The organism is Pseudomonas sp. BMS12, from assembly GCF_001592875.1.
Classification (GTDB): Bacteria; Pseudomonadota; Gammaproteobacteria; order Pseudomonadales; family Pseudomonadaceae; genus Aquipseudomonas.
The window spans coordinates 1-112,892 of sequence record NZ_LSOF01000007.1 but is presented as its reverse complement, the minus strand read 5'-3'; the positions used below and the strand labels follow the sequence as shown (position 1 = coordinate 112,892).

106 protein-coding genes and 3 tRNA genes (1 of these 109 running past the window's edge) are annotated in these 112,892 nt (G+C 64.1%); 56 read left to right on the top strand and 53 right to left on the bottom strand.

What is annotated here, in order from left to right; translation table 11 throughout:
* The 11 genes from AYB31_RS07985 to AYB31_RS07935 all read right to left on the bottom strand — a co-directional run.
* On the bottom strand, positions 1-237 hold the beginning of the coding sequence (locus AYB31_RS07985; RefSeq protein WP_068827484.1) for an ATP-binding protein. The gene continues 1,572 nt to the left of window position 1, outside the view; the window shows 237 of its 1,809 coding nt (coding positions 1-237); its start codon is at positions 235-237; its stop codon lies off the left edge, out of view.
* Positions 238-282: 45 nt separating this feature from the next.
* Positions 283-1,152, bottom strand: a complete 870-nt coding sequence (gene rfbD / locus AYB31_RS07980) for a dTDP-4-dehydrorhamnose reductase (RefSeq protein ID WP_068827483.1) — start codon at positions 1,150-1,152, stop codon at positions 283-285.
* Positions 1,149-1,694 (bottom strand): dTDP-4-dehydrorhamnose 3,5-epimerase, encoded by a 546-nt coding sequence (rfbC, locus tag AYB31_RS07975; protein ID WP_068827481.1) that lies wholly within the window; start codon positions 1,692-1,694, stop codon positions 1,149-1,151. The genes rfbD and rfbC overlap by 4 nt, the downstream gene beginning before the upstream one ends.
* Positions 1,691-2,563, bottom strand: coding sequence for a glucose-1-phosphate thymidylyltransferase RfbA (gene rfbA / locus AYB31_RS07970; RefSeq protein WP_068827480.1), 873 nt, complete (start codon positions 2,561-2,563; stop codon positions 1,691-1,693). The genes rfbC and rfbA overlap by 4 nt, the downstream gene beginning before the upstream one ends.
* Positions 2,560-3,624: a dTDP-glucose 4,6-dehydratase gene (gene rfbB, locus AYB31_RS07965; RefSeq protein WP_068827478.1), complete on the bottom strand. Its 1,065-nt coding sequence runs from the start codon at positions 3,622-3,624 to the stop codon at positions 2,560-2,562. Before rfbB ends, rfbA begins: the two co-directional genes overlap by 4 nt.
* 198 nt (positions 3,625-3,822) lie before the next feature.
* Positions 3,823-3,898: transfer RNA gene (locus AYB31_RS07960), tRNA-Thr, on the bottom strand.
* 290 nt (positions 3,899-4,188) lie between these two features.
* A complete protein-coding gene (locus AYB31_RS07955; protein WP_068827477.1) occupies positions 4,189-5,394 on the bottom strand; it encodes a methyltransferase in 1,206 nt (401 codons plus the stop codon).
* A gap of 62 nt (positions 5,395-5,456) precedes the next feature.
* The gene (locus AYB31_RS07950; RefSeq protein ID WP_068827475.1) at positions 5,457-6,146 is read right to left on the bottom strand and encodes an ABC transporter permease; all 690 of its coding nucleotides are present in this window, start codon (positions 6,144-6,146) and stop codon (positions 5,457-5,459) included.
* Entirely contained in the window at positions 6,146-6,838 is a 693-nt protein-coding gene (locus tag AYB31_RS07945) for an ABC transporter permease (protein ID WP_068827473.1), read from the bottom strand. The genes AYB31_RS07950 and AYB31_RS07945 overlap by 1 nt, the downstream gene beginning before the upstream one ends.
* 58 nt (positions 6,839-6,896) lie before the next feature.
* Positions 6,897-7,649, bottom strand: coding sequence for an ABC transporter substrate-binding protein (locus AYB31_RS07940; protein WP_068827471.1), 753 nt, complete (start codon positions 7,647-7,649; stop codon positions 6,897-6,899).
* Between the two features lie 18 nt (positions 7,650-7,667).
* The gene (locus AYB31_RS07935; protein WP_068827469.1) at positions 7,668-8,441 is read right to left on the bottom strand and encodes an ABC transporter ATP-binding protein; all 774 of its coding nucleotides are present in this window, start codon (positions 8,439-8,441) and stop codon (positions 7,668-7,670) included.
* Between the two features lie 408 nt (positions 8,442-8,849).
* Here AYB31_RS07935 and AYB31_RS07930 point away from each other — a divergent pair, with 408 nt between their 5' ends.
* Genes AYB31_RS07930 through AYB31_RS07920 form a run of 3 tightly spaced genes read left to right on the top strand, consistent with a single transcriptional unit; the run spans position 8,850 to position 12,092 of the window.
* Positions 8,850-10,691, top strand: a complete 1,842-nt coding sequence (locus AYB31_RS07930) for a CHASE2 domain-containing protein (protein WP_068827467.1) — start codon at positions 8,850-8,852, stop codon at positions 10,689-10,691.
* Positions 10,688-11,188, top strand: a complete 501-nt coding sequence (locus AYB31_RS07925; protein WP_068827465.1) for an SH3 domain-containing protein — start codon at positions 10,688-10,690, stop codon at positions 11,186-11,188. The genes AYB31_RS07930 and AYB31_RS07925 overlap by 4 nt, the downstream gene beginning before the upstream one ends.
* Positions 11,189-11,204: 16 nt before the next feature.
* The gene (locus AYB31_RS07920) at positions 11,205-12,092 is read left to right on the top strand and encodes a M48 family metalloprotease (RefSeq protein WP_068827463.1); all 888 of its coding nucleotides are present in this window, start codon (positions 11,205-11,207) and stop codon (positions 12,090-12,092) included.
* Positions 12,093-12,095: 3 nt separating this feature from the next.
* On the opposite strand, the gene AYB31_RS07915 is transcribed toward AYB31_RS07920, so the two are convergent.
* From AYB31_RS07915 to AYB31_RS07885, 7 genes are all read right to left on the bottom strand, one after another.
* Positions 12,096-14,045 carry an HD domain-containing phosphohydrolase gene (locus AYB31_RS07915; RefSeq protein WP_068827461.1) on the bottom strand — a complete coding sequence of 650 codons (1,950 nt, stop codon included), beginning with the start codon at positions 14,043-14,045 and terminating at the stop codon, positions 12,096-12,098.
* Between the two features lie 170 nt (positions 14,046-14,215).
* Positions 14,216-14,291 (bottom strand) — tRNA-Phe (locus AYB31_RS07910).
* Positions 14,292-14,505: 214 nt separating this feature from the next.
* Positions 14,506-14,778 (bottom strand): oxidative damage protection protein, encoded by a 273-nt coding sequence (locus AYB31_RS07905; RefSeq protein ID WP_068827459.1) that lies wholly within the window; start codon positions 14,776-14,778, stop codon positions 14,506-14,508.
* Complete coding sequence (gene mutY, locus AYB31_RS07900) at positions 14,775-15,842, bottom strand: A/G-specific adenine glycosylase (protein WP_068827457.1); 1,068 nt, start codon at positions 15,840-15,842, stop codon at positions 14,775-14,777. The genes AYB31_RS07905 and mutY overlap by 4 nt, the downstream gene beginning before the upstream one ends.
* A complete protein-coding gene (locus tag AYB31_RS07895) occupies positions 15,839-18,061 on the bottom strand; it encodes an AsmA family protein (RefSeq protein WP_068827455.1) in 2,223 nt (740 codons plus the stop codon). Before AYB31_RS07895 ends, mutY begins: the two co-directional genes overlap by 4 nt.
* Before the next feature lie 71 nt (positions 18,062-18,132).
* A complete protein-coding gene (locus AYB31_RS07890) occupies positions 18,133-19,242 on the bottom strand; it encodes an NAD(P)/FAD-dependent oxidoreductase (protein WP_068827453.1) in 1,110 nt (369 codons plus the stop codon).
* Positions 19,243-19,333: 91 nt separating this feature from the next.
* Positions 19,334-19,732 (bottom strand): acetyl-CoA sensor PanZ family protein, encoded by a 399-nt coding sequence (locus tag AYB31_RS07885; protein WP_068827451.1) that lies wholly within the window; start codon positions 19,730-19,732, stop codon positions 19,334-19,336.
* A 145-nt stretch (positions 19,733-19,877) separates the two neighbouring features.
* On the opposite strand from AYB31_RS07885, the gene hisB reads away from it, so the two are divergent.
* The 8 genes from hisB (at position 19,878) to AYB31_RS07845 (ending at position 25,892) form a co-directional block, all read left to right on the top strand.
* A complete protein-coding gene (gene hisB / locus AYB31_RS07880; RefSeq protein ID WP_068827449.1) occupies positions 19,878-20,471 on the top strand; it encodes an imidazoleglycerol-phosphate dehydratase HisB in 594 nt (197 codons plus the stop codon).
* Positions 20,472-21,110: an imidazole glycerol phosphate synthase subunit HisH gene (gene hisH, locus AYB31_RS07875; protein ID WP_068827447.1), complete on the top strand. Its 639-nt coding sequence runs from the start codon at positions 20,472-20,474 to the stop codon at positions 21,108-21,110.
* Positions 21,111-21,368 (top strand): DUF2164 domain-containing protein, encoded by a 258-nt coding sequence (locus tag AYB31_RS07870; RefSeq protein WP_068827445.1) that lies wholly within the window; start codon positions 21,111-21,113, stop codon positions 21,366-21,368.
* Positions 21,369-21,405: 37 nt separating this feature from the next.
* Positions 21,406-22,143 carry a 1-(5-phosphoribosyl)-5-[(5-phosphoribosylamino)methylideneamino]imidazole-4-carboxamide isomerase gene (hisA, locus tag AYB31_RS07865; protein WP_068827444.1) on the top strand — a complete coding sequence of 246 codons (738 nt, stop codon included), beginning with the start codon at positions 21,406-21,408 and terminating at the stop codon, positions 22,141-22,143.
* A 116-nt stretch (positions 22,144-22,259) separates the two neighbouring features.
* The gene (gene hisF, locus AYB31_RS07860; RefSeq protein WP_068827441.1) at positions 22,260-23,030 is read left to right on the top strand and encodes an imidazole glycerol phosphate synthase subunit HisF; all 771 of its coding nucleotides are present in this window, start codon (positions 22,260-22,262) and stop codon (positions 23,028-23,030) included.
* 127 nt (positions 23,031-23,157) lie between these two features.
* Positions 23,158-23,889 carry a substrate-binding periplasmic protein gene (locus tag AYB31_RS07855; RefSeq protein ID WP_068827439.1) on the top strand — a complete coding sequence of 244 codons (732 nt, stop codon included), beginning with the start codon at positions 23,158-23,160 and terminating at the stop codon, positions 23,887-23,889.
* 222 nt (positions 23,890-24,111) lie between these two features.
* A complete protein-coding gene (locus tag AYB31_RS07850) occupies positions 24,112-24,867 on the top strand; it encodes a substrate-binding periplasmic protein (RefSeq protein ID WP_068827437.1) in 756 nt (251 codons plus the stop codon).
* A 266-nt stretch (positions 24,868-25,133) separates the two neighbouring features.
* Complete coding sequence (locus AYB31_RS07845) at positions 25,134-25,892, top strand: substrate-binding periplasmic protein (RefSeq protein ID WP_068827675.1); 759 nt, start codon at positions 25,134-25,136, stop codon at positions 25,890-25,892.
* A gap of 60 nt (positions 25,893-25,952) precedes the next feature.
* Here the strand turns inward: AYB31_RS07845 and AYB31_RS07840 are convergent, their stop codons facing one another.
* The 3 genes from AYB31_RS07840 to gpmI all read right to left on the bottom strand — a co-directional run bounded on the left by AYB31_RS07840 (position 25,953) and on the right by gpmI (position 30,187).
* Positions 25,953-27,257, bottom strand: coding sequence for a S41 family peptidase (locus tag AYB31_RS07840; RefSeq protein ID WP_068827435.1), 1,305 nt, complete (start codon positions 27,255-27,257; stop codon positions 25,953-25,955).
* Positions 27,258-27,300: 43 nt separating this feature from the next.
* Positions 27,301-28,545, bottom strand: a complete 1,245-nt coding sequence (locus AYB31_RS07835; protein WP_068827433.1) for a murein hydrolase activator EnvC family protein — start codon at positions 28,543-28,545, stop codon at positions 27,301-27,303.
* Between the two features lie 106 nt (positions 28,546-28,651).
* A complete protein-coding gene (gene gpmI / locus AYB31_RS07830; protein ID WP_068827431.1) occupies positions 28,652-30,187 on the bottom strand; it encodes a 2,3-bisphosphoglycerate-independent phosphoglycerate mutase in 1,536 nt (511 codons plus the stop codon).
* Positions 30,188-30,326: 139 nt separating this feature from the next.
* Between gpmI and AYB31_RS07825 the strand changes: the two genes are divergently transcribed.
* The 3 genes from AYB31_RS07825 to secB are packed head-to-tail and all read left to right on the top strand — an operon-like array spanning position 30,327 to position 31,507.
* A complete protein-coding gene (locus AYB31_RS07825; RefSeq protein WP_068827429.1) occupies positions 30,327-30,740 on the top strand; it encodes a rhodanese-like domain-containing protein in 414 nt (137 codons plus the stop codon).
* A 1-nt stretch (position 30,741) separates the two neighbouring features.
* Positions 30,742-30,996 (top strand): glutaredoxin 3, encoded by a 255-nt coding sequence (grxC, locus tag AYB31_RS07820; protein WP_068827427.1) that lies wholly within the window; start codon positions 30,742-30,744, stop codon positions 30,994-30,996.
* Between the two features lie 34 nt (positions 30,997-31,030).
* Positions 31,031-31,507, top strand: coding sequence for a protein-export chaperone SecB (secB, locus tag AYB31_RS07815; RefSeq protein ID WP_068827425.1), 477 nt, complete (start codon positions 31,031-31,033; stop codon positions 31,505-31,507).
* Between the two features lie 45 nt (positions 31,508-31,552).
* Here secB and trmL read toward each other — a convergent pair whose 3' ends face one another.
* A complete protein-coding gene (gene trmL, locus AYB31_RS07810) occupies positions 31,553-32,014 on the bottom strand; it encodes a tRNA (uridine(34)/cytosine(34)/5-carboxymethylaminomethyluridine(34)-2'-O)-methyltransferase TrmL (RefSeq protein ID WP_068827423.1) in 462 nt (153 codons plus the stop codon).
* Between the two features lie 175 nt (positions 32,015-32,189).
* Here trmL and AYB31_RS07805 point away from each other — a divergent pair, with 175 nt between their 5' ends.
* The 18 genes from AYB31_RS07805 to AYB31_RS07720 all read left to right on the top strand — a co-directional run bounded on the left by AYB31_RS07805 (position 32,190) and on the right by AYB31_RS07720 (position 50,671).
* Positions 32,190-33,032 carry an MSHA biogenesis protein MshI gene (locus AYB31_RS07805; protein ID WP_236715519.1) on the top strand — a complete coding sequence of 281 codons (843 nt, stop codon included), beginning with the start codon at positions 32,190-32,192 and terminating at the stop codon, positions 33,030-33,032.
* A complete protein-coding gene (locus AYB31_RS07800; RefSeq protein WP_068827419.1) occupies positions 33,032-33,640 on the top strand; it encodes a PilN domain-containing protein in 609 nt (202 codons plus the stop codon). Before AYB31_RS07805 ends, AYB31_RS07800 begins: the two co-directional genes overlap by 1 nt.
* Positions 33,633-34,295, top strand: coding sequence for a type II secretion system protein GspM (locus AYB31_RS07795; RefSeq protein ID WP_068827417.1), 663 nt, complete (start codon positions 33,633-33,635; stop codon positions 34,293-34,295). Before AYB31_RS07800 ends, AYB31_RS07795 begins: the two co-directional genes overlap by 8 nt.
* Positions 34,288-34,599, top strand: a complete 312-nt coding sequence (locus AYB31_RS07790) for a hypothetical protein (protein WP_068827415.1) — start codon at positions 34,288-34,290, stop codon at positions 34,597-34,599. The genes AYB31_RS07795 and AYB31_RS07790 overlap by 8 nt, the downstream gene beginning before the upstream one ends.
* A gap of 5 nt (positions 34,600-34,604) precedes the next feature.
* Complete coding sequence (locus AYB31_RS07785; RefSeq protein WP_068827674.1) at positions 34,605-36,203, top strand: pilus (MSHA type) biogenesis protein MshL; 1,599 nt, start codon at positions 34,605-34,607, stop codon at positions 36,201-36,203.
* A 4-nt stretch (positions 36,204-36,207) separates the two neighbouring features.
* Positions 36,208-37,140 (top strand): ExeA family protein, encoded by a 933-nt coding sequence (locus AYB31_RS07780; protein WP_068827413.1) that lies wholly within the window; start codon positions 36,208-36,210, stop codon positions 37,138-37,140.
* Positions 37,137-38,492 carry a tetratricopeptide repeat protein gene (locus tag AYB31_RS07775; protein WP_068827411.1) on the top strand — a complete coding sequence of 452 codons (1,356 nt, stop codon included), beginning with the start codon at positions 37,137-37,139 and terminating at the stop codon, positions 38,490-38,492. Before AYB31_RS07780 ends, AYB31_RS07775 begins: the two co-directional genes overlap by 4 nt.
* On the top strand, positions 38,489-40,210 hold the full coding sequence (locus AYB31_RS07770; RefSeq protein ID WP_068827409.1) for a GspE/PulE family protein: 1,722 nt from the start codon (positions 38,489-38,491) through the stop codon (positions 40,208-40,210). The genes AYB31_RS07775 and AYB31_RS07770 overlap by 4 nt, the downstream gene beginning before the upstream one ends.
* Positions 40,207-41,442 carry a type II secretion system F family protein gene (locus AYB31_RS07765; RefSeq protein WP_068827407.1) on the top strand — a complete coding sequence of 412 codons (1,236 nt, stop codon included), beginning with the start codon at positions 40,207-40,209 and terminating at the stop codon, positions 41,440-41,442. The genes AYB31_RS07770 and AYB31_RS07765 overlap by 4 nt, the downstream gene beginning before the upstream one ends.
* Positions 41,439-41,957 (top strand): hypothetical protein, encoded by a 519-nt coding sequence (locus tag AYB31_RS07760; protein WP_068827405.1) that lies wholly within the window; start codon positions 41,439-41,441, stop codon positions 41,955-41,957. Before AYB31_RS07765 ends, AYB31_RS07760 begins: the two co-directional genes overlap by 4 nt.
* Positions 41,958-41,974: 17 nt before the next feature.
* Positions 41,975-42,487, top strand: a complete 513-nt coding sequence (locus tag AYB31_RS22160) for a type II secretion system protein (protein ID WP_068827403.1) — start codon at positions 41,975-41,977, stop codon at positions 42,485-42,487.
* Between the two features lie 21 nt (positions 42,488-42,508).
* Complete coding sequence (locus tag AYB31_RS22155) at positions 42,509-42,979, top strand: pilin (protein ID WP_068827401.1); 471 nt, start codon at positions 42,509-42,511, stop codon at positions 42,977-42,979.
* A 4-nt stretch (positions 42,980-42,983) separates the two neighbouring features.
* Complete coding sequence (locus tag AYB31_RS07745; protein ID WP_068827399.1) at positions 42,984-43,415, top strand: type II secretion system protein; 432 nt, start codon at positions 42,984-42,986, stop codon at positions 43,413-43,415.
* A complete protein-coding gene (locus tag AYB31_RS07740) occupies positions 43,412-43,867 on the top strand; it encodes a type IV pilus modification PilV family protein (RefSeq protein ID WP_082805244.1) in 456 nt (151 codons plus the stop codon). The genes AYB31_RS07745 and AYB31_RS07740 overlap by 4 nt, the downstream gene beginning before the upstream one ends.
* Entirely contained in the window at positions 43,867-44,802 is a 936-nt protein-coding gene (locus AYB31_RS07735; protein WP_153020667.1) for a PulJ/GspJ family protein, read from the top strand. The genes AYB31_RS07740 and AYB31_RS07735 overlap by 1 nt, the downstream gene beginning before the upstream one ends.
* A complete protein-coding gene (locus AYB31_RS07730; RefSeq protein ID WP_068827396.1) occupies positions 44,792-45,208 on the top strand; it encodes a hypothetical protein in 417 nt (138 codons plus the stop codon). The genes AYB31_RS07735 and AYB31_RS07730 overlap by 11 nt, the downstream gene beginning before the upstream one ends.
* A complete protein-coding gene (locus AYB31_RS07725) occupies positions 45,208-49,665 on the top strand; it encodes a DUF6701 domain-containing protein (RefSeq protein ID WP_082805243.1) in 4,458 nt (1,485 codons plus the stop codon). Before AYB31_RS07730 ends, AYB31_RS07725 begins: the two co-directional genes overlap by 1 nt.
* A gap of 271 nt (positions 49,666-49,936) precedes the next feature.
* Entirely contained in the window at positions 49,937-50,671 is a 735-nt protein-coding gene (locus AYB31_RS07720; protein WP_068827392.1) for a substrate-binding periplasmic protein, read from the top strand.
* Here AYB31_RS07720 and AYB31_RS07715 read toward each other — a convergent pair.
* The gene (locus tag AYB31_RS07715; protein ID WP_068827391.1) at positions 50,652-51,905 is read right to left on the bottom strand and encodes a diguanylate cyclase; all 1,254 of its coding nucleotides are present in this window, start codon (positions 51,903-51,905) and stop codon (positions 50,652-50,654) included. The genes AYB31_RS07720 and AYB31_RS07715 overlap by 20 nt on opposite strands.
* A gap of 14 nt (positions 51,906-51,919) precedes the next feature.
* Entirely contained in the window at positions 51,920-53,293 is a 1,374-nt protein-coding gene (dbpA, locus tag AYB31_RS07710) for an ATP-dependent RNA helicase DbpA (protein ID WP_082805242.1), read from the bottom strand.
* Between the two features lie 101 nt (positions 53,294-53,394).
* On the opposite strand from dbpA, the gene torT reads away from it, so the two are divergent.
* Complete coding sequence (torT, locus tag AYB31_RS07705; protein WP_068827389.1) at positions 53,395-54,441, top strand: TMAO reductase system periplasmic protein TorT; 1,047 nt, start codon at positions 53,395-53,397, stop codon at positions 54,439-54,441.
* A gap of 40 nt (positions 54,442-54,481) precedes the next feature.
* Here torT and AYB31_RS07700 read toward each other — a convergent pair whose 3' ends face one another.
* A complete protein-coding gene (locus AYB31_RS07700; RefSeq protein WP_068827388.1) occupies positions 54,482-55,369 on the bottom strand; it encodes an acyltransferase in 888 nt (295 codons plus the stop codon).
* A 157-nt stretch (positions 55,370-55,526) separates the two neighbouring features.
* Between AYB31_RS07700 and AYB31_RS07695 the strand changes: the two genes are divergently transcribed.
* From AYB31_RS07695 to AYB31_RS07660, 8 genes are all read left to right on the top strand, one after another.
* Positions 55,527-56,774 (top strand): HD-GYP domain-containing protein, encoded by a 1,248-nt coding sequence (locus tag AYB31_RS07695; protein ID WP_068827386.1) that lies wholly within the window; start codon positions 55,527-55,529, stop codon positions 56,772-56,774.
* Positions 56,775-56,846: 72 nt separating this feature from the next.
* Positions 56,847-57,530: a two-component system response regulator CreB gene (creB, locus tag AYB31_RS07690; RefSeq protein WP_068827384.1), complete on the top strand. Its 684-nt coding sequence runs from the start codon at positions 56,847-56,849 to the stop codon at positions 57,528-57,530.
* On the top strand, positions 57,530-58,954 hold the full coding sequence (gene creC, locus AYB31_RS07685) for a two-component system sensor histidine kinase CreC (protein WP_068827382.1): 1,425 nt from the start codon (positions 57,530-57,532) through the stop codon (positions 58,952-58,954). The genes creB and creC overlap by 1 nt, the downstream gene beginning before the upstream one ends.
* Before the next feature lie 122 nt (positions 58,955-59,076).
* Positions 59,077-59,517 carry a CBS domain-containing protein gene (locus AYB31_RS07680; protein ID WP_068827380.1) on the top strand — a complete coding sequence of 147 codons (441 nt, stop codon included), beginning with the start codon at positions 59,077-59,079 and terminating at the stop codon, positions 59,515-59,517.
* A 199-nt stretch (positions 59,518-59,716) separates the two neighbouring features.
* On the top strand, positions 59,717-61,054 hold the full coding sequence (creD, locus tag AYB31_RS07675; RefSeq protein WP_068827378.1) for a cell envelope integrity protein CreD: 1,338 nt from the start codon (positions 59,717-59,719) through the stop codon (positions 61,052-61,054).
* A 44-nt stretch (positions 61,055-61,098) separates the two neighbouring features.
* The gene (locus AYB31_RS07670; RefSeq protein WP_068827668.1) at positions 61,099-61,404 is read left to right on the top strand and encodes a hypothetical protein; all 306 of its coding nucleotides are present in this window, start codon (positions 61,099-61,101) and stop codon (positions 61,402-61,404) included.
* Positions 61,405-61,522: 118 nt separating this feature from the next.
* Positions 61,523-61,801, top strand: a complete 279-nt coding sequence (locus AYB31_RS07665; protein ID WP_068827376.1) for a hypothetical protein — start codon at positions 61,523-61,525, stop codon at positions 61,799-61,801.
* A gap of 5 nt (positions 61,802-61,806) precedes the next feature.
* On the top strand, positions 61,807-62,313 hold the full coding sequence (locus AYB31_RS07660) for a hypothetical protein (RefSeq protein ID WP_153020666.1): 507 nt from the start codon (positions 61,807-61,809) through the stop codon (positions 62,311-62,313).
* Here the strand turns inward: AYB31_RS07660 and AYB31_RS07655 are convergent.
* Positions 62,301-62,921, bottom strand: a complete 621-nt coding sequence (locus AYB31_RS07655; RefSeq protein WP_068827372.1) for a glutathione S-transferase family protein — start codon at positions 62,919-62,921, stop codon at positions 62,301-62,303. The genes AYB31_RS07660 and AYB31_RS07655 overlap by 13 nt on opposite strands.
* A gap of 261 nt (positions 62,922-63,182) precedes the next feature.
* On the opposite strand from AYB31_RS07655, the gene AYB31_RS07650 reads away from it, so the two are divergent.
* Positions 63,183-63,449: a DUF4212 domain-containing protein gene (locus AYB31_RS07650; protein WP_068827370.1), complete on the top strand. Its 267-nt coding sequence runs from the start codon at positions 63,183-63,185 to the stop codon at positions 63,447-63,449.
* A 10-nt stretch (positions 63,450-63,459) separates the two neighbouring features.
* Positions 63,460-65,226, top strand: a complete 1,767-nt coding sequence (locus tag AYB31_RS07645) for a sodium:solute symporter family protein (protein WP_068827366.1) — start codon at positions 63,460-63,462, stop codon at positions 65,224-65,226.
* Positions 65,227-65,275: 49 nt separating this feature from the next.
* Here AYB31_RS07645 and AYB31_RS07640 read toward each other — a convergent pair whose 3' ends face one another.
* Together AYB31_RS07640 and AYB31_RS07635 are read right to left on the bottom strand one after the other, a co-directional pair.
* Complete coding sequence (locus tag AYB31_RS07640) at positions 65,276-66,205, bottom strand: ion channel (RefSeq protein WP_068827365.1); 930 nt, start codon at positions 66,203-66,205, stop codon at positions 65,276-65,278.
* A gap of 16 nt (positions 66,206-66,221) precedes the next feature.
* Positions 66,222-66,782 (bottom strand): NADPH-dependent FMN reductase, encoded by a 561-nt coding sequence (locus AYB31_RS07635; protein WP_068827364.1) that lies wholly within the window; start codon positions 66,780-66,782, stop codon positions 66,222-66,224.
* 237 nt (positions 66,783-67,019) lie between these two features.
* On the opposite strand from AYB31_RS07635, the gene AYB31_RS07630 reads away from it, so the two are divergent.
* Positions 67,020-67,217: a hypothetical protein gene (locus tag AYB31_RS07630; RefSeq protein WP_068827363.1), complete on the top strand. Its 198-nt coding sequence runs from the start codon at positions 67,020-67,022 to the stop codon at positions 67,215-67,217.
* Here the strand turns inward: AYB31_RS07630 and AYB31_RS07625 are convergent.
* Complete coding sequence (locus AYB31_RS07625; RefSeq protein ID WP_068827667.1) at positions 67,214-68,110, bottom strand: LysR family transcriptional regulator; 897 nt, start codon at positions 68,108-68,110, stop codon at positions 67,214-67,216. The genes AYB31_RS07630 and AYB31_RS07625 overlap by 4 nt on opposite strands.
* A gap of 141 nt (positions 68,111-68,251) precedes the next feature.
* On the opposite strand from AYB31_RS07625, the gene AYB31_RS07620 reads away from it, so the two are divergent.
* A complete protein-coding gene (locus AYB31_RS07620; RefSeq protein ID WP_068827362.1) occupies positions 68,252-69,325 on the top strand; it encodes an extracellular solute-binding protein in 1,074 nt (357 codons plus the stop codon).
* A 53-nt stretch (positions 69,326-69,378) separates the two neighbouring features.
* Entirely contained in the window at positions 69,379-70,332 is a 954-nt protein-coding gene (gene speB, locus AYB31_RS07615) for an agmatinase (protein WP_068827360.1), read from the top strand.
* Positions 70,333-70,560: 228 nt separating this feature from the next.
* Here the strand turns inward: speB and AYB31_RS07610 are convergent, their stop codons facing one another.
* A complete protein-coding gene (locus AYB31_RS07610) occupies positions 70,561-71,484 on the bottom strand; it encodes a LysR family transcriptional regulator (protein ID WP_068827358.1) in 924 nt (307 codons plus the stop codon).
* Positions 71,485-71,577: 93 nt separating this feature from the next.
* Here AYB31_RS07610 and AYB31_RS07605 point away from each other — a divergent pair, with 93 nt between their 5' ends.
* From AYB31_RS07605 to AYB31_RS07590, 4 genes are all read left to right on the top strand, one after another.
* A complete protein-coding gene (locus AYB31_RS07605) occupies positions 71,578-73,365 on the top strand; it encodes an alkyl/aryl-sulfatase (protein WP_068827357.1) in 1,788 nt (595 codons plus the stop codon).
* A 24-nt stretch (positions 73,366-73,389) separates the two neighbouring features.
* The gene (locus AYB31_RS07600; protein WP_068827356.1) at positions 73,390-75,105 is read left to right on the top strand and encodes a sulfatase-like hydrolase/transferase; all 1,716 of its coding nucleotides are present in this window, start codon (positions 73,390-73,392) and stop codon (positions 75,103-75,105) included.
* Between the two features lie 11 nt (positions 75,106-75,116).
* Entirely contained in the window at positions 75,117-75,353 is a 237-nt protein-coding gene (locus AYB31_RS07595) for a DUF1145 domain-containing protein (RefSeq protein ID WP_068827355.1), read from the top strand.
* A gap of 108 nt (positions 75,354-75,461) precedes the next feature.
* Positions 75,462-76,766, top strand: coding sequence for a diguanylate cyclase domain-containing protein (locus AYB31_RS07590; RefSeq protein ID WP_068827354.1), 1,305 nt, complete (start codon positions 75,462-75,464; stop codon positions 76,764-76,766).
* Positions 76,767-77,533: 767 nt separating this feature from the next.
* Here the strand turns inward: AYB31_RS07590 and drt3b are convergent.
* The 10 genes from drt3b to rpsU all read right to left on the bottom strand — a co-directional run bounded on the left by drt3b (position 77,534) and on the right by rpsU (position 92,156).
* Positions 77,534-79,552, bottom strand: a complete 2,019-nt coding sequence (drt3b, locus tag AYB31_RS07585; protein ID WP_068827353.1) for an antiviral reverse transcriptase Drt3b — start codon at positions 79,550-79,552, stop codon at positions 77,534-77,536.
* Positions 79,549-80,826: an antiviral reverse transcriptase Drt3a gene (gene drt3a / locus AYB31_RS21095; RefSeq protein ID WP_082805241.1), complete on the bottom strand. Its 1,278-nt coding sequence runs from the start codon at positions 80,824-80,826 to the stop codon at positions 79,549-79,551. The genes drt3b and drt3a overlap by 4 nt, the downstream gene beginning before the upstream one ends.
* Entirely contained in the window at positions 80,826-81,749 is a 924-nt protein-coding gene (locus AYB31_RS07580; protein ID WP_068827352.1) for a restriction endonuclease, read from the bottom strand. Before AYB31_RS07580 ends, drt3a begins: the two co-directional genes overlap by 1 nt.
* 38 nt (positions 81,750-81,787) lie before the next feature.
* Positions 81,788-82,558, bottom strand: coding sequence for a nuclease-related domain-containing protein (locus tag AYB31_RS07575; protein ID WP_068827351.1), 771 nt, complete (start codon positions 82,556-82,558; stop codon positions 81,788-81,790).
* A 105-nt stretch (positions 82,559-82,663) separates the two neighbouring features.
* Positions 82,664-83,803, bottom strand: coding sequence for a Fic family protein (locus AYB31_RS07570; protein ID WP_068827349.1), 1,140 nt, complete (start codon positions 83,801-83,803; stop codon positions 82,664-82,666).
* 166 nt (positions 83,804-83,969) lie between these two features.
* A tRNA-Ile gene (locus tag AYB31_RS07565) sits at positions 83,970-84,046 on the bottom strand.
* Between the two features lie 16 nt (positions 84,047-84,062).
* A complete protein-coding gene (locus AYB31_RS07560) occupies positions 84,063-87,797 on the bottom strand; it encodes a bifunctional diguanylate cyclase/phosphodiesterase (protein ID WP_068827348.1) in 3,735 nt (1,244 codons plus the stop codon).
* 85 nt (positions 87,798-87,882) lie between these two features.
* Positions 87,883-89,727 carry an RNA polymerase sigma factor RpoD gene (gene rpoD / locus AYB31_RS07555; protein WP_068827346.1) on the bottom strand — a complete coding sequence of 615 codons (1,845 nt, stop codon included), beginning with the start codon at positions 89,725-89,727 and terminating at the stop codon, positions 87,883-87,885.
* Positions 89,728-89,794: 67 nt separating this feature from the next.
* Positions 89,795-91,789 carry a DNA primase gene (dnaG, locus tag AYB31_RS07550; RefSeq protein ID WP_068827344.1) on the bottom strand — a complete coding sequence of 665 codons (1,995 nt, stop codon included), beginning with the start codon at positions 91,787-91,789 and terminating at the stop codon, positions 89,795-89,797.
* Positions 91,790-91,940: 151 nt separating this feature from the next.
* Entirely contained in the window at positions 91,941-92,156 is a 216-nt protein-coding gene (gene rpsU, locus AYB31_RS07545) for a 30S ribosomal protein S21 (RefSeq protein ID WP_021702507.1), read from the bottom strand.
* 202 nt (positions 92,157-92,358) lie between these two features.
* Here rpsU and tsaD point away from each other — a divergent pair, with 202 nt between their 5' ends.
* Entirely contained in the window at positions 92,359-93,384 is a 1,026-nt protein-coding gene (gene tsaD, locus AYB31_RS07540) for a tRNA (adenosine(37)-N6)-threonylcarbamoyltransferase complex transferase subunit TsaD (protein WP_068827343.1), read from the top strand.
* Between the two features lie 19 nt (positions 93,385-93,403).
* Here tsaD and plsY read toward each other — a convergent pair whose 3' ends face one another.
* Positions 93,404-93,973 carry a glycerol-3-phosphate 1-O-acyltransferase PlsY gene (gene plsY / locus AYB31_RS07535; protein WP_068827665.1) on the bottom strand — a complete coding sequence of 190 codons (570 nt, stop codon included), beginning with the start codon at positions 93,971-93,973 and terminating at the stop codon, positions 93,404-93,406.
* Positions 93,974-94,034: 61 nt separating this feature from the next.
* Here plsY and folB point away from each other — a divergent pair, with 61 nt between their 5' ends.
* Positions 94,035-94,388 carry a dihydroneopterin aldolase gene (gene folB, locus AYB31_RS07530; RefSeq protein ID WP_068827341.1) on the top strand — a complete coding sequence of 118 codons (354 nt, stop codon included), beginning with the start codon at positions 94,035-94,037 and terminating at the stop codon, positions 94,386-94,388.
* On the top strand, positions 94,385-94,918 hold the full coding sequence (gene folK / locus AYB31_RS07525) for a 2-amino-4-hydroxy-6-hydroxymethyldihydropteridine diphosphokinase (RefSeq protein WP_068827340.1): 534 nt from the start codon (positions 94,385-94,387) through the stop codon (positions 94,916-94,918). Before folB ends, folK begins: the two co-directional genes overlap by 4 nt.
* Positions 94,919-94,960: 42 nt before the next feature.
* Here folK and AYB31_RS07520 read toward each other — a convergent pair whose 3' ends face one another.
* The 11 genes from AYB31_RS07520 to AYB31_RS07470 all read right to left on the bottom strand — a co-directional run bounded on the left by AYB31_RS07520 (position 94,961) and on the right by AYB31_RS07470 (position 109,044).
* A complete protein-coding gene (locus AYB31_RS07520; protein WP_068827338.1) occupies positions 94,961-96,193 on the bottom strand; it encodes a multifunctional CCA addition/repair protein in 1,233 nt (410 codons plus the stop codon).
* A gap of 82 nt (positions 96,194-96,275) precedes the next feature.
* Complete coding sequence (locus tag AYB31_RS07515; RefSeq protein WP_068827337.1) at positions 96,276-97,841, bottom strand: SpoVR family protein; 1,566 nt, start codon at positions 97,839-97,841, stop codon at positions 96,276-96,278.
* Between the two features lie 10 nt (positions 97,842-97,851).
* Positions 97,852-99,123: a YeaH/YhbH family protein gene (locus AYB31_RS07510; protein WP_068827335.1), complete on the bottom strand. Its 1,272-nt coding sequence runs from the start codon at positions 99,121-99,123 to the stop codon at positions 97,852-97,854.
* Between the two features lie 97 nt (positions 99,124-99,220).
* Entirely contained in the window at positions 99,221-101,143 is a 1,923-nt protein-coding gene (locus AYB31_RS07505) for a PrkA family serine protein kinase (protein WP_068827333.1), read from the bottom strand.
* 278 nt (positions 101,144-101,421) lie between these two features.
* Positions 101,422-101,751 carry a thiosulfate sulfurtransferase GlpE gene (gene glpE / locus AYB31_RS07500; RefSeq protein WP_068827331.1) on the bottom strand — a complete coding sequence of 110 codons (330 nt, stop codon included), beginning with the start codon at positions 101,749-101,751 and terminating at the stop codon, positions 101,422-101,424.
* Positions 101,748-102,572 (bottom strand): symmetrical bis(5'-nucleosyl)-tetraphosphatase, encoded by an 825-nt coding sequence (locus tag AYB31_RS07495; RefSeq protein WP_068827330.1) that lies wholly within the window; start codon positions 102,570-102,572, stop codon positions 101,748-101,750. The genes glpE and AYB31_RS07495 overlap by 4 nt, the downstream gene beginning before the upstream one ends.
* Entirely contained in the window at positions 102,572-102,952 is a 381-nt protein-coding gene (apaG, locus tag AYB31_RS07490; RefSeq protein ID WP_068827329.1) for a Co2+/Mg2+ efflux protein ApaG, read from the bottom strand. The genes AYB31_RS07495 and apaG overlap by 1 nt, the downstream gene beginning before the upstream one ends.
* A 31-nt stretch (positions 102,953-102,983) precedes the next feature.
* Positions 102,984-103,790 (bottom strand): 16S rRNA (adenine(1518)-N(6)/adenine(1519)-N(6))-dimethyltransferase RsmA, encoded by an 807-nt coding sequence (gene rsmA / locus AYB31_RS07485; RefSeq protein ID WP_068827328.1) that lies wholly within the window; start codon positions 103,788-103,790, stop codon positions 102,984-102,986.
* 140 nt (positions 103,791-103,930) lie between these two features.
* A complete protein-coding gene (pdxA, locus tag AYB31_RS07480) occupies positions 103,931-104,923 on the bottom strand; it encodes a 4-hydroxythreonine-4-phosphate dehydrogenase PdxA (RefSeq protein ID WP_068827327.1) in 993 nt (330 codons plus the stop codon).
* Between the two features lie 88 nt (positions 104,924-105,011).
* On the bottom strand, positions 105,012-106,310 hold the full coding sequence (locus AYB31_RS07475; RefSeq protein WP_068827326.1) for a peptidylprolyl isomerase: 1,299 nt from the start codon (positions 106,308-106,310) through the stop codon (positions 105,012-105,014).
* The gene (locus tag AYB31_RS07470; protein WP_068827325.1) at positions 106,285-109,044 is read right to left on the bottom strand and encodes an LPS-assembly protein LptD; all 2,760 of its coding nucleotides are present in this window, start codon (positions 109,042-109,044) and stop codon (positions 106,285-106,287) included. The genes AYB31_RS07475 and AYB31_RS07470 overlap by 26 nt, the downstream gene beginning before the upstream one ends.
* A 128-nt stretch (positions 109,045-109,172) precedes the next feature.
* Between AYB31_RS07470 and AYB31_RS07465 the strand changes: the two genes are divergently transcribed.
* The 3 genes from AYB31_RS07465 to AYB31_RS07455 are packed head-to-tail and all read left to right on the top strand — an operon-like array spanning position 109,173 to position 111,638.
* Positions 109,173-110,198 (top strand): aminoglycoside phosphotransferase family protein, encoded by a 1,026-nt coding sequence (locus AYB31_RS07465; protein ID WP_068827324.1) that lies wholly within the window; start codon positions 109,173-109,175, stop codon positions 110,196-110,198.
* Entirely contained in the window at positions 110,195-110,866 is a 672-nt protein-coding gene (gene murU / locus AYB31_RS07460; RefSeq protein ID WP_068827322.1) for an N-acetylmuramate alpha-1-phosphate uridylyltransferase MurU, read from the top strand. Before AYB31_RS07465 ends, murU begins: the two co-directional genes overlap by 4 nt.
* Before the next feature lies 1 nt (position 110,867).
* Positions 110,868-111,638, top strand: coding sequence for a TerB family tellurite resistance protein (locus AYB31_RS07455; RefSeq protein WP_068827320.1), 771 nt, complete (start codon positions 110,868-110,870; stop codon positions 111,636-111,638).
* A 97-nt stretch (positions 111,639-111,735) separates the two neighbouring features.
* Here the strand turns inward: AYB31_RS07455 and AYB31_RS07450 are convergent, their stop codons facing one another.
* Positions 111,736-112,677: an alpha/beta hydrolase family protein gene (locus AYB31_RS07450; RefSeq protein ID WP_068827318.1), complete on the bottom strand. Its 942-nt coding sequence runs from the start codon at positions 112,675-112,677 to the stop codon at positions 111,736-111,738.
* Positions 112,678-112,892: the final 215 nt, after the last annotated feature.

The window sequence follows — 112,892 nt, the reverse complement described above, 5'->3', positions numbered from 1 at the left end:
CATGCCGCGCAGGTCCGGCAGGTCGCCGAGGATAGGCGGCAGCACCTCGAAACGGCGCAGGGTGCCGAGCAGGTTGGCGACATAAAGGTCGAGGGTCTGGCGGTTCTGCTCGGCCAGCTCGCTGCGGTAGTAACGCTCGGCCAGATGCTGCAGCGGCCATAGCAACGGCGCCAGCAGCAGGGCCAGCAGGGCCAGGCTGCGCCAGCGCGGACGGTGTAGGGATTGAGTAGCGGTCATGTCGCAATGCGCCTGGGAGACAGGCGCATTATGCACGGGCGAAGGTCAGCTCGGGCTGGCCAGGCACTCCAGCAGGGCCGCGTGCCAGTCGGGCAGGCGAATATTCCAGTCCCGCTGCAGGCGTGAGCAGTCCAAGCGCGAGTTGAGCGGGCGTTGTGCCGGAGTCGGGTAGGCGCTGCTGGGGATGGCTGCGAGCCTTGCGCAGGGCTTGCCCTGCAGGCGCAACTGCGCGGCGATTGCTTCGGCGAAGCCGAACCAGGAGGTCTCGCCTTGACCGCTCAGATGGTAGGTGCCCCAGGGGCCGGGCCGGCCAGCGCGCCAGTGCTCGATCAGCTTGGCGGTGGCTTGGGCAATAGTGCCGGCCCAGGTCGGCGCGCCGATCTGGTCGGCGACCACGCGCAGTTCCTCGCGCTCCTGCAGCAGGCGCTGCATGGTCAGCAGGAAGTTCTTGCCGTGCAGCGAATAGACCCAGCTGGTGCGCAGGATCAGGTGCTGGCCGCCGACCGCGCAGATGGCCTCTTCGCCGGCCAGCTTGCTCTGGCCGTAGACGCCGAGCGGTGCGGTTTGGTCGGCCTCGTTGTAGGGCTCGCCTTTACTGCCATCGAACACATAGTCGGTGGAGTAGTGGATCAGCGGCACGGCCAGCTGCGCGGCGGCCTCGGCCAGCAGGCCGGGCGCGCGGGCATTGATTGCGAATGCCAGCTCTGGCTCGCTTTCGGCCTGGTCCACGGCGGTATGGGCGGCGGCGTTGATAATCAGATCAGGGCGCAGGGCTTCAACCTGTTTTCGGATATTGGCGCTATCGGCCAGATCCAGCTGTTCCTGGCCCAGCACTAGCAACTCGGCGCTACTCGCCAGGGCCAGCTGCAGCTCGCGGGAGACCTGGCCGTGGCGGCCGGTGATCAGGATCTTCATGGGAACAGCTCAGCCTCGCTCAGGAGCAGGCCGCTCTGATCCTTGGCCGACAGCTGTGGTTCGCCCTCGAACTGCCAGTCGATAGCCAGCTGCGGGTCGTCCCAGCGAATGCACCGCTCGTGGGCGGGGGCGTAATAGTCGGTGGTCTTGTAGAGGAACTCGGCGTACTCACTGAGCACCACGAAGCCGTGAGCGAAGCCTTCCGGAACCCACATCTGGCGCTTGTTCTCTGCGGACAGGCGTGCACCAACCCATTGGCCGAAGGTTGGCGAGCCGCGCCGAATGTCCACCGCAACATCCAGCACTTCGCCAGCGCACACCCGCACCAGCTTGCCCTGGGCTTGCTGTACCTGGTAGTGCAGGCCACGCAACACACCGCGCGCCGAGCGCGAGTGATTGTCCTGAACGAACTCGCGGTGCAGGCCGGTGGCTTCGGCGAACGTGCGGGCGTTGAAGCTCTCGTAGAAGAAGCCCCGCTCGTCACCGAATACCTTGGGTTCGAGGATCAGTACCTCGGGAATGGTGGTGGCGACGACGTTCACAACTGCTCTCCGGCAAGCTGGTAGAGGTACTGGCCGTAACCGGTCTTGCCGAAAGCCTTGGCCTGGACGAGTAGTTGCTCGCGACTGATCCAGCCCTGCTGGTAGGCGATCTCCTCCAGGCAGGCGACCTTCAGGCCCTGGCGATGCTCAATGGTCTGCACGTACTGCGAGGCCTCCAACAGGCTTTCATGGGTGCCGGTGTCGAGCCAGGCGAAGCCGCGGCCGAAGCGCTCCACGCGCAAGGCGCCGCGCTGCAGGTAGGCATTGTTCACATCGGTGATCTCCAGCTCGCCGCGCGGCGAGGGCTTGACCGCCTTGGCGATCTTGACCACGTCGTTGTCGTAGAAATACAGGCCGGTAACCGCATAGCTGGATTTCGGTTGCTTGGGTTTCTCCTCGATGGAGATGGCGCGGCCCTCGGCATCGAACTCGACCACCCCGAAACGTTCCGGATCCTTCACCCAGTAACCGAATACGCTTGCACCCTTTGTCTGCTGGGCGGCGCGCTTGAGCATCTCGGTGAAGGACTGGCCGTGGAAGATGTTGTCGCCGAGGATCAGGCACACCGAGTCATCGCCAATAAAATCCTCGCCGATCAGGAAGGCCTGGGCCAGGCCGTCCGGGGAGGGCTGCTCGGCATAGCTGAAACGCACGCCGAACTGGCTGCCATCACCCAGCATCTTCTCGAACTGCGGCAGATCGTGGGGCGTGGAAATGATCAGGATGTCGCGGATGCCGGCCAGCATCAGCACCGAGATCGGGTAGTAGATCATCGGCTTGTCGTAGATCGGCAGCAGCTGCTTGGACACTCCGAGGGTGATCGGATGCAGACGGGTGCCGGAGCCGCCGGCGAGGATGATTCCTTTCATGCGTCTGCTCCCAGGCGTTCGCGTTGATAGCTGCCGTCCTGCACATGGCGGCACCATTCTAGGTTGTCTAGATACCACTGCACCGTCTTGCGCAGGCCGCTGGCGAAGGTTTCCTGCGGTAGCCAGCCCAGCTCGCGCTCAATCTTGCCTGCGTCGATGGCGTAGCGCTGATCGTGGCCGGGACGATCCTTGACGAAGGTGATCAGGTCTTCATAGCGGGCCAGTCCCGTCGGTTTGCGCGGTGCCAGTTCCTCCAGCAGGGCGCAGATGGCGCGTACCACCTCGATGTTCTTCTGCTCGTTGTGGCCGCCGATGTTGTAGGTCTCGCCGATCTTGCCCTCGCTCACCACCTTGAACAGGGCGCGGGCGTGATCCTCGACGAACAGCCAGTCGCGCACCTGCAGGCCATCGCCATACACCGGCAGTGGTTTTCCCTCCAGGGCATTGAGGATCACCAGCGGAATCAGCTTCTCGGGGAAGTGATAAGGGCCGTAGTTGTTCGAGCAGTTGGTGATCAGCACCGGCAACCCATAGGTGCGCTGCCAGGCGCGCACCAGATGATCCGAGGCGGCCTTGCTCGCCGAGTAGGGCGAGCTGGGGGCGTAGGGCGTGGTCTCGGTGAACCGATCGTTCACGCCGTGCAGATCGCCGTACACCTCGTCGGTAGAGATGTGATGGAAGCGGAAGGCCTGCTTGCGCTCCGGCGTCAGGCTCATCCAGTAGGCGCGCGTAGCCTCCAGCAGGGCATAGGTACCGACGATATTGGTCTGGATAAAGGCGGCGGGGCCGTCGATGGATCGATCGACATGCGACTCTGCAGCCAGGTGCATGATGGCGTCTGGCTGGAACTGCGCCAGCGCAAGGCTCACCGCCTGACTGTCGGCTATATCGGCCTGCAGGAACTGGTAGCGTGGGTGGCTCTCGATGCTGGCCAGGGATTCCAGATTGCCGGCATAGGTGAGCTTGTCGAGGTTGAGTACTTCATGAGTCGTATCCTGCAACAGATGCCTGACCAGGGCTGAGCCGATAAAACCGGCACCGCCGGTGATGAGAATGCGCATGTGGATACAGGTCTCCGACAGTGTCTAGCGGTTAAGACGTGATCCTACCCAGTTTCCGGGGTGGAAGGCAGGCGCCGAGATGAGTTTCATCCGTTTACCTATCAAGTCAGCGCCGGATATTTTCGCAGCATGATTGCTTTCTAGGGCGGCAGAAACGCAAAAGGCCCACCCTGGGGTGAGCCTTTTGCGTTCTTTATATGGTGCCGGCACCAGGAGTCGAACCCGGGACCTACTGATTACAAGTCAGTTGCTCTACCAGCTGAGCTATACCGGCGAAGGCGCGCATTATAACCATTGGCGCGTCGGAGTAAACCCGTTGCGGAGCAGAAGGGATGGGGGCTGGCTATCAAAGCGATAATGCTTATGCACAATCCAAAGGCAGTGCGTGGGCTGCTGCCTGGTTTTTGTGCAGACATCAGGTTGAATACCTAACTATCTGTTTTAAAAGAAATTTTAGAACTGTATAAAAATCGGCCAGTCTTCAGTAGGCCTTGCTGTATCTGTGCTGCAGGGTTTTCTTCAGAATTTGCGCACAGAGTTATCCACAGCTTCTGTGGATGAGCGTCAGACTCGTTCGGCCAGTAGCAGCAGGTTGCGTGGGGTCAGGTTGTAGGTGCAGAAAGTGCCCAGGCGTACGGCGTAGCCTTGCTCCTGCAGGTACAGGGCGCGGTCGATCAGCAGCCAGAGTTCCAGGGGGCGGCGGAACAGGTTGCGCAGCAGTTCCAGGTTGCGCACTTCGGCCAGGCGTTGCCAGCCGGCCGCTTCCAGGGCTGGCCAGTCTGGCGTGATGCTCAGTGGCAGACCTTTCAGTGCCGCCAGGTCGCGGCAATAGTCGGCAAAGTCCTTGGCCAGCCAGCTGACCGGCAGAGAGGGGGTGGGCAGATAGTCGTCGCTGCCGCGCTGCTCGCGTTGCAACAGGTCGAAGGCCAGGCGCCGGGCCATGGACTGGTCGCGCTGCTGGCGCTGGCGCAGGCCGGCGGTGACGGTTTCGCTGAGCGGCAGGCCGAGATCGCTGCGCGACAGCTGCAAGGGCGATTGCCGGGCCGGCTGCGAGAGTGGCTGGTAGTGTTCGGCGGCGATGCGGTTGTAGCAGCAGGGCGCCACGGCCAGTTGCCGGCAGCCGGCGGCGCTGGCCAGTTGCAGCAGGCGCACGTGGAGGTCGCCGCAGGCATGCAGTGCTACAGGCGTGTGGCTGCTGCTGAGGCGCCCGGCGGCGTCGGCGGCCATGACGTCCTGTTGCAGGTGACTGGCAGTGAGGTGCAGGCGGTCGCTCATTTGTTGGCCGGTTTCGACCAGGGCCGGGTCGTATTCCAGGCAGGTCAGTGCCTGTCCGTGGCGGGCCAGCAGGCGGCCGAGGTGGCCTTTGCCGGCGCACCAGTCCAGCCAGTGTGTAGCCGGTTGGCGAAAGCTCAGGCTGCTGGCGAAGGCTTCTATCTGCTGCCACTTGCGGCCGGGCACGTCGACGCTCAGGCGGCTGTTCAGCGTCTCCATGGGGTGCGCGGGTAGCTCATCCAGCTCGCTCAGGAGCTGTGCGGTAGCTGCCAGCTGAGGAAAAGGCGCGGGGGCCGCCAGCAGGTGCGGCCGGTTGTGGCTGTGCTCGGCCTGTTCCAGGCTGCGGCTGCGCAGCCAGCGAGCCAGTTCAGGATGATCCTGTTCCCAGGGCAGCGCCAGGCTGGTGAAGGGCCTGGGGCGCCACAGGTGCTGGTGACGGACGAGAAAGTCGTCCAGGGCGCGGAAGCGCTCATGCAGGGCGGGGCCAGTCAGGATCATGATTGGAAAGTTCCCTCACCCTGCATGGGGCGCCGCGCCACTCTCCCGAAGAGGAGGAGTGGTTAGCGGCCCTGGCAGGCGTCGACCCGCAGCTTGCGTTCGAGCAGGCGGAAGGCGCGTACCAGCACGAAGGCGATGACTAGGTAGAACACCCCGGCAGCGAAGAAGATCTCCACCGGCAGGTAGGTGCGGGCGATGATGGTGCGCGACATGCCGGTCAGCTCCAGCAGGGTCACGGTGCTGGCCAGGGCGCTGGCCTTGAGCATCAGGATCACTTCGTTGCTGTAGGCCGGCAAGCCGATGCGCGCGGCGCGCGGCAGGATGATGTAGAGCATCGTCTGCGCGCGCGACATGCCCAGTGCGCGTGCGGCTTCGACTTCGCCGGGCGGCACGGCCTGAATGGCACCGCGCAGGATCTCGGCGATATAGGCTGCCGTGTGCATGGTCATGGTGATGACAGTGCACCAGTACGGATCACGCAGGTAGGGCCACAGCGGGCCCTGGCGCACGGCGTCGAACTGGGCCAGGCCGTAGTAGACCAGGAACAGCTGCACCAGCAGCGGTGTGCCGCGGAAGAAGAAGATGTAGCCATAGGGCAGGGCGCGCACGTACCAGTGGCGCGAGGCGCGGGCGATGCCCATGGGCAGGGCGAGGATCAGCCCGGCCACTACGGCGAAGGCCACCAGCTCGATGGTCAGCGCGGCGCCTTCGAGCAGCTTGGGTAGGTATTTGAAGATCACTTCCCAGTTCATCAGGCGCTCCGGACGAAGCCGCGGCTGGCGCGCTTCTCGAGGAAGTGCATGCCGATCATGGCGATAACGGTCAGGCCGAGGTAGATGAAGGCCGCGACCATGTAGAAGGTGAAGGCCTGCTTGCTGGAGGTCACGGCGATCTGCGAGCGACGCATGATTTCTTCCAGGCCGATGACCGAAACCAGGGCGGTGTCTTTCATCAGGATCATGAACAGGTTGCCCAGGCCGGGCAGAGCGATACGCCACATCTGCGGCAGGATCAGCTTCCAGAGGATGCGACCCTTGGACATGCCGAGGGCCATGCCGGCTTCACGGTGGCCTTTGGGGATGGCCAGGATGGCGCCACGGAACACCTCGGTGGCATAGGCGCCGAAGCACAGGCCGAGGGCGATGGTGCCGGCGGCGAAGGGGTTCAGCTCGAGGCTGCCGACGCCAAGGAACTCGCCCAGTGCGGCGAGGCCCTGGACGGTGCCGAAATAGATCAGCAGGACCCAGAGCAGTTCGGGTACGCCGCGGACGATGGTCGAATAGGTGCCGCCAAGCCATTGCAGGGGCTTGTACGGAGAAGTCTTGGCCAGGGCGCCGAGCAGTCCGAGCACCAGGCCGAAGCACAGGGCGGACAGGGCCAGCTGGATGGTCACCAGCGTGCCGGCGGCGAGGGCGGGGCCGAAGCCGTGTAGGTCTAGGGTCATCTGGGGGCTACTGCAGAAGGACCATAGCCGCCCGGGTGGGCGGCCATGCTCGGTTGCATCAGTAGATGCTGAACGGGAAGTACTTGTCGTTGATCTTCTTGTAGGTACCGTCTTCGACGATGGCCTTCAGCGCGGTGTTCAGCTTCTCGCGCAGCGGGTCGCCCTTGCGCACGGCGATGGCGATCTTGTCGTTGTCGAATACCGGATCACCCTTGAACTCGAAGTCCTTGCCGGCGTCGCTCTTCAGCCATTCCCAGTTGACGAACTTGTCGGCCAGTACGCCGTCCAGACGGCCGGAGGACAGGTCGAGGTAGGCGTTTTCCTGGGTGTCGTACAGCTTGATCTCGACGGTGTCGGCCAGGTTGTCTTCCAGCCAGGTGCCGGCGATGGTGGCGCGCTGGGCACCGATCACCTTGCCTTTCAGGCTGGCCTTGTCGGCTTTCAGGTCGCTGCTTTTCGGGGCGATGAATTGCAGTTTGTTGGTGTAGTAGGCGTCGGTGAAGTCGACGGCCTGCTTGCGCTCTTCGGTGATCGACATGGAGGCGGCCAGGAAGTCGAACTTCTTGGCGTTCAGGGCCGGGATGATGCCGTCCCAGTCGGAAGTGACCACTTCGCACTCGGCACCCATCTTGGCGCACAGGGCCTGGGCGATTTCCACGTCGAAGCCACCGACCTGGCCGCTGGCGTCGATCAGGTTGAAGGGCGGGTAGGCGCCTTCGGTACCGATCTTCAGTTTGTCTGCGGCGATCGCCTGGGCGCCGAAGGCCAGGGTGGCGGCCGCGGCCAGCAGGATCTTCTTATAGTTGTGCATGCGTGATTGCTCCGTTTTTCAGTGATTGCTGGACATGAATTGTTTACAGCGAGCCGATTGCGGGTTGGTGAAGACTTGTTCGGGCGAGCCCTGCTCTTCGACCAGGCCCTGATGGAGGAACACCACTTCGCTGGATACCTGACGGGCGAAATTCATCTCGTGGGTGACCAGCAGCATGGTGCGGCCCTCGTCGGCCAGCGCGCGGATCACATTAAGCACTTCCTGTACCATTTCCGGGTCGAGGGCCGAAGTTGGCTCGTCGAACAGGATCACCTTGGGCTGCATGGCCAGGGTGCGGGCGATGGCGGCGCGCTGCTGCTGGCCGCCGGAAAGCTGGTTGGGGAATACGTGGCGCTTGTCGGCGATGCCGACCTTGGCCAGCAGCGCCTCGGCCACCTCGATGGCTTCGGCCTTGCTCTGGCCGAGCACGCGACGCGGTGCCTCGATGATGTTGTCGAGCACGCTCATGTGCGGCCACAGATTGAAATTCTGGAAAACGAAGCCGATCTCGCTGCGCAGGCGATTGATCTGCTTGTTGTCGGCAGCCACCAGGTCGCCGTTCTTCGCCGCCTTCAGCTTGAGCTCTTCGCCGGCCACCAGGATCTGGCCCTGGTGCGGGTTCTCCAGCAGGTTGATGCAGCGCAGGAAGGTGGACTTGCCGGAGCCGGAGGAGCCGAGGATGGAGATCACGTCGCCGTCGCGGGCGGTCAGCGAAATGCCCTTGAGCACTTCAAGGTCGCCGTAGCGTTTGTGCAGGTTGCGGATTTCCAGCGCGGGCGTTGCCTCGGCCATGGGGGTTCCTCTTCTTATGCGGATGCGCTCCGGCGGCTGGGGTCTTCCTGACGTGCCGGTGAACCTAGCATAGCGCCAGCAGCAGCGCCAAGCAGATGGCTGCCGCTCCGGGCTTTGGCCGTGGGGTGGTGTCGCATCGTGACAGTTGGGTGTCGCGCCCAAACAAAAAATGCCGGGAGCAGTTGCTTGACGTCGCTTGCGACGGCCCGAAGGGTCTCCGCCTGGGGTGGTGGAGACCAATCGCCCGAGGCCTGGCTCGGGTCTGGGCGGAGGCAGCCTGGGCTGCGAGCGGCGCGCAGTGTACTGAAGACGAGGCGATGGGTGAAGTGGCGCAATTGGCCACTATTCTGCTACTAGTCAATAGAGCTCCCTGGGACAACGGGTCGAGCTTTCGCTCAGGAGTCGGTCATGTCCGAGGCCCGGCAATCAACCAAGGCTTTTCGCAACGTACTCTGGCTGGCTGTCGGGCTGGTCATTGCGTTGCTGTTGCTGGTGCAGTGCTGGGGGCCGCTGCAGGGCTGGGGCAACGCGCATGGCGATTGGCTGATTCGTCAGCGTGCCGCTCAGCAGGGCCCGGATCCCCGCCTGGTGGTGATTGATATCGACGACACCAGTCTGCAAGCCCTGGCCGGTGAGGCGGGCAAGTGGCCCTGGCCGCGCTCGCTGCATGCCGAGTTGCTGGAGTATCTGCTGAAACAGAAGGCCGAGGCGGTGGTGTTCGACGTGTTGTTCAGCGAGCCTGACCGTTTCCATCCCGATGCCGATGCCTATTTCAACGAAGTGCTGGCGCTCGGCTCCCGGGTCTATCTGGCGGCCCTGCAGCAGCGCCCCGCGACGGCGGCGAGCGCGCCGCTGTTGACCAGCTACCCGCCGCAAACCGGACTGCAGCCCGGAGGGCAACAGCAACGTGGGTTGCTGCTGCTGCCCTGGGCGGTGGCTGCGCAGCACTGGAAGACCGGTACCATCAACTTCACCCCGGATGCCGATGGCGTTGGTCGGCGTTACGACATTCGTCGCCACATCGGCGACTGGCGCTTGCCTTCGTTGCCGGCGCGGGTGGCCCAGGATCAGGGCGTGACTCTGCCGGTGGCCGACAGCTTTCTGCTCGATTGGCGCAGCGCCGAGCGCGTGCCCTATCCGCGTATTCCGTTCGCCGAGGTGCTGGCCCGGGCCCGTGGTGAGCCGGGCCAGCTGGCGGACGACTACTTCGCCGGCAAGGTGGTGGTGATAGGTACCACCGCCACCGGGCTCTACGATCTGCGGCGTACCCCGTTGGACGATCTGTACCCGGCGGTGTTCATCCTCGCCACCGCTATCGACAACCTGCTCAACGGCCAGCGGCTGCAGACCGTGCCGGGCTGGGTCATGGCGCTGGTCGGTGCCGCTTTGTTGCTGGCGCTGCAGTTGTGCCTGCTGCACGAGCGCCTGCTGGCCGCCAGCCTGCTGACCCTGGGCGCCAGCCTGGCACTGTTTCTGGGGGCTTATGTGCTGATGCTGCAGGAGGCTGTGCTGGCCAAGGTGCTGCCCAGCCTGTTGGCGCTGTGGTTGCTGCTGGCGCTGGCGTTGGCGGTGTTCTATTGGCGCCGGCGCCGTCAGTTGAGTAACACCATCAGCCTGTTCAGCCGTTTTCTCGACCCGCAGGTGGTGGCGCAACTGGTGGCCCGCGAGGATCCTCAGGCGCTGCTGGCCAGTCGCGAGTGCCAGCTCACCGTGCTGTTTTCCGATATCCGCAATTTCACCACGCTGTCCGAGCAGCGCAGTGCGGCGGAGATCATGCAGATTCTGGAGAACTACTTCGCCGGCCAGGTGGATGTGCTGTTCAAGCACCGGGCGACCCTCGACAAGTTCATCGGCGACGCGATCATGGCCTTCTGGGGCGCGCCGCAGGCCAACCCGGGCCAGGCCCTGGATGCGGTCAACGCGGCGCTGGAGATGATCGACAACGTCGAGCGCTACCGCCGCGATTTCGCGCACCCGGATTTCGATATCGGCATCGGCCTGCACACCGGCCCGGCGGTGGTCGGCATGGTCGGGACCAGCAAACGCTACGACTACACTGCCATAGGTGACACGGTGAATCTCGCCAGCCGTATCGAGGGCCTGACCAAGGGGCGCGCGCGCCTGCTGGTGTCGGCCGCGACCATGCGGGCCTGCGGCGATGCGTTCGACTTCGTGCCTCATGGCGATTTCCAGGTCAAAGGCCGCATCGAGCCGGTGACCCTGTTCGAGCCGAGGAGAAAACAACCATGAACAAAACCTTTGCCGCCGCCCTCCTGGTGCTGGCGGGTTGGCTGGTCAGTGCCATGGCGCTGGCCGAAGTGCTCGGTGGCATCACGGTCCAGGCCACGGCCTTGCGAGAGGCCCCCGGCGCCAGCGCCGCGACCTTGCAGCAACTGCCGGCGCAGACGCGCTTGCAGATCCTGCAGCGTCAGGGTGGCTGGTATCAGGTGCAGACGGGTGGCGGTACCCAGGGTTGGGTGGCGCTGCTGGCGGTGCGCTTCGACAAATCCGCCACGGCCAAGGGGGGCAATGTCTCCGACCTGCTCAAGGGCAGTACGGCGGTGGAGCCCGCCAGTGGTGTCGCGACCGGTGTCCGCGGCGTGACCGACGATCGCCTGGAGGGTGGCGGCGGCTCCGGCGCCGCGGCGTTGCAGCAGCTGGACGGTTACGCGGTGACCCCGAGCAATGCCCGTGGTTTCGCCCAGGATGGTGGGCTGCGCAGCCAGTCCATCGCCTACCAGCGTTGAAACAGGAGTAGCCAGCATGATCAGGTTCATTCGGTATGCCGTCTCGCTGCTCCTGCTCGCCGCGCTGGCGGGTTGCGAGTCGCTGGAGGGAGTCAGTATTCAGGGCGTCGACCTGTCCCCGCTGGCCAGTGCCGGCCGCCATCTCGGCAACCTGGGCGACAAGAGCCAGGACGAGGAAATGCTCATCGGCGCCAGTACCGCCGAGCTGTTGCTCAGGCAGGCACCGCTGTTGAACAGCCCGGCGCTGCAGGGCTACGTCAATCGGGTCGGGCGCTGGGTGGCGCTGAACAGCGAGCGACCCGAGCTACCCTGGCGTTTCGGTGTGATCGACAGCCGCGTGGTCGGGGCCTATGCCGCACCGGGTGGCTATGTGTTCATTACCACGGGCATGCTGGCGCGGATGGACAGTGAAGCCGAGCTGGCCGGTGTCCTGGCGCATGAAGTGGCGCACGTGGTGCAGCGTCATCACTTGCAGGCAATCAAGCAGCAGGCCGGCGCCGGCCTGCTGGGCGACCTGTCGCGACTCGCCCTGCAGGCCAGTTCGGCCAGCTCCAGTCACCCGGCCAGTAGCAGCATCGTGACCGAGCAGAAATTCGATCAGCTGGTCACCAACCTCTATACCCGCGGGCTCGATCGTGGCGACGAGTTCGAGGCGGATCGCATGGGGGCGGTGCTCGCCGCCCGTGCCGGCTACGATGCCTATGGCCTGGCCACAGTGCTGCAGGGCCTGGCCACCCTGAAGCAGGACGATGCCACGCTGGTGACCTTCCTCAAGGTGCATCCGAACATCGGTGATCGCCTGACCCGCCTCGCGGCAACCTATGCCTATCTGGACTCGGTTGCTGCCTCGGGCAGCCAGTTGACCCTGCAGGAGCGCTATCGCCAGGCCCTGTTGCGCCGATAGGCGTCAATGCGAGTGCTTGGCGCTCGGCTCGAAGTCGCAGACGTGGTGGGCGTATGGCGTCGTGGTGGCTGGCGCGGGTGTCGCCGGCAACAGGAGCTGGCTCTGGCCGGGGTCGAGGTAGCAGCGTGAATCGATGAAGACCTTGACCAGGTCGCCATCGAGCAGGCCGCTCTTCACTTCGGCCTGGAGTATGTCCAGCGCATGCTCCACCGGCACTGCCGGCTTGTAGGGGCGGTCGGCGGCGGTCAGTGCGTCGTAGATGTCGCAGATGGTCATGATCCGCGAGGCGCAGGGAATTGCATCGCCAGCCAGGCCCTTGGGGTAGCCGCTGCCATCGAGCTTCTCGTGGTGCGCCGCGGCGATCTCGGGGATGCGGTGCAGCGCCGGGGTCCAGGGGATCAGCTTGAGGAAGTCGCGGGTGTGTACCACGTGGCGTTCGATTTCGGCGCGCTCCTCCTGGGTCAGGCTGCCGCGGCGAATGGCCAGGGCGCAGAACTCGTGTTCCGAGAGTAGGCCGATCAAGCCGTCGTCGTGGCTTTTCACCACATGCCCCTGGATTTCCTGCAGGTGGTTGAAGTCGCCCTCGGTCAGCACGCTCGGCTCGTTGGCCTTGAGAATATCGCGCAGGTACTGGTCCAGACGCTCGCACTCCAGCGCCAGCTCGGTCTCCCATTGCTGTCGTAACGGCTCGTCCAGCACGCCGTGTTGCCGGTAGGCCTGGAGCATGCGGCGCAGGGTCTGGTTGTGCAGGCTCTCCTTGGCCAGGGCCACCCGATAGCGCAGGTTTTCGACCACGGCTTCCGGCAGCTTCTTGGCCTTGGTCAGTACGTGCTCGCGTACCCCGACCTTGCCGAAATCGTGCAGCAGGGCGGCGTAGCGCAGCTCGCGCAGCCCCTCGTCGTTCAACGCCTGCTGGCGCAGGTGGCTCATGGGCGCCTGGGGCAGCTGGCGGGCAAGGGCGATGCACAGGTCGGCAACGCGGAACGAATGGCCGGCCGAGGTGGGGTCGCGTTGTTCGATGGCGAACACCGAGGCTTGCACGAAGCCGTCGAACAGCTGGCTGATGTCATCCAGCAACTGGCGATTCTCGATGGCCACGGCGGCCTGGCTGGCCAGCGCGCGCAACGAGGCGGCCATCACCTCGTCGAAGGCGATGGCCTGGCCGTTATCGTCCTGACAGTTGATGAACTCCAGCACCCCGACCACCTCATGGCGATGGTTGAGCATGGGAATGGCCAGCAGTGACAGGGTGCGGTAGCCCACCTGCATGTCGAACGAGCGATTGAAGCGGTAGGGTGCATCCGGCGGAATGGCATAGGCGTCGGCGATATTCAGCTCGGTACTGGTGAGGGCCACATAGCCGGCGATGGACGCCTTGGTCAGCGGCATGCGCTGTTCCTGGAAGCGGGTCGGCATCGAGCTGTTCTGCGTCAGCTTGAACAGCAGTTGCGGCTGCTCGCCCTTGTTGTCCACCAGGAACAACGAGGCGGCATCGCTGTTGGACAGGCGGCGCCCCTCGGTAAGAATCTTGCTCAGGAGGCGATCCAGGTCCTTTTCGGCGGATAGCGCCAGGCCAACATCCACCAGTTTCTGCAGGTCGCCGTCCTTTTCCTGCAGGGCAGCAGCCAGTTGCCCGGTCTTCTGCCGGAGATGGAACTGTTCGGCGGCGAAGCCGAGCAGGGCCACCAGCTCGTCCTCGCTGGCCGTATTCGGCAGTGGCAGGGCCCCGTCCATTGTCGCGAAGGCTACCAGGCTGGCGCCGCAGCCCTGCCAGATCGACAGCGGCTGGGCCCGCAACAGGCTGTCATCGAGCAGCAGCACCTCCAGCTCGCCACTTGCCGGCAGGGTAGTTGTGTCCAGCTCGCGCAGCCTGATCCCCCTGCGGGTCAGTTGGGTATGCAGGGTGGATGCGGCAAAGAGTGGGCTGTGCCCCACCGTGAAGCTGGCTGTCATCGCTGAAACCCTCGGCGGTGCAGGGGAGTAACGCTCCTTGAGTATTGCACCGGCTCTGCGGGGCTTCCATGTCAGCCGGTCGAATCGGCACGTGCTGCGTACGAGGGGAGAAATCGCGGGCAATAAAAAACCCCAAGGAAAAGGCTTCGCTTGGGGTTTCTCGGTATTAGTGGTGCCCAGGGACGGAATCGAACCGCCGACACGGGGATTTTCAATCCCCTGCTCTACCGACTGAGCTACCTGGGCAACGGGGCGCCATTAAACGGATTTGGCTTTGCAGTGTCAAGCAGGGCCAAGAAAATTTTTTGAGTGTGGACGGGCGGTTACGAATGTTCCTGGTCTGCGGCCGGGGGATTTCTGTGTTGCTGGTGCCCTGGGTTCGAGCTGCGGACGTGCTGTGGGAGCGGGCTTGGCTGCGGGTGTGAGCTTCGGTCGCGGCCAAGGCCTCTCCTGCAGGTGGTTATGCGCTGGGTGGCACGTAGCCGTCGGCCTGGGCGTAGTCCTGGCCGGAGAGGAACTTGTCCATCTCGGCCTGGAGGAACTTGCGGTCCTCGGCGTTCATCATGTTCAGGCGGCGTTCGTTGATCAGCATGGTCTGGTGTGCCTGCCATTCGTCCCAGGCCTTCTTCGACACGTTGTCAAAGATGTCCTGGCCCTTGGCGCCCGGGTAGGGCGGGCGGTCGAGGCCGGGCAGGTCCTCGTTGTACTTGCGGCAGTGAACGGTACGGCTCATGACTCTTCTCCTGCATTCAGTTCTTGCGCGGCTCGCTTGAGGAGCTTCTTCACCGGGGCGGCCAGGCCCAGGCGCGGCGGGCTGGCGAGGTTATACCAGAGCCAGTCGCCCTCGGCCACGGCGGGTGCGGCCTGCTCGACGCGCACCAGCCAGGGTTCGATGGCGAGCTGGAAGTGGCTGAAGGTGTGGGTCAGCCCGGCCAGCGAGTGACGTTCGCCGAGGCTCAGGGAGTGCTGGCTGGCGAGGGGTTCGAGGGCGGCCAGGTCGTCCAGTTCCGGCAGGCTCCACAGGCCGCCCCAGAGGCCGCTGGAGGGGCGGCGGTAGAGCAGGATGGCGCCGTCGCGGTTGGCCAGCAGTGGCATCAGCGTGCGTTTCTGCGGCAGCGCCTTGCGCGGCTTGGGCTCGGGGAAGTCGCTCTCGCGGCCGAGCAGGTGGGCGCGGCAGCCGTCGCGCACCGGGCACAGCAGACAGCTCGGTTTGCTGCGGGTACAGAGGGTGGCGCCGAGGTCCATCATCGCCTGGGTGTAGTGGTTCACCCGTTCATGCGGGGTCAGCTGGTCGGCCAGTTGCCACAGTTGCTCGGCCACCTTGGGCTCGCCCGGGTAGCCATGCTGGGCCTTGTAGCGGGCCAGCACGCGCTTGACATTGCCGTCGAGGATCGGTGCGCGCAGGCCCATGCTCAGGCTGGCGATGGCGCCGGCTGTGGAGCGGCCGATGCCGGGCAGCTCGGCCAATTGCTCGGCCGAGCGGGGGAACTCGCCGCCATGCCGCTCGACCACCATCTGCGCGGCTTTGTGCAGGTTGCGCGCGCGGGTGTAATAGCCGAGGCCGGTCCACAGGTGCAGGACCTCGTCCTCCGGTGCCGCGGCCAGTGCCTGCACGGTCGGCAGCGCCTCCATGAAGCGGTCGAAGTAGCCGAGCACGGTGCTGACCTGGGTCTGCTGCAGCATGATTTCCGAGACCCACACCCGATACGGGGTGATGCCCTGTTGCCAGGGCAGGTCCTTGCGCCCGTGCTGGTCATACCAGGCCAGCACGGCGCCGTTGAACTGCTCGGGGCTCATCGGTTGAACAGGCCCTTGAGTGCGTCCTTGAGTTCCGGGCTGACCTTGTCGCCGAGCTTCTCTTCGATCTTCTCGCTGAGCTTGGCGCCGGCCAGCTTGCTGGCGACCTTGGCCAGGCCATCCTTGTCCAGGCGGCAGGCCTTGGCGCCCAGCTCCAGCGGGCCGCGGCAGCGCAGCGGCCACTCGATGCCGACATAGCGCTCGTTGACCTGGCAGGCCGGGTCCGGCATGGCGGTCTTGTCGCCTTCGATGACGATGCCGACGCGGTAGTCCAGGCCCAGCACGCGCAGGTCGACATCGCCGTGGCCGTTGACCGTCAGGCCCGGGATACGCGCCTTGAGGTCGGGGTTGCTGGCCACGCCGTTGGTGAACTTCAGGCTGCCGTGCAGCTCCTCGAAGGGCGTGTCCTTGCTGCGCGGCTCGCCGGACAGCGACTTGCGGTTGAGGGTGGCGATGCCCTGGCACAGTTGCTGTTCGACGTTGGCGTCTACCAGCACGCCGTCGTTCAGACTGAAGTCGGCGGTGCCGTTGAGGGCGTCGACCCAGGCCTTCTGGCTGTTGCCCTGGGTGCGGATGTCGGCACTCAGGTCGAGCTTGCCGCGCACGGGCGCCTTCTCGCCCTGGGCTTCGAGCAGCTTCTCCACAGGAATGCGCTTGAGCTGTTTACGCGCCGTTAGCACGGGAATGGCCGGGCGGGCGTCGAGCTGCGAGGTGGCGCTGAATTCGCCGCCGTACAACTCGCCGCGCGCCTCCTGCAGGCTGAGCAGGCCGCCCTTGGCGGTTGCCTTGAAGTTGGCGTTGTCGATGGGCAGCTTGCTGACGATCAGCTGGCCGATGCCGAGGCTGGCCTGTACGTCCAGCTTGCGCAGCTGCTCCAGCGGCAGCAGTTGGGCGCTGCTCCAGGCCTGCTGGGTCGGTGCGTCCGGCAGCGGCGTGGTGCCGCTCTTGCCGGCGGCGGCGACGGTCTGCTTGACCTCGTTCTTGCGCGCGGCGCCGGCGCTGGCGTCCTTGTCTTGCGGCGGCAGATAACGGTCGAGGTCGAGCTTGTCGCCCTTGAGCTGCAGGCGCAGCGCCTGCTTGGCGAAGTCGTTGACGGCCAGCTTGCCGCTGAAGCTGCTGTCGTCGAGCTTCAGCGCCAGGTCGTCGAAGGCCACGCTGCTCGGCGTGCCGCTCAGGCGGGTGGACAGCTCAAAGCGGCCCAGGGTGCCCTGGTCGCGCATGGCCGGCAGTGCCACGCCGATGCCGTCGAGGAACTCGCGCAGGTTGACCTGGGCCACGGACAGGCTGCCCTCCAGCTTGGCGCTCTTGTCCAGATCACGCAGCTTCACTTCGCCGAGGGCGCGCAGCTGGTTGGCGGAAAGCTTGATGCCGGTCCACTCGGCGACCTGGGCGGACTGGTCGAGCAACAGCTGGCCCTGGCTGGAGAAGGTCAGGGTCTTGCCGTTCAAAGGCTCACCCGAGGCTTCGCCGGCCAGCTTGAGGTCCTGCAGCTGGTAACGCTTGAGGCTGCGGTCGAAGCGCAGCAGGCCTTCCAGTTCGGTCTTGGCGCGCAGCACCGGCTGGTTGGTGCCGAGGAAGGCCAGTAGCTTGACCGGGATGTCCGCGCCTTCGCGGATGGCGCCGGTGCTCAGTTCGATGCCTTCGGCGCTGAACTGCTGGCCGCTCTGCTCGTCGTGGTAGTCGACGCGCGAATTGCTCACGGTGAGGCTGTCGATATCCAGCTTGAGCGGCTGGCCGCCTTCTTCCGCGGGTTGCTGGTTATTGTCGGTGGGCGCCGGCGCGCTGCCTGGTTCGGCGGCGCTGGTAGTCGGCTTGGCCGGCTGGCCGACGTCTTCCCAGTTGCCGTGGCCCTGCTTGTCGCGCTGCAGCGTCAGGTTGAGGCCATCGACGCGGATGTCGCTCATCTGTACTTCCTTGCGCAGCAGCGGAAGCACGCGCACGGACAGGCCGATCTGGCGCAGGTCGGCGAAGGGCTTGTCCGGGCTGCTGGCGCTGGCCAGGGTGGCGTCGGTCAGCTCCAGGCCGAGCCAGGGGAACAGGCTCCAGCCGATGTCGCCCTTGAGCTGCAGTTCCAGGTTGGCTTTGTCGCGGGCCAGTTGCTGGATCTCGTCCTTGTAGTCGTTGGGATCGAACAGGTGGGTCAGGGCGAAGCCGAGACCGATGATGATCAGCAACAGGCCGAGCAGTAGCAGACCCAGGATCTTGCCGAAGGCTTTCATGGACCAGTCCTTGTAGTGAGAGTTCTTCTGGTAAGGGCGCGAGTATAACGCCGGCTCGCCCACTGGCACCTTCAGTCGGCCGGCAGTGCGGCAGCGACCCGCTCGGCGATGGCCAGGCTGGCGGTGAGGCCAGGTGATTCGATGCCGAACAGGTTGACCAGCCCCGCCAGGCCGTGGGCGGCAGGGGTTTGGATGACGAAGTCGGCGGCCGGTTCCCCGGCGCCGGCCAGCTTGGGCCGTATGCCGCAGTAGGCGGGCTGCAGGCGTGCCGGGTCGAGCGCAGGGAAATAGCGGGCGATGGCGGTGGCGAAGGGCTGGCGCAGGCGTTCGTCGACGCCGTAGTCCAGGGCTGGCACGTAGTGCATGTCCGGGCCGAAGCGCAGCTGGCCGCCGAGGTCGAGGGTGGCGTGGATGCCGAGCCCGGCGGTGTTGGCCTCCGGCATCGGGTAGATCAGGTGCGTCAAGGGACTGCGTCCGCTGTAGCTGAAGTAGCGGCCCTGGCACAGGTGCAGCGGTGGCACTTCGCCCAGGCCCTGGGTGTGCCTGGCGAGCTGCTGAGCAAAGGCGCCGCCGGCATTGACCACCCGTTGCGCGTGCAGGGTGAAGGGCTGCCCGGCGCTGACGCCCTCGACCTGCCAGCCGCGCGGGTCGGTTTGCAGGCTGTCGATTCGGGTGTGCAGCACCAGTTGCGCGCCACGGCTCTGCGCGACGGCAAGCAGCGATTGCAAGTAGGCGTGGCTGTCGATGATGCCGGTGCTGGGCGAGAGCAGGGCGCTGACGCCGCGTACGGCCGGCTCCAGTCGGGCCAGCTGTTGGGCGTCCAGGGTTTGCAGGTCGTCCACGCCACAGGCGCGGGCATTGGCTTGCAGGCTTTCCAGGCGGCCGACTTCGTTTTCCTCCACGGCCACCAGCAGCTTGCCGAGGCGCCGGTGTGCCACGCCATGCTGCTCGCACCAGGCATACAGGCGCTCACGGCCCTCCAGGCACAGTTCGGCCTTGAGCGAGCCCGGGGGATAGTAGAGGCCGGCGTGGATCACCTCGGAGTTGCGGCTGGAGGCATGGCTGCCGATCAGCGCTTCGCTTTCGACGATCAGGCAGCTGCGTCCGGGCTCGGCCAGCCGCGCAGCGCAGGCCAGGCCGAGGGCTCCGGCGCCGATGATCAGTAGGTCGACGGAGTCCATGAGGCGTCCAGGGCGGGTGATCGGGTGGGGCCGCAAGGCTGGTGCTGGGCGGTGATGTTGGCTGGGTTGGGCATGTTCGCGTCGTGTCCGCTTACAGGTTATCCAGCGGCAGCCCGCTGCGCGCGGCCAGGGCCTGACTTTCCAGATGATCCCTCGGCGCGGCCAGGTGCAGCGGTTTGCCGGCCTGGGTGGCCAGGCGCCGTGCCTCGTCGAGGATGCGCCGGGCCACGCCGCGCTTGCGGCTGAGCTTGCGTACGCACAGGTGCGACAGGCGCCAGCAGTCCTCGCCACGGGTCAGCAGGGCGGCGCCGAGCAGGCGGTCGTTGCTGCGCCCGGCGATCAGTTTGCCGCTGCCGATGCCGTCGGCCAGCAGCGCATCGACGCTGGCGTAGGGCGTCAGCAGCCAGTCCGGGGCGTCGGCGTAGACCTTGTCCAGGTCGGTGTGGTCCTGGGCGGACGGGCGGCTGACGATTTCGACCAGAACGGGCATGGCGACTTCCTCGGGGGCAGGCTGCGCAGTGTAGGACGCGATCGATGACATCGATAGTCGCGGCCCGACCACCGCCGGTAGCCGCCCGCGGCGCGCCCCGCCTATAATGGCGGCCTTTTCCCGTCAGTAGCCTGTGGAGCTGGAGATGGCCGAACGTACGGCATCCGTCGAGCGCAACACCCTGGAGACCCAGATCAAGGTCTCGATCAACCTGGATGGCACCGGCAAGGCCAAGTTCGATATTGGCGTGCCCTTCCTCGAGCACATGCTCGACCAGATCGCCCGTCACGGCCTGATCGACCTGGATATTTACTGCAAGGGCGACCTGCACATCGACGACCACCACACCGTGGAAGACGTCGGCATCACCCTCGGCCAGGCCTTCGCCAAGGCCGTCGGCGACAAGAAGGGCATGACCCGCTACGGCCACTCCTACGTCCCGCTGGACGAGGCGCTGTCGCGCGTGGTGATCGACTTCTCCGGTCGTCCGGGCCTGCAGATGCACGTGCCGTTCACCCGCGCGGTGGTCGGCGGCTTCGACGTCGACCTGTTCCAGGAATTCTTCCAGGGCTTCGTCAACCACGCCCTGATCAGCCTGCACATCGACAACCTGCGCGGGACCAACACCCACCACCAGATCGAGACGGTGTTCAAGGCCTTCGGCCGCGCCCTGCGCATGGCCGTGGAGCTGGACCCACGCATGGCCGGACAGATGCCATCGACCAAGGGCTGCCTGTAAATGCAGACAGTTGCAGTAATCGACTACGGCATGGGCAACCTGCATTCGGTGGCCAAGGCCCTGGAGCACGTCGGCGCTGGCCGAGTGCTGGTCACCAGCGATGCCAATGTGATCCGCGAGGCCGATCGCGTGGTGTTCCCCGGCGTCGGCGCGATCCGCGACTGCATGGCCGAGATCAAGCGCCTGGGCTTCGACAGCCTGGTGCGCGAGGTCAGCCAGGATCGCCCGTTTCTCGGTATCTGCGTCGGCATGCAGGCCCTGCTGGAGCGCAGCGAGGAGAACGGCGGGGTCGACTGCATCGGCCTGTTTCCCGGTCAGGTGCGCTTCTTCGGCAAGGATCTGCATGAGGATGGCGAGCACCTGAAGGTGCCGCACATGGGCTGGAACGAAGTCGCGCAGACCGTCCGGCACCCGCTGTGGCACGAGATTCCGGACCGTGGTCGCTTCTATTTCGTGCACAGCTACTACATCGAGGCCGGCAATCCGACCCAGGTGGTCGGTCGTGGTCACTACGGCAAGGACTTCGCCGCGGCGCTGGCCGAGGGCTCGAAGTTCGCTGTGCAGTTCCACCCGGAGAAGAGTCATACCCATGGCCTGCAGTTGCTGCAGAACTTCGTTGCCTGGGATGGCCGCTGGTAAATGAGCCGGGGCAGGAAGGCCGCCGTGCTGGAGCTCGAAGGTGCTCCGCAGCAGGCCGCCTTGCAGGTACTGCAGCGCTTTCTGGAAGACCGCTTCGAGCTGGAACTCGGCTCGTTCGAGGTGCAGGAAGTGCTCGACCTGATCTCCCGCGAGATCGCCCCGCACTACTACAACAAGGCGATTGCCGACACCCAGGCGCTGTTGGTCGATCGCTTCGCCAGTTTGGAGAGCGACCTGTGGGCGCTCGAGAAAAGCTGACGCCATACCGTATTCACGACTTGAGCAGGTTCAACCGATGCTGATTATCCCCGCTATCGATCTGAAGGACGGCGCCTGCGTGCGTCTGCGCCAGGGCCGCATGGAAGACTCCACGGTGTTTTCCGATGACCCGGTGAGCATGGCCGCCAAGTGGGTGGAGGGCGGTTGCCGTCGCCTGCACCTGGTCGACCTCAACGGCGCCTTCGAAGGCATGCCGGTCAATGGCGAGGTGGTCACCGCCATCGCCAAGCGCTACCCGAACCTGCCGATCCAGATCGGCGGCGGCATCCGTACCCTGGAAACCATCGAGCACTATGTGCGCGCCGGCGTCAGCTACGTGATCATCGGCACCAAGGCCGTTAAAGAACCCGAGTTCGTCACCGAGGCGTGCAAGGCCTTCCCGGGCAAGGTCATCGTCGGTCTGGATGCCAAGGACGGTTTCGTCGCCACCGACGGTTGGGCCGAGGTGTCCAGCGTGCAGGCCACCGACCTGGCCAAGCGTTTCGAGGCCGACGGCGTCTCCGCCATCGTTTATACCGATATCGCCAAAGACGGCATGATGCAGGGCTGCAACGTCGAGGCCACCGCGGCCCTGGCCGCTGCCAGCAAGATCCCGGTGATCGCCTCCGGCGGCATCCACAACCTGGGCGATGTCGAGAAGCTGTTGCTGGCGCGCTCGCCCGGCATCATCGGCGCCATCACCGGCCGTGCGATCTACGAAGGCACTCTGGATGTCGCCGAGGCGCAGGCCTTCTGCGATAGCTTCAAGGGCTGATCAAAGTGTAGGGTGGGGTAGTCGCATCGCGGCGCAACCCACCGAACTGCGTTGCATGTAAACCTGCTTTGGCGGGTTACGGCCTGCGGCCTAACCCGTCCTACGAGAGCACCGATATGGCACTGGCTAAGAGAATCATCCCCTGCCTGGACGTGGACAATGGCCGCGTGGTCAAGGGCGTCAAGTTCGAGAACATCCGCGACGCCGGTGATCCGGTCGAGATCGCCCGCCGTTACGACGAGCAGGGTGCGGACGAGATTACCTTTCTCGACATCACCGCCAGCGTCGACGGCCGCGACACCACCCTGCACACGGTGGAGCGCATGGCCAGTCAGGTATTTATCCCGCTGACCGTCGGTGGCGGCGTGCGCACCGTGCAGGACATCCGCAACCTGCTCAATGCGGGTGCGGACAAGGTCTCGATCAACACTGCCGCGGTCTTCACCCCGGAGTTCGTCGGCGAGGCGGCCGATCGTTTCGGCTCGCAGTGCATCGTGGTCGCCATCGATGCCAAGCGAGTGTCCGCGCCGGGCGAGCCGGGTCGCTGGGAGATTTTCACCCACGGCGGGCGCAAGCCGACCGGCCTGGATGCCGTGCTGTGGGCGAAGAAGATGGAAGACCTCGGCGCCGGCGAGATTCTGCTGACCAGCATGGATCAGGACGGTGTGAAGAGCGGTTACGATCTCGGCGTTACCCGCGCCATCAGTGAGGCGGTGGGTATCCCGGTGATCGCCTCGGGCGGTGTCGGCAACCTCGAGCACCTGGCTGCCGGCATTCTCGAAGGCAAGGCGGATGCGGTGCTGGCGGCGAGCATCTTCCACTTCGGCGAATACAGCGTGCCGGAGGCCAAGGCCTACCTGGCCAGCCGCGGTATCGTGGTGCGCTGAGTGGTGCACCACGGCGGCGCGCGTGTGCGCGAGTCGCCAGCGTATCTGGGGGCGCACGGCTAAACTTGCACCCCTTGGCTCGCCGGCGGCGAGCCCACTCTTTCAAGCGACAAGGAGTTCCACCCCCATGCTTTTGCCCAGATTGCTGGCAGCGTTGCTGCTGGCAGGTATTTCTATTGCCCGTGCCGACTCGCTGGTGCTGCTCACCGAGAACCTGCCGCCGTTCAACATGGCACTCAACGGCGGCAACTTCGCCCGCGACGAAGGCGTTGGCGGTATCAGCTCGGACAGCCTGCGCCTGGTTTGCCAGCGTGCCGGCGTGGAGTGCCAGCAGATCCTGCGCTTCCCCTGGCAGCGGGTCTACGATCAGGCGCTTGCCGAGCCCGGTTACGGGCTGTTCTCGGTGGCGCGTACCGTCGAGCGCGAGGGTCTGTTCAAGTGGGTAGGGCCGATTGCCAGCGAGGACTGGGTGTTGCTGGCGCGGGCCGACTCGCCGCTGGTGCTGGCCAGCCTGGAGGATGCCCGCAAGTACCGCCTGGGTGGCTATCAGGGCGATGCGCCCAGCCAGAAACTGGTAGATGGCGGCCTGGAAGTGCAGCTTTCGCTGTACGACAGGGAGAATCCGGAGCGCCTGGCCAAGGGCCAGATCGACCTGTGGGTGACCTCTGCCGTGGCAGGCCAGTACCTGGCTCGACAGCAAGGCTACAAGGACTTTCGCGTCGCCCTGACCTTCGGCCGCGGCGATCTCTACCTGGCGCTCAACAAGGAAACCCCGGATGCGCTGGTCGAGCGCCTGCGCCAGGCGCTGGAGCAGCTGCGTAGCGAAGGTGCGCTGGAGGCTGTCGCGCAGAAGTACTGATTCGTCGCCTGGCGTGGTTCGCTTTTTGCGTATTTATTGCCGCGAACGACTTCCCCGTTGCGCGGCGTGGCGGCGGCTGTGACGGGATTCACGGCGACCGGTCTGGCGCGTGGCACTATGCGCGCTCAATGCGCTGCCGGTCGCGGCGTTGGTCGGCGGCCGCGACGCTGGCCATTTGCAGAGAAGTCGCCCCTATAACCACAATTCTGGAGCTGTACTGCGATGCTGAAGTATTTGCGCAAGGCGCTGTTTGTCGGACTGGTCTGCTTGGCCGGTGGGGCGCACGCCGAAATCCCCGAAGACTACAAGGTGGTACTGCTGACGGAGAACTTCCCGCCATTCAACATGGCCATCGACGAGAAGAACTTCGCCCGCGACGAGAACATCGACGGCATCAGCGCCGATTTGGTGCGTGAGGTCTTCAAGCGTGCCGGTATCGGCTACACCCTCAGCCTGCGTTTCCCCTGGGACCGCATCTATCGCCTGACCCTGGACAAGCCCAGCTATGGCCTGTTCTCCACCACCTTCACCGAAGAGCGCAAGCCGCTGTTCAAGTGGGTCGGGCCGTTGGCCAAGAGCGAGTGGGTACTGCTGGCGGCGCCGGGCAGCACGATCAAGGTCAACAGCCTGGAGGAGGCGCGTAAATACACCATCGGCGCCTACAAGAACGACGCTGTCAGTCAGCATCTGGAGAGCAAGGGGCTGACACCGATCAACTCCCTGCGCGACCAGGAAAACGTGGCCAAGCTGATGAGCGGCAAGATCGACCTGTGGGCCACCACCGATCCGGTCGGCCGCTACATTGCCCGTCAGGAAGGTGCCAGCGGCCTGCAGGTGGTGTTGCGCTTCAATGCCGCCGAGCTGTACCTGGCGCTGAACAAGGAGACCCCGGACGAAGTGGTCCAGCGCCTGCAGCAGGCCCTGGATGCGCTGCGCAGCGAGGGCTATGTCGACGAGATTACCAACAGCTACCTCTGAGAACCTGTCCAAACTCTGCTGCGCGTCGGCACTGCTGCGTTAAAAACAGGCTCGGAATGCTCATTTACAACTCGTAAACTCCGCTTCCTCGCCTGTTTTTGCCTTGCATTGCTCTAGCTCGCGAGACTTTGAAAGGGTTCTGGATATCGGGTCCGCCAGGCTATTCTCTTGAGAACACGTCCCCGGGGCGCTTCGTGCTACCCTTCAGCCGCCCCGGGGACGGCTAGCCGTTTCGTTGTGGCCTGACTTTCAAGGAATCCCATATGCTGTTGAAGCGACTGACTACGCTGCTGCTGGGTGCCGGCCTGCTGTTCTCTGCCGCCGCCCGCGCCGAATTGCCCGCCGACTACAAGGTAGTGCTGCAAACCGAGAACTTCCCGCCCTACAACATGGCCACCAATGGCAAGAATTTCGCTCGCGAGGAGAACCTCGCCGGAATTGCCGTGGACATCGTGCGCGAGACCTTCAAGGCTGCCGGTATCTCCTACACCATGACCCTGCGTTTCCCCTGGGCGCGGGTCTACAAGATGGCCCTGGAAACACCGAACAACGGTGCCTTCGTGATGGCCAAGCTGCCCGAGCGGGAAAAGCTGTTCAAGTGGGTCGGTCCCATCGGGCCGGATGACTGGGTGATGCTGGCGCGTGCCGACAGCACCATCAATCTGATCAGCCTGGAGCAGGCCAAGTCCTACAAGGTCGGTGCCTACAAGGGTGATGCCATCGAGGAGCATCTGCTCAACGCCGGACTGCAACCGATCAGCTCGCTGCGTGACCAGGAAAACGCGCACAAGCTGCAGGAGGGCAAGATCGACCTGTGGGCCACCGGCGACCCCGCCGGTCGTTACCTGGCCAAGCAGGAAGGTGTCACTGGCCTGAAGACCGTGCTGCGCTTCGACAGCGCCCAGCTGTTCCTGGCGCTCAATCCGGAGACCCCGGACGAAGTGATCGAGCGTCTGCAGAAGGCCCTCGATGGGCTGCGTGCCAGCGGCGAAGTGGACAAGATTTTCCAGAAGTACGTCGAGTAAGCCATTCGCTGGCAAAGAAAAACCCGGGCTTGCCCGGGTTTTTCATGTCTGCGCTGCGGCTCAGTTGCTGCGGGTGACGTTCAGGCCCTTGAGCAGGTTGAGGGCCTGGCTCAGCTGGTAGTCGTCGTCTTGCGGGCGAGGCGCCTTGGCTGTCTTCTTGCCGCTGGGGCGATCCGCGCCACCGTTGCCGTTACCCAGGTGGCCGGCCAGGTCGGCTTCCTTGATGGTCTCGTCACCCTGTTCGCGGGTCACCTTGGCGCGGGTCACCTCGATGTCCGGGATGATGCCCTGGGCCTGGATCGAGCGGCCGTTGGGGGTGAAGTACAGGGCGGTGGTGAGCTTCAGGGCGCGGTCGTTGTTCAGCGGCAGCACGGTCTGCACCGAACCTTTGCCGAAGCTGTCGGTGCCCATCAGGATGGCGCGCTTGTGGTCCTGCAGGGCGCCGGCGACGATCTCCGAGGCCGAGGCGCTGCCGCCGTTGATCAGCACCACCAGCGGCACGCCCTCGCTGGCGTCGGCCGGGTCGGCGTTGAAGCGCAGCTCGGAATTGGCGATGCGGCCCTCGGTGTAGACGATCAGACCCTTCTTCAGGAAGTGGTCGGAAACCTCGACCGCGGCCTGCAGCACGCCGCCGGGGTTGTTGCGCAGGTCCAGCACCAGGCCGCTGAGCTTCTTGCCGTTGTCCTTGCGCAGCTTGGCCAGGGCCTTGCCGACTTCCTCACCGGTGTTGACCTGGAACTGGCTGATGCGAATCAGGCCGTAGCCCTCGTCGAGCAGCTGGCTCCTGACGCTCTTGACCTTGATCACCGCGCGGGTCAGTTGCACATCGAACGGGCGGCCGCCCTCGCGCACCAGGGTCAGGTTGATCTTGCTGCCGGCTTTGCCGCGCATCTTGTCCACGGCTTCCATCAGCGACAGGCCCTTGGTCGGCTGGCCGTCGATCTTGACGATCAGGTCGCCCGGCTGGATGCCGGCCTTGGAAGCGGGGGTGTCATCGATCGGCGAGACCACCTTGACGAAGCCATCCTCGACGCCGACCTCGATGCCCAGGCCGCCGAACTCGCCGCTGGTGCTTTCCTGCAGTTCGGCGAAGGCTTCCGGTTCCAGGTAGGCGGAGTGCGGGTCGAGATTGCTGAGCATGCCCTTGATGGCATTCTCCAGCAGGGTCTTGTCATCGACCGGCTCGACGTAGGCCGACTTGATGCGGTCCATGACCTCGGCAAAGGTGCGCAGTTCGTCCAGCGGCAGAGGTGCCTTACCGCTGGCGCTCGGCGCCTCGACGATTTCGCTGGCCGCCAGGGCCGGGCCGCCGAGCAGCAGGCCGATGGCGAGGGCGAGGGGGGTGAGGCGACGGAATTGCTGCATGTGAACTCCCAAAAGTGATCAAGCGCCGACAGCTATGCGGCTGTCATCCTTGCGCGCGGCACCATTGCGCCGGGTCGCTCGGGCGGCCCTGCTGACGGATGGCGAAATACAGCGCCGGGGTTTCCTGGCCGCCGCTGGTGCCGACCGTGGCGATGGCCTCGCCGGCCTCCACCAGGTCGCCGGCATCCTTGAGCAGACTCTGATTGTGGCCGTACAGGCTCAGGTAGCCGTTGCCATGGTCGAGAATGACCAGAAGCCCGGCGCCACGCAACCAGTCGGCGAATACCACGCGTCCGCCATGTACGGCGTGTACCTGGCTGCCGGCGCTGGCGCCGATCAGTACGCCGTCCCACTTGGCGCGGGCATCGCCGGCGCGCGGGCTGCCGAAGCGGGCGACCAGGCGGCCGTTGACCGGCCAGGGCAGTTTGCCCTTGGCTTTGGCAAACGGCCCGCCGAAGGCTGCGCCGTCGCTCGATACGCTCGGGCCCAGCGGCAGCGGGCGGCTGTTCGGGTCGCGTGCCTGCTGTGCGGCGAGGGCGGCCAGGCGGCGTGCCTCCTCGGCTTCGCGGGCCTGGCGGGCGAGGGTTTCCTCGATGGTCTTGAGTACCTGGGCCAGTTCGGCCTGCTCGCGCTGGCGCGCCTTGAGTTTGCGGTCACCGGCGCCGTACTGCTGGTTCAGCTTGGCCAGTGCCTGCTGGCGCTCCTTGCGCACGGCGGCGAGTTTTTCCCGGCGCCCGTCCAGCTCGCTTTTCTGCGCCTGCAACTGGGCCTGCTGGCTGGTGATCTCGGCTTCCACATTGCTCAGCTGGCGTAGCGTCTCATTGAAGGCTTCGAGCTGTTCGAGGCGGGCACGGCCGAGGTAGTCGTAATAGGTGAGGGTGCGCGAGAACTGTTCCGGCTGCTGCTGATTGAGCAGCAGGCGCAGCGGTTCCTGCTGGCCGCTCTGGTAAGCGGCGCGGGCCTGCAGGGCTATCAGGTGCTGCTGCTCAAGGCGCGATTGCTGGAGTTTTTTTTTCTCCTGATCGAGGCGTTGCAGCTCTTCCTCGCTTTTCTGCAGTTCGCCTTCGAGGCTCTTGACCTCTTTCTGCAACTGGCCCATCTCGGTCTCGCTGCGCTGCAGCTCCTTCTGCACGCCGGATTTCTCGCGCTGCAGTTTTTCCAGCAGCTTCTTCAGCTCGGCCACGTCGGCGCGAGCGGCATCGAGCTGCTTCTGGGCGTCGGCCTTTTCATCGGCAAAGGCCGGGGCGGTCAGACAGACAAGAAAGGCGAGGGCAAGGGCGCGAAACATGGTGATGCGGCACCGGGTGCGGGGGACGGCCTAGTATGCCCGTGGCGTGGCGCAAAAAAAACGCCCGCCGGCATGAGCCGGCGAGCGCTTCACGGATTGCTCCGTCTTATTGCAGTTCGACTATGGTCTTGCCGGTCATTTCCGCCGGCACCGGCAGGCCCATCAGGGTCAGCAGGGTCGGCGCCACGTCGGCCAGTACGCCGCCCTGGCGAATGGCTGCCGGGCGTTTGCCAACATAGATGAAGGGCACCGGTTCGCAGGTGTGGGCGGTGTGCGCCTGGCCGGTGCACTCGTCTTCCATCTGCTCGACGTTGCCGTGGTCGGCGGTGATCAGCGCTTCGCCGCCGACCTTGTCCAGCGCGGCGACGATGCGGCCGACGCAGGCGTCCAGGCATTCCACAGCGGCCACGGCGGCGGAGAACACGCCGGTGTGGCCGACCATGTCGCCGTTGGCGTAGTTGACGATGATCACGTCATAACGCTGGTTTTCGATGGCATCGACGATCTTGTCGGTGACTTCCGGCGCGCTCATCTGCGGCTGCAGGTCGTAGGTGGCGACGTTCGGTGAGGGGATCAGGATGCGCTCTTCGCCGGCGAAGGGCTCTTCGCGGCCGCCGGAGAAGAAGAAGGTGACATGGGCGTACTTCTCGGTTTCGGCGATGCGCAGCTGGGTCTTGCCGTTGTTGGCCAGGTACTCGCCGAGCACGTTGGTCAGGGCTTCCGGCTTGTAGGCGCTGGGCGTCGGGATGCTTGCCGCGTACTGGGTGAGCATGACGAAACCGGCCAGTTGCGGCACGCGCTTGCGTTCGAACTCCTTGAAGCCGGGCTCGACGAAGGCGCGGGTCAGCTCGCGGGCGCGGTCGGCGCGGAAATTCATGAAGACGATGGCGTCGCCGTCCTCCACCTTGACTGGCGCGCCGATGGTGGTGGCCTTGACGAACTCGTCGCTCTCGCCGCGCTGGTAGGCGGCACTCAGGCCTTCCACGGCACTGGCGGCGTTGAATTCGCCCTGGCCGTCGACGATCAGGTCGTAGGCCTGCTCAACGCGATCCCAGCGGTTGTCGCGATCCATGGCGAAATAGCGGCCGGTGAGGCTGGCGATGCGGCCCTTGCCGAGTTTGGCGAAGGTGGCATCGAGCAGCTCGATGGAGGGCTGGGCGCTCTTCGGCGGAGTGTCGCGGCCGTCGAGGAAGGCGTGCAGGTAGATCCTCTCGGCGCCACGCTGGGCGGCCAGCTCGGCCATGGCAACGATGTGGTCCTGGTGGCTGTGCACGCCGCCGTCGGAGAGCAGGCCGAGAATATGTACGGCCTTGCCGGCGCCGACTGCTTTATCGACCGCCTTGGTGATCTCGGCGTTGTCGAAAAACTCGCCGTCGCGGATCGCCTTGGTCACGCGGGTGAAGTCCTGGTACACCACGCGGCCTGCACCGAGGTTCATGTGGCCCACCTCGGAGTTGCCCATCTGCCCATCCGGCAGGCCGACGTCCATGCCGCTACCGGAGATCAGGCCGTGCGGGAAGCTGGCGCGCAGGTGGTCGTAGACCGGTGTGCTGGCGGCGTGGATGGCGTTGTATTCGGGGTTGTCGCTGTGGCCGAAGCCGTCGAGGATGATCAGGACCAGGGGTTTGGGCGTGGCGCTCATGCAGGCTCGCTCGCTGTGGTGATCAAAAAAGGTCGCGCATTTTACGGCCATAAGCCCGCGGCGTCACCGCCGGGCGGGGCTTGGCCGACCTGCGGGGCTGTGTATACTGGCCGCCATTTTAAGGCTTTGGAACCCCGCGATGTTGGCCCACCTGATTGAATTTGCCACTAACCACTATGCATTGGCCGGCACTTTTGCCGTACTGCTGGTGCTGCTGATCGTCACCGAGCTGCGCAAGGGTGGTCAGAGTCTGTCCAGCCGCGAGCTGACCGCGCTGGTCAACGCCGATCAGGGCCTGGTGCTGGATGTGCGCAGCAACAAGGACTTCGCCAGCGGCCATATCGTCGATGCGCTGAACATTCCTTACGAGAAACTGGCCAACCGCATGGTCGAGCTGGAGAAGCACAAGGCCAAGACCATTATCGTGGTCGACGCTCTGGGGCAGCATGCCGGCGGCGTCGCTCGTGACCTGCAGAAGGCCGGCTTCACTGCAGCCAAGCTCGGCGGTGGCATCGCCACCTGGCGCGGCGACAACCTGCCTGTGGTCAAGTGACATGCCCGAGGTGGTTGTCTACTCCAGCGCCTGGTGCCCCTACTGCATTCGCGCCAAGCAGCTGTTGAGCAGCAAGGGCGTGGCCTTTCGCGAAGTCAGCGTGGATGGCAAGTCGGATGTGCGCGCCGAGATGACCCGCAAGGCTGGCGCCACGTCGGTGCCGCAGATCTGGATCGGCAGCACCCATGTCGGGGGCTGCGACGATCTCTATGCCCTGGAGCGCGCCGGCCGGCTCGACGCGCTGCTCGGCGCCTGAACCCTCTCAGAAACCCGCAATAAGAAGAATCGACATGACCGAACAAGCAAGCAACGGTGCAGCTCAGGCCGAACAAGGCGCGCAATTCTCCCTGCAGCGCATCTATGTGAAGGATCTGTCCTTCGAAGCGCCGAAGAGCCCTGAGATCTTCCGTCTGGAGTGGGCGCCGAGCGTTGCGCTGGACCTCAACACCAAGCAGAAGAGCCTGGAAGGTGACTTCCACGAAGTGGTGCTGACCCTGTCGGTGACCGTCAAGACCGGCGAAGAGATCGCCTTTATCGCCGAAGTGCAGCAGGCCGGTATCTTCCTGATCAAGGGTCTGGACGCCGCCTCGATGAGCCACACCCTCGGCGCCTTCTGCCCGAACATCCTGTTCCCCTACGCCCGCGAGGCGCTGGACAGCCTGGTGACTCGTGGCTCCTTCCCGGCGCTGATGCTGTCGCCGGTGAACTTCGATGCCCTGTACGCCCAGGAACTGCAGCGTCAGCAGGCTGGCGAGCAGCAGGCCTGATTGGCTGTAGCTGTGAGAGAGCCGCCGCGAGGCGGCTTTTTCGTTTCAGGAGCCGGTGAAATCCAGCTGGCGCCAAGCTTCGTAGACCACCACCGCCACCGCGTTGGAGAGATTGAGGCTGCGGCTTTGCGGGCGCATGGGCATGCGCAGGCGCTGCTCGTCGGGAATCTGCGCGAGGACCTCGGCGGGCAGGCCGCGACTTTCCGGGCCAAATAGCAACATATCGCCGGCGCGGTATTCCATCTGCGCGTAGCTATGACTAGCCTTGGTGGTGAACGCCAAGATCCTGGCGGGCGAAACTTGTGTGATACAGTCGGCCAATGAATGGTGGCGTTTTAGTGTCGCGTATTCGTGGTAGTCCAGACCGGCACGCCGCAGGCGTTTGTCGTCCAGCTCGAAGCCCAGCGGCTCGATCAGGTGCAGATGGCAGCCGGTATTGGCACACAGGCGGATGATGTTGCCGGTATTCGGAGGAATCTCCGGCTGGAACAGGACGACATGGAACATTGATCGGGCTCAGGCTGGTCAATGGGCGACATTCTACAATGCTCCGTAGCCGACCCGCCCATCGAAGGCGAGGCGCTATGGAGTCGCAGGGGGAAGACCGTTGGTGTGGTTCGCGAGAAAAAGAACAACAGCGAGTGGCTTGCTGGGTATCGAGACCGGCCCAGAAGGCATCGCCTTGGCGCGTGTCCAGCGAACCCCCGGTGAAGCACCGCGACTGCTCGACTGCCTGTTCCGCAAGGCTTCCCCGGCCGAGCAACCCGCTGTCCTGAAAAGTCTGGTGGCCGAGCGCGACCTGGCCGGTGTGCCGGTCAATCTGGTGCTGCACCCCGCGACCTATCAGATGCACCTGCTCGATGCCCCCGACGTGCCCGCCGAAGAGCTGCGTGATGCCATGCGCTGGCGGGTCAAGGACCTGATCGCCGAACCCCTGGAACAGGTTGTGGTGGATGCCTTCATACTGCCCGAAGACGCCTACCGCGGACGCTCGCGCATGGCCTATTGCGCCGTGCTGGGCAAGGCGCGCATGCAGGCGTTCGGTGATCTGTTCGAACAGGCCGGATTGCGCCTGCAGAGCATCGATATCACCGCGTTGGCGTTTCGCAACCTTGGCCTGCTGGCCGGTGCCGAGAACATGAACATCGCCCTGCTGCGCCTGCGCTCCAGCGAGGGGCTGATCAGCGTGCAGAACGGCGCCGACCTTTATATGGTGCGGCGCATCGAGCAGGGGCTGGAGCATGCCAGCGGTGACTATGCTGCCGTGACCCTGGAGATCCAGCGTTCGCTGGACTATTTCGAGAGCCAGTTGGGCAAGGGCTACATCAATCGACTGCTGTTGCTGCCGGCCAAGCGGGACGGCGCCGCTGCGCTGCAGGCGCTGGGCTCCGGCCTGGCGGTGAAGCTGCAGGCGCTGGACCTGCGCGAGCTGTTCCCCGGGCAGGCCAGTGCCGAGCTGGATGAGGCCGAGCAGGCCTACTGCATGGCGGCGGTCGGTGCGGCCCTGCGTCAGGAGGCGCCCTGATGCAGAACGTCAATCTCTATCAGGTCGAGCGCCAGCGCCGCGCCGGCCCGCAGCCCCAGCAGATGCTCGGCGGCCTGTGCCTGCTGCTGGCGTTATGCCTGTTGCACGGTGCCTGGCAGGGCTGGCAGCTGCATCGCACTGGCCAGCATCTGGCCCAGGCCGAACTGACGGCGCAAGAGCAGGAAACCCGCCTGGCGGCGCTCAAGGCCGGTTTCGTCGAGCCGCAACTGGACGAGCGTCTGCCGGCAGAGCTGGCGGCGCGCGAGGCAGAGAACCGCCAGTTGCAGCGTTTGCTGGCCTACCTCCAAACACTGGCCAGCCAGCAGGGTGCTGGCTTCGTCGCACCGCTGACGGCGCTGGCCGAGCAACATCCTCAGGGGCGCCTGTGGCTGAAAGGTATTCACCTGGCCGAAGGTGGCACGCAGCTGCGCCTGCAGGGGCGTAGCCAGGATCGCGAGCTGTTGCCGCAGTACCTGGACGCGCTGGGCCGCAGCCCGGTGTTCAAGGGGCGTGAGTTCGCGCGCCTGGATGTGCAGCGTGGCGAGGACAAACTGCTCGACTTCGACCTGTCGTCACGCCCCGCCGACCAGGAGAAGGCCGATGAATAAGTGGCTGCAACGCTGGCTGGGTCTGGCACCGCGCGAACAGTGGCTGACTTATGGGGTTGGCCTGGCGCTGCTCGGCATGCTCTATCTGCTGCTGGTTGGTGATCCGCTGGCGGCCAAGGTGGCGCGCCAGGAAGCGGCCGTGCGCTTGGCCGAGGCCCGTGCTGCGGAGGCTTCCGCCGGTCTGGCGGATCTGCAGGCACGGCTCGCCGCCGATCCCAATATCCCTTATCGCAGTGCCTTGCTGGCGAGCTCCGCCAATCGCGAGGAACTGATTCGCCAGATCGATAACGGCACCGCCGAACTGGTTACCCCGGAAAAGATGAAGGCGGTGCTGCAGAGTCTGCTGCAGGCCCAGCAAGGCCTGGGCCTGGTGGCCATGCAGAGTTTCAGCGAGCCGGTGCAGTTGCCCGACCCGGAGGCCAAGGAGGACAAGGCCGCCGTGGCGCCGGTCACCCTCTACCGGCATGGCCTGGTGCTGCAGCTGGAGGGCGGTTACTTCGACCTGCTGAACTACCTGCAGGCGGTGCAGAGCAGCGGCTGGAAGCTGAACTGGGACAGCCTCGACTATCGCGTCGGCGAAGCCGGGCCGGGCCGCGCGCAGATCAGCCTGAAACTCTTTACCTTGAGCCGCAAGGCGGGATGGGTCGGTGTCTAGAGTCCTGTTATTCAGCCTGCTGCTGGCCAGCCTGGGTGCCCAGGCCGCAGTCGACCCCACTCAGCCGCCAGCCGACTTGCGTCCGGCCAGCAGCGCAGCCGCGCCGGCCGCCCTTAACCTGCAGGCCATCCTGCGCGGCGCCCAGGGCAGCCGCGCGGTGATCGATGGTCGCACCCTGCGCGTCGGCGATAGCCATGCAGGCCTGCGGGTGCTGGCCATCCATGCGCATTCCGTCCTGATCGAGCGCCAGGGGCGGCAGCAGTTGCTGCGCCTGGCCGAACCCGTGGTGAAACCGAGCCGATGAAGCCCATGATTCCCAATTTGTCGAAACCCGGCCTGCTGCTGGGCCTGGCCTGCCTGTTGAGCGCCTGCCAGACCTTCACCGACGGCGACAAGCAACTCTACGAACAGAGCAACAAGCTGCTCGACGAGAGCCTGGCGCAGGCCCAGGCCAGTGCCAAGGTGGCGCCGCCGCCCTCGGTGCAGGCCGCCTTGCTGCCGCCGCTGACCGGCAGCGCCGCCTATGCTGGCGGCCCGCGCTTCGACGTGTCGGCCAAGGACATGCCGGCCCGCGACTTCTTCCTCAGCCTGATGGACGGTGCCGGGCAGAACCTCGTGGTACACCCCGAAGTCAGCGGCAACATCACCTTCAGCCTGCGCCGGGTGACCCTGGAGGAGGTGCTGGCGGCGGTGCGCGACAGCTATGGCTACGACTACCGCCGTACCAGCTACGGCTACCAGATCCTGCCGAACAAGGTCGTCACCCGCAGCTACGACCTCAACTACCTCAACCTGCAGCGCGAAGGCGAGTCGGATACCCGGGTCAGCTCCGGCCAGGTGGAAACCAGCGACAGCTCCAACAGCTCGTCGAACAACGGCAGTACCAGCAGTGATCGCTCGGTGACCACCCTCAACGCGAGCAAGGTCGTCACCACCAGCAAGGTCGACTTCTGGCGCGAGGTCGAAGGCGTGGTCAAGGCCATCGTCGGCGACGAGCAGGGCAACAGCGTGGTGGTCAACCCGCAGGCCAGCCTGCTGGTGGTGCGGGCCAACAGCGCCGACCAGGAGAATGTCGCGCGCTTCCTCGAACAGGCGCAGCGCAACCTGCAGCGCCAGGTGATCCTGGAAACCAAGATTCTCGAAGTGCAGCTCAATGACGACTTCCAGGCGGGCATCAGCTGGAGCCAGATCGGCAGCGACGTCGGTGGCGTGCTGAACGGCGATACCCTGACCGGGCCGACCGATATCGGTGGCGTGTTCAGTGGCATCGTCAGCCTCGGCGACTTCACCGGCCTGATCCAGCTGCTGCAGACCCAGGGCGAAGTGCGCGTGCTGTCCAGCCCGCGTATCTCCACGCTGAACAACCAGAAGGCGGTGATCAAGGTCGGCACCGACGAGTTCTTCGTCACCGAAGTGTCGTCCAGCAGTACCACCACCACGGCGGCGGGCATCACCGAGCCAAGCCAGGACATCACCCTGACTCCGTTCTTCTCCGGTATCTCGCTCGACGTGACCCCGCAGATCGACCAGAACGACGTGGTCACCCTGCATGTGCGCCCCACCGTCAGCCGCGTGCGCGACCAGAACAAGACCATCGTTCTCGGCGAGGACAACGTCTTCAACCTGCCGCTGGCGCTATCCACCTCGCGTCAGTCCGACTCCATCGTGCGTGCCCGCAGCGGCCAGGTGGTGGTGATCGGCGGCCTGCTGCAGAACAACAATGAAAACACCGACGCCGAAGTGCCCTGGGCCAGCACCCTGCCGCTGGTCGGCAACCTGTTCAAGCAGCAGCGCAAGGCCCTGCAGAAGAGCGAACTGGTGATCCTCATGCGCCCGCAGGTGGTCAGCGATGATGTCTGGCTCAACGAGCTCAAGCGCAGCGCGGAAACCTTCCGCGAGCTGAGGTAGGTCGATGTACGAAGCCTTCTTCGGCCTGCGCGAGAAACCCTTCGCGCTGACCCCCAATACCGGCTTCCTGGTGCAGTTGGCGCCCTATCAGGCCTGCCTCAACCTGCTGCGCGTGGCCCTGGGCGAGGGAGAAGGCTTCATCAAGGTGACCGGCGAGGTCGGCACCGGCAAGACCCTGCTGTGCCGCGCCCTGCTCAACGAGCTGGAAGGCGAGCGTTACCAGGTGGCCTACCTGCCCAACCCGGGCATGAGCCCGGTGGGCCTGCGCCAGGCCCTGGCCCGTGAGCTGCTGATCGACGATGTCGAGGAGCTGGACGCCCAGGGCGTGCTGGATGTCCTGCATTGCCGCCTGATCCAGCTGGCCGCCGAAGGCCGCAGCACCGTGCTGCTGATCGACGAGGCCCAGGCCCTGCCGACCGCCACCCTGGAAGCCCTGCGTCTGCTGACCAATCTTGAAACCGAACAGGCCAAGCTGCTGCAGGTGGTGCTGTTCGGCCAGCCGGAGCTGGACGCCACCCTGGCCCGCGACGAGTTTCGCCAGCTGCGCCAGCGCATCACCTTTTCTTACCAGCTGCGCCCGCTCGACGTGAAGGACTGCACCCGTTACCTCAACGAACGCCTGGCCGTGGCGGGCTACCGCGGCGAGCCGCTGTTCACGACGCGGGCTATTCGCCGCCTGGTGCGCGGCAGCGGCGGTATCCCGCGGCTGATCAACATCCTCGCGCACAAGGCGCTGATGGCCGCTTTCGGCGAAGGCCAGCGGCAGGTCGGCGTGACCCATGTGCGGCGTGCCCAGCTGGACACCGAAGGCGCCCAGCCGTTCCTGCAGCGGCGCCCGGCGGCACTGGGCTGGGGCCTGGCGGCGCTGAGCCTGTCGCTGCTGGCGGTGGTCGGTGCCTGGCCCTGGCTCGAACAGTGGCGGGGGTTGCTGCCATGAGCCTGGTCAACGACATGCTGCGCGACCTCGAAGAGCGCCGCGCCGCGCCGAATGAGCGCCTGGCCCTGGAAGGCCTGCAGGCGGTCGACGAAGTCGGTGCCGCGCGCCGCGAATGGCTCGAACGGATGCGCCGGGGCTCGATCTGGTTCGTCTCGGTCATGCTGCTGGCGGTGCTGATCGGCCTGATGATCGGCCGGGTGGTCAACGGCCAGATTCCCTGGGGGGGCGTCATGCCCAAGGCGGCCGAGCCCGCCGTGGTGGTGGCTCCGGCGCCACCGCCGCCGCGCCTGCTGGAGGTGCTGCCGCAACACGATGCCCGCGGGCTGACCCTGCAGTTGCTGCTGGAGCGCTCGGTGCCCTACCAGCGTACCGAGGAGAGTGGCGCCGTGAGCCTGCGCCTGTCGGGCGTGCAGATGCTGGGCGAGGCTCAGTCCGGGCGCGTGCAGCGCGACGGGCGCAGCCTGTCCTGGCGGGTCGAGACCCAGGGAGATGCCGTGCAGGTGCTGCTGGTCGGCCTGGCCGGCGCGCTGCAGGTCAACGACCGTCTGGAGCCGGCCGGCGACCGCTGGGTACTGTGGGTGGAGGTGCCCTTCGACGCGCCGCCGGTCGAGGCCGAGGAGGCGCCGCTGCAACTCGATCAACTGCCGGTAGCCAGCGCCCAAACTCCGGTAGAGCCGCCAATGCCGGACTGGGCCACTGCCCAGGTGCCCGCTGCCGAAGCGGCACCAGCCATTGCTGCACCCGCCGAACCGGCGCCGGTGCCGCAGGTACATATCCAGCCCTATCGCCCGGACGGCCTGGCCAGGGCGCGCCAGGCGATTCAGGGCGGCGACTACAAGGCCGCCATCGCCGAGCTGGAAGAGTTGCAGAAAACCCGTGGCCGCGATCCGGAAGTACTGCGCTGGTTGGCCCGTGCCTACCTGGCCGATGGTCAGCAGCAGCGTCTGCTCGCCTGGCTGCCGGCACAGCTGGCGCAGATGCCGCGTGACAGCGAGTTGCGCCTGCTGCTGGCCCGCGCCCAGTTGCAGGCCGGCGACACCCACGGCGCCGTGGCGACCCTGGAGCAGAATGCCCCGGCACTGGCTCAGGAACCGACCTACCACGCCCTGCTCGCGGCCAGTTACCAGCAGACCGGGCAGTGGCGCGAAAGCGCCGAGCTGTATCAGCAGATGGTCGCCCTGCGCCCCAGTCAGTCCACCTGGCAGCTGGGCCTGGCCATCGCCCTGGAACAACTCGACCAGCCGGGCGACGCCGCCCGTCATTATCGCCTGGCCCTGCAGGGGCTGGGTCTGGACAACAGTGCGCGGCAGTTCGCCAGCGAACGCGCCGCCGCCCTCGGAGGTGCTCGATGAGCGATGACGTCCGCCAGCGCAAGCTGCGCCTGGGCGACCTGCTGATCCAGGCCGGCCTGATCAGCGACGCCCAGTTGCAGCTGGCCCTGCAGGAGCAGAAGCGTACCGGCTCCAAACTCGGGCGCACCGTGGTCGACATGGGCTTCGTTGCCGAGGTCAAGCTGCTCACGGCGCTGTCCGAGCAGCTGAAGATTCCCTTCATCGAACTCAAGCACTTCAAGTTCGACGCCAATCTGGTGCAGATCCTGCCCGAAGCCATGGCGCGGCGCTTCCGCGCCATCGTCCTGTCACGTGAAGGCGGCGGTGTGCTGGTGGGTATGTCCGACCCGCTCGACCTGTTCGCCCTCGACGAGATGGAGCGCATCCTCAAGACGCGGGTCAATCCGGCCGTGGTGCGCGAGGCCGAGCTGCTGGCCACCCTCGACCTGGTCTACCGGCGCACCAGCCAGATCGCCTCGATCGCCGGCGAGCTGGAAGGCGAGCTGCAGGACAGCGACTTCGACCTGGCCAAGCTCGGCGCCGACAACGTCAGCGACGCGCCGGTGGTGCGCCTGCTGCAGACCCTGTTCGAGGACGCCGTGCAGATGAAGGCCTCGGACATCCACATCGAGCCCGACGAAGGCGTGGTGCGTATTCGCCAGCGCATCGATGGCGTGCTCAACGAGCAGGTGATGAAGGAGCAGCGCATCGCCTCGGCGCTGGTCATGCGCCTGAAGATCATGTCCGGCCTGGATATCTCCGAGAAACGTCTGCCGCAGGACGGCCGCTTCAATATCCGGGTGAAGAACCGCGCCATCGACGTGCGCGTGTCGACCATGCCGGTGCAGTACGGCGAGTCCGTGGTGATGCGTCTGCTCGACCAGAGCGCCGGAATCGCCAGCCTCGATGCCGGTGGTATGCCCGCAGACATGCTGGCGCGCTTCCGCCGATTGCTGCAGCGCCCCTACGGCATGGTGCTGGTCACCGGCCCCACCGGCTCGGGCAAGACCACCACCCTGTACGCCGGGCTGGCCGAGCTGAACAGCCCGGAGAAGAAGATCATCACCGTGGAAGATCCGGTCGAGTATCGCCTGCCACGGATCAACCAGGTGCAGGTCAACGCCAAGATCGACCTGAGTTTTGCCCGCGTGCTGCGCGCCGCCCTGCGTCAGGACCCGGACATCGTGCTGATCGGCGAGATGCGCGACCAGGAAACCGCCGAGATTGGTCTGCGCGCCGCGCTGACCGGCCACCTGGTGCTGTCCACCCTGCACACCAACGACGCCCTGACCTCGGCCATGCGCCTGGTCGACATGGGCGCCGAGCCGTTCCTGGTCGCTACTTCGCTCAATGCGGTGCTGGCCCAGCGCCTGGTGCGCCGGGTGTGCGAGAACTGCATGGAGGACCAGCATCCCGAGCCGCAGCAACTGGCCTGGCTGGAAAACCTGCACGGCGCGCCACTGACCGGCCGAGCCTTCAAGCTCGGCGCCGGCTGCCACCAGTGCCACAACACCGGTTATTCCGGGCGCCTGGGTGTGTATGAGTTGCTGGAGATGGACGAGGCGATGGTCGCCGCCCTGCGCCGCAACGACCCGCAGGGCTTCGCCGATGCGGCCAAATGCAGTGCCCATTACCGCCCGCTGGCCGCCTGCGCCCTGGACTACGCCCTGGCCGGGGTGACCAGCGTCGAGGAAGTGCTCAAGGTCTGCGCCACCCTCACCGATGAGGCGCTGGCGTGAGCCAGTTCCGCTACACCGGGCGCGATGCCCAGGGCGGCCGGGTTGTCGGCACCCTGCAGGGTGCCAGTAGCGACAGCGTGGCCAGCGAACTGCTGGCGCAGAAGATCACCCCGCTGACCATCGAGGAGCAGTCCGAACGCGCCAGCAGCGACCTGCTCGCCGTGCTCAAGGACAAGCTGCGCCGGCGCAGCGTCGACCTCGAAGAACTGATCATCTTCTGCCGCCAGATGTACAGCCTGAGCAAGGCCGGCGTGCCGATCATTCGCGCCATCGGCGGTCTGGCCGAGTCGCATCGCAACGAGTATTTCCGTGAAGTGCTGCAGGACGTGCGCAGCGACCTGGAAGGCGGCATGAGCATGGCCGTGGCCCTGAATGCCCACCCGAAGGTGTTCACCACCCTGTTCATCAGCATGGTCAGCGTCGGCGAGAACACCGGCCAGCTCGACCAGGCCTTCCGCCAGCTTTCCAGCTACCTGGAGCTGGAGCGCGAGACGCGCAAGCGCATCAAGCAGGCCACGCGCTACCCGCTGTTCGTCATGGTCGCCATGGCCGTGGCCCTGGTGGTGATCAACCTGCTGGTGATCCCGGCCTTCGCCAAGGTGTTCGAGCAGTTCCACGCCGACCTGCCCCTGCCGACCCGCATCCTGATCGGCACCTCGCAGTTCTTCCAGGACTTCTGGTGGTTGCTGCTGCTGGTTTCCGGCGGCGCGCTGTATGCCTTCTTCAAATGGATTCAGACCGACGCCGGTGCACTCAGGTGGGACGGCATCAAGCTGCGCCTGCCCATCGTCGGCGGCATCTTCGAGCGTATCGCCCTGGCCCGTTTCACCCGCACCTTCGCCATGATGTACAAGGCCGGCGTGCCGCTGCTGCAGACCCTGTCGATCAACAGCGCCAGCGTCGGCAACCGGCATATCGGCCAGGCCATCCTGGCCATGCGCGAGGGCGTCGAGCGTGGCGAAGCGCTGACTCGCACGGCTTCGGCCAGCGGCCTGTTCACTCCGCTGGTGCTGCAGATGATGGCGGTGGGCGAAGAGACCGGTGCGCTGGACGACCTGTTCGTCGAAGTGGCGGATTTTTATGAACAGGAAGTGGATTACGACCTCAAACAACTGGCCGATGCCATCGAACCGATCCTGATCGTGGCCATGGGCGTGATGGTGCTGGTCCTGGCCCTGGGTGTGTTCCTGCCCATGTGGGAGCTGGCGTCGGTGGCCAAGGGTGGCGCGTGACGCCGGACTACCAGAGCGGTTACTGGGTGCGCCGCGTGCGCCTGCTCGCCTGGGGACTGGCGTTGACGATGCTGCTGGGCCTGGTGCTGGCACTGGGCTGGAAGATTGCCGAGGTCAGCGAAGGGCGGGCGCTGGACGCTACCCGCGAACACCTGGCTGCCAGCCTGAACAGTCTGGCGGCCGAACAGATGGCGAAAGACCAGGCGGCGGACGCGGCCTGGCAGAAAAAGAATCCGTTCGTGCTGCTGCGCTGGCAGCAGGACAACTACTGCGGCGAACTGGCGGCAGGCGACGAGCCCCAGGCGGGCTGTTGGTACTGGTTGCCGCAGCAGGCCTGGCTGCTGTACCGGCCAAGGTTCGTCGACGGATGGGCAGGGCAGGGGGCTGAGGTGCATGTCTGGCGCGTGTTGGCGGTTCCCGAGGGAATGTCGACTGCGTCACAATCACCCGGCCGGCGCTTCGCCCTGGAGCTTGCAGCGGTTCCCGCCGCGGAACTGGCCGCACAAGGGTTTTGAGTCATAGAGGAAGACAGATGAAAAGCAGTAAAGGTTTTACCCTGATCGAACTGGTCGTGGTCATCGTGATTCTCGGCATTCTCGCCGCCGTGGCTCTGCCGCGCTTCATGAATGCCACCAAGGATGCGCATGAGGCAGCGGTACGCGGCGCAGGTGGCGCTCTGGCTTCCGCCGTTTTGCTGGTTCGCTCGCAGTGGGAAGTCAACCGCAGCAAGGCGGTTACTACCCCGAATCTCAACGTGGCCGGCTTCGGCGCAAACAACGTCGATGTGAATGCCTCCGGTTGGCCGGTCGGAACCGATGATGGCACCACGGTCGGTAACGCCGCCGATTGCCTGGAGATCTGGAACAACCTGCTGCAGGGCTCTGCCCCGACCGTTGCCGCCGGCACTGGGAGTGATTACCAGGTGACCCGTGCTGGCCAGACCTGCACCTACACCTATCAGCGAGATCCATCCAACGCCGGGGTGCCGGACGACACGATCGTCTACAACGCAGCAGATGGCACTGTCGTTACTACCTTTAACTGATCAGCAATTGAGGGCTGAAAAATGAAGAAACAACAAGGTGGCTTCACCCTGATCGAACTGATCATGGTCATCGTGATTCTCGGCATTCTGGCGGCGTTTGCGCTGCCGCGGTTTGCTGATTTGGGGGGCGACGCGCGCAAGGCCTCCTTGAAGGGGCTTTCGGGCTCGCTTAAGTCTGCTGCAGCGATTGCACGCTCTACCCAACTAGCTAAGGGTGCAACTTTAGGCACAGCTGTTGATCTGGACGGCGCTTCAATCGCGATGGTCAACGGATACCCACAGGCCCTTGCTACTGGTGGTATTACATCCGCAGCCGGTGTTGATACTGCGTCGTATACCCCCAGTGGTGGTGCTGCAGCTGGTGGCTCGGTTGTCACCTATACCATTCGCGCAAACTGCACTGTTACCTACACCGCTGCCACGGCTGCGACGGATAACACCGCCCCTATTACTGCTTCCCCAGTGGTTACAGTTACCGACAGCGGTTGCTAACAGCATGCGCGGCTTTACCCTGGTCGAGCTAACGATGGTCATCGTGATCATCGGCATTCTCGCCGCCGTGGTGGGGCCGCGTTTCTTTGATAGACAGGTGTTCGACGAGCGCCTGTTCTACGAAGAGTCCCTGGCCGCCGTGCGCTACGGGCAGAAGCTGGCGGTGGCCAGCGGCTGCCTGATCCAGGTGAGCCTGGACGGTGCGGGTTACCGCCTGCGCCGCGCCGACAACTGCACCTCCGGCGGTTACGCCAGCGAGGTGCAGGGCCCGGATGGGCAGATTCCCTTTGCCGCGACGCTGCCCCATGGGGTCAGCGTGTCGGCAAGTACATTTCCGGTGGTATTCGATTCGCTTGGCCGGCCTTCGGCTGCGGCGAGTGCCACCCTCGGCGCTTTCACCATCAGCGTGAATGGCGCCACCGGCATGGTGCAATGAAACGCCAGGCCGGCATGACCCTGGTCGAGCTGGTGATCACCATAGTGATCGTCGGTATCGCCGCGGCCGCGCTCTACAGCGCCATGGCCGCAATAACCGGGCGCTCTGCCGACCCACTGCTGCGCCAGCAGAGCCTGGCGATTGCCGAGGCCTATCTCGAAGAAATCCTGTTGCAGCCGTTCCTCGATTCCGGCGGCGCGGTGTGCCCGGCCGCGCCGGCCAGTCGGGCCAATTTTGACAATGTCTGCGACTACAACGGCCTCAACGACAACGGTGCCCGCGATGCCCGAGGCCAGGCCATTGCCGCCCTGGCCAACTACCGCGTGCAGGTGGCGGTTACCCAGCAGGCTTGGGCCGGATTGGCGGCCAGCGATGCGCTGCTGGTGCAGGTCACGGTCACCGATCCGGCCGGCCAGGCGCTGCGCCTCGACGGCTACCGGGCGCGCTACTGATGCTGCGCCATTTACGAGCGAGCGCTGCTCGCGCACCGCAAGCCCTAGGCCGCCGCTCGCAGAGGCGTTCCCGTCGCTTCTATACATCCGGCTTCACCCTGGTCGAGCTGGTGATGGTCATCGCCCTGTCCGGTCTGGTGGCGGTGATGATCAGTACGGTGCTGTCGCGCCCCATGGAAGCCTTCGGCGGGCAGAGCCGGCGCGCCGAACTGGTGGATATCGCTGCCGGTGCCCTGCAGCGCATGAGTCGCGACGTGCGCCTGGCCATTCCCAATTCGCTGCGCGTGTCCGCCGACGGTCAGGCGGTGGAGCTGCTGCTGATCCACAGTGCGGCGCGTTATCGGCCCAACCGGGTCGGCGAGCAGGGCCTGCGCTTTTCCAGCGCTGCGGCCGGTAGCTGCGGCAGCAGCACTCAGGGCGGGCGCTGTGACAGCTTTCAGGTGCTCGATGCCGGGTTCAATCCCGCCGGGGCGCGCTGGCTGGTGCTATACAACACCGGGGCGGCGGGCAGCAGCGTGTGGGCGCCGAGCAATCCCGGTTCGATTACGCCGACCGGCACGACGTTTTCGACTGTGGCCGGGGCGCCTGCGGGGGAGAGTCATATCGCCCTGGGCAACTTGCCGGCGGGTGGTTTCCGCTTCGCCTTCGCCTCGCCGCAGCACCGTCTATATCTGGCCGAGACCGTGGTGGGCTATCGCTGCCAGGGCGGCCAGTTGCTGCGCTACAGCTACAACACCTTGGAGAACACTTTGCCCGGCAGCCCGCCGAATGGCTCCAACCCGCAGCCGGTGGCGCGCAAAGTGAGCAACTGCAACTTCACCTATCAGCCCGGCAGCACCCAGCGTGCCGGGCTATTGACTCTTGGTCTCGGCATCAGCGATGCCGGCGAAACCTTGCAACTGCTGCAACAGGTGCACGTCGACAATGCGCCCTGATCCGACATTGCCCCGCCGCGACCGTGGTTTCGGCCTAGTGGCGGCGCTGTTCCTGATCGTCGTGGTCACCCTGGTGATCATCGCCATGGCGCGCCTGTCCGCCGTGCAGCACGGTAGCAACAGCCTGGCCATCCAGCAGGCGCGCGCCTACCAGGCCGCCCGCGCCGGGCTGGAGTGGGGCATCAGCCGCGCATTCAATGCCAGGGTCTGTCCTGTGGGCAATCCAGATTTAGCCGGTAGCGGCCTGGCTGAGTTCACAGTCAACGTGACCTGCGCCTCGAACAGCTACACGGATAATGAGGGCAACCCGGTGCAGATCTTTCGCCTCACCGCCACGGCGCAGAACGGCACACCTGGCGGGCGACCCGACTATGCCTACCGGCAACTGACGGCGGTGGTGCAGTGATGATCAAGGCAGTTCGTAGAGTTCTGGCCCTGTTTGGTGTGCTGATGTCGACCAACGCCCTGGCCGTGACCTACACCTTCAACACCAGCGGAAGCACATTGGTGAGCGGTACGCCTTCCATCTGCTCGGGTACCTGGAGCCGGAATGGCGCAGGCAATATATTCACTTGTAGCCAGGCCATCAGTACGGCTACAGGAGATATGCTGACGGTTTCCAGCGCGACCAACATCACCGTGGTGGCGACTTCGACTCTCAGCTTGACGGGTACGACCTCTGGCAGCGGTAGCCCCACAATTAGTCTGAGAACCAGTTATGGCGCTATCAGCCTGAGCAATAGCAGCGTCTCTGGCAGTGTCGCCAGCGATGCCAATATCACCACGACCAATACTTCAATCGCTGGCAGCCTGACCAGTGATTACGGCGCCCTGAATCTAACGGGCGGCAGCGTCACTGGGAATGTCCTCACTGGCGGGCAGGTCACCAGTAACGGCACGATCTTCGGCGGCACCCTGACCAGCACCAGCGGCAGCATCAGTCTGACCGGTGGCAGCGTGGAGGGGCTGGTGCGCAGTGGTTGCTGCAACGTCACCACCAATGGCACCAACCTCAATGGTGGCGCGCGCTCGGATTCGTCGTCCATAAGCATCACCGGCGGCACCATCAAGGGTGACTTCTATGCGGCGAACAACCCCGCGACCTTCAGCGGAGTGACCATGACCAGCGGCACGGTCAGCGGCGCCAGCAGTGCGACCTTTACCAACAGCACATTGGGTAGTCCGACCGCCTATGTAGTGGTGACCACGCAGAGCAATGGCGTGACCCTCAACAACACCACTGCCTACGGCAATTTCACCGCCCCCAGTAACGAGACGATCACGGTCAACAGCCCCAGTACGGTCACCGGAACCTGCCTACCAACCTCCACACCAGCCAATGCCTGCTCCCCTGGCCCCGTGCTCAGCTGGTCACTGGACGAAACCAGCTGGACCGGTGCTGCCGGTGAGGTAAAGGACGCTACTCCCAATAATCTGCATGGCACGGTGTTGAATGGTGCTGCCACTGCCAGTGCGTCGCCGGCGCTGCCGGAAGTGAGTTCGCAGGGCACCTGCGGCTATGGCGCGTTCAGCACCGGCTCCAGCCAGTATGTGCAACGCGCCGATAACAACCTGCTCGATCTGACCGGCAGCTTCACCATTGGCGTGTGGGTCAAACCACGCGCGCTGCCTGCTTCGGGGCTGATGAGCATCCTGTCCAAGGACGAGAACTACGAGTTCCATGTGAACCCCAACGGCACCATCAACTGGTGGTGGCAAACCACCGGACCGAGTGCCACCCGTGAGTTCAACAGCACTACGGCGCTGACCGTGGGCCAGTGGAGCCACGTGCTGATCCGCTATGCGCCAGGCGATCAGCGCATCTATATCAACGGCGCCCTGGCCGGGCAGGCCAGCTTCACCGGCACCCCGGTGGTCAATGGTGACCCGCTGCAGCTGGGCGCCGACCAGAATGCCGCGGGGCGTTACTTCGATGGCGACCTGGATGAATTGCGTATCTACAACACCGCGCTGACCCCGGCGCAGATCACCGCGCTGTACCAGGAACGGCATCAGTGCGTGTTGCGCCTGCAGTGCTTCAACGACGACTTCAACGATGGCAGCTTGGGCGATGACTGGGCGGTAACCAGCCGCGGCTCGACCGCCTTCACCCCGACCGTCAGCGCTCAGCGCATGCGCCTGACCAGCAACCAGGGCAACGTCGCCACCGCTTCGACCTTGCAGCGCCTGTTCCCGACGGCGGGCAACTATATCCAGGTGCAGTTCAAGTACTACGCCTACAACGGCAGCGGCGCCGATGGCGTGGCGGTGGTGCTGTCCGATGCCACCGTTACGCCGCAGCCCGGTGCCTTCGGTGGTCCGTTGGGCTATGGCACCCGTGGCGATGCGGCCAATCCCGGCTTTGCTGGCGGCTGGCTGGGAGTGGGTATCGACGAGTACGGCAACTTCTCCACCGAGGGCGGCTCGAACGGTCCCGGCAGAAGGCTCGACTCGGTGGCCATCCGTGGCTCCGGCCAGGCAGGTTGGGTCAACGGCTACCGCTACATTGCCGGTACGCCGGCCAACCTTAGCCCCGGGGTCGACATCTCAGGCGCAACGCCAGGGCCTGGCCATACATATCGGATTACCGTGGACGCGCGCTTCAGTAGCCAGGCCTTGGTTACGGTGGAGCGCGATACCGGCAGCGGCTTCGTCGTGTTGTCCAACCTCAATGCGGTCAATGTGCTGGCTGCCGCCAACAACCAGGCGGCCTTGCCGGCGGATTTCTACCTGTCGCTGACCGGCTCCACCGGCGGCTCGAACAATGTGCACGAGCTGGACGACTTGCAGGTCTGTGCGACGGCTATCAACCCGATTGCTCAGCAGATCGACCATTTCGAATTCGTCTACTCGGGGACGGCACTGACCTGCAATCCGCAGCCGGTGACGATTCGCGCCTGCCTCAACAGCAGTTGCAGCAGCCTGTATACCGACCCGGTAAGTGTCACGCTCAACCCGGCGAGTTACTGGTCTGCGACTGGCCCGGCCAGTGTCAGCGGCAGCACCATCACTTTCAGCGGGGGTACGGCCCAGGCACGCTTGAGCGTGGCGACCGCCGGCACGGTGAGCCTGGGCGTGCAGTCTTCGGTGCCGGCCACCAAGCCGTTGAGTACGCCGGTCTGCTCCACCAGCAACTGCCGCATAACCTACGCCGACAGCGGCCTGCTGCTGCAGGTGCCGAACATGCTGGCGGCCAAGCCGACGCCGGCAACGGTCAGCGCCGTGCGCAAGTCGGATAACGCTCTGCAGTGCGTGCCGGCCTTCGCCAACGTTACCCGCAGCGTCAGCTTCACCTCGGCCTACAGCAATCCGAGCAGCGGCACCCAGCCGGTAGTGGTCAACGGCAGCGATGTGCGCGGCACGCCTGTGAGCCTGAACCTCAACTTCGACGCCACCGGCACCGCGCCGCTGACCGTGCGTTACGACGATGCCGGGCAGATGACGCTCACTGCCAGCTACGCGGGCTCCGTCGCCAACGATGATCTGGGACTGAACCTGGCGGGCTCCGACCTGTTCGTCAGCAAGCCCTATGGCCTGTGCCTGCAAACCGACAGCACCTGCAGCAGTGCCGATGCCAGTTGTGCGGTATTCCCCGGCGGTATCCGTGCCGGCGACAGCTTCCCGCTGCGCATCCGGGCCGTGGGGTGGCAGGCCGATGGTCAGGCGCTGAGTGCGGCGCAGTTGTGCAGCGGCAATATCACCACGCCCAACTTCCGCCTCGATGGCATCGGCCTGAGCAGTGCTGTGGTGGCGCCGAGTGGTGGCAACAATGGTGTGGTGACGCCGGACAACTACAACCATGCGCTGGGCAACACTACCATTGCCAATCGCTCTGTGTCCGAGGTGGGCGTGTTCACTATTACCGCCACCCCAGCGGCTGGTGGCTACCTGGATGGTGAAACGGTCAGTGGCGGCAGCAGCGCCCTGGTGGGGCGCTTCATTCCCGCCTACCTGAGTGCTGCTGGTAGCGCCAGCCTGACTCCGAGCTGCGGCAGCGCCTTCAGCTACCAGGGCCAGCCGATGGGGTTTGCTACTAATCGTCAGCCGACTCTGACCGTCACGGCCAGAAATCGCAGTGGCGGCGTCACCACCAACTATGACCGTGGTGCCTTTTGGAAACTGGCCGCCCCGGGTGTCGGTACTTACAGCTCGGTTACCGGCAACGCAGCCCTGGATGCGCGCTTGGCCAGTCAGGGCACGGCAACTCAAGCCGTAGACGGGGCGGATAATGGCGATGGCGCCCGTACCTACAGCTGGACGGGTGAGCAGTTGCTCTACCTGCCTGCCCTATTGCCCAGCAGCGACGACTACCCGTTCGCGGCCAAAGTCCGCCAGACCTTTCTCGCCGCCAGCCTGCGCGAAGTCGACCAGGGCCAGGCGGTTTGCCATGGCAGCGGTAGTGGTTGCCTGGATTACAGCTATGACTTCGTTGACGACCCCGGCAGCGAAGTCCGCCTCGGCCGCCTGCGCATCGGCAATGCCCACGGCTCCGAGTTGCAGAGCCTGAGCCTGCCCCTGGCCCTGGAAAGCTGGCAGAACGTCGCCGGCGGCAGTTTCCAGAGCGAAGGCCTGGATACCTGCACCATCTTGGGGACGCCTGCACTCGATATGTACACCGGCAACCTGTCTGCGGGGGAGACCACGCCGACCCTGAGCGGCCCGCTGGCGGGTAGCGGCAGCGTGACGCTGAGCGCGCCGGGAACCGGCAACGACGGCTCGGTACAGGTCAGTTTCCCCAGTGCCCCGGCCTGGCTGCAGTACCCCTGGGATGGCGCCAACCGCGACCTGGCGCGGGGCCTGGCCAGTTTCGGCATCTACAAGGGGGCGGCGCCCTTGATCTTCCGCCGCGAACTGTACCGCTAAACGCAAAAAGGCCACCTGCTGGAGGTGGCCTTTTCGTCTGGGTGTAAAAGAGGGGATTCCCCGGCCTGCCTGTACCAAGGTCCCCAAAACTGGAGTTACTGATACTAAGCAGGAGGTGTGCCAGTTTTATTACGGGGGTGCTGCAAGTTGATTTTTTCTGCGTTGGCAGCGCTACGACAGGCATCGGCGCTGCGCGGATTGCAGTGGAATGCCGAGCGCTGTGGTCTGGCGCTGGCTAGTCTCTACCTGCTCTGATGGTTGGATATCGAGAATGCGTGGATTGCGTGCCGTTGTACTCTGCGCTGCCCTGCTGCTGGGCCAGTCGGTGGCGGCCGAGCATCTGCGCCTGGTCGGCGACGCCTGGCCGCCCTTTACCGACACGGCCTTGAGCCGCTCGGGGCTGGCTGTGGATCTGGTCAGCAGCGCCCTGCGCCGGGCCGGGCACAGCACTGAGTATGTCCAGGTGCCCTGGGCGCGGGTGCTGCTCGGCCTGCAGCAGGGTGACTACGACATCATCGTGGCTGCCTGGTACAGCGACGAGCGCAGCCGCTATGGCCTCTACTCAAAACCCTACCTGAGCAATCGCGTGCGCTTTCTGCGCCGCAGCGGCTCGTCCATCGAGTTTCACGGGCTGGACAGCCTGCTGCCGCACAGCATCGCTGTGGTGCGTGGCTACAGCTATGCGCCCGAGTTCGACGCGGACTCGCGCCTGCACAAGGTGCCGGTGCTGGAGTTCGCCATGGGCGCACGGATGCTGGCGGCAGGGCGAGTGCAGCTGACCCTGGAGGACGAGCTGGTGGGGCAGTACTACCTCAACCACGACCTGCAGGGTATCCGTAACTCGATCGAGTTCGTCGGCCCGCCCCTGAGTGAAAACGGCCTGCATATCCTGATGCGGCGCAGCCATCCACTGCACAAGCAGATCATCGCCGACTTCGACCGGGAGATCGCCGCGATGCAGGCGGACGGTAGCTACCAGGGCATTTTCAAGTATCACGGCCTGTAGCGGTATTCAGGGTACACCCCCGCCCGCCGCGCTTGGCCTGATACAGGCGCATGTCGGCCTGGTGCAGCATGCTTTCCAGATCATCCGGAGAGCCGTGATAGACGCCTGCACTGAAGCTCAGCGCCGGCGCGCCGTTGGCGTACCTGAGGGTGGCGCAGTGGCGCCGCAGCTGGTCCAGTTCCACGGCCAGGGCGGTGCCCTCCAGGCGACTGACCATGGCGAACTCTTCGCCGCCCAGGCGCCCCAGCAGAGTGTCCGGAAAGGCCTGGCGCAGGGCGCGGGAAAACTGCACCAGGGCGGCATCGCCGCTGGCATGGCCATGTTCGTCGTTGATGGTCTTGAAGTGGTCGAGGTCGATCATCGCCACGCTAAGCTCGTGGCCGCCCTTCTGCGCCAGGCGCAGCAGCTCGACACCCTGCTCATAGAAGGCGCGGCGGTTGTACAGCGAGGTCAGTGAGTCAAACAACGCCGCCTGCTTCAGGGCGCGCAGCATGTCGCGGCGCTCCAGGCTGGACATTACCCGGCAGTTGAGTTCCTCGGGACAGAACGGCTTGCGCAGGAAGTCGTCGGCGCCATGCTTGATGAACATGGCGCTGAGCGAACCCTTGGCGTCGGCCGACAGGCCAAGAATGATCAGCTCGTTGCGTTTCATCTTTTGCCGCAGCAGCTTGACCAGCTCGAAACCGCTGATGCCGGGCATGCTGTGGTCGACCAGAAACAGATCGATATCCGGTTGCTCGCGCAGGATGCGCAGCGCCTCGTCACCGTCGCAGGCGTCGATGATCTGGTACAGGTGCGGAGTCAGCACGCGGCGGATGAAATGGCGCGTGGCGTCGGAGTCCTCGGCCACCAGGATCTTCACGTGGCTGTTGCTCTCCAGCCGGTGCAGCAGGCGAAAGGCATACTCGTAGGAGTGCTGGCTTTCCTTGAGCACATAGTCGACCACGCCCTTGAGCAGCAGCTCGTCGCGCCGATGTTCGTCGTAGGAGCCACTGAGCACGATGCACGGCAGGCTGTATTGCATGACCAGATCGACGATCTCGCCGTGTGGCGCATCCGGCAGGTTGAGGTCGACGATGGCGGCGAAGAACAGTGCCGAGGAGGTCTCCAGCAGCACCTGGGCCTCGCCCAGGCTGGCGCAGAACAGCGGTTGCAGATCCGGCTCCTGGCGGAACAGGTGTTCGAGGATCTTCAGCACCAGTGGACTGTCTTCCACCACCAGGATATTGCGCATCGCCGCATGCCTCCCTAGAGCATCCGTACCTTGACCGGGCGTCCCTTGATCTTGCCGCTGGCCAGACGCTGCAGGGCCTGCTTGGCGATGCTGCGATCCACGGCGACATAGGCCTGATAGTCGAAGATGGCGATCTTGCCGACCTTGTCGCCGGGAATGCCGGCATCGCCGGTCAGCGCGCCGAGAATGTCGCCGGGGCGCAGCTTGTCCTTGCGCCCGGCGCTCAGGCACAGGCTGTGCATCGGCGGCAGCAGTGCCTCGCCCTTGTCCTTCAGCTCGCCGAGCAGTTGCCAGGTCAGCGGGCTGCCTTGTTCGTCCTCGATGGCCTGGGCGCGATAGGCCTCGCTCGGCGCCACCAGGCTCAGCGCCAGACCCTTCTCGCCGGCGCGGCCGCTACGGCCGATGCGGTGGGTGTGGATCTGCGCATCGCGGGCCAGTTCGACGTTGATCACCAGCTCCAGGCCGGCGATGTCCAGGCCGCGGGCGGCCACGTCGGTGGCCACCAGTACGCTGAGGCTGCGGTTGGCGAACAGGGTCAGCACCTGGTCGCGGTCGCGCTGTTCCAGGTCACCGTGCAGCGCGGCGGCGGAAATCTTCTCGGCCTCCAGGCGCGCGGCCAGTTCGTCGCACTGCTGGCGGGTGGCGCAGAAGGCCACCACCGGCTGCTTGCGGAAGTGGCGCAGCAGGCGGATCACCGCTTCTTCGCGCTGTTGCGGGTCGATCTCGTAGAAGCGCTGCTCGATCTGCCCGTCGTCGTGCACCGCATCCACCTGCACCCGCTCCGGGTCGCGCAGGAAGCGTGCGGCCAGTTGTTCGATGCCGCTCGGGTAGGTGGCGGAGAACAGCAGCGTCTGGCGGCGTGGCGGGGTCTGTTCGATGACCTCGGCGATGCTGTCGAAGAAGCCCATGTCGAGCATGCGGTCGGCTTCGTCCAGCACCAGGGTGGACAGGCCGTCGAGCTTCAGCGTGCCTTTGCGCAGGTGTTCCTGAATGCGCCCCGGGGTGCCAACGATGACGTGGGCGCCGTGCTCCAGCGAGCCGATCTGCGGGCCCAGCGGGGTGCCGCCGCAGAGGGTCAGCACCTTGATGTTGTCAGCGGCGCGGGCCAGGCGGCGGATTTCCTTGGCCACCTGGTCGGCCAGCTCGCGGGTCGGGCACAGCACCAGCGCCTGGCAGCCGAAGAAGCGCGGGTTCAGCGGGTGCAGCAGGCCGACGCCGAAAGCCGCGGTCTTGCCGCTGCCGGTCTTGGCCTGGGCGATCAGGTCGCGGCCCTTGAGCATCAGCGGCAGGCTGGCGGCCTGGATCGGCGTCATCTCGGTGTAGCCGAGGGCGGCGAGGTTGTCGCGCATGGCGGCAGAGAGCGGCAGGGTGGCGAAGGAACTGGTCACGGGACGAACCTGGGGCGGAGTGGGCGGGCATTGTAGCAGGGCGGGTAAAAGGCCCGGCAGCGCCTAAGCTGGTTAGCACCATTAGTCGAGGAAGGCCATCGATGCGCCTGATCAAGGGAGTGCTGCTGTGCCTGTCATTACTGGCTGCGCAGGCCTGGGCCGACTGGTATCCGCTGGCGGTGCGCGCGGATGGCGAACTCGTCCAGTACCGCCCGATGGCACAGGCCAGCCGGCTCTGGCGTATCTGCGCGTTGCTGCCGCATGGCAAGGATCGCTACTGGTGGGGCGTGGCCTGGGGCCTGGATGGCGAGGCGCGGCGCCAGGGCGTACAGCTGGGTATCTATGAGGCTGGCGGCTATGAAAACGCCCGGCAGCAGGTAACCCAGCTGCAAAACTGCCGGGGCCAGCACGCCGACGCCTATGTGATCGCCTCGATCAACACCGATGAGCTATGCCCGGAGGTCGCGCGCCTGCTGGAGGACGGCAAGCCGGTGATCGACCTGGTCAATGGCCTGGAGTGCCCGGGGCTGACGGCTCACTCGCGGGTGGATTTCGCCGACATGGCTGGCGCGGCGCTGGCCTATATCGACCGACTGAAACCGGCGGCAGGCTATCGCCTGGGCTGGTTGCCGGGGCCGCAGGGGGCCGGTTGGGTCGCGGCGGCCGAGGCCGGCCTGCAGCGTGCCATGCAGGATCATGCCGTCGAGCTGGCGCATGGCGGTTACGGGCCGGTGGACCGCGCCAGTCAGGCGCAGCTGGTGCGCAACCTGCTGGCCGGCTCTGGGCGTGTCGACTTCATCCTGGGCAACGCCGAGGCGGCCGCCTTTGCCGCGCAGCTGGTGCTCCAGTCCGGGCGCCAGGCGGATACCCGGGTGTTGTCCCTGTATGCCACCGAGCGGGTTCTCGAACAGATTGCCGAAGGTCGCATCCTGGCGGCGCCGAGCGATTCGCCGGTGCTACAGGCGCGCATCGCCGTGGACCTGGCGGTGCGCGCCCTGGAAGGGCAGCCACACCCACGTGAGGTCGGCCCGCTGATCGAGGTGCTCGATCGTGCCAGCCTGCAGCACTTCGACCTCAGCCGCCTGATGCCGCCGGAAGGGCACTGGATGATTCGCCGCGACCTGCCGTCCCTCGGCAACGCGCAATAGCCGCAAGCCGGTATCTGCGCAGAAACGCACTGAGCGGGGCTCAGAACTGGCGCTTCAGCTCGTCGATCCGGCTGTCCTTGTCCTGCCACAGCTGGCTGACCCAGGTCTGCAGGTACTGGCGAAATTCCGCGTCGTTCTCGTAGTCGCCGGCCCACAGGCTCGGGTCCAGCTCGCGGGTGCGAATATCCATGATCACCCTGGGCACCTGGCCGCTGATCAGCGCCCAGAAACCCGGTGGGCGATTGCCGGGGTAGACCAGGGTCACGTCCAGCAGGGCATCCAGCTGCGGGCCGAGGGCTGCCAGGGTGAAGGCCACGCCGCCGGCCTTGGGCTTGAGCAGATGCTGGTAGGGCGAGCCCTGCTGGGCCTGCTTGGCAGGCGTGCAGCGGGTGCCTTCCAGGTAGTTGACCACGGTGACGTTGAGGTCCTTGAAGCGCTCGCAGGCGCGCTTGGTGATCTCCAGATCCTTGCCGGCCATCTGCGGGTTCTTCACCAGGTAGGCCTTGGAGTAGCGCTTCATGAAGGGGTAGTCGAGCGCCCAAAAGGCCAGGCCGAGGAAGGGCACCCAGATCAGTTCCTGCTTGAGGAAGAACTTGAAGTAGGGCGTCTTGCGGTTGAAGGCCTGCACCAGCGCCGGGATATCGACCCAGGACTGATGGTTGCTGACCACCAGGTAGGAGCGGTCGCGGCGCAGGCCTTCGCCACCGCGGATGTCCCACTGGGTCGGGGTGAAGATGGCGAAGATCAGCTTGTCGATTTCCGCCCAGGTTTCCGCCACCCACATCACTCCGCGCGAGAACAGCGCGCGCAGTCGCCGATTGGGCGCAGCCAGCTTGAGCAGGGCGATCAGCAGCAGCGGGCCGATCAGCAGCAGGGTGTTGAGCAGAAGTAGCAGGAGGACGCAGAGGGCGGTGAGCAGTCGGCGCATGACAGGGTCCATTTGTTCAGGCTGCGGCAATCATACCCATCGCGAGGTTTGTCGCGAATATCGGCACTGGCCTAGACTGGCTACTGATAGCACTATGCCCTCGACTGGCGAAGGGGGTCCTCGCCGGGCTGGTGCTCCTTTCGATTGGCCATCCGTCGTGCTCAAGCGTATTGCTGTAGCCGAGCTGTGCCTCGGCATGTATATCCACGAATTCTGTGGTTCATGGATGGATCACCCGTTCTGGAAGGGACGCTTCCTGCTCAAGACCGAGCAGGACCTGCAACGCATCCGCGACAGTGATGTCAGCGAGGTCTGGATCGATGTCGGCAAGGGCCTGGACGTCGCGCCGGGGCAGGCCAGTCAGACCGTCGAAGAGGTCGAGGCCGAGACCGAGGCACGTCTGCTGGCGGTGGCGGCTGCGGCACCGCTGCCGGTGCGCGTCAGCATGGAGGAAGAGGTGCAGCGCGCGGTACGCCTGTGTGCCCGCTCCAAGCAGGCCATCGTTGCCATGTTCAGCGATGCGCGCATGGGCCAGGCGGTCGAACTCGCGCATGCCGCCGAGCTGGTCGAGGAAATCTCCGACTCGGTCATGCGCCATCCCAATGCCCTGATCAGCCTGGCCCGGCTGAAGACCAGCGACGAATACACCTACATGCACTCGGTAGCGGTCTGCGCCCTGATGATCGCCCTGGCCCGCCATCTCGGCCTGGGCGAGGAGCAGGTGCATGAGGCAGGCATCGCCGGCCTGCTCCATGACATCGGTAAGATGGCGGTACCCGACACCATCCTGAACAAGCCGGGCAAGCTCACCGATGCCGAGTTCGGCACCATGCGCAGCCATCCCGAAGCGGGCATGCGCATGCTCATCGATTGTCGCCAGGTCAGCGCCCTGGTGATCGATGTGTGTCTGCATCACCACGAGAAGTTCGACGGCAGCGGCTACCCCAACCGCCTGGCCGGCGAGCAGATCAGCCTGTTCGCGCGCATGGGCGCGGTCTGTGACGTGTACGACGCCATCACCTCGGATCGGCCCTACAAGAAGGGCTGGGACCCGGCCGAATCGATTCGCAAGATGGCCGAGTGGAAGGGCCACTTCGATCCAGCGGTGTTCCAGGCCTTCGTCAAGTCGGTGGGCATCTATCCGGTCGGTGCGCTGGTGCGCCTGGAGAGCGGGCGCCTGGGCGTGGTGGTGGAGCAGCACAGCAAGTCGCTGCTCACGCCCAGGGTCAAGGTGTTCTTCTCGGCGCGCTCGAAGCTGCCGATCCCTCAGGAGGTGATCGACCTGGCCAAGCTGGCCGGGCGCGACAAGATAGTCGGTCGCGAATCCGCCGAGGAGTGGGGCTTCAAGAACATCGAGGAGCTCTGGTCCGGTCTGCCGCGCGATCAGGGTTCGCTGTTCGGCTGAGCGCCCGGCGATTGACGACGGTGGCGCCGCTGCGGCACCGTGCCGGCATCGCCACCAGCCCGCACGGAAGCCATGCCGCATATCCTGATAGTCGAAGACGAAGCCGCCATCGCCGATACCCTGGTCTATGCGCTGCAGGCCGAGGGATTCACCACCACCTGGCTGCAACTGGCCGAGGCTGCCCTGGAGTTGCAGCAGCGTAGTCCGGCCGACCTGTTGATTCTCGATGTCGGCCTGCCGGATATCAGCGGTTTCGAGGCCTGCCGGCGCCTGCGTCGTTTCTCCGAGGTGCCGGTGATCTTCCTCACCGCCCGCGATGCCGAGATCGACCGGGTAGTGGGGCTGGAGATCGGTGCCGACGATTACGTGATCAAACCGTTCAGCCCGCGCGAAGTGGCAGCGCGGGTGCGGGCCATCCTCAAGCGCCTGTTGCCGCGCACGGAAGCCGCCGCGACTGCCATGCAGAGTGGGCCGTTCCAGCTGGACGCCGAACGTGTGCGCATCGACTACCACGGCCAACCGCTGAGCCTGACTCGCCACGAATTTCGTCTGTTGCAGACCCTGCTCGGCCAGCCCGAGCGGGTGTTTTCCCGCGAGCAACTGCTCGATGCCCTGGGGGTAGCGGCCGAATCCGGCTACGAGCGCAATATCGACAGCCACATCAAGAGCCTGCGCGCCAAGCTGCGCCAGGTGGCGGCCGATACCGAGGCGATCCAGACCCACCGGGGGCTGGGCTACAGCCTGAGGCTGGTGTAATGCCGCTCGGCATCCGCATTTTCCTGGTGTACTTCCTGTTCGTCGGCCTGGCCGGCTGGTTCGTGCTGAGCACGGTGATGGACGAGATTCGTCCCGGTGTGCGCCAGAGCACCGAGGAAACCCTGGTGGACACGGCCAACCTGTTGGCCGAGATCCTCCGTGACGAGGTGAAAAACGGCAGCCTGGCCCAGGGCCGGCTGCCCGCGCTGCTCGAATCCTATGGGCGGCGCCAGCCGCAGGCACAGATCTGGGGCGTGCAGAAACAGACGGTGAACCACCGCATCTATGTCACCGATGCCAAGGGCATCGTCCTGCTCGACTCCAGCGGCCTGGCCGTGGGGCAGGACTATTCGCGCTGGAACGACGTACTGCTGACCCTGCGCGGCCAGTACGGTGCGCGTTCGACCCGCGAGGACCCGGCCGACGAGGACAGCTCGGTGATGTACGTGGCGGCACCGATCAAGGACGGCGACACGATCATCGGCGTGGTTTCGGTGGCCAAGCCGAACCAGTCGCTGCAGCCCTATATCGAACGCTCGCAGCGCCGCCTGGGCTGGCTCGGCGCCGGCCTGATCGGTCTCGGCCTGCTGATTGGCGGGGCGCTGTCCTGGTGGCTCAGCGGCTCGTTGCGCAAGCTCACCCGCTACGCCCAGGCGGTCAGCCGGGGCCAGCGTGCCGAACTGCCGGCCCTGCGCGGCGGTGAGTTGACCCAGTTGGCCGAAGCGGTGCAGAAGATGCGTACCGAGCTGGAAGGCAAGGCCTATGTCGAGCAGTACGTGCACACCCTGACCCACGAGCTGAAGAGCCCGCTGGCGGCCATTCGCGGCGCCGCCGAGCTGCTTCAGGAGGAGATGCCGAGCGAACAGCGCCAGCGTTTCGTGGCCAATATCGCCGGCGAGGGCGAGCGCCTGCAGCAACTGATCGAGCGCCTGCTCAACCTGGCGCTGGTGGAGCAGCGCCAGGGCCTGGAGGAACGGCTGGCGGTGAACCTGCGCGAGCTGGCCGAGGAACTGTTGCGCGGCCAGGATGCGCGCCTCCAGGCGGCGGGCCTGCGCGTGGAGTTGGCAATTGCCAGCAACCTGCGAGTGCTCGGTGAGCGCTTCCTGTTGCGCCAGGCACTGGCCAATCTGCTGGAAAACGCCCTCGACTTCACCCCGCCTGGTGGCCTGCTGCGCCTGGTGGCCGAGGTGGAGGGTACGAGCCTGCTGCTGCGCCTGTTCAACCAAGGGCCGAGCATTCCCGACTATGCCCTGCCACGTCTGACCGAGCGCTTCTACTCGCTGCCGCGCCCCGCCAGTGGGCGCAAGAGCACCGGACTGGGCCTCAATTTCGTGCAGGAAGTGGCCACGCTGCATGGCGGCGAGTTGCGTGTCGGCAATGTCGAGGGTGGCGTCGAGGTTTGCCTGCGCCTGCCGCTGGCCTGAGAACCTGCCCAAAGTCTGCGCGCGAGTCTGGCCTGCAGGTTGCAACACATTGTTTCGCGTCAACCGCAGGTCGGTGCGCTCTGCTAAAACTGTGGGTGTCCAAACCGGGAGTCAGAACAACAATGAAGACAGTTGCCGAACTGCTGCGCAGCAAGACCAACGCCTATATCCACAGCGTGGCGCCGGACGCCTCGGTGCTCGATGTGGTCAAACAGCTGGCCGAGAAGCGCGTCGGCGCACTGGTGGTGATGGCCGGCGGTCGGATGGTGGGCATCGTCAGCGAGCGCGACTACGTGCGCAAACTGGCCGAGATGGAGCGCGCGGCCTTCGATGCCAAGGTCAGCGACATCATGACCGCCGAAGTGATCACCGTCGGCCCGCGCGACAGCGTGCAGCACTGCCTGCAGCTGATGACCGACCGTCGCCTGCGCCACCTGCCGGTACTGGCCGAGGGCGAACTGATCGGCCTGTTGTCGATCGGTGACCTGGTCAAGCAAACCATCGACGATCAGGCCAGCCTGATCCAGCAGCTGGAACAGTACATTCGCGGCGAGGTGGGCTAGCCGCACGGACCGTCCGCAGGCTGGGGCCGAGGTGTCACGCACCTGAGCCCAGCCGGGTGCCGTCCGGGCTCGCCGGGCGCTATCCCGCCGTTCCGCCGCGCGCATCCACACAAACTCCACACAGTCCCCATATTTCCCTCACGGCGCCGCCACCGGCGCTGGCGAGACTCTCCCCACGGTGCAACCAAGGAGAGTCCCGATGAACCGCAATCTGCTGATCAAACTCGGCGCCATTGCCGTGCTGATCGTTCTGCTGATGATCCCCATCATCATGATCGACGGCATGGTCGAGGAGCGTCAGTCGCTGCGCGACACTGTGCTGGAAGATATCGCCCGCAGTTCCAGCTACAGCCAGAAGATCACCGGCCCTCTGCTGGTGGTGCCCTATCGCAAGACCGAACGTGAGTGGAAAACCCATCCCAAGACGGGTGAGCGCTATCTGGAGGAGAGCGAGCGCTACGGACGCTTGTACGTCCTGCCCGAACGTTTCGTCCTGGACGGCCAGGTCAGTACCGAGCTGCGTGCGCGGGGCATCTACCAGGCCCGCCTGTTCCAGGGCGCCAACCACATCAGCGGGCATTTCCAGATTCCGGCGCATTACGGCATCAGCGAAGATCTGGCCGATTACCGTTTTGACACGCCCTTCGTCAGCGTGGGTATCAGCGACGTACGCGGCATCAAGAATGCACCCGAGCTGGTGCTCGGCGAGCAACGCCTGGCGTTCCAGCCGGGCAGTTCCGAAAGCCTACTCGGGGCGGGCGTACATGCGCCGATTCCGCAGCTCGATACGCAGCAGGCGCAGCGTCTGGACTACGCCTTCGACCTGCAGTTGCAGGGCACCGGGCGCCTCGATATCACCCCGGTGGGGCGCGACAGTCGCATCAGCCTGAGCGCCGACTGGCCGCACCCGAGCTTCGTCGGCGAGTACCTGCCCAGTGAGCGTGAGATCACCAGCGGCGGCTTCACCGCCCTGTGGCAGACCAGTTTCTTCGCCACCAACCTGGAAGAAGCTCTGGGCGAATGCGCTTTCGGCGGTGAGTGCCGGAACTTCGAGAGCCGTCACTTCGGCGTCAGCTTCGTCGACCCGGTGGACCAGTACCTGAAGAGCGACCGGGCGTTGAAGTATGCGCTGCTGTTCGTCGTCCTCACCTTTGCCGGCTTCTTCCTGTTCGAGGTGCTCAAGCGCCTGGCCGTGCACCCGGTGCAGTACGGCCTGGTCGGGCTGTCCCTGGCGATGTTCTACCTGTTGCTGCTGTCGCTGGCCGAGCACATGGACTTCGCCCGTGCCTATGCCCTGGCGGCCGGCGCCTGCGTGTTGCTGATCGGTTTCTATGTCAGCCACGTGTTGCGCAGCTGGTTGCGTGGCGCCGGCTTCACCGTCGCCCTGGCCGGCCTCTACGCCATGCTCTACGCCCTGCTCAGCGCCGAGGACTATGCCCTGCTGATGGGCTCGCTGCTGGTGTTCGGCCTGCTCGCGGCGGTGATGGTGCTGACCCGCAAGCTGGACTGGTACGGCCTGGCCAAGCCGGCTGCCTGACATTGATCGGGCGTGGCCAGGCCGCGCCCTGCGAGGAGATCGCCATGTTTCGTCTACTGATGCAGTTTTCCGCCTGTTTCGCCCTCGGCCTGGTGGTGGCCGGAATGATCCTGGTCGGCCTGATGTTCTTCGACCAGTTCGACCTGATTCGCGGTATCAACCTCAGCGGCCGGCCGCTGGCCGGTGTGGCGCTGACGCTGTTGCCTGGCAGCTTCTGGGATGGCCTGACCGGCATCCCGCAGGCTGCCGAGAATTCCAGCGTGCAGTCCTTCCTGCAGCTGTGCGCGGCCTTCGGCCAGTTGGCCCTGCTCATGGCCGCCGGCTTCTTCCGCCTGTGGTACTGGCGATGAGCGGGCATGTGGGGTTGCGCGAGGAGGCGCGCCTGGGGCATCTGCTGGCGCGGCGCATTGCGCGCTTGTTCGTGCCGAGTGGCAAGCCCGCGAACGCGCTGCGCCGGGAACAGCCGCCATGTCGCTGAAACCACGTGCGGCCTGGTACTTCACCACGGGGCTGATAGCCGGCAGCACGCTGGTCTACCTGTTCGCCGTGCTGCTGGGCCTGCTGCTGCCGTCCTGGCCCTTCAATGCCTTCTTCACGCCGCTGGCGGCATTGAGCCTGATGCTGCAGGCGCCTTACCTGCGGCGTCCGCTCGGAGCGAATGGACAGTACTGGCGCCTGGGTACGTCTTTGGGAGCCGCTGCGCTGGCTGCGGTCTGGTTGTTCTACTGCTTTGGCTGGCCGATATGACGCAAATGACGACTGTGCTGCGGGTGATCGGCCGGCTGCTCTATCGCGGGTTCATGCTCTGCCTGTGGCTGCTCCTACTGCTCTATGTGGTCTATAAGCTGGTCGAGCGCAGCCAAACCATCGCGGCGCTGCCGGCGCAGTTGGAGGTGGAGGGTGTGCTGCTGGTCGGCAGCGGCTGTGGTGTAGCGGTATTGCGCATGTCACCGGCCCTGCGCGTGCGCCTGCAGCGTGAGGGTTTGGCGACGCTGCAAGCGGCGCGGCAGGCGCGTGGTCATCCGGGCAGCGACTACTACCGCTACGGGCCCTGGCAGGCGACGCCGATCGGGCAGCTGGAGGCCGATAGCAGCAGCCCCATCATGCCCGGGCTGCAATGTACCGATATCGATGCCGAGCTGACCTCGCGCATCATCCGGGCCAGCCAGGAAGAGGGCGGCTACTACAGCGACAATGATGGAGGAACCCTGCTGCTGTTGCCGCGCGAGGGGATGATCGTCTACGGCTACTTCGGCTGAGTGGCCTGCATCGACGGCCGCTGGCTGACATCGGCATACCAGCCCGCCAGGCCCGCATAGCGCGCACGCCAGCCCAGCTTGGGCTGGCGCAGGTCGAGGTAGCCGAGGGAGCAGGCCAGGCCGATGGCGGCAACGTCGAAGTGGCTGGCCAGTTCGGCCAGGCAGTCGCGCTCGAAGTAGGCCAGGGCGCGCTCGATCTTGTCCTGCTGGGCCTGTTGCCACTCGTCCCAGCGTTTTTCCTCGGGGCGCAGGAAGGTCTCGTAGCGCAGCAGCACGGCGGCATCGAGGATGGCGTCGGCCAGCGAGGCCATGGTCAGGCGCCGCCAGCGTGCGTGCCCGCTCGGCGGGATCAGCGCTTCGCCGACATGCTGCTGGTCGAGGTAGTCGAAGATCACCCGGCTGTCGTGCAGCACGCTGCCGTCGGCCAGGCGCAGGGCGGGAATCTTGCCGGCAGGGTTGTCGGCCGTCACTTCGGCATGCGGCGCGGTCGGGCTCAGCTGCACCTCGCGCAAGGCCACCCGCTCGACCTGGCCGGTCTCGTGCAGCAGTACGCTGATCTTGCGCACGAAGGGAGAGGAGGGTGAGTGGTAGAGGGTCATGCTGCTCATGGTGGGTCTCCTTGGCTGAGGTCTTCAGGCTCGCAGCAGACGGCGGCCAATGCAAATGGCGCGATGCGCATTCGACCTTGGTCTTAGCCGGCCCTCTCCTGTTCTCTCTCGTGTCGAGGTCGATGGCTCTAGCACGCTGTTTTTGAGGTGGCAGGCCCGAGTCAGCAGAAAGTGTGTTCGACCAAAGTTGCAGTGGCGACTGGACAGCAGGCTGCTAGGGTCAAATAGCCCCAATTACAAAAACAATTACCCGGAGGTCCCATGTCTTTGTCCAAGCAAGAGGCGGCTGCCGCCTACTGGAAAGAAAACCTCAGGCTGATGATCACGCTATTGGTGATCTGGTTCGCCGTGTCTTACGGCGCCGGTATTCTTTTCGTGCATCAGCTCAACGCCATCAGCTTCTTCGGCTTCCCGCTCGGCTTCTGGTTTGCCCAGCAGGGTTCCATCTACGCCTTCGTGGTCATGATCTTCTTCTACGTGTGGAAGATGAATCAGCTCGACCGCAAGTACGACGTCCACGAAGACTGAGGCCGAGCATATGGATACCCAAACCCTGATCTATCTGTTCGTCGGCGCGACCTTTGCGCTGTACATCGGCATCGCTCTGTGGACCCGTGCGGGCTCCACCAGTGAATACTACGTGGCCAGCAAGGGCGTGCACCCTGTGCTCAACGGCATGGCTACCGGCGCCGACTGGATGAGCGCCGCGTCCTTCATCTCCATGGCCGGCATCATTGCCTTCGCCGGCTACGACGGTTCGGTCTACCTGATGGGTTGGACCGGCGGTTACGTGCTCCTGGCCATGTGCCTGGCGCCCTACCTGCGCAAGTTCGGCAAGTTCACCGTGCCCGAGTTCATCGGCGAGCGTTACTACTCGCAGACGGCGCGGGTGGTGGCGGTGATCTGCGTGATCTTCATCTCCTTCACCTACGTGGCCGGGCAGATGCGCGGCGTCGGCATCGTCTTCTCCCGCTACCTGGAAGTGGACATCAACACCGGCGTGATGATCGGCATGGCCATCGTGTTCTTCTACTCCGTACTCGGCGGCATGAAGGGCATCACCTACACCCAGGTGGCGCAGTACTGCGTGATGATCTTCGCCTACATGGTCCCGGCGATCTTCATCTCCATGCTGATCACCGGTAACCCGATTCCGCAGCTGGGCTTCGGCAGCGAAGCCAGCGGTAGTGGCCAGAGTGTGCTCGACCGCCTCAACGGCCTGGGTGCCGAGCTGGGCTTCACGCCCTACACCGATGGCAGCAAGTCGACCCTCGACGTGTTCTTCATCACCATGGCGCTGATGGTCGGTACCGCCGGTCTGCCGCACGTGATCGTGCGCTTCTTCACCACCCCGACCGTGAAGGATGCGCGCAAGTCCGCCGGCTATGCCCTGCTGTTCATCGCCATCCTCTACACCACCGCACCGGCCGTGGCCGCCTTCGCTCGCACCAACCTGCTGACCTCGATCCCCAACGTCAGCTACGAGCAGGCGCCTGGCTGGTTCAAGACCTGGGAAAACGCCGGTCTGATCGGCTGGCTGGACAAGAACAAGGATGGCGTCATCCAGTACGGCCCGGGTGCCCCGTTCGCCGGTGCGCCGACCTTTGCTGCCGAGAAGGGTGCTCATGGCGAGCGCCTGGTGACCAACGCACCGACCGACGCGGCCACCGAGCTGTACGTGGACCGCGACATCATGGTGCTGGCCAACCCGGAAATCGCCGACCTGCCGGGTTGGGTGATCGCCCTGATCGCCGCCGGTGGCCTGGCCGCCGCGCTGTCGACCGCTGCCGGTCTGCTGCTGGTGATCTCCACCTCGATCTCCCATGACCTGCTCAAGAGCAACATCAATCCGAAGATCAGCGAGAAGGGCGAACTGCTCGCCGCGCGTATCGCCGCCGGTGTGGCAGTGGTGATCGCCGGTCTGTTCGGCATCTACCCGCCGGCCTTCGTGGCACAGGTGGTGGCGTTCGCCTTCGGTCTGGCGGCGGCCTCGTTCTTCCCGGCCATCGTCATGGGGATTTTCTCCAAGAAGATGAACAAGGAAGGTGCGATTGCCGGCATGGTCGTGGGCCTGGCCTTCACCTTCAGCTACATCGTCTACTTCAAGTTCATCAACCCGACTGCCACCGCCGCTGACTGGTGGTTCGGTATCTCGCCGGAAGGCATCGGTACCCTGGGCATGATCTTCAACTTCGTGGTAGCCGTTGTCGTGGCCAAGGTCACCTCCGCTCCGCCAGAGAATATCCAGCATCTGGTCGAAGACATCCGCATCCCGCGTGGTGCTGGTGCCGCCATCGATCACTAAGGTGGACAAGGCATAAAACGACGCCCCGGCTTGCCGGGGCGTTGTCGTTTCAGCGCGTCATCTTCTTCACGAATACCACCACGAACAGGGCCATGGTGAAGCTGCCGGCGAAGGCCTCGAAGGCGGCGATGGGGCGCGCATAGCCGTGCGGGGTGATGTCGCCGTAGCCCAGGGTGGTGAAGGTCACCACGCTGTAGTAGAGGCAGTCGAGCAGGTCATCGAGGTTGGCCAGCCAGCCGCGCTCCAGGGCCAGACCCAGCGGCAGGTCGCCATGGCGCACGCCGACCAGGAAGAACAGCAGGCCACAAAGCAGGATCAGGCCGAGGGAAAACAGCACCACGTTGAGCGGCTTCTCGCCGTAACCGCTGAACAGATCGACCAGCCAGGACAGCAGGCGCTGGCCGGACAGGCGAGGCATCTGCAGGCGGCGCATGACCATTTCGCGATGGAAGAACTCGCCGGCCTGCTCGAACAGCCCGGCCTTCTCCAGGCGCAGCCGCAGGTTGCGATAGGTTTCCTCCGCTTCGGCGTAGAACTGCCGGGCGCTGGCCTGGTCACCCTCGCGTTGCTTCTGCCGTGCCTTGCGCTCCTGAATCAGCTGGCGGTCCCAGATCACGTTGTCCAGCCGCGCGCCGTCTAGGCGTGCGCCCAGCAGATTGCAGTCGCGCAGGTCGGCGCAGTGCAGGTTGGCGCCGCGCAGGTCGGCCTTCATCAGCGAGCTGCCGCGCAGGTCGAGCGCAAACAGGTGGGCGTTCTGCAGGTCGGCGCGGTACAGGTCGGCGTCGCGCAGTTCATAACCTGCGCGGCTGCCATGGTGGACCAGGTCGATGCCGGCCAGATTGGCGTGCTTGAGGCGAAAGCCGCACATGGGCTCGCCGCTGCGGGCGCGGGCCTGCAGTGCTGCGACGAGCCCCTCGGCAGGGCGCCGGTCGAGTTCGGCGTCGAGCCAGAACGCTTCGTCCAAGCCGGCGGCGCTCATCGGCAAGGCTCGTCGGTCAGCCTTGTACCTGACGTGCCACCCACGCGGCATAAGCGTCGATGAACTTCTGCAGGAAGCCCTTGATGCCGTCGTCCAGCTTGCCGCTGTCGTCGAAGAACTTGCCGGCGCCGCCTAGGTAGGCCTCCGGCTGCTGCAGCATATGAACGTCGAGAAACACCATGCACTGGCGCAGGTGGTGGTTGGCGCCGAAGCCGCCGATGGCGCCCGGCGAGGCGCTGAGCACCGCCCCCGGCTTGCCGCTGAACACGCTTTGCCCGTAAGGCCGTGAGCCGACGTCGATGGCGTTCTTCATCGGTGCGGGAATCGAGCGGTTGTACTCCGGGGTGACGAACAGCAGTGCCTGGGCGGCTTTGACCTGCTCGCGAAACGTCGTATACGCGGCCGGCGCAGGACTGACGTCGATGTCCTCGTTGTACAGCGGCAGTTCACCGATCTCGACGATCTCCAGTTGCAGTGAGGGCGGTGCCAGTTCGGCCAGGGCCTGGGCGAGCTTGCGGTTGATCGAGGCCTTGCGCAGGCTGCCGACGATCACGGCGACCTTGTAGGGCTGGCTCATGGGAATCTCCTGGGCTGAGGGAAGTCGAGAGAGAACTATAGACCGCGCACGTCGACTGCTTGCTTGACCTGTCTAGCGATTGGGCAGAAATTGACCAGGTGCCGGCGCAATGCCGGTCGCCCCAATAATGGTCATCTGCGCCATGCAGACTGGCTCGACAAGAACAGATCCAACGCTTTCCTGACTGCTGACACCCCCGGCGACGTACGCCGCTGCATCACTGTTGAGGAATTGGTCATGGATATGTTCGACCCGCGTTACCAGCTCGAAGCCGAAGATCAGGCAGGCGGCCGCCTGCGTTCGCTGCTGAGCCACGAGGAAATCCAGCACACCCTGCATGCCCTGGAGCACCTGGCCTGGCGCCTGCGGCGTCACGCGCCCGTACGGCGCAGGCGCCGTGAGCCGCTCGTGGCCGAGTCCCGGCGGCAGCGTTAGCCGGCAAAGGCCGCCAGCAGGTCCTCTTCCAGCGCCAGTTGCGCTTCGCTGGGCTGGCGGGCGCGGTGGCGCGCCAGGTGGAAGGCGACGTCGAAGCCCAGCTGCGGCGGCAGTAGCGCGCGCAGTTGCCCGCGTGCTTCCCAGGGCGCGGCGATATGCTCGGGCAGATAGCCGATATGCGCGCCGGAGAGGATGAAAGCCAGGCTGCCCTCCACCTGTTCGCTGCGGGCGCTGCTGAGCCCGGCCTGCCAGGGTTCGTCGGCGCTGATGAACCGGTAGGGGTGGAGCACGCCGTCGCAGCCGGCGAGTTCGTGCGGGTCGACGGCGCCCCCTATGAACAGCGGATGCCCCTGGCCGCAGTAGAGCTGCTGCCGTTCGTTGAAAAGCAGGTGGTAATCCAGCGCGGTCTGGTTGCCGGAGAAGTAGCCGATCGCCAGCTGCAGCTGGCCCTGCAACAGGCGGCGCTCCAGTTCGCCGGGCATGGCGCTGAGCAGTTCGATCTGCACGTCCTGGTTGCGCCGGCGGAAGCGCTCGATGGCGGCGGCCACCCGTTGCAGCACCTCGTCGGCCAGGGCTTCGGAGAGGCCGATGTGCAGCTCGCCGAGCAGCTTGTCGGCCATGCCCTGCGCCTCGCCCTTGAACACTTCGATGGCGGCGAACAGCTTGCGCGTGGCGGCGAGCACCTGTTCGCCCTTGGGTGTCAGGCGAAAGCCGGCCTTGCCACGCTCGCACAGGCGAAAACCCAGGCGCGTTTCCAGCTTGGCCATCTGCGTACTGATGGTCGACTGGCCGATGCCCAGCTCGCCCTGGGCGGCGCTGAACCCGCCGTTCTCCACCACGCTGACGAACAGGCGCAGCAGTTGCAGGTCGAGGTCACGTAGTTGGCTGAGCATGGCGGCACCAAACATTGATAGATATCGATGCTGGAGTAGATCACTTCGTATTTATCCGAAGCAATGGCCGGCGCAGGATGGCTCCACGCCAAAGCCTCCCGAAGAGAGGCGGGGCCAACCGACGCTGCCGAGGAATATTCCATGCGCCTTGCCATCAGTTTGCTTGCACTCGCTTTCGCTCTTCCGCTGCATGCCGAGGAGAAGACCCTCAACCTCTACAACTGGGCCGATTACGTGCCGGTCGAGGCGCTCAAGCGCTTCCAGAGCGAAACCGGCATCCAGGTCAAATACGACACCTTCGACAGCGCCGAGGTACTGGAGAGCAAGCTGCTCACCGGCGGCAGCGGTTACGACGTGGTCTTCCCTGCCTCCAGCGGCCTGGCCCGCGCCATCGCCGCCAAGGCCCTGCAGCCGGTCGGCGTGTTGAGCAACAGCGGCAACCTCGACCCGGAGCTGTTGACCAAGTTGGCCGGCATCGACCCCGGCAACCAGTACGGTGTGGCCTACACCTGGGGCACTGTGGGCCTGGGCATCAACAAACAGGCAGTAGAGAAACGCCTGCCTGGCGTGGCGCTGGACAGCCTCGACCTGCTGTTCAAGCCGGAATACGCCAGCAAGCTCAAGGACTGCGGCATCGCCGTGCTCGATTCGCCGCAGGAAGTGCTGGCGGTGGCCCTCAACTACCTGGGTAAGCCGCCCTACAGCACGGCCAAGGCCGACCTGACCGCCGTGCAGGCGCTGCTGGCGCAGCTACAACCGAACTTGCGCTATGTCGGCCAGGCCCGGCAGATCGACGACCTGGCCAAGGGCGAAATCTGCCTGGCGCTGAGTTACACCGGCGATGTCGGCATGGCCGCCGCGCGCGCCGCCGAGGCCGAACAACCCTTCGAGGTGGTCTACCGCATCCCGCGTGAGGGCACGCTGATCTGGTTCGACACCATGGCCATTCCGGTGGACGCGCCGCACCCCGAGGCCGCTCGGGCCTTCATCGACTACATGCTCAAGCCCGAGGCCATCTCCGAACTGACCAACACCCTGTACTTCGCCAATGCCAACCAGGCCGCCGCGCCGCTGCTCGACGCGGCGGTCAGCGGCGACCCGGACATCTACCCGCCGCAGGCCATGCGCGCCAAGTTGTTCGCCGAGCAGCAGCTACCGCTCAAGGACATGCGCCAGCGCACCCGCCTGTGGACCGCCTTCCGCACCCAGTACTGATAGCCGTATGACCGCTCCGGCCAAGAGCGGTCCGTTCCAGTGAGTAAGTGACCATGGACCAAGCCTTCGACAACGACCAGGCCATCACCCGCGACAGCCTGTATGGCACCGCCGCCGAGCCGACCTACGCCGGCATCACCAGCTTCATGCGTCGCCGCTATACCCGCGACCTGCGCGGCGTGGACCTGGTGGTCAGCGGCGTGCCGTTCGACACCGCCACCACCAACCGCCCCGGCAGCCGCTTCGGCCCGCGCGCCATCCGCGCCGCGTCGATCCAGTCGGCCTGGGCCCGCCACTACCCTTGGGAGTTCGACCCCTTCGATGTGCTGGCCTGCGTCGACTACGGCGACTGCTATTTCGACCACGGCACGCCGCAGGACACCCCGTCGGCCATCGAGGCGCATGCCGACAAGATCCTCGATGCCGGCTGCGCCATGCTCACCCTGGGCGGCGACCACTTCATCAGCTACCCGTTGCTCAAGGCCCACGCGAAGAAGCACGGCGCGCTGTCGCTGATCCACTTCGACGCGCACAGCGACACCTGGCCGGACGAGGAGGGCGCGCGCATCGACCACGGCACCATGTTCTACCACGCCGCCAAGGAGGGGCTGGTCGACCCGGCGCGTTCGGTGCAGGTCGGCCTGCGCACCACCAACGACGACGTGATGGGCTTCCAGGTGCTGGATGCACGGCAGGTCAACCGCAGCACGCCGGAGCAGATTGCCGAGCTGATTCGCGCCCGCGTCGGCGACAACCCGGTGTACCTGACTTTCGACATCGACTGCCTCGACCCGGCCTTCGCCCCCGGCACCGGCACCCCGGTGTGTGGCGGCCTCTCCAGCCACCAGGCCCTCGAGATCCTGCGCGGCCTACGCGGTATCAACCTGGTCGGCATGGACGTGGTGGAAGTGGCGCCGCCCTACGACAGCGCCGAGATCACCGCCCTGGCTGGGGCGACCCTGGCCATGGAGATGATCTGCCTGTACGCCGCGCGACATAAGCTCTAACCCCGCTTGCCGCGCTCTTGTAGGGGGGCTTGCCCGCGACCGCTTTCGGCACCGCGCCGCCCCGGTCGCGGACAAGTCCCCCTCCTACGTGCCCTCACGGCATGGCTGGTCGCGCGTGCACCTGTGGGAGCGGCTTCAGCCGCGATCAGGCCCGTGGCTGCGAGCTGTGTTTTCGCGGCTGAAACCGCGCCCACAGCGTGAGTCAGGTCCCTTCGCACCGCGCGCGGCTCACCCTTGGCTGCGTGGGGCTATGCGGCTGTTGCGCTCCTGCTCGACGATGATCCGCTTCAGCTCCGCCGCGCCGGGTGACAGGCTGTGCCCGGCGCGGCTGACGATGCCGTAGGCGGAGTGCTGGGCGATGTGTTTGGGGCTGACGTTGAGCAGCGCCAGACGTCCCAGCTCAACGTCCTCGGCCACCACATCCCAGGGCGCCATGCTGAGCACATTGCTGCCGGCCACCAGTTGTTTGAGCACCATGAAGTTGTCGCACTCGATACTCAGCACGTTGTCGCGCTGGCTCAGCTGGCGCAGGGCGTTGCGCACGGCTTCGGGCAGCTGCACGCCGGCCAGTGGATAGCTCAGCAGCTGCGCCACGTCGACGGGCTGCGGGCCCTGCTGCAGGGGGTGCTGGGGCCGGCAGAACAGGGTGCCGGGGTAAGCCTCCAGGGGTTCCACCAGCAGGCGCGAATCGTCCTGCAGCTCGCGGCTGTCGGCCACGAACAGTTCGATCTCGTCGTTGAGCAGGCGCTGGTGCAGCTGCTGCCAGTTCTCGATCAGCAGCTGCACGCGCACCTGTGGGTAACGCTGGCTGAACTGCCCCAGCGCCTGCGGCACCAGGCGCGCGGCGGGGTAGGGGCCGGCGCCCAGGCGCAACTCGCCGCTGCCGAGGTTGCCCAGCTGGCTCACTGCATTGCTCAGCGCCCGGCTGCCGGCCAGCAGGCGCCGGGCATGTTCCAGCACCAGCTGGCCGTGGGCGGTGAGGCTGATGCCGCGGTTGTGGCGGTCGACCAGCGAGCAGCCCAGGCTGCTCTCCAGCGCCTGGATGCTGCGACTCAGGGCCGGCTGGCTGAGGTGCACGGCCTCAGCGGCGCGCGCGAAGTGGCCGTGCTCGGCGAGGGCGACGAAGTGGCGGAGCTGGCGGAGATCGTTCATGCGTTCAGTGCATTGCCTTTTCGATTGAAATGCATTGGAAGTATCAGTTTTCTTTTGCCAACCTGCCAGCACACCAAGAACAAGAGTCCTGCCATGTCTTCCTTCAGTCGCTTCAGCGGCCTGCTGCTGGCCGCCGCATTGCCCTTCACCGTCCAGGCCGAGTTGCCGGCCGAGCGTATCGAGCCGTCGATCAACGCCGAGCTGGCCGCGCATACCAAGCTGTTCAACCAGAAGGTCTACAAGATCGCCGACAACGTCTATTCGGCGGTGGGCTGGCAGTTGGGCAACGTGGCCATGATCGAGGCACCGGAAGGGCTGATCATCGTCGACACCGGTGAGTCAGTCAGCGAGTCGCGCAAGATCATGGCCGAGTTCCGCAAGATCAGCGACAAGCCGGTCAAGGCGGTGGTCTACACCCACTTCCATCCGGACCATATCAACGGCGTGCAGGCCTTCGTCAGTCGCGAGCAGGTGGAGAAGGGCGAGGTGCAGATCTACGCACACGAGACCCTGCTGGCCAACGTGGTCGCCCAGGGCGCGCTGGTCGGGCCGATCCTCGGTGTGCGTTCGGCCTACAGCTTCGGCTCCTTCCTGGAGGCGGCCGACGAGAAGGACATGAACGGCGGTATCGGCCCGATCGTCACCCCCGAGCCGTCGACCTTCATTGCGCCGACCATTACCTTCAAGGACAAGCTGGACACCACCATCGCCGGCCTGCCGGTGCAGTTCCTCCACGCCCCCAGCGAGGCGCCGGACGAGATCGTCCTGTTCCTGCCGCAGAACCGCGTGCTGATCAGCGCCGAGGTCGACCAGGGGCCGACCCTGCCGAACATCCACACCCTGCGCGGCACCAAGTTCCGCGACCCGGTGCAGTGGGTGAACAGCCTGGACAAGCTGCGCGAGTTCCACGCCGACTACATGGTGCCGCTGCACGGCCAGCCGGTGACGGGCGCCGACAAGGTCGAGGAAGTGCTGCGCATGACCCGCGACGGCATCGCCTACATCCACGACCAGACCGTGCGCTGGATGAACAAGGGCCTGACGCCGGACGAGCTGGTGGAGAAGGTCAAGCTGCCGCCGCACCTGGCCGGCTACACCCCCTACCTGCGCGAGTATTACGGCACGGTGAAACACAGCGTGCGGCAGATCTACAACGGCTACCTGGGCTGGTTCCAGGGTGACCCGGTGGACCTCGACCCAACCCCGCCGAAGGACAAGTCTGCCCGCCTGATCGCCCTGATGGGCGGCCGCGACAAGGTGCTGCTGGCCGCTGGCGAGGCCTACCTGAAAGGCGACTACCAGTGGGCTGCCGAGCTGTCCGGCTACGCCATCCGCGTCGACAACGACGACAAGCTGGCCCGCGACATCAAGGCGCGCAGCTTCCGCAAGCTGGGTTACGCCAGCATGAACATCAACTGGCGCAACTGGTACCTGATGAGCGCCATGGAGCTGGAAGGCAAGCTCGACGCCGAGAGCATTCGCGACCGCGCCGTGGCTCTGCGCGCGGTGTTGCTGTCGCCGGACATGGTGCGCAACTTCACCCCGCAGATATTCCTGCAGAACTGGATCACCCGCATCGATCCGGAGAAGGCCGGCGATGTCGAGCTGACCCTGGGCTTCGAGTTCCCCGATATCGACGAGCAATGGGCGCTGGAGATCCGCCGCGGTGTGGTGCAGTTGCACCAGGGCATTCCCGCGGGCACCACGCTCAAGCTGACCATGGACAAGCGCTTCATGGAGACTCTGCTGACCGGTGAAGGCGGCCTGCTCAAGGGCGCGCTGCTGGGCGACGTGAAGGTCGACGGCAACCTGCTGGATATCAAGACCTTCCTCGCCTGCTTCGATTTCAGCGACGAACCCTTCGGCCTGACCGTGCGCTGAACCCGCACCCGCGAGGAGAGAGCGATGAAACGACGTGATCTGTTGCAGCGCGCGGCCAGCTTGTCCGCCGCTGCCATGGCCGCCCCGGCACTGGGCCAGCAGGCTGCGCCGGCGATTGTCCGGCCCGCCGGGCGCAAACCCAACATCCTGCTGATCGTCACCGACCAGCAGCGTGCCCATCAGGACCTGCCCAGTGCCGTGTCGCTGCCCGGCCACGAGCGCCTGCTGCAGGGCGCGGCCAGCCTGGGCAACTTCCACGTCAACACCACGCCCTGCTCGCCGTCGCGCTCGGTGCTGTTCACCGGGCAGCACACGCAGCACACGCAGATTACCGCCAACCTCGGCCTGCCGCCGTTTCGCGAGCTGTCGCCGCAGGTGCCGACCCTCGGCCACATGCTGCGCGAGCAGGGCTATCACACCGCCTACAAGGGCAAGTGGCACCTGTCGCATATCGAGCAGTCGAGCAACCTCACCTACGGCGTGGTCGAGTCGACTCGTGAAGCGTTGCTGCCCTACGGCTTCGCCGACTACAACCTGAATGGCGATCCGCACGGCTCGCTGATGACCGGTTTCATCTACGACAAGGTCACCGCCAGCGACTCGGTGGCCTGGCTGCACGAGCATCTTGCCGACGAGCAGCCCTGGTTTCTCGCGGTCAACTTCGTCAACCCGCACGACATCATGTTCTACAGCTCGGGCATCAAGCAGGAGCGCTCGCGCCTGCGGCGCAATTTCCTCGGGCCGATCTCGCCGGGGCCGAGCACCGGGTTGTACGAGAAGCACTGGGACCTGCCGCTGCCGAAAAGCTTCTACGCCGAGGACCTGAGCCGCAAACCCTGGGCCCAGCGCGCCGACGTGGAGCTGTGCAACAACGTCTACGGCCATCTCGACCCCAGGGACGAGCAGGCCTGGCAAGGTTTGCAGAGCTACTACCTGAACTGCGTGCGCGACGTCGACCAGTCCATCGAACAGGTGCTGCTGGCGCTGGAGAGCAGCGGCCTGGCCGACGACACCATCGTCATCCTCACTGCCGATCACGGCGAGATGGCCGGCGCCCACCAGCTGCGGCAGAAAGGCCCGCACATGTACAAGGAGAACACCCGGGTCAACTTCATCGTCCGGCATCCGGATGTGCGCCAGGGCTTCAGCAGCGAGGCGCTGGGCTCGACAGTGGATATCGTGCCGACCGTGCTGGAGCTGGCGGGGCTGGATGCGGCGGCGCAGGCCGAGCGCTATCCCCAGCTGGCAGGCGTCAGCCTGGCGGACAGCCTGGGTGGTGCGGACAAACGTTCCACGCGCGACCGGCGCGGCCACCTGTACGACTACGGCGTGGTCATGTACCTCGACCCGGAGTTCACCGAGGCGGTGATGCGTGATCACGACCAAGTCACGCCCTGGGCGATCATCCAGGAGTCGCTGGCGCAGCTGCAGCTCGGCCCGTCGCTGAGCAACCGTGCGCTATTCCGTGGCATTCACGACGGGCGCTACAAGTTCGCCCGCTACTTCGCCGCAGATGACCACCATACCCCGCTGGATTTCGACAGCCTGGTGGCGCGCAACGATCTGGAGCTCTACGACACCCAGGCCGACCCGGACGAGCTGCACAATCTGGCGTCCGAGCCGCAGGGCCGGCGCGAGCTGATCGAGCGGCTGAACGGGCGGCTCAACGAGCTGGTGGCGCAGGAAGTCGGTATCGACGACGGCCGCGAACATCCGGGGCCGCGTTTTCTCTACAGTTGAAGGAGTGATTCATGCTGGAAATCGCCAAAGGCGTGCTGGCCCTGTACTGGCTGCTGGCCCTGGTCAACCTGGTCCTGCCCTTCGCCGGCCCCTACATGAACTGGATCGCCCTGGCGTTGCTGGTCGTGCATCTGCTGGAGATCGTGTTGCTGCACGGCCGCCTGCAGCGTCAGGCCGAGCCCTGGAAGGAGCGCCTGCTGGTGCTGCTGTTCGGCGTGCTGCATGTACGGGGTATGCGCAGCGCCTGACTACCGGGTGCGGCAGCGAAGGCCGGTGATCTACGAACCCGCGTGGCGGCGTGCTAAGTTGTTCGTTAGTGGCAGTCTGCCGTCATGCACTGGTTCCCGTAGTACGTTATGAAAAATGACAGCGGTACGTTTCCCTCCGGCGCGCTCGATTTGTTGTTGGATGCCGTGTGCATGGTCGATGCGCAGGGCCGCTTCGTGTTTGTCAGTGCGGCCGGTGAGCGAGTCTTCGGTTATTCGCCGGAGGAAATGATCGGCCGGCGCATGCTCGACTTCGTTGCGCCCGAGGATATCGAGCAGACCCGGGCGACTGCGCGTGCCGTCATGGCGGGAGAAGTCCAGCCGCATTTCGAGAATCGCTACGTACACAAGGCCGGGCACCTGGTGCACATCATGTGGTCGGCGCGCTGGTCGGAGGCCGATCAGCTGCGTATCGGCGTGGCCCGTGACATCACTGCGCGCAAGCAGGCGGAAGCCCTGCAGGCGGCTACCTACAGCATTTCCGAGGCGGCCCATGCGGCGCAGGACTTACTGGCGCTGTTCCGCCAGGTGCACCAGATCGTCGACCAGCTGCTGCCGGCGCCGGACTTCTGCGTGGCGCTCTACGACGCCCAGCGCGACCAGCTGGAGTTTCCCTACCATGCCGACACCCAGGCCGCGTCGGCCAGTCAGGCGCCGCCGCCCACGGCCATCTGCCAGGAGCTTGTACGCACGGGGCAACCTTTGCTGCTGGCGGCCGATGAAGGCCACAGCTGGCTGGGTGTGCCGCTGGTTTCCGAGGCCGGGGTGATCGGTGCGCTGGTGCTGAAGAGCCCATGCAACGAGGCGCGCTACAGCGAGCGCAATCGCGAGCTGCTGCAGTTCGTCTCGACCCAGGTCGCCACCGCCATCGAACGCAAGCGCCTGTACGAACGCCTGCAGCGCATGGCTCGTCACGACGAACTGACCGGTCTGCTCAATCGCGCCTTCCTGCATGACCGCATCGACAGCGCCCTGGCCCGTGCCCGCCGCAACGGCAGCAGGTTCAGCCTGGTGTTCCTCGATCTGGACAAGTTCAAGCAGGTCAACGACACCTGCGGCCATACCGTGGGTGACCGCCTGCTGCAGGAAGTTGCCCAGCGCCTGCTGCACTGTGTACGCGAAGCCGACTCGGTGGCTCGCATCGGCGGCGACGAATTCGTCCTGCTGCTGGAGAACATCGAACCGCCGCAGAGCGTCGACAAGATCACCGCCAAACTGCGCAAGGAACTGGGCCGCCCGCTGAACATCGATGGCCATCCACTGCGCATCGTCCCCAGCATCGGCATTGCACACTACCCGGAACACGGCGAGCAGATCGAAACCCTGCTCAAACACGCCGACGCCGCCATGTACCGCGAAAAACGCGCAAGCCAGGCGGTGCCGAGCGACCACTGAGCCCGCTTCTTGCGCGCATTATCGGTGTCCTGGCGCCCGCTGCCTGATATGGCGACAAACAAAAAGACCAGCGCAATGGCTGGTCTCGATGATCAATCTATTTGGTGGGCCCACACGGACTCGAACCGTGGACCAAAGGATTATGAGTTGCCTAGAAACGCCGCAAACCCAGTGAAATCGTGCGTAGCTTAGCGCAGGTACAGTTAGCTGAAAGTATCGCTGTAGAGCGGTTTAAGCGTAATTGAGCGAAATCTGTAAAAGCTGGGCACTGTACCGTCAGCGTACTGCTTTTTGTACCGCGAAACGGTCAGGTTTTACTTTTCCATCGACCTCTGCCTACGCAGATGCTCTGGGGCGTGTTGCGGATCAGGCATTGCCCCGGGGGCCCCAGATCAGTCCCAATATGGGATTGATAAAGTCCCGATTGGGAGTTGCTTGAAATGAGCACCTACTAGGATGATCGAAGATCAGGGAATGACCAACAGCCAATGCTTGGCACTATTGGAGGGAGCAATTTAGGCTTGCGTGTGCGCATGCTGAAGTCGGTGGCAGGACTTGCGGGGTAGCTCGTGAATAAAATGTTGATTAGAGGCCTCAGCATCAGGTGTGTGAAGCACGCTCTTGCGAACGGTACCTCTCAACTCAGGGCTTTATTTAGACTTTGCGGGCCTTAATAAAGCAACGAGCGAAATGCGTTGTAGGATAAGAATCTATCGTCCAGCGCCATAGCAATCTTGACCTCTAACCAACAAGCAATTATTAACATTTCAATAGACGGGTTTCAACTCTTTTCGCTCTAGAAGCTTAATTAGGTCTAAATTCTTCCATTTTACAAACCAGAAATTATTCAAAAGCTCAGTTGCAAAAGCAGAAACAATATCGTCGGTGAAAACCTCATCGGGCTCGTAGGAGGCGAGGTACTTTTTTATTAGCTCTATTCTTAAGTCGGTGGTGATGTATGGGCAGCATATCAGGTCCAAGAAAATGTGGGCCTGTTCCGACTCTTGCTGAAGGTTGAAATTTTCATTCAGTCTACTAATCGCTATCTTTATTAAGATATCTTTTGCAGTGTTATATATTGGGTAATTCTTAAAATAGTAGGTGAGGGCCACTATATCGAAGTACGTAATGTTTACTTCGTCTTTTTCTAAGTAAGAGAAGACATTTGGCTGTAGAAGATAGTTGCTGCCAAACTCGCTAGTGGCAAGTATTATGTTTAGTCGTTCTAGCGATATAAAACCATTCCTGGTGTCGTTCTTCTGTCTGTGAAACTTTAGCTTATTAACATGGCTCATTATCTCCGTTCGGAAGAATTCAAGGTGATGCGCTTTTTTTGTTTTTATGAATTGGTCTGTTGTTATTAAAGTTTTTGCAATTTTATTAGAAGAAGGTACTGAGGGGTTTACACTGTAAAAAAAGAATACTAGACGAAATATTATTAATATAGCCTCTCGAAGTGTTAGCTCTTCCTCGGGTGTTTGCTTTGTGTTTGGTTTGTGGCTGGAAAGTACGTCAAGTGCGCGTGTGCACAGGACGGATATAATGTATGAGGATATCTCTGAGTAACCCTTGTTGTTGTCGGCTATTATGAATTTAACTTTGTTTATGAAGCTCTGGCATAATTTTTCAGGGTTATATATTTCGTTCGGTGTTAGTTGGCGTTTTCCTTTGTGGGTTGTTTTGGTGAAGAGCGTTTTCTCAAGGTCGTCTAGTAGTAGCTTTGTCCCGATTATTGCTTTAGATTTTTCTGTGAGAAACGGCCGTTTATATTTTATTTTTTTCGAGTCGCTGATGTTTAGATTGTAGGTGCTGAGTATGTCGGAAATCGTATCTGCGATAAGCTCTGAATTTTCATTGCTGTGAGAGAAAACAATGTAGTCGTCTACGTATCTTAATATGTCGTAGTCTATTTCATGCTTTAGTCGGTGCTTCCCAAGTGCGCTAATTATCTTCATGTCAGCATCTTGGAGGATTATTTCAGCGAAAATCCTACTTACTTCTGAGCCGATAGGTATGCCGTTAGTTTCATTGTTATTGCTTCTTTGTATCATGGTGTCGAATTTTTGACAGAATTGATTTGTGTTGGCGATGTTTTGCTTTATAAATTCTTTGTTTTTAATTGCCCAGGATATTGTGTGCGTGTAAATGCTTTGAAAGCAGTTTGCTATATCTAGCGTCCACATTGAGGCGTATTTTTGCTCCAGATTGAAATATCTGGATGAGTTGTAGAGTTTGTAAAGTCTATTGAAACCTTTGTACGCAAAGTATGAGGAGGCGTGTCTCCTGTTTAGTTCCGTTTCGATCGTGTCAATGTTGATTTCTTTATATTTATTATGGGGGTCGGCGTCACTGGAATAGAAAGAGCCACCAATTTTAGCAGGAGTCCTTATGGTTAGTGGGCTTTGAGAGCATAGAGATATAATCGCACTTCCATATTCGCTATAAAATGAGCAGTAGTTTTTTTGTGATCTGGGATGTATTAGAGACAACGTTCTTAGGCTGGTTTCATTTTTTATTATTTTATATTTGAGGGGGTAGGACTGTTTGTTTTGGGCGCTTGCTGCGTCGTCAGTGTTCAGTTTCGTGCTATCAATGGGGCTTACGATTCTCTCATATAAGGATTTTATTATATTGAAATTAGTTGGTGCGGACAGTCTTGCTTTGTGGTGGTTGATATAAAGTCCGTCATTGGAAAATATTATCGGTGTGTCGGAAGGTGCGGTATCTGTGAGAATGGCTCTGAAGTGATCTTTCTTATCAATTTTTGTGTGCTTTTTATTTTTCATAGCCAAACCCTTGTTATTTCTTTTAGCCGGTTAGGGCTGAATTTTCTATGTGCTCTCTTCTCGAATCCTTGAGTAAAGCTTAGTTTTAATAGTTTTGATTTTTGCTCGCTCGTGATATGCGATGAATAAGTTTTGTGGAGCCTGCCGGATTTGCCTGTGAGTGTGCTTATAAGGAATCTGTCGAGATTATTTAAACTGTCTGCCGGCGTATCAATTGAGGCGTAGTTGTAATAAATTCCAGTGGGTACTTTTCTGTCCCCGCCTTTGTTTTTAAGTTCCCTGTTGCTTGTTAGGAAGCTTATGCGGTCGAAGAGCAGTTTGAAATCTTTGTTTTTTGAAAAGCTATATATGGCTTTGCATAATTTTTCTTTGATTTTTCGGATCTTTTTTTCTTCTATATCTATGCGGACTTTTCTATATATAGAGGTTGCGGTCTTGCTATTTTCTACACCGTCTTTCAAGGGTAGTGGTGTGTCGTATACCTTGTATGAGTACCCAAGAAAATCAAAGCTGAGTACTAACTTTCCATTCGGGTTGGCTGTGCCTGCTTTTTTGCGGCGTGGCACCGGGTAAATTTTTGTTTTGGTGGAGTTGTATTCAAGGGGTGGGGGGAGAAGATCACATAGCCATTTATAAAACTCACCCTCATTCTCGTTTGAGGATGTAATAATCAGTATGTCATCAACAAAGCGTGAATAATAAAAAACTTCATCGTGTGAGGTGACTTTCTTATCGTACTCGGATAGTAAAAGTTCTGAAAGTGAAGGGCTGGTCTCGACGCCTCTTGGAATCCCACTGCCGTAGAGTTGCTTGAAGTGCTCAATGTGGGCTCGGATTATAAGTTTAGTTTGGTGTGACAGTTTTTCGCTGCTATCAATTATATTTAGCAGTATATTTGTAGGTATGTTTTCAAAGAAGGATTTTATATCTAGGCGGTATACTTTGTATTTTGTGCCCTCTCTTAAGTAGGCTGGCAGCTCTCTAGAAATTGATTGCCTGTTTTTTGGGGCTATATTGTATGCTTTATTAATATTTATGTTGCAGCGCCGAAGTACCATCTTGCTGGCGAGATTTCCGGCAGTGTATCCCGTTTTGTTGCTGATTTTAATTTGTTTAATTGCTGGAGTTTTTTCGGTTGGGTTCTGAGCTATTTGCAAGGCATAAGCAATAACGCTTTTTCTATAATCGTCATCGGAAATCCGCTGGTCGTCATAGAAGTCAGCTTTAAATAAGCAGCGAGCTAAAGATGAAGTACTGAAGGCTTGATTTGCCACTATGCTTCTCCATCAAAATAATCGCTATCTAATTTTGGTAACTTGATCAGCCGCGATGCGACTCCCACCTCGTGATCCATCATCAGGTTGACCAGCCGGTTTCCATCCACCAGCACCATGCCTTCTACGGAACGGGAGAAGTCGATTGCCTGTGCCGTAAAGCCTGAGGTGGTGATAAACACGCCACGCTTGGCTTTCTGTCCGGCGAGAGCGCCATAGAATGCTTGCAGCTCTGGGCGGCCAACCGTGCCTTGCCAGCGTTTGGCTTGGACATAGACTTTTTCCAGGCCGAGCTTGTCTAGCGAGATCACCCCGTCGATCCCACCGTCGCCGCTGCCGCCGACGCGTTGCAGGTCGTTGCGACTAGCGCCGTAGCCAAGGCTATGCAGCACGTCCAGCACGATGACCTCGAAGCGGTTGGGGCTGACTTGCAGAAGGTTATCTAGTAGGTCTGCAGCCGTTGCCTCGCGTAGCTCACGTAGAGCCTGCTCCAGGCGGTCGTCAGGGCTAACAGTGGCTGAGTTGAGCCCCGGTGCAGGCTGTTCTTGCCCATCGAGAGGGATGGCGTCGGTCTGGCTCTTGAGTTTCACGTCCATAAAGCCGATGGCGAGCTGTTCGACTTTATCCGCAGTCAGAGGGGCGGGGTGCTGGACGGCATAGGTCATGCCTGCGTCAGTCAGCTTCCAATACCCACGCTTGGCGCTGCTGGACAGGCCGGCGCGCTTGAGACGGTCATGGGCCCAGCCCGCACGGTTTTTGTATGTGGCTTGGCCGCTGGCAATCAGCTCTTGGCGCTGTGCTTCCGAAAGATTCAGTGCATTCGCAGCGGCTTCATGGGCATCACGTGCTGCCGCGCCTTCGGGCGTGGCGGCCAGGTAGCGCAGAATAGGCTCAATGAACTGGTCGTAGGTTGGGACGGACATGGCGACTCCAAACGCAGGATTGATGGTACGGCCGTGTGTTAAAGGCTTTGCATAGTTCTGCATTTTGGGAAAGCCGAGCAGCCCCACAACTGCTGCCCTGCTTTCGGGGCTGATTTCACGGTACGAATCAGTAGCGCACTGCCGCATTTCGGGCATTGCCGCTCGGCTGTCGGGTCGCTACGGCGCTTGAGGTTTTGCACATGCTCGCGGTGGGTGGCGAGGGTTGGCGCGCGGCGGCCGTTTTGCAGGGCTTGCAGCATGGCGTCGACTTCAGGCTCGCTGAATACCTGCTGCTGGAATGACTTGATGTAGCGGATAAAGCCGATGCCCTGGGTCACATTGGTCGGCACTTCGGTTTTGAAGGTGCTACCGCCGACGAAGGTGATGACCGAGTGCAGGTGCTCGGGGCTGACACCAAGGGTGGCTTCCAAGGCTTTGAGGTGCTTGTAGTTCTGGCGTAGCGGGTTCTGGAATTTGAAGGTGCGTTTGTAGAGCTTCTGCGTCCACTGCGCCTGCTTCTCGCCGCCGAAGATCCAGCCGCTCATGTTCTTCGTTTCCAGCACGAAGATGCCGTAGGGCGAGAGGAATATGTGGTCGATCTGCGTGGTGCCGTCCGGCGTGTTCAGGGTGACATTGTGCAGGCGGCGGTAGGTCTGCTTATCCAGCTGCCAATGGGCAAACATCCGCACCAGGAGTTCGCCGATCTGGCCCTTGGCCCAGGGCGACTTGAGCAGGCCGATTAGCAGCATCAGCGGGATAACCCAACCGAGCGTGCCCCAGACCTGCGCGATGATCGGAGTGAAGTCCATTTCCTGTCCTAGTAATCCAGAATTAACCGGATAGTACCGAAACCTGGCGTAATGGCACTACACCATCACTGCAGCGCCCGGTGCGCTGCTTTATCGCTGCGGGGGTCAGCCTTGAGCGTTCGCCTGGTGCTGTATCTGGTAACGCGTGCTGCGCCCGCCACCCGGTAGTCGGGCAAGGCAGCCCTTTTCAACAAGATCGCTCAGATGGCGTGTGGCGGTGGCTTTCGAGACCTTGGCCACGGCCTGGTATTGGGCGGCGCTGATACCGTTCTCGAAACCGCTCTCGCCGCCATCGAGCAGGCGGTTAAGCACTTTGATTTGCTCGGCAGATAAGGCTTGGCTGCGGTGAGCCTGCCAGAAGCGCGTTTTGACCAGCACGCGATCGATACGAGCGAGAGCCTGCTCCAGGCTCTTGAGCAGTGTGGCGAGGAACCATTGCAGCCAGGCGGTGATATCCAGCGTGCCTTTCTGGCTCGCTTCCAGGATGCGGTAATAGCCGGTGCGGTCGTCGAGGATGCTCGCCGACATGGCGTAAAAGCGGATTGCCTGCTGCTCGCCCTGAGCCAGGGCCAGGTCGGTTATGGCGCGTGTAAGGCGACCATTGCCGTCATCGAAGGGGTGCAGGGTAACGAACCAGAAGTGCGCAATGCCGGCCCGCAGAAACGGGTCGAGGCTGGTATCGCTACGGCTGCTCTCGAACCAGGCGAGGAAATCATCCAGTTGGGCTTCCAGGCCGGCGCGAGGTGGGGCCTCGAAATGCACGGTAGGGCGGTCGAGCCGGCCGGAAACTACCTGCATGGGCTCTTCGCCGCGCAGCATGCCGATGCGCAGCGGGCGGGCCAGGAGGTGGTCATCGTTGGGGAACAACCAACCATGCCAGGTAAACAGCCGCTGCAGATCGAGCGGCTGCTGATAGGCGCGGGTGGCATCGAGCAGCAGTTCCGCCAGGCCTTCGGAGCGAGAGGTGGTGCGACCTTCTTCGTTCAGCCCCAGGCGCCGTGCCAGTGACGAGCGCACCGAGCCGACATTCAGCTGCTCACCCTCGATGGCTGATGAGGTGACGATGTTCTGCAGCATGGCATCCAGGCTGCTCTGCACTTCAGTGTCGCCACCTACAGCACCGAGCATCCCGAGCAAGCGGCCCTGCGCCTGACCGCACGCGCGCAGCAGCGGTGCAAGCGCATCGGCTTGCCAACTGAAGTGCGGCCAGTCGGCTTGCTGCCAGATCCAGAGCGGGTCATTCATGGTGTGCTGCTCGCCTGTGAGCCGATTAGCGAGTCTATTCGGCTCATGTGGTGAGCCGATAGTGCCGGCTATTCGGTTCACTGTCTAATCTTTAGGCGTACGGAGTTGCTCCAGAAACTCCGGCGCAGCATGAAAAAGCCGCGCAGTGCGCGGCTTTTTATATAGATGGTGGGCCCAGCAGGACTTGAACCTGCGACCAATCGATTATGAGTCGAGTGCTCTAACCAACTGAGCTATAGGCCCTCAGAAGAGCGGCGGATTATACCGGCGCGTTTTCCGTGCTGCCAATCGGCAATGGGCCAAGGAAGTTGCTGGCGAAGGATTCGGGGGGCAAGGGGCGGCTGACCACGTAACCCTGGATCTGTTCGCAGCCTTCGCTGGTGAGGAAGAGTTCCTGGGCTTTGGTTTCCACGCCTTCGGCGATTACGGTCATCTGCAGGCTGCGGCCCAGGGCAATGATGGCGCGGGTGATGGCGGCGTCGTCGGGGTCACCGGGCAGGCCGCGGACGAAGGACTTGTCGATCTTGAGGATGTCCAGCGGCAGGCGCTTGAGGTAACTGAGCGATGAATAACCGGTGCCGAAGTCGTCGATGGCCAGTTGCAGGCCCAGTTCTTTGAGTTCGTGGAGTATCACCAGGGCTTCTTCGGCCTGGGTCATGATGAAGCTTTCGGTGATTTCCAGTTGCAGTTTGTCGGCACTCAGACCGAAATCGCCCAGCATGCCGGCGATGCGCTCGGTGAGCTGTGGCTGGCGCAGCTGGCTGCCGGACAGGTTGACCGACAGCGGGCCGAAGGGGGCGTGAGTGTCCTGCCATTGGCGCATCTGTCGACAGGCTTCCTGCATGACCCAGTCGCCCAGCTGCAGGATCATGCCGTTGTCTTCGGCCAGGGGGATGAAGCGGTCCGGCGGCACTTCGCCAAACACGGGGTGGTGCCAGCGGATCAGGGCTTCGGCGCCGATCAGTTTGCCGCTGCTCAGGCATAGCTTGGGTTGATAGTGCAGGCTCAGTTCGTCGCGCTCGATGGCGCGGCGCAGCTCCAGCTCCAGGGTCATGCGCTCGGTGGCCTGGAAGGTCAGGTTGCTGGTGTAGAACTCGATGCGATTGCGGCCCTTGGCCTTGGAGCTGTACATGGCCGCGTCGGCGTTCTTGACCAGGGTGGCAACGTCATTGCCGTCCTTGGGGAACAGGCTGATGCCGATGCTGGCGCTGGTGAAGAACTCGTGGTTGTCGGCCTGGAAGGGCGCGCCGAAGCAGGCCAGCAGCTTGGTGGCGACACGCTCGGCGTCGCGCGGCTGGTGCAGGCCGGGCAGCAGGACGATGAATTCGTCGCCGCCCAGGCGGGCAACGGTGTCGATATCGCGCAGTTGCTCGCGCAGGCGCAGGGCGATGGCCTTGAGCAGCTGGTCGCCGACCGGGTGGCCGAGGCTGTCGTTGATGTGCTTGAAGCGGTCCAGATCCAGGAACAGCACGGCGCCACACTGATGGTCGGTGCGGGCGTCCTTGAGTGCGTTGTCCAGGCGGCTTTCGAACAGCATGCGGTTGGGCAGGCCGGTCAGCGGGTCGTGATGGGCCTGGTAGTCGAGGCGATCCTGGGCGTGCTTGAGCGAGCTGATATCGGCGAACACGCCGACAAAGTGGGTGACCTGCTCGCTCTGGTCGCGCACCGCGCTGATGGTCAGCCATTCCGGGTAGAGCTCGCCATTCTTGCGCTTGTTGCACACTTCGCCCTGCCAGTGACCTTCGGCGGCCAGTTGGTGCCACATGGCGGCATAGAAGGCGCTGTCGTGCTTGCCGGAAGCCAGCAGGCGCGGAGTCTGGCCCAAGGCTTCGGCCTCGCTGTAGCCGGTGATGTCGGTGAAGGCGCGGTTGACTGCGGTGATGCGCTGGCAGAGGTCGGTGATCATCACCCCCTCGGCGGTGCTTTCGAACACGGTGGCGGCCTGGTGCAGGCGCTCCTGCATCTGCTCGCGCTCGGTAATGTCGCGGGCGATGGTGAGCATGCAGGGTTCGTCGTCGATCATTATCGGCTGTGCCGCCAGCTCGCCCAGGCGCCGCTGGCCCTTGCTGTTGTAGATCCAGGCGCGGAATTCCCGAGCCATGCCCTGGCTGCGGACCAGCTCGATCATGCGCTCGCGGTCTTCAGGATCTGCCCACAGGCCGATATCGGCGGTGGTGCGGCCGACGGCACCCTGGAAATCGTGGCCGGTGATGCGGGTGAAGCCTTCGTTGGCCTCCAGCAGGCGACCGTCGCTGAGACGGGTAATCAGCATGCCGTCCGGGGAGGCATGGAAGGCCTTGGCGAACTTCTCTTCGGAGACCTTGAGCTGTTGCTGGGTCTGTTTGAGCTGGGTGATGTCGCGCACGGCCACGACCAGGGCGGGCTGCTCGTCGAGTACGACGTGCTGGGCGGAGATCAGGCCGGTGAAGTGCTCGCCGTTACGGCGGCGGAAGGGCATCTCGATATTGTTCAGCACCTGGTGTTGCAGGCGGTCGAGCAGCATCGGACCGATGCCCGGCACGCCCCAGATGGCGAGTTCGCTGGCTGTTTTGCCAATGGCCTCTTCGGCGGAAATGCCCAGTTGCTGCTCGAAGGTGTGGTTGACGCTCAGCAGTACGCCGTCTTCGCGGCGGGCGATGACCAGGATGTCTGGGCAGTTGTGGAATACCGAGGCGAACTTTTCGTCGGACAGGCGCTGGGCCTGTTCGGCCAGTTTGGTGCTGCTGATGTCGATCATCAGGCCGCGCATGACCAGTCGCCCATCGCGCATGAACAGCGTAACGATGTCGCGGACCCAGACGGTGTTGCCTTGGCTGTCGAGCATGCGGTACTCGACTTCGTGGTCGCTGACCTGCTCGCGCTGGCGTTCGCAGACGGCCAGCGCCGTGGCCAGGTCATCGGGGTGTAGCGTGCGTTGCCAGAAACCGGGTTGCAGCCAGTCGGCCAGCGGATAGCCGAGCAGTTTCTCGGCGTGGGGTGACACGTAGGTGAAGCGGAAATCGTTCGGGTCGGCCTCCCAGGCGATGGCCGAGAGGCTTTCCACCAGGCCGCGATAGTGTTGCTCGCTGTGGCGCAGTTGCTCTTCCAGCGCCTGGCGGCCCTGCATTTCCTGGCGTAGCCGACTGTTGATGCGCAGGACGATGCTCAGCACCGCCAGCGCCAGCAGCAGGGCTGGCAGGCCGTACAGCAAGGCTTGGCGCCACACCTTGCGGTTATCCAGCACGCCACCGACCCAGGGCTCCTGCAGGGTGGCGGCTTCGGCCGGGCTGATATCGGCGAACAGTTTGTCGAGTATGCCGATCAGCATGCTCTGGCTCTTTGGTGCGGCCATGGCCAGCTGGTAGCGATAGGGTGTCTCGCCGCTGATCTGCAGGCCTTCCAGCTTTAGCTGGCGCATGCTCCAGACGCTGGAGGCGAGGTCGCCGATCATGGCGTCGGCCTGGCCGGCGGCCAGCGCCTGCAACGCGGCATTGACGCTGCGCAGCGGTAACAGGCTGAGATCCGGGTGGCGATTGCGCAACAGTTCGTGCGGGGCGTAGTCCTTGACCACGGCGATCTTCAGGCCATACAGCTCGTCCATGCTGGCGGGCTGCGGCCCATCACGGTGGGCCAGGATGACGATGGGGAAGTCCAGATAGGGGCGGGTGAAGACTAGGTCGCGCTGGCGTTCGGGTGTCGACATCACGCCGGGCAGCAGATCCAGTTCGCCGCTCTTGGCGCTGGACAGCACTTCACTCCAGCTCTGCGGTTCGACGGGCAGCATGCGCAGCTTGAGGCGTTCTTCGATCAGCTTTACGTAGCCGGCGCTCAGGCCGTCGTACTGTCCGGCAGCGTTGCGAAATTCGAAGGGGGGCCAGGAGGTATCTATGCCCAGGCGTATTGTGGGGTGCTCGGCCAGCCAGGCGCGCTCTTCCGGGTTGAGGTCGACCGCTGCGGCAGCAGGTTGCGCCCAGTACGCCAGACACGACAGGAGAATGGCCAGCAGACGCGACATGCGGTGATTCCGGAAACGCCAGGGACTTTTTCAGTGTAGCCCGCGGGAAAACAAAAACCCCGACAATCTGTCGGGGTTTTCGGGGTCACTCGTCGAGGAAGGAGCGTAGATGCTCGCTGCGCGTCGGGTGGCGCAGCTTGCGCAGAGCCTTGGCCTCGATCTGGCGGATACGCTCGCGGGTGACATCGAACTGCTTGCCGACTTCCTCGAGGGTGTGGTCGGTGTTCATGTCGATGCCGAAGCGCATGCGCAGCACCTTGGCCTCGCGGGCGGTGAGCCCGGCCAGCACTTCGCGGGTCGCTTCCTTGAGGCTTTCCACGGTGGCCACCTCGATCGGCGACTGCATGGTTGAGTCCTCGATGAAGTCGCCCAGGTGCGAGTCTTCGTCGTCACCGATCGGCGTCTCCATGGAGATCGGCTCTTTGGCGATCTTCAGGACCTTGCGGATCTTGTCCTCGGGCATTTCCATGCGCTCGCCAAGCTCTTCCGGAGTCGGCTCGCGGCCCATCTCCTGCAGCATCTGACGGGAGATGCGGTTGAGCTTGTTGATCGTCTCGATCATGTGCACCGGAATACGGATGGTGCGCGCCTGGTCGGCGATCGAGCGGGTGATCGCTTGGCGAATCCACCAGGTGGCGTAGGTCGAGAACTTGTAGCCGCGGCGGTATTCGAACTTGTCCACCGCCTTCATCAGGCCGATGTTGCCTTCCTGGATCAGGTCGAGGAACTGCAGGCCGCGGTTGGTGTACTTCTTGGCGATGGAGATCACCAGGCGCAGGTTGGCCTCGACCATCTCTTTCTTCGCCCGGCGAGCCTTGGCTTCACCGATGGACATGCGGCGGTTGATGTCCTTGATCTCGGCGATCACCAGGCCGGCATCGGCCTCGATGGCAGCCATCTTTTCCTGGCAGCGCTGGATGTCAGCCTGCACATTGCCGATGGCTTCGGCGTACTTGGCCTTGCCTTTGGCCAGGCCGGCGGACCAGTCCAGTGCCACTTCGTTGCCCGGGAACAGGCGCAGGAAGTCGGCACGCGGCATGCGGGCATCACGCACGCACAGCTGCATGATGGCGCGTTCCTGGGCGCGAACCTGCTCCAGCGAGCCGCGTACGCGGTCGACCAGGGCTTCGAACTGCTTGGGGATCAGCTTGATCGGCATGAACAGCTCGGCCAGGACCAGCTGCTCCTGGGACGCCTGCTTGCTGCCACGGCCATGCTTCTTCAGGGCCTTGAGGGTCTTTTCCAGCTGCTCGGCAACTGCGCCGAAGCGGCGGGCGGCTTCTTCCGGGTCCGGACCGCCATCGCCTTCGTCGTCCGAGTCGCTGTCGCTATCGTCTTCTTCTTCCTCGTCGTCCTTGGCTTCGGCGGCAGCTTCCTTGAGCTCGGGCTCGACTTCCTCGGCCGGCAGGTTGCCGTCATCGGGGTCGATGTAGCCGTTGAATACGTCAGACAGGCGACCACCTTCGGTGGTGACGCGCTGGTACTCGGCGAGGATGCTGTCGACGGTGCCGGGGAAGTGGGCGATGGCGCCCATGACTTCGCGGATGCCTTCTTCGATGCGCTTGGCGATTTCGATCTCGCCTTCGCGGGTCAGCAGCTCCACGGTACCCATTTCACGCATGTACATGCGCACCGGGTCGGTGGTACGGCCGATATCGGTCTCTACCGCCGCCAGGGCAGCGGCGGCTTCTTCGGCAGCGGCTTCATCGGTGTCGGCTTCGGCCAGCAACAGGGCATCCGCATCCGGGGCGCTCTCGAATACGTTGATCCCCATGTCGTTGATCATGCGGATGATGTCTTCCACCTGTTCCGGATCGGAAATATCCTCCGGCAGGTGGTCGTTGACCTCGGCATAAGTCAGGTAGCCCTGCTCACGACCACGGCTGATCAACTCTTTCAAACGAGACTGCTGTTGCGCTTTTCCGGACATAACACCCTATCCACTGAAGGTCTTGGCGGGCTAAAAATAAGCCGAGGATTATACCTGATTCTGGGGCTCAGGCGCCAGTTTGGCTCTTGTCGTCGGTCGAGGAGCTCTGGCTGAAGTGTTCCCTCAGTAGAGCTTTTTCCTCATCGCTGAGTTCGTTGGGGCTCTTGTGCATGACGCTGCGCAAGAGTTGTTCGCGGCGTTTTTGCTGCTGGTTGCTGGCAAGTGTAGTTATGGTGTCGAAGAACTGCTTTTCAAGATTTTCACCGTCTATCAGCCATTCCTTCTCGGCCAGGGCGCGCAGCAGGCGGCCTTGCTCGGTGCCGTGCCAGCGGGCAATCAGTTGCAGTGAGCGCAGCTTCGGACTTTTCTGCAGGGTGCCGACCAGGGCGACCAGCAGCTGGGCGTAAGTGTCGTCTTCGTCGGCGAAGTGGCTGACATCTTCCACGCCTTGCGCCAGCTGTGGGTGGTGCAGCAGGGTGCGCAGGGCGGTCAGGGTCGGTGACTCGACGTGTACCGGTTTGCGCGGTGGGGCACTGTCGCGCTGGCCTTTCTTCCAGTCGCCGCCCTTTTTCCACTCGCCATCCTTCTTCCAAGTCTTGCCGTCGCCCTTGTTCCAGGCTTTTTTCGGCTCGTAGGCCTCGGCGGGAGGCTCGATGTGGCTGGCGTAGTCGGCAATGTCGCCATAGTCGGGCTGGGCGTCGTAATAGTCGTATGCCGCCGCCGGCTCTTCCTGTGCAGCTGCTGGCGCGCTCGGCGCGCTCTGGGCGACCTGCTGCAGGGCGGCGGCACTGAGGCCGGTGATTTCGCTAAGGCGCTGGCGCATCAGGGTGCGCAGATGGTTGCCTGGGATCTTGTCGAGCAGGGGGGCGGCCAGGGTGACCAGGTGGGCCTTGCCTTCCAGCGAGCGTGGGTCGGCCTCTTCCGAGAGTTGCTGGAAGAAGTAGTCGGCCAGCGGCTGGGCGTGCTGGTTGATGCGAGCGCGAAAGGCATCGGTGCCTTCGGCGCGCACCAGGGTGTCTGGGTCTTCGCCTTCCGGCAGAAACAGGAAGCGCGCGCGGCGGCCGTCCTGCAGGTTGGGCAGGGTGGCTTCCAGGGCGCGCCAGGCGGCCTTGCGTCCGGCTCCGTCGCCGTCGAAGCAGAACAGCACGCTGGGCACCAGGCGGAACAGGCGCTTGAGGTGTTCCTCGCTGGTCGCCGTGCCGAGGGTGGCCACGGCGTTGCGCAGGCCTTGCTGGGCCAGGGCGATGACGTCCATGTAGCCCTCGACCACCATGATCTCGTCGAGGTCGCGGTTGCTCTTGCGTGCCTCGTACAGGCCGTAGAGCTCCTGGCCCTTATGGAATACCGGGGTTTCCGGGGAGTTCAGGTATTTCGGTTTGTCGTCGCCCAGCACCCGGCCGCCGAAGGCGATGACGCGGCCGCGGCTGTCGCGGATGGGGAACATCACGCGGTCGCGGAAGCGGTCGTAGATGCGTCCGTTCTCGGCGTTCTCGATCAGCAGGCCGGCATCGATCATTGCCTTCTGCTGCAGTTTGTCGCCGCCCAGATGTTTGTGCAGGTTGTCCCAGCCCGGTGGGGCGAAGCCCAGGCTGAAGTCGCGGGCGATCTCGCCGGACAGGCCGCGGCCCTTGAGGTAGTCGACGGCGGTCTTGCGCGTCGGGTGGTTCTTGAGCGCCTGGCGGTAGTAATCGGCAGCGGCGGTGAGCAGTGGGTAGAGCGGCGAGTCGGTTGGCTGGCGCGGTGTGCGGTTGCGGCCGCCTTCCTCGCGTGGCACTTCCATGCCGGCGCGCTTGGCCAGCTCCTCGACGGCGACGGGGAAGTCCAGGCTGTCATGGTCCATGACAAAGCCGAGGGCGTTACCGCCGGCGCCGCAGCCGAAGCAGTAATAGAACTGCTTGTCCGGGCTGACGCTGAAGGAGGGTGTCTTCTCCTTGTGGAACGGGCAGCACGCGGTGTAGTTCTTGCCGGCCTTCTTCAGCTGGATGCGCGAACTCACCACCTCGACAATGTCGGTGCGGTTGAGCAGGTCATCGATGAAGGATTGCGGGATCAGGCCGGCCATGGAGTCGTCAGCGTGCGGTTGGCGAAGGCGGGAGCATAAACGAAAAAACTCCGGTCATCGCCGAGTGGCGAAGCGGAGTCGAATGCGGCCCTGAAATGCAAAGCCCGGCCGAAGCCGGGCATCGCGGAAGCCTAGCGGCGTGACTGATAACTCAGTACAGGCGCTCGCGGCGGCGCTGTTCGCGCTGCACTTTCTTGGCGTGACGCTTAACAGCAGCTGCTGCCTTGCGCTTGCGCTCGGTGGTGGGCTTTTCGTAGAACTCGCGGCTGCGCACTTCGGCCAATACACCGGCCTTTTCGCAGGAGCGCTTGAAGCGACGCAGAGCTACGTCGAAGGGTTCGTTCTCTTTAACTTTGACGGCTGGCATCCAGGTCGTACCTTCACTGTTTTACCGAATGGACGACGCGATCCGGCAAGGGCACGGGAGTACGTCGGTTTTCAAGGGCTGCGGATATTAACGCCTAGTGCCGCGGAATGCAAAGCCTCTGATCGAAAAGCGCTGGCCCGGCCGCCGAGCGGCGATTATTATCCGCGCCTTCGAATCGACCCCCTTCTATAGGCCACAAGCCATGCTGGTGCTGGGACTGGAAACCTCCTGCGACGAAACTGGTGTCGCCCTTTATGACAGCGAGCGCGGCCTGCTGGCCGATGCCCTGTTCAGTCAGATCGAGCAACATCGCGTATTCGGCGGCGTGGTGCCGGAATTGGCCTCGCGTGATCACGTCAAACGCATGTTGCCGCTGATTCGCGAGGTGCTGGCCGAGGCGGGCGTCGAGCGCAGTCAGATCGAGGCCATTGCCTACACCGCCGGGCCAGGCCTGGTTGGCGCATTGCTGGTTGGGGCCTCCTGTGCCCAGGCCCTGGCATTCGCCTGGGGCATTCCTGCGGTAGGCGTGCACCATATGGAAGGCCATCTGCTGGCGCCCATGCTGGAAGAGCAGCCGCCGGCCTTTCCTTTTGTCGCCTTGCTGGTTTCCGGTGGGCATACCCAGCTGGTGCGCGTCGATGGTATCGGCCAATACCAGCTGCTCGGTGAGTCGCTGGACGATGCCGCCGGCGAGGCCTTCGACAAGACCGCCAAGCTGATGGGGCTGCCCTATCCGGGTGGTCCGGAGATCGCGCGCCTGGCGGAGAGCGGCACGCCGGGGCGTTTCACCTTCCCGCGGCCGATGACCGATCGGCCTGGGCTGGATTTCAGTTTCAGCGGACTGAAGACCTTCACGCTCAATACCTGGCAGCAGTGCCGCGACGCAGGCGATGCCAGCGAGCAGACCCGTGCCGATGTCGCCCTGGCATTCCAGGCGGCGGTGGTCGATACCCTGACCATCAAGTGCAAGCGCGCGCTCAAGCAGACTGGTCTCAACAACCTGGTGATCGCCGGTGGGGTCAGCGCCAACCAGGCCCTGCGCCGCTCGCTGGAGGGCATGCTGGCGGGACTCAAGGGCCAGGTGTTCTATGCGCGCCCACGCTTCTGTACGGACAACGGCGCGATGATCGCCTACGCCGGCTGCCAGCGCCTGCTGGCCGGGCAGCACGACGGGCCGCAGATCCAGGTGCAGGCGCGTTGGCCAATGGAGCAGTTGCCGGCGCTATGAGATCGGCTCAGGTCGCGGATTAGAAATGTCGTTCGCGCCCGCTGAGCAGGTCGCGTAGATTGCCGCGATGACGCCAGACGATCAGACCGGTCAGCGCACACATGGGCAGCAGAGCTCCGGGCTGCTGCCAGGCCAGCAATGGCAGGGTCAGTGGTGTGGCGATCAGGGAGGCCAGCGAGCTGGTGCGGGTCAGGAAGAAGGCTAGCGCCCAGGCGGCGAGAGCCAGCAGGGCGGCTGGCGGATACAGGCCAAGCAGCATGCCGGCGGCGGTGGCCACGCCCTTGCCGCCGCGAAAGCGGAAATACACGGGATAGAGATGGCCGATCACGGCGGCCAGGCCGACCCAGGCCTGTTGCTGGACGTTGAGGCCGAGCAGGTCGGCGATCAGTACGGGCAGCAGGCCCTTGCCCAGGTCGCCGAGCAAAGTCAGCACGGCCAGTTTCTTGCCGGCTACCCTGAGCATGTTGGTGGCGCCAGGGTTGCCCGAGCCGCTGGCGCGGGGGTCCGGTCCGCCAGCGAGCCGGCTGAGCAGAATGGCGAAGGACAACGAGCCAAGCAGGTAGGCGAGTGGGACCAACAGCCAGAACATGTTGTCCATTCCGGGGCGAGGGAGTCCCGATTCTAGCGGCGTGAGCAGTGGAGTGAACAGGTTGGACAAGGTTTTCATCGAAGGACTGGAGGTCGACACCCTGATCGGGGCCTACGACTGGGAGCGCGGCATACGCCAATGCCTGCGCCTGGACCTGACCTTCGCCTGGGACATCCGCCCAGCTGCAGCGGGTGACGACCTGAGCCTGGCGCTCGATTACGCCGCCGTGCACCAGCATGTGCAGACCTTCGCCGCTGCTGCCAGGTTCGAGCTGGTGGAAACCTTTGCCGAGCGCTTGGCCGAGAGTCTGCTGACCCAGTTCGGCATGCCCTGGCTACGCCTGCGCGCGACCAAGCCGGGGGCCAATCCGCTGGCCCGTGGTGTGGGTGTGGAAATCGAGCGCAGCCGACCATGACCCCGATCTTTCTTGGCCTGGGCAGCAATACCGAGCGCGAGCAGCGCCTGTGCGCAGGGCTCGATGCCCTGGCCAGCTTTCTTCATGATCTGCGTTGCTCCGCCGTCTTCGAAAGTAGCCCGGTGGGCATCAAGAGCGGCAATTTCTACAACCTGGTCGTCAGCGCACGCACTGACCTGCCACTGGCCGAGCTGGATCGGCGGCTCAAGTGCATCGAGGCCGATAACGGTCGCTATGCGCCGGAGCGCAAGGGCCTGCCGCTGGATATCGACGTGCTGCTGTACGGCGATCTGGCGGGCAATTTCGATGGTCTGGTGCTGCCGCGTACGGAAATCCTGCGCAATGCCTTCGTACTCTGGCCACTGGCCTTGCTGGCACCGCAGGAAGTACACCCGCTTGCCGGTCAGTCGATGGCCGAACTGTGGGGCTCGGCCAGCATCGACCAGCAGCTGTGGCCGGTACCTTTCCAGTGGCGTGGCGTCGAGCTGACCGCAACTGATCTGCTGCAGGCCTTTCCGACACCGCGCTGACTGTACCCGATCCGCTGCTCGCGAACCGAGCGGCGCTGGCTCCTACAAGGCCGGCGTACCTGCCTTGTAGGCCTTGAGGGCTTTCAGGCGCTCTTGCTTGAGGGCCTCGCCCAGCTCCGCACCTTGCAAGCCCTTCTCCAGCAAGGGCTGCACCGTCACCGCGCGGGCGGCCTGCATGGCGCCGCGCAGGTAGGCGGCCTGGGGATAGTCGCGATCCTCCAGGCCCAGGCGGCCGCGTGCGTCCATCTCGCAGGCGGCGATGAACTCCTCGAAGCGCTGTGGGCGGCGGTACACATCGAAACTCTGCAGCAGTTCCAGCAGGGTGTTGGCACGTAGCTCCAGGGCACGGTGCGCGTGGGTGTGGTATTCGCCGGTCAGCAGGGCCAGCTCGGCGCACTCCCTGGGCGCCTTGCAGCGCTGGTTGACCGCCGAGATCAGCTGGAGCCCGCGCTTCTCGTGGGCGATATGTTGTGGCCATTCGGCTTCTGGTGTGCGGCCCTTGCCCAGATCGTGCAGCAGGCAGGCCCAGCGTACGCTCAGCGGCTGCTCATGCAGGGCACATTGCTGCAGCACCATCAGGCAATGCACACCGGTGTCGACTTCAGGGTGATGGCTGGCGGTCTGCGGTACGCCGAACAGAGCGTCGAGCTCCGGCAGCAGCTCGCTCAGGGCGCCGCAGTCACGCAGCACCTGGATGAACACGTCCGGGCGCGGCTCCATCAGGGCGCGGGAGATTTCCTTCCAGCTGCGCTCGGCGGTCAGCGCCTTGAGCTCGCCGGATTCGGCCAGCTGGCGCATCAGTGCCAGGGTTTCCGGCGCAACGACAAAGCCCAGCGGCGCATAGCGGGCGGCGAAACGTGCCACGCGCAGCACGCGCAGCGGGTCTTCGGCGAAGGCGGGCGAGACATGCCGCAGCAGGCGGGCGGCGAGATCCCGTTGCCCACCGTAGGGATCAATCACCCGGCCCTGGTCGTCCTCGGCCATGGCGTTGACGGTCAGATCGCGGCGGATCAGATCCTCTTCCAGGGTGACGTCCGGGCTGGCGTGAAAGGTGAAGCCGCCGTAGCCCTGGCCAGACTTGCGTTCGGTGCGGGCCAGCGCGTATTCCTCGCCACTCTGCGGGTGGAGGAATACCGGGAAGTCCGTGCCCACCGGGCGAAAGCCCTTGGCCTGCATGGCCTCGGCGCTGGAGCCCACCACCACCCAGTCGATATCGCTGACCGGCCGGCCGAGCAGGCGGTCGCGCACGGCGCCGCCGACTTTATAGATCTGCATGAATAAAAGTCCTCCGTTGGGGCGGAGGATAAGCGAAAAGAACGAGTGGCGTTGCCCGGCACCTCTCCCCAGAGCAGAGGGCTCAAATCGGTGGGATCACCAGGTCCAGGCGCGGATATTCGTTCTCGCTGTCCGGCTCGCCCTTGGGCGGGATGTGCTGTACGCCGACCAGTTGATCGCCGCGCATGCTTTCCAGGTGGATGTCGAAGCCCCACAGGCGATGCAGGTGCTTGAGCACTTCCTGGGTGGAGTCGCCTAGCGGTTTGCGGTCGTGCTGCTGGTGGCGCAGGGTCAGCGAGCGGTCGCCACGGCGGTCGACGCTGTAGATCTGCACGTTGGGCTCGCGGTTGCCCAGGTTGTACTGGGCGGCCAGGGTCTCGCGGATGATGCGGTAGCCCGGTTCATCATGGATGGCCGGGATGACCAGGTCGTCCTGCAGGTCGTCGTCGAGCACGCTGAACAGCTTGAGGTCGCGGATCACCTTGGGTGAGAGAAACTGCAGGATGAAACTCTCGTCCTTGAAGTTGGCCATGGCGAACTTGAGGGTGGACAGCCAGTCGCTGCCGGCGATGTCCGGGAACCAGCGTTTGTCCTCCTCGGTCGGGTGCTCGCAGATGCGGCGAATGTCGCTGTAGATGGCGAAGCCCAGGGTGTAGGGGTTGATGCCACTGTAGTAGGGGCTGTCGAAGCTCGGCTGGTAGATCACGCTGGTGTGCGACTGCAGGAACTCCAGCATGAAGCCTTCGGTGACCAGACCCTCGTCGTACAGGTCGTTCATCAGGGTGTAGTGCCAGAAGGTGGCCCAGCCCTCGTTCATCACCTGAGTCTGGCGTTGCGGGTAGAAGTACTGGGCGATCTTGCGCACGATGCGGATGATCTCGCGCTGCCAGGGCTCCAGCAGCGGCGCGTGTTTCTCCAGGAAATACAGGATGTTTTCCTGTGGCTCGGCTGGCCAGCGCTTGTTGTCCTGTCCGCTGCCCTTGCCGGAACCCTTGGGGATGGTGCGCCAGAGGTCGTTGATCTGCCGCTGCAGATGCTCCTCGCGCTCCTTCTGCCGGCGCTGCTCCTCTTCGGCGGAGATCGGATAGGGGCGCTTGTAGCGATCCACGCCGTAGTTCATCAGGGCGTGACAGGAGTCGAGCAGGTCTTCCACCGCGTCGATGCCGTGGCGTTCCTCGCACTGCATGATGTACTGCTTGGCGAACACCAGGTAGTCGATGATCGAGCTGGCGTCGGTCCAGGTGCGGAACAGGTAGTTGCCCTTGAAGAAACTGTTGTGGCCATAGCAGGCGTGGGCGATCACCAGGGCCTGCATGCAGATGGTGTTTTCCTCCATCAGGTAGGCGATGCAGGGGTCGGAGTTGATCACGATCTCGTAGGCCAGGCCCATCTGCCCGCGGCTGTAGCCCTTTTCGGTAGCCAGGAAGTGCTTGCCATAGGACCAGTGGTGATAGCCCAGCGGCATGCCCACCGACGCGTAGGCATCCATCATCTGCTCGGCGGTGATCACTTCGATCTGATTGGGGTAGGTGTCCAGCGCGTAGCGCTCGGCAATGCGGGCGATCTCGCGGTCGTAGCTGCGGATCAGCTCGAAGGTCCATTCCGATCCGGTGGAGATCGGCTGGCGGCGTTTCTCGGCTGCGGTCATGGTGCGGCCCTCAGGTGACCATTCGGCGCTGGAACAGCTCGCGGAATACCGGGTAGATGTCCGCGGCGGAAACCAGCTGCTGCTGGGCGAAACTCTCGGCGAAGCTCTCGCTGACCTGCTCGTACTCGAACCACAGCGCCTGGTGTTCGCGCGGGGTGATCTCGACGTAGGTGAAGTACTGCACGAGCGGCATGATCTGGTTGATCAGGATATCGCGGCACACCGGCGAATCGTCGTTCCAGTTGTCGCCGTCCGACGCCTGGGCGCCATAGATGTTCCACTCGTTGCTCGGGTAGCGCTCGACCATGATCTCCTGCATCAGCTTGAGGGCGCTGGAGACGATGGTGCCGCCGGTTTCGCGGGAGTAGAAGAACTCCTCCTCGTCCACCTCCTTCGCGCTCGTATGGTGGCGGATGAATACCACCTCGATGCGCTCGTAGTTCCGCTTGAGGAACAGGTAAAGGAGGATGAAGAAGCGCTTGGCGATGTCCTTGGTCGCCTGGGTCATGGAGCCGGAGACGTCCATCAGGCAGAACATCACCGCCTTGGAACTGGGGTTGGGGTGTTTCACCAGCAGGTTGTACTTGAGGTCGAAGGTGTCGAGGAAAGGCACGCGGTGGATGCGTGCGCTGAGGCGTTCGATTTCCGCCTCCATTTCCTGGATATCACCGAAGTTGTCCGGCTCTTCGCGCCTCAGTCGCTCCAGTTCGGCCTTGGCTTCGCGCAGCCTGGTGCGGCTGGAACCGGACAGGGCAATCCGCCGCGCGTGAGCCGAGCGCAGTGTGCGGACGATATTGATGCGCGAGGGGTTGCCCTCGTTGCTGATGCCGGCGCGCACCGTCTTGAAGGTATCGGTGCCGCTGAGGTGGCGCTTGACCAGGTTGGGCAGCTCCAGCTCCTCGAACATGAAGTCGAGGAACTCTTCCTGGGTGATCTGGAAGACGAATTCGTCCATGCCCTCGCCGGAGTTGCTCGCCTTGCCGGCGCCGCGTCCGCCGCCGCCACCCTGCGGCCGCTGTACATGGTCTCCCGCGTTGAATTCCTTGTTGCCGGGGTGGACGGTCGTCTGCCGGCCGCCGCGGCCGTGGTGCAGCACCGGTTCGTCGATGTCGCGGCCGGGGATGCTGATCTGCTCGCCGTGTTCCATGTCGGTGATGGAGCGGCGGCTGACCGCTTCCTCCACGGCTTTCTTGATATGGCCACGGTAGCGCCGCAGGAAACGCTGGCGGTTTACCGTGCTCTTGTTCTTGCCGTTCAGGCGTCGGTCGATCACATGACTCATAACTGCCCTCCGTGCGCTGCAGGCATCGGGCGCAGGCTGTGGCGATGCGCCCATGAGGCGCTGCGCCACAGCTCGGAGCCCGTCGCGTCAGGCCGCTTTATTGCGATTTGCGAACCCGCAGATACCACTCGGAGAGCAGGCGCACCTGCTTGTCGGTGTAACCGCGCTCGACCATGCGAGTGACGAAGTCGTTGTGCTTCTGTTGGTCCTCCTTGCTGGCTTTGGCATTGAAGCTGATGACCGGCAGCAGATCTTCGGTGTTGGAGAACATCTTCTTCTCGATCACCACGCGCAGTTTCTCGTAGCTGAGCCAGGTGGGGTTCTTGCCGTTGTTGTTGGCGCGGGCGCGCAGCACGAAGTTGACGATCTCGTTGCGGAAATCCTTCGGGTTGCTGATGCCGGCTGGCTTCTCTATTTTTTCAAGCTCCTCGTTGAGGGCCACGCGGTTGAGGATCTCGCCGGTTTCCGGGTCGCGGTATTCCTGGTCCTGAATCCAGAAGTCGGCGTACAGCACGTAGCGGTCGAAGATGTTCTGCCCGTATTCGCTGTAGGACTCCAGGTAGGCGGTCTGGATTTCCTTGCCGATGAACTCGATGTAGCGCGGCGCCAGGTATTCCTTGATGAAACGCAGGTAGCGCTCTCGGACTTCGGCGGGGAACTGCTCCTGCTCGATCTGCTGCTCAAGCACATAGAGCAGGTGCACCGGGTTGGCCGCCACTTCGTGGGGGTCGAAGTTGAAGACCTTGGACAGGATCTTGAAGGCGAAGCGGGTCGACAGGCCGTTCATGCCCTCGTCGACGCCGGCCGCATCGCGGTATTCCTGGATCGACTTGGCCTTGGGGTCGGTGTCCTTGAGATTCTCACCGTCGTACACGCGCATCTTCGAGTAGACGTTGGAGTTCTCCGGCTCCTTCAGGCGGCTGAGTACGGAGAACTGGGCCAGCATCTTCAACGTGTCCGGCGCGCAATGGGCATGGGCCAGGGAGCTGTTGACCAGCAGCTTGTCGTAGATCTTGATCTCGTCCGACACGCGCAGGCAGTACGGCACCTTGACGATGTAGATGCGGTCGATGAACGCCTCGTTGTTCTTGTTGTTGCGGAAGCTGTGCCACTCGGACTCGTTGGAGTGGGCCAGCAGGATGCCGTTGTAGGGAATCGCCCCAAGCCCCTCGGTGCTGTTGTAGTTGCCCTCCTGGGTGGCGGTCAGCAGCGGGTGCAGCACCTTGATCGGTGCCTTGAACATCTCGACGAACTCCATCAGGCCCTGGTTGGCCCGGCACAGCGCGCCGGAATAGCTGTAGGCATCGGCGTCGTTCTGCGGGAATTCTTCCAGCTTGCGGATATCCACCTTGCCGACCAGGGCGGAGATGTCCTGGTTGTTCTCGTCGCCCGGCTCGGTCTTGGCCACGGCGATCTGGTTGAGAATCGAGGGGTACAGCTTGACCACGCGGAACTGGCTGATGTCGCCGCCGAACTCCTGCAGGCGTTTGGTGGCCCAGGGCGACATGATGCTGTTCAGGTAGCGCCGCGGGATGCCGTAATCCTCTTCGAGGATGGCGCCGTCCTCGGTGTCATTGAACAGCCCCAGGGGCGACTCGAACACCGGCGAGCCCTTGATAGCATAGAAGGGCACCTTCTCCATCAGGTGCTTGAGCTTTTCCGCCAGGGACGACTTGCCGCCGCCGACCGGGCCGAGAAGGTAGAGAATCTGCTTCTTCTCTTCCAGGCCCTGAGCTGCATGGCGGAAGTAGGAGACGATCTGGTCGATGCACTCTTCCATGCCGTGGAAGTCGGCGAAGGCCGGGTAGCGGCGGATGACCTTGTTGGAAAAGATGCGTGACAGCCTCGAATCGACCGAAGTATCCAGCAACTCCGGCGAGCCGATGGCCATCAACAGGCGCTCCGCGGCAGTGGCGTAAGCGCTGGGGTCCGTTTTGCACAGTTCCAGGTACTCCTGTAAGGAATATTCCTCCTGGCGAGTGGCTTCGAACCTCTGCTGAAAATGGCTGAATATGCTCATGACTGCACCTCGCTGGCTTGCATGGAGTCGGCGCGGGCACATTCGGGCGGGTGCACAGGTGGGCGGCGCTGCTGCCGTTGAACAACCCCCAGAACACCAAGAGACGCTACCGATGGCCCGGAACCGGTGTGCCGGCTCTCCTTTTGGACGGCCTCGTCCTAAGAGTAGTTCGCTTTCGTCCGGGTCAAGGGCTGCAAGCTGGTGACAGAGCGTTGCCGTTCGTCGGCATTTGCGCTCTAGGCGGCATGCGGCGCGGCTTTGCGCCGCGCGGAATTTTTTTACTCGGCTGCGCCGGCAGAAACCTGATCGGGATATTGGGCGCGCCACAGGTCGAAGCCGCCATCCAGGCTGTAAACCTCGGCGAAGCCCTGATGGGCCAGGTAGGCTGCGGCGTTCTGGCTGGAATTGCCGTGGTAGCAGGTGACGATCAGCGGCTGGTCGAAGTCGGCCGCGGCGATGAAGGCGGCCAGGCTGTGGTTGTCCAGGTGCTGCGAGCCGCTGATATGGCCGTTGGCGAAGCTTTGCGGGTCGCGGATGTCGACCACCACGGCGCCTTGCTCGCGCAGGGCCTGGGCCTGTTCCGGGGGAATGCGTTTGAATTCGCTCATCGGGCGATCTCCTTGCAGTCGCAGCGGTGCTTCTCGCCGCTATCGATATTCATCAGGGTCATGGCGCCGCCCCACACGCAGCCACTGTCGAGGGCGGACAGGCCGGGTTCGTCGCAGTTGCCCTCCAGTGCCGCCCAGTGGCCGAAGATGATCTTCTGGCCGCGGGTCTTGCGCTGCGGCCAGCTGAACCAGGGCTTGTAACCGGCTGGGGCGGTGTCGAGACCTTCCTTGCTCTTCAGGTCGAGCGTGCCGTCCTCACTGCAGAAGCGCATGCGGGTGAAGTAGTTGGTGATCACCCGCAGGCGGGTGACGCCGTGCAGCTCACCGTCCCAGCAGGCCGGCTCGTTGCCGTACATGCCGTCGAGAAACAGCGGCAGGCGGGCGTCGTCGCGCAGCACTTCCTCGACTTCGGCGGCGCGCTTGAGGGCCTTCTTCAGCGTCCATTGCGGGGCGATGCCGGCATGCACCAGGGCAATGTCGCGCTGTTCGTCGTAGTGCATCAGCTTCTGCTGGCGCAGCCAGTCGATCAGATCGGTGCGGTCCGGTGCATCGAGTATCTCGCGCAGGGTGTCGTTCTTCTTCAGGCGCTCGATGTTGTGCGCCACGGCCAGCAGGTGCAGGTCATGGTTGCCCAGCACGCAGACCAGCGATTCGCGCATGGCGTACAGGAAACGCAGGGTCTCCAGCGATTGCGGGCCGCGGTTGACCAGGTCGCCGACCAGCCACAACTGGTCCTTGGTCGGGTCGAAGGCGACCTTTTCGAGCAGGCACTTGAGCGGCTGCAGGCAGCCCTGCAGGTCGCCCACCGCATAGGTCGCCATCAGTGCAGGGCTCCGGGCATGGCCAGGCGGAACGGGGCGATGGGGGCGTCGAAGCGGGTGCCGTCGTCGGCCACCATCTGGTAGCTGCCGTGCATGTTGCCGACCTTGGTCGCCATCACCGTGCCGCTGCTGTAGGTGTGGCTCTGGCCAGGCTCCAGGTGCGGCTGCTGGCCGATCACGCCGGCACCACGCACTTCCTGCACGCGGCCGTCGCCGTCGGTGATGATCCAGTGGCGGCTGAGCAGTTTGGCCGCCACCGCGCCGCTGTTGTGCAGGGTCACGGTGTAGGCGAAGGCGTAGCGGTTCTGCTCCGGCGTGGATTGTTCCGGCAGGTAGCGGGTCTCGACGCTGACGTCGATCTGGTAGGGCGAAGCGGCCATCTTGGGAAACTCGACAGGCTGGATAGGCAGTTTAGTCCGGTTGCGCTTGGCGCTCGGCCAGTTGGTCGGCCAGGCGTACGAAGGCCGCCAGGTCGAGCTGTTCCGGGCGCAGGCCGCCGTCGACTCCAGCAGCCTCGATGGCTTCGGCCGGCAGCAACTGCTTGAGGGTGTTGCGCAGGGTCTTGCGGCGCATGTTGAAGGCCTCGCGCACCACGCGTTCGAGCAGGCGATGGTCCTTGGCCGGATGTGGCAGCACTTCGTGCGGCACCAGGCGAACGATGGCCGAGTCGACCTTGGGTGGCGGGTTGAAGGCGCCGGGGCCGACGTTGAACAGGTGTTCCACGCGGCAGTGGTACTGCACCATGATCGACAGCCGCCCCCAGTCACCACCGCCTGGTTCGGCGGCCAGGCGCTCGACCACTTCCTTCTGCAGCATGAAGTGCATGTCGCGGATCAGCGCGGCGTTGTTCAGCAGGTGGAAGATCAGCGGCGTGGAGATGTTGTACGGCAGGTTGCCGACCACGCGCAGGCTGTGCGGCGTGGCCTCCAGGCGATTGAAGTCGAACTTGAGTGCGTCGCCCTGGTTCAGACTGAACTGCGGGTTGCTGCCGAACTTGGCCTGCAGGATGGGGATCAGGTCGAGGTCCAGCTCGATCACGTCGAGTTGCGCGCCGCTGCCCAGCAGGCCTTCGGTCAGTGCGCCCTGACCCGGGCCGATCTCCAGCAGGCGCTCGCCATCCTTGGCATGGATGGCGCGCAGGATGCGGTGGATCACGCCGGCGTCGTGCAGGAAGTTCTGGCCGAAGCGTTTGCGCGCGCGGTGTTGGTATTCGGACATCGGATAGCTCCAAGCCTCAAGCTGCAAGCATCAAGCAAGAGCCGAGAGCGGTAAGGCAAAGGTCCGCAGTTTAACAGTGAAAGGCCGCATGGCTGTAGGCGCGCGCACGGCTCGCCAAGCTTTTGCCGCGCGATGGTGCATTAGGCGCGGCTGGCGGCCATGCTGTAGGCGGTCTCCAGGGCCACCTGCAGGCTGCCGCAGTCGACCTTGCCGCTGCCGGCCAGGTCCAGGGCGGTGCCGTGGTCGACCGAGGTGCGGATGATCGGCAGGCCCAGGGTGACGTTGACCGCCGCGCCGAAGCCCTTGTACTTGAGCACCGGCAGGCCCTGGTCGTGGTACATGGCCAGCACCGCGTCGCAGTGCTCCAGATGTTTGGGGGTGAACAGGGTGTCGGCCGGCAGCGGGCCGATCAGGTTCAGGCCCTCGCCACGCAGGCGTTCCAGGGTCGGCTCGATCACCTCGATCTCCTCGCGGCCCAGGTGGCCACCTTCGCCAGCGTGAGGATTGAGGCCGCAGACCAGGATGCGCGGCCGAGCGATGCCGAACTTCTCCACCAGGTCGGCGTGCAGAATGCGCGTGACCCTGGCCAGGCGCTCGGCGGTGATGGCGGCGGCGACATCCTTGAGCGGCAGGTGGGTGGTCACCAGAGCCACGCGCAGGCCGCGGGTGGCCAGCATCATCACTACCTGCTCGGTGGCGGTCAGCTCGGCGAGAAACTCGGTATGGCCGGAGAAGGGGATGCCGGCCTCGTTGATCACGCCCTTGTGCACCGGCGCAGTGATCATGCCGGCGAAGGTGCCGTCGAGACAGCCCTGGCCGGCACGGGTCAGGGTCTGCAGCACATAGGCCGCGTTGTTCTTGTCCAGAACGCCGGGTACCACCGCGGCGGCCAGCGGGGTGTCCCACACATACAGGCTGCCGGCCGGGGCTGGTGTGCTCGGCCATGCCTCGGGACCGACGGTCAGCAGTGTCGTGTTCAGCCCCAGTTGCTGGCTGCGTTCCGCTAGCAGGTGCTTGCTGGCGATGGCCACCAAAGCTGCGGGCTGGGCTTCACGGGCCAGCAGCAGGCACAGGTCCGGGCCGATGCCGGCAGGTTCTCCGGGGGTCAGGGCGAACAGGCGGGGAGCGGTCATGGCGGGCCTCGATTGAATGTGGTTCGGCGTAGTTTACGCCCAAGAAAAAGCCCGGCGGGGCCGGGCTCTTTCGCGACGGTTCAGGCTATTACAGCTTGATCTCGACGTAGGCTTCGTCGCGGATCTGGCGCAGCCAGGCCTGCAGTTCTTCGTCGTACTTGCGGTTACGCAGGGCGTTCATGGCCTGCTGCTTGCGGTACTGATCGCTGCTGTCGGTGGCGCGGCGGCCCAGCACTTCCAGTACGTGCCAGCCATACGGGCTCTTGAACGGCTTGGACAGCTGGCCGCTGGGGGTCTTGGCCATCACCTCGCGGAACTCCGGTACCAGGCTGTTCGGGTCGATCCAGTCGAGGTCGCCGCCGTGGAGGGCCGAGCCCGGATCCTCGGAGAAGCTCTTCGCCAGCTCGGCGAAGTCTTCGCCGGCGAGGATGCGCTGGTACAGGCGCTCCACCAGTCGACGGGTTTCTTCTTCGCTGCGGATCTCGTTGGGCTTGATCAGGATGTGGCGTACATGCACCTCGTCACGCACCTGGGTGTCGCCGCCGCGCTTTTCCTGCAGCTTGACGATCATGAAACCGCCCGGGGTACGCAGCGGTTCGGTGATGTCACCGACCGACAGGCTGCGGATCAGGTCGGCGAATGCCGGTGGCAGTTGCGCGCCCTTGCGCCAGCCGATTTCGCCGCCTTCCAGAGCGTTCTCGCTGCCGGAGCTGGAGATGGCCATCTGCGCGAAGTCGGCGCCTGCGCGCAGCTTGTCGTAGACCTCGGCGGTCTTCTGCGCCGCTGCCCGTACCTGGTCCGGCGATGCGGCGTCAGGAACCGGGATCAGGATATTGGCCAGGCGGTACTCTTCCGACAGTTGCATCTGCCCCATGTCGGAGGCCAGGAAGTTGTTCACTTCCTGATCGGTGACCTGGATGCGCTCGGCGACCCGGCGTTGGCGCACGCGACTGATGACCATCTCGCGACGAATCTGTTCGCGCGCGTCGTTGTAGGACAGGCCGTCACGCGCCAGGGCGGCGCGGAACTGCTCCAGGCTCAGGTTATTGCGCTGAGCAATGCTGGCCATGGCTTGGTTCAGCTCTTCGTCGGTGATGCGGATGCCCGAGCGGTCGCCGATCTGCAGTTGCAGGTTCTCGACGATCAGGCGCTCCAGCACCTGCTGCTGCAGCACATCCTGCGGCGGCAGCTGACCGCCGCGCTTGCCGATGCTCTGCTCGACCTCATTGAGGCGCTGGTCCAGCTGGCTGTACATGATCACGTCGTTGTCGACGATGGCGACGACGCGGTCAAGGGATTGCAGTTGCGCCTGGGCGGCGGTGGTAAGGAAAACTGCGCCCAGCAACAGCGGGCGCAGGCAATCAGAAAGCTTGGTCTTCACGTTCACGGTAACCTTGAATGCCTTGGTCGAGGAAAGTCTCGGTCGAGCCGCCCAGCACGTTGCCTAGGCCCTTGAGGACGATCTGCAGGAAGATCCCGCGGTCGCCTTCCTCGTTGGTGTCAGGATTGAGACTGGTCTCGTCGTAGTCGACCCAGTAGCGGTTGATCAGACGCAGTTTCCAGCAGCAGCTGTCGTACTCGAAGCCTCCGAACGCTTCCAGGGTACGGCTTTGCGCATAGTCATGCTGCCAGCGGGCGATCACGCTCCATTGCGGCACGATCGGCCAGATCACCGAGAAGTCGTGCTGCTGGATCTTGTAGTAATCCTCGACGAAGTTCGGTTGGCCTTCGGTGCCGAAGTCGTTGCCGTAGACCCAGGCGCCGGTGGCCTGGTCATAGCGCAGCGTGTCGTTGCGGTAGCGGTAGCCGAGGTTGACCACCTTGTTCGGCGTGTCTTCCGGCTGGTAGTGGAACATCAGGCTGCCGGAGCGGGTCTGGTGGCTGTCCGGGTCCCAGTTGAAGTCGGAACTCAAGCGCCAGTCGCGGTTGAAGCGATAGAGGTACTGCAGGGCATAGGGAGAGACATCCGACTGGTAGTCGTCGCGATTCCTGAGGGTGCCGGTACGATCCGGCATGGTGACCTTGCGATCCTCAAAGTAGAACGCCTGGCCGATGCTGAAACGCTGACGCTCGAAGCCGTTGTCTTCGATCCAGCGGCTGGTCACGCCCAGCGACAGCTTGTTCTCGTCGCCGATACGGTCGCGGCCGCTAAAGCGGTTGTCGCGCCACAGTGAGGAGTAGTTGAAGCTCGGCTCGCCAGTGTCGAACACCGGGATATCGTCCTGGTCCTTCTCCGGCACATACAGATAGAAGGCGCGCGGCTCCAGCGTTTGCCGATAATTGTTGCCGAACCACTGGGAGGTGCGGTCGAAGTACAGGCCGCTGTCGATGCTACTGATCGGCACGCTGCGGTCCGGGGAGTCCTCATAGTCGCCGCCAACCTGGGCCTTGCCGATCGAGTCCAGATCCAGGTCGTACTGGGTATAGGCGTACTTCAGGCTGGGCTTGAGATAACCCCAGGTGCGCTCGATCGGCAGGCTGATACCGGGTTCGACATGGATGCGTTGACCGTTTGCACGGTCGAGGCCGAAGACATTGTTGTCGTACCAAGGGTCGGGGTTGCCGTCTTCGTCGATGAAGTCGCCGCTGCGCAGGTCGCGATCGAAGCGTACGTATTCGGTGGCGTAGAACAGGTCCAGGCCGCCTGGCTGGAACGGCAGCTGGCCATCCAGGGTCAGTTGCGGCAGGCGCTCGTAGGGGGTCACGTCGATAACGCTGGTGGACTCATAAGCGTGGGCGTTGAGACGGGCGGTGTAGTTGTCACCGCGCCAGGTCAGCGTGCCGCGCTGGTTGAGGTAGTCCGGTGTTTCGAGGTTTTCCAGGTCGCTGCTCAGGTCCTGGAAGTAGTAGGGGTCACTGATGTCGGTGTAGTCCACCTCGGCCAGCAGGCGCTCATCTAGGCCGCCCTTGTGCTGCCAGTTGTACATCCAGCGCTGGTCTTCGTAGTCGGACTGCAGCTTGCGATCGTCGTTCTGATCATCCAGCCAGGCACCGCCAACTTGTCCTTCGCTGCCCTTGGTCAGGTAGCGGAACTCGCCTTCCAGCAGCATGCCGCGCTTGGCCATGTAGGTCGGATAGAGAGTGGCGTCGTAGTTGGGGGCCAGGTTGAAGTAGTACGGCGTCGACAGGGTGAAGCCGTTGTCGCTCGACGAACTCAGGCTGGGTGCGAGGAAACCGGACTGGCGACGGTCATCGATGGGGAAGTAGATGTAGGGGGTGTAGAACACCGGCACATCCTTCACCCGCAGGGTCACGTTGGTCGCGGTGCCGAAGCCGGTGGCCGGATTCAGCTTGATGTTGTTGCCCTTCAGGTGCCAGGCGTTGCTGCCCGGTTCGCAGCGGGTGTAGGTACCGTCCTTGAGGCGGACGATCGCGCTTTCCTCGCGCTTGGCGTACAGCGCGCTGCCGCGCACATGACCCTTGTGGATCACGTACTCAGCGTTGTCGACCTTGGCTTCGCCGTTGTCCAGCTGGATCTCGGCGTGGTCGCCGACCACCAGCATGCCGTTGTCGCGCAGGCGCACATTGCCTTTCAGCTCGCCGCGGTTCTCGGCCTGGTGCAGGGTGGCTTCGTCGGCCTCGACCTGCATGCTGGCCTGGCGCAGGACCACGTCACCGGCGAGGGTGGCAGCTTCCTTCTCCTGCTCGTAGCGCGAGGCCTTGGCCGAGACGAACAGCGGCGCTTCGTCCATCGGCGTGTCGTCGCTCATTCCGGGGCGCAAGGGTTCGACGTAGGAACCGGCACAGTAGGGGCCGGTTTCCGCCAGTTGCGCGGCGGTCAGCTGCTCGCGCGGTACCCAGTCCAAGTGGCTGTAGTCGGCGCTACGGCTTTGCAGGCCGCGGCCCTCGCTTTCGGTCACCAGCGTGGGGCGCTCGCCTTCGGCCGGTGCGGCGGCGCTGCCGGCCACAGCACTGGCCGCAGTGGCACTGTGTTGTGGGCGAGGCAGCTGCGCGGAGGCAGCGGATTTCGGGGTGCAGGCCCAGCCGCCAGAGGCGGATGCGGCGCAGTCGTACTGCTCGGCAGCGACGGCGAAAGGCGTGGCAAGAGGTTGTAGTGCCAGCAGGCTGCCAGTCATCAACAACGGGAATTTTTTACGGAACACGGGGAGTTTTACTGCCATCTTGTTAGTCCGGGCTTCCTGCGCGCCTCCGGCCCCGCAGGGACCGCACGCCTCTCGATGGGCTGAAAAAGATGCTGGATAATAAAGCATGACCCGCACAACGGCTAGCGCCGTCGGAGACCCCCGTAATGCCTGATCAAGATATGCGTCTCCAGCTCCTGCAGGGCTGGCTGGAAGAGTGTTTGCCTGTGCTGTTCCAGCAAGAAGGCTGGGGCGAGGTGCCGCAGGGCAGCCTGACGCCGGCCAGTAGCGACGCCAGTTTTCGCCGTTATTTCCGTTGGCAGGGGGCCGGACGCAGCCTGATCCTGATGGACGCGCCGCCCCCGCAGGAAGACTGCCGCCCCTTCGTCAAGGTGGCGGCGATGCTGGCCGATGCCGGCGTGCATGTGCCGCGGATTCTTGCCGCCGATGTCGAGCGTGGCTTCCTGGTGCTGGACGATCTGGGCAGTCAGACCTGGCTGGAAGTGCTCGATGCGGACAACGCCGACGCCCTGTTCGAGCAGGCGCTGCAGGCCCTGGTGCAATACCAGCTGCTGCCGGTTGAAGGCAGGCTGCCACCTTATGACGATGCGTTGCTGCGCCGCGAACTGCAGCTGTTTCCCGACTGGTATCTGCAGCGCCACCTGGGCGTCGAGCTGAATGCCACGCAGCAGAGGCAGTGGCAGCAGATATGCGACCTGTTGGTGGAAAGTGCCCTGGCTCAACCGCGGGTGTTCGTGCATCGCGACTACATGCCGCGCAACCTCATGCTCAGTGAACCCAACCCCGGCATCCTCGACTTCCAGGACGCCGTGCATGGCCCGCTCAGCTACGACGTCACCAGCCTGTTCAAGGACGCCTTCCTCAGCTGGCCCGAAGAGCGTGTGGCCGCTTGGCTGCAGCGCTATTGGCAGTTGGCGCGCGAGGCCGGCATTGCGGTGCCGGCCGAGTTTGCCGAGTTCCATCGCGCCAGCGACCTGATGGGGGTGCAGCGCCATCTCAAGGTGATCGGCATCTTCGCCCGCATCTGCCATCGCGATGGCAAACCCAAGTACCTGGGCGATGTGCCGCGCTTCTTCACCTATATAGAGGCGGTATTGGCGCGCCGGCCTGAGCTGGCCGTGCTCGGTGAGCTGCTGGCCAGCCTGCCGCAACGCGAGGCGCAACCGGCATGAAGGCGATGATCCTGGCCGCGGGCAAGGGCGAGCGCCTGCGTCCGCTGACCCTGCACACGCCGAAGCCGCTGGTGCGCGCCGCCGGCACCCCGCTAATCGAGTTCCACTTGCGCGCCCTGGTCGCCGCCGGCTTCAGCGAACTGGTGGTCAACCACGCCTGGCTTGGCCAGCAGATCGAGGACTACCTGGGCGATGGTGCGCGCTTCGGCCTGCGTATCAGCTACTCGGCCGAGGGCGAGCCGCTGGAAACCGGCGGCGGTATCTTCAAGGCCCTGCCGCTGCTCGGTGACGAGCCGTTTCTGGTGGTCAATGGCGATATCTGGACCGACTACGACTTCGCCAGCCTGCGCCGGCCGCTGACAGGCCTGGCGCACCTGGTGCTGGTGGACAACCCGGCGCATCACCCGGGCGGCGACTTCCGCCTGTGCGACGGGCGCGTCGAGGATGCCGTCGCCGGCGAGCCCGCGCTCACCTACAGCGGCATCGCTGTGCTGCATCCACAGCTGTTCGCCGATTGCCAGGCCGGGGCCTTCAAGCTGGCGCCGCTGTTGCGCGCGGCCATGGCCGCTGGCCAGGTCAGTGGTGAGCGCTTCGCGGGGCGCTGGATCGATGTCGGCACTCACGAGCGGCTGGCCGAGGTCGAGCACCTGTTGCAGGTAGAGGCCTGACATGTTCTGGCCGGTAACGCTGCTCGGTGCCGTCGCGGGGCTGATGCTGGCCAGCATTCCCGGTGCGCTGCTCGGTGGTCTGCTCGGGCAGATGCTGGACCGGCGCCTGCGCCTGCAGTCGCTCGAACAGTTGCGTGGGCTGCTCGGCCTGCGGCGGGCGCAGATGGACGACGAGGATCTGCTGTTCATGCTGCTGGGGCGTCTGGCCAAAAGCGCTGGTCGCGTGCTCGACAGTCATATTCAGATGGCCACTGGTGAGATGCAGCGCCTGGGCCTGGATGAGTCGGCACGCCGCCGGGCCATGCAGGCCTTCGCTCGCGGCAAGCAGGCGGAGAAGGAATTGCGTGCTCCGCTGCGTGCTCTACAGGCCCGCCCGGAACGGGCCGAAGTGCTGTTGCGCACCTGCTGGCGCATGGCCCTGGCCGATGGTCGGGTTGCGGCGCAGGAACGCCAGCTGATCGAGCAATGGGGCCTCTGGTTGGGCTGGAAGCGCGCCGCGCTCGATGCCCTGGCCGAGGAGTACCAGCTGCGGCGGCCGCTGCCCGAGGTCAAGGGTGGCGACTACCAGGCTGCCTTGCGGCTGCTGGGCGTGCAGGCCGACAGCGAACCTGCGCTGATCAAGCAGACCTACCGGCGCCTGCTCAGTCGTCATCACCCGGACAAGCTGGCCGGCGCCGGGGCCGATGCGGCGCAACTGCGCGCGGCCACCGACAAGACCCGCGAGCTGCACGCCGCCTATGAACTGGTGCGCCAGCGGCACGGCTTCCGCTGAGCTAGTGCGCCGTTAGGCGGCTCTGTGATCGGCCCGCGCAGCTTCGACGCAGGCTGTTCGCGAGCAGAGCCAGTTCAGACAGCCTGCACCTCAACTGCTAAGGCTGCTTTTCCAGCCAGCCACGCACGCGACGGAACAGCTGCTCCTGCTCGGCCGGCCGGTTGCCCGGTAATGCCTTGAGGGCGATCTGCGTGTAGCTGTCGTGATCCAGGCGTTTGCTGGCCTGCAGGCGGCGCACGGCGGCGCTGCGGTCGGCGGCCTGGTCCTTGTAGAAGAAATCGCCGGTGGCCAGCTTGAGGCCGGGGATCAGCTCTTCCAGGGCCGGCGCCTGTCCGGCCGGCAGCTGCGCCGCCACCGTTACCAGCTGCTTGATCTGCTCGGGCTTGCGCTCCTTGAGGTACAGCGCGGCCCAGTAGGCACCATCGCCATGGCCGAGCAGCACGATGTTCTTGGCGTCCTGCTGCTCGGCGAAGGCGATGCCGGCGGCGATGCGGGCGAAGACGCGCTCGGCCGGATCGACCGGGGCAGGTGCAGCGGGTTCGGCGGGGGCGGTCTCTGCTGGTGGCTGCACAGGGCTGTCGGCGGTGTCCACGGTGACCGGTTCTGCCGCGCGCGGCAGTACCGCCTCCGGCAACGGCGCCTCCGGGCTATCCGGCAGGCTCAGGCTAAGGCTGCTCCAGCCGATGTCGGGCAGCTTGCTGCGCAGGGGCTGAATGACCTCTGGCCAGTCGGCGCTTTCGTCGGCACCGGGAATCAGGATCACCATACCCTTGGCCTCTGGCGCGTTGGCCGGTTTCCACAGGGCCAGGAAGCTGTTGTCGCCAGCCGGCAGCATTTGCTGCTCGTCTTTCGGCAACTGCCGCTCCAGTGCTTCGGCGCTGTCTGCGCTGCGTTCTTCGAGGGGTTGGCGTAGCGTGTCTTGCGCGGGCGCTGCGGGCGTTTCGGCGCTGGTATTCGGGGCGGGGGCTTCCTCGGCCCGGGCTGGCAGGGCGAGGATCAGCAGCAGGGCGAGGAGTGTCGAGGAGACTGAACGGCGCATCTCAGGGGCTCGGCGTTGAAGGGGTTCTAGCAGCCTAAGCGCTGCGCCGAACTTTGTCAGGTAAGGTAGCAGGCCGGAGGTCGCTGTCGTGCGCATGATTCGAGTCTTCTGTTGGCTGTTGTTGTTCGGTGCGCTGGCGGCCCAGGCGGCCCAGGCGGCCCAGGCGGCGCCCTTGCGCTTGGCGCCGGCCGAGCAGGCCTGGCTGGCCGAGCACC

Coding starts and splice junctions, on each gene's coding strand:
- AYB31_RS07560 (WP_068827348.1), bottom strand. CDS start 87,797: ATGTCGCGTCTGCTGGCCATTCTCCTGTCGTGTCTGGCGTACTGGGCG.
- rfbB (WP_068827478.1), bottom strand. CDS start 3,624: ATGCGCATTCTCATCACCGGCGGTGCCGGTTTTATCGGCTCAGCCCTG.
- AYB31_RS07730 (WP_068827396.1), top strand. CDS start 44,792: ATGCGCCCTGATCCGACATTGCCCCGCCGCGACCGTGGTTTCGGCCTA.
- AYB31_RS07610 (WP_068827358.1), bottom strand. CDS start 71,484: ATGAACGATCTCCGCCAGCTCCGCCACTTCGTCGCCCTCGCCGAGCAC.
- AYB31_RS07700 (WP_068827388.1), bottom strand. CDS start 55,369: ATGCGCCGACTGCTCACCGCCCTCTGCGTCCTCCTGCTACTTCTGCTC.
- AYB31_RS07925 (WP_068827465.1), top strand. CDS start 10,688: ATGAACAAAACCTTTGCCGCCGCCCTCCTGGTGCTGGCGGGTTGGCTG.
- rpsU (WP_021702507.1), bottom strand. CDS start 92,156: ATGCCAGCCGTCAAAGTTAAAGAGAACGAACCCTTCGACGTAGCTCTG.
- AYB31_RS07855 (WP_068827439.1), top strand. CDS start 23,158: ATGCTTTTGCCCAGATTGCTGGCAGCGTTGCTGCTGGCAGGTATTTCT.
- AYB31_RS07680 (WP_068827380.1), top strand. CDS start 59,077: ATGAAGACAGTTGCCGAACTGCTGCGCAGCAAGACCAACGCCTATATC.
- AYB31_RS07825 (WP_068827429.1), top strand. CDS start 30,327: ATGTTGGCCCACCTGATTGAATTTGCCACTAACCACTATGCATTGGCC.
- AYB31_RS07470 (WP_068827325.1), bottom strand. CDS start 109,044: ATGGCAGTAAAACTCCCCGTGTTCCGTAAAAAATTCCCGTTGTTGATG.
- AYB31_RS07630 (WP_068827363.1), top strand. CDS start 67,020: ATGGATATGTTCGACCCGCGTTACCAGCTCGAAGCCGAAGATCAGGCA.
- glpE (WP_068827331.1), bottom strand. CDS start 101,751: ATGAGCGAATTCAAACGCATTCCCCCGGAACAGGCCCAGGCCCTGCGC.
- AYB31_RS07840 (WP_068827435.1), bottom strand. CDS start 27,257: ATGCAGCAATTCCGTCGCCTCACCCCCCTCGCCCTCGCCATCGGCCTG.
- rsmA (WP_068827328.1), bottom strand. CDS start 103,790: ATGTCCGAATACCAACACCGCGCGCGCAAACGCTTCGGCCAGAACTTC.
- AYB31_RS07450 (WP_068827318.1), bottom strand. CDS start 112,677: ATGCGCCGTTCAGTCTCCTCGACACTCCTCGCCCTGCTGCTGATCCTC.
- hisB (WP_068827449.1), top strand. CDS start 19,878: ATGGCCGAACGTACGGCATCCGTCGAGCGCAACACCCTGGAGACCCAG.
- hisH (WP_068827447.1), top strand. CDS start 20,472: ATGCAGACAGTTGCAGTAATCGACTACGGCATGGGCAACCTGCATTCG.
- rpoD (WP_068827346.1), bottom strand. CDS start 89,727: ATGTCCGGAAAAGCGCAACAGCAGTCTCGTTTGAAAGAGTTGATCAGC.
- AYB31_RS07955 (WP_068827477.1), bottom strand. CDS start 5,394: ATGATCCTGACTGGCCCCGCCCTGCATGAGCGCTTCCGCGCCCTGGAC.
- AYB31_RS07640 (WP_068827365.1), bottom strand. CDS start 66,205: ATGAGCGCCGCCGGCTTGGACGAAGCGTTCTGGCTCGACGCCGAACTC.
- AYB31_RS07915 (WP_068827461.1), bottom strand. CDS start 14,045: ATGACAGCCAGCTTCACGGTGGGGCACAGCCCACTCTTTGCCGCATCC.
- AYB31_RS07870 (WP_068827445.1), top strand. CDS start 21,111: ATGAGCCGGGGCAGGAAGGCCGCCGTGCTGGAGCTCGAAGGTGCTCCG.
- rfbD (WP_068827483.1), bottom strand. CDS start 1,152: ATGAAGATCCTGATCACCGGCCGCCACGGCCAGGTCTCCCGCGAGCTG.
- AYB31_RS07660 (WP_153020666.1), top strand. CDS start 61,807: ATGACGACTGTGCTGCGGGTGATCGGCCGGCTGCTCTATCGCGGGTTC.
- AYB31_RS07935 (WP_068827469.1), bottom strand. CDS start 8,441: ATGGCCGAGGCAACGCCCGCGCTGGAAATCCGCAACCTGCACAAACGC.
- AYB31_RS07940 (WP_068827471.1), bottom strand. CDS start 7,649: ATGCACAACTATAAGAAGATCCTGCTGGCCGCGGCCGCCACCCTGGCC.
- mutY (WP_068827457.1), bottom strand. CDS start 15,842: ATGAGCCCCGAGCAGTTCAACGGCGCCGTGCTGGCCTGGTATGACCAG.
- AYB31_RS07595 (WP_068827355.1), top strand. CDS start 75,117: ATGCTGGAAATCGCCAAAGGCGTGCTGGCCCTGTACTGGCTGCTGGCC.
- apaG (WP_068827329.1), bottom strand. CDS start 102,952: ATGGCCGCTTCGCCCTACCAGATCGACGTCAGCGTCGAGACCCGCTAC.
- AYB31_RS07735 (WP_153020667.1), top strand. CDS start 43,867: ATGCTGCGCCATTTACGAGCGAGCGCTGCTCGCGCACCGCAAGCCCTA.
- AYB31_RS07620 (WP_068827362.1), top strand. CDS start 68,252: ATGCGCCTTGCCATCAGTTTGCTTGCACTCGCTTTCGCTCTTCCGCTG.
- AYB31_RS07495 (WP_068827330.1), bottom strand. CDS start 102,572: ATGGCGACCTATGCGGTGGGCGACCTGCAGGGCTGCCTGCAGCCGCTC.
- AYB31_RS07655 (WP_068827372.1), bottom strand. CDS start 62,921: ATGAGCAGCATGACCCTCTACCACTCACCCTCCTCTCCCTTCGTGCGC.
- AYB31_RS07930 (WP_068827467.1), top strand. CDS start 8,850: ATGTCCGAGGCCCGGCAATCAACCAAGGCTTTTCGCAACGTACTCTGG.
- dnaG (WP_068827344.1), bottom strand. CDS start 91,789: ATGGCCGGCCTGATCCCGCAATCCTTCATCGATGACCTGCTCAACCGC.
- AYB31_RS07465 (WP_068827324.1), top strand. CDS start 109,173: ATGCCTGATCAAGATATGCGTCTCCAGCTCCTGCAGGGCTGGCTGGAA.
- creD (WP_068827378.1), top strand. CDS start 59,717: ATGAACCGCAATCTGCTGATCAAACTCGGCGCCATTGCCGTGCTGATC.
- secB (WP_068827425.1), top strand. CDS start 31,031: ATGACCGAACAAGCAAGCAACGGTGCAGCTCAGGCCGAACAAGGCGCG.
- folK (WP_068827340.1), top strand. CDS start 94,385: ATGACCCCGATCTTTCTTGGCCTGGGCAGCAATACCGAGCGCGAGCAG.
- AYB31_RS22155 (WP_068827401.1), top strand. CDS start 42,509: ATGAAGAAACAACAAGGTGGCTTCACCCTGATCGAACTGATCATGGTC.
- AYB31_RS07600 (WP_068827356.1), top strand. CDS start 73,390: ATGAAACGACGTGATCTGTTGCAGCGCGCGGCCAGCTTGTCCGCCGCT.
- creB (WP_068827384.1), top strand. CDS start 56,847: ATGCCGCATATCCTGATAGTCGAAGACGAAGCCGCCATCGCCGATACC.
- hisA (WP_068827444.1), top strand. CDS start 21,406: ATGCTGATTATCCCCGCTATCGATCTGAAGGACGGCGCCTGCGTGCGT.
- AYB31_RS07770 (WP_068827409.1), top strand. CDS start 38,489: ATGAGCGATGACGTCCGCCAGCGCAAGCTGCGCCTGGGCGACCTGCTG.
- torT (WP_068827389.1), top strand. CDS start 53,395: ATGCGCCTGATCAAGGGAGTGCTGCTGTGCCTGTCATTACTGGCTGCG.
- speB (WP_068827360.1), top strand. CDS start 69,379: ATGGACCAAGCCTTCGACAACGACCAGGCCATCACCCGCGACAGCCTG.
- AYB31_RS07505 (WP_068827333.1), bottom strand. CDS start 101,143: ATGAGCATATTCAGCCATTTTCAGCAGAGGTTCGAAGCCACTCGCCAG.
- AYB31_RS07850 (WP_068827437.1), top strand. CDS start 24,112: ATGCTGAAGTATTTGCGCAAGGCGCTGTTTGTCGGACTGGTCTGCTTG.
- AYB31_RS07570 (WP_068827349.1), bottom strand. CDS start 83,803: ATGAATGACCCGCTCTGGATCTGGCAGCAAGCCGACTGGCCGCACTTC.
- AYB31_RS07635 (WP_068827364.1), bottom strand. CDS start 66,782: ATGAGCCAGCCCTACAAGGTCGCCGTGATCGTCGGCAGCCTGCGCAAG.
- AYB31_RS07920 (WP_068827463.1), top strand. CDS start 11,205: ATGATCAGGTTCATTCGGTATGCCGTCTCGCTGCTCCTGCTCGCCGCG.
- AYB31_RS07885 (WP_068827451.1), bottom strand. CDS start 19,732: ATGCCCGTTCTGGTCGAAATCGTCAGCCGCCCGTCCGCCCAGGACCAC.
- plsY (WP_068827665.1), bottom strand. CDS start 93,973: ATGTTCTGGCTGTTGGTCCCACTCGCCTACCTGCTTGGCTCGTTGTCC.
- AYB31_RS07745 (WP_068827399.1), top strand. CDS start 42,984: ATGCGCGGCTTTACCCTGGTCGAGCTAACGATGGTCATCGTGATCATC.
- AYB31_RS07775 (WP_068827411.1), top strand. CDS start 37,137: ATGAGCCTGGTCAACGACATGCTGCGCGACCTCGAAGAGCGCCGCGCC.
- AYB31_RS07590 (WP_068827354.1), top strand. CDS start 75,462: ATGAAAAATGACAGCGGTACGTTTCCCTCCGGCGCGCTCGATTTGTTG.
- AYB31_RS07890 (WP_068827453.1), bottom strand. CDS start 19,242: ATGGACTCCGTCGACCTACTGATCATCGGCGCCGGAGCCCTCGGCCTG.
- creC (WP_068827382.1), top strand. CDS start 57,530: ATGCCGCTCGGCATCCGCATTTTCCTGGTGTACTTCCTGTTCGTCGGC.
- AYB31_RS07785 (WP_068827674.1), top strand. CDS start 34,605: ATGATTCCCAATTTGTCGAAACCCGGCCTGCTGCTGGGCCTGGCCTGC.
- AYB31_RS07575 (WP_068827351.1), bottom strand. CDS start 82,558: ATGGACTTCACTCCGATCATCGCGCAGGTCTGGGGCACGCTCGGTTGG.
- gpmI (WP_068827431.1), bottom strand. CDS start 30,187: ATGAGCGCCACGCCCAAACCCCTGGTCCTGATCATCCTCGACGGCTTC.
- AYB31_RS07950 (WP_068827475.1), bottom strand. CDS start 6,146: ATGAACTGGGAAGTGATCTTCAAATACCTACCCAAGCTGCTCGAAGGC.
- AYB31_RS07945 (WP_068827473.1), bottom strand. CDS start 6,838: ATGACCCTAGACCTACACGGCTTCGGCCCCGCCCTCGCCGCCGGCACG.
- AYB31_RS07605 (WP_068827357.1), top strand. CDS start 71,578: ATGTCTTCCTTCAGTCGCTTCAGCGGCCTGCTGCTGGCCGCCGCATTG.
- AYB31_RS07665 (WP_068827376.1), top strand. CDS start 61,523: ATGTCGCTGAAACCACGTGCGGCCTGGTACTTCACCACGGGGCTGATA.
- AYB31_RS07625 (WP_068827667.1), bottom strand. CDS start 68,110: ATGCTCAGCCAACTACGTGACCTCGACCTGCAACTGCTGCGCCTGTTC.
- tsaD (WP_068827343.1), top strand. CDS start 92,359: ATGCTGGTGCTGGGACTGGAAACCTCCTGCGACGAAACTGGTGTCGCC.
- AYB31_RS07720 (WP_068827392.1), top strand. CDS start 49,937: ATGCGTGGATTGCGTGCCGTTGTACTCTGCGCTGCCCTGCTGCTGGGC.
- AYB31_RS22160 (WP_068827403.1), top strand. CDS start 41,975: ATGAAAAGCAGTAAAGGTTTTACCCTGATCGAACTGGTCGTGGTCATC.
- AYB31_RS07670 (WP_068827668.1), top strand. CDS start 61,099: ATGTTTCGTCTACTGATGCAGTTTTCCGCCTGTTTCGCCCTCGGCCTG.
- AYB31_RS07835 (WP_068827433.1), bottom strand. CDS start 28,545: ATGTTTCGCGCCCTTGCCCTCGCCTTTCTTGTCTGTCTGACCGCCCCG.
- AYB31_RS07510 (WP_068827335.1), bottom strand. CDS start 99,123: ATGAGTCATGTGATCGACCGACGCCTGAACGGCAAGAACAAGAGCACG.
- hisF (WP_068827441.1), top strand. CDS start 22,260: ATGGCACTGGCTAAGAGAATCATCCCCTGCCTGGACGTGGACAATGGC.
- AYB31_RS07725 (WP_082805243.1), top strand. CDS start 45,208: ATGATCAAGGCAGTTCGTAGAGTTCTGGCCCTGTTTGGTGTGCTGATG.
- AYB31_RS07515 (WP_068827337.1), bottom strand. CDS start 97,841: ATGACCGCAGCCGAGAAACGCCGCCAGCCGATCTCCACCGGATCGGAA.
- murU (WP_068827322.1), top strand. CDS start 110,195: ATGAAGGCGATGATCCTGGCCGCGGGCAAGGGCGAGCGCCTGCGTCCG.
- AYB31_RS07580 (WP_068827352.1), bottom strand. CDS start 81,749: ATGTCCGTCCCAACCTACGACCAGTTCATTGAGCCTATTCTGCGCTAC.
- grxC (WP_068827427.1), top strand. CDS start 30,742: ATGCCCGAGGTGGTTGTCTACTCCAGCGCCTGGTGCCCCTACTGCATT.
- pdxA (WP_068827327.1), bottom strand. CDS start 104,923: ATGACCGCTCCCCGCCTGTTCGCCCTGACCCCCGGAGAACCTGCCGGC.
- AYB31_RS07455 (WP_068827320.1), top strand. CDS start 110,868: ATGTTCTGGCCGGTAACGCTGCTCGGTGCCGTCGCGGGGCTGATGCTG.
- AYB31_RS07905 (WP_068827459.1), bottom strand. CDS start 14,778: ATGAGCCGTACCGTTCACTGCCGCAAGTACAACGAGGACCTGCCCGGC.
- AYB31_RS07800 (WP_068827419.1), top strand. CDS start 33,032: ATGCAGAACGTCAATCTCTATCAGGTCGAGCGCCAGCGCCGCGCCGGC.
- AYB31_RS07520 (WP_068827338.1), bottom strand. CDS start 96,193: ATGCAGATCTATAAAGTCGGCGGCGCCGTGCGCGACCGCCTGCTCGGC.
- AYB31_RS07715 (WP_068827391.1), bottom strand. CDS start 51,905: ATGCGCAATATCCTGGTGGTGGAAGACAGTCCACTGGTGCTGAAGATC.
- AYB31_RS07780 (WP_068827413.1), top strand. CDS start 36,208: ATGTACGAAGCCTTCTTCGGCCTGCGCGAGAAACCCTTCGCGCTGACC.
- AYB31_RS07650 (WP_068827370.1), top strand. CDS start 63,183: ATGTCTTTGTCCAAGCAAGAGGCGGCTGCCGCCTACTGGAAAGAAAAC.
- rfbA (WP_068827480.1), bottom strand. CDS start 2,563: ATGAAAGGAATCATCCTCGCCGGCGGCTCCGGCACCCGTCTGCATCCG.
- AYB31_RS07645 (WP_068827366.1), top strand. CDS start 63,460: ATGGATACCCAAACCCTGATCTATCTGTTCGTCGGCGCGACCTTTGCG.
- drt3b (WP_068827353.1), bottom strand. CDS start 79,552: ATGAAAAATAAAAAGCACACAAAAATTGATAAGAAAGATCACTTCAGA.
- trmL (WP_068827423.1), bottom strand. CDS start 32,014: ATGTTCCATGTCGTCCTGTTCCAGCCGGAGATTCCTCCGAATACCGGC.
- AYB31_RS07740 (WP_082805244.1), top strand. CDS start 43,412: ATGAAACGCCAGGCCGGCATGACCCTGGTCGAGCTGGTGATCACCATA.
- AYB31_RS07895 (WP_068827455.1), bottom strand. CDS start 18,061: ATGAAAGCCTTCGGCAAGATCCTGGGTCTGCTACTGCTCGGCCTGTTG.
- AYB31_RS07795 (WP_068827417.1), top strand. CDS start 33,633: ATGAATAAGTGGCTGCAACGCTGGCTGGGTCTGGCACCGCGCGAACAG.